Origin of the sequence: Exiguobacterium sp. s152 (genome assembly GCF_018618335.1) — a bacterium.
Classification (GTDB): Bacteria; Bacillota; Bacilli; order Exiguobacteriales; family Exiguobacteriaceae; genus Exiguobacterium; species Exiguobacterium chiriqhucha.
In genome coordinates this window covers 57,672-169,502 of record NZ_JACSLX010000003.1, presented here as the reverse complement: position 1 = coordinate 169,502, position 111,831 = coordinate 57,672, and the positions used below count along the sequence as shown (strand labels likewise).

Sequence of the window (111,831 nt, the reverse complement as noted above, 5' to 3'; positions counted from 1 at the left end):
CAGGACATAGGAAACGACTTCAGACTGTCCTGTCACGCTTCGAACCAATGACGAATATTAGGAAGAGGGGAACGGATGATGTTCAATCAAATCGTGAAACACCGTTGGGAGTGGGAGAACTGGTTGCGGGAGGTCAACTGTGATTCGTATGACCATTACGACTACGTGTTGGCCAACTGTGAACCCGGCGAGCAGCCTGAGTTGTATATCGCGGCCAAAGATGACGGGATCTTACTCTACCCGTACATCCGTCGTCCGATCGCGCATCGCCACGACGACCTCGTGACGGCGTACGGTTATGGCGGCCCGTTCCGTAAAGGCAACTTCACGAACGAGGACGTCAAGGAGGCACGCAGACTTTTTCTGCAACGCCCTGAAAATCAAGCAACCGTCACCGAGACGATTCGTTATCATCCATGTCGCGTCGATCCGGACTTGATGCAAGTATTTGGGCAAGCCGTCCCGATTCGGCAGACGGTCCACGTCCGACTTGATGATTCGTTCGAACAGCTTGAGCAACGTTTCAGCAAGATGACGAAACGGAACGTGAAGCGTGCTGTACGTGAACAGGTGACGGTCGCTCGTGGGCAGTCGAATGAACTGTGTGAGTTCATTCGACTGTATCGGGCCACGATGGACCGGCGTGCTGCGAACGACATCTATTACTTCCCGGACCGATACTTCGAGGACCTATGGAACAGCGATACGTGTGAGACGGAATTATTGTTTGCCGTCCATGACGGCATCATCGTGGCGGGCGTGTTCATGTTGTTCGGAGATGACGGGGCCCACTATCATCTTGGCGGGTCGGAAGCGGACTATTTGGCGCTCCGGCCGAACCACTTCTTGTTCCGGGAGATGATTCGTCGAGCGGTCGAGAAGGACAAGGTGTACCTTCATCTCGGTGGCGGTGCGACCGGGGAAGATGCGCTCTTTCATTTCAAGCAGAATTTCTCGAGTGACGAGCCGCTCACGTATTACATCGGTCAAGCCGTGCTCGACGAGGTGGTCTATCACCGGTTGAATCAAGATCATCTGCTCCGCCACGGACCATCTGATTTCTTTCCGCTCTATCGGACACCGGTCGCAGAGACGGTCGCCGAAGTGCAAGCGGAACGATAACAAAAAGGTTCTCACTCCATTTCGAGTGAGAACCTTTTTGTATTAAGCGGCTTCTTCGTCAGAAACAGCCATTTTTTCGGTTTGGCGCGTGATTGGGAAGTTTTTGAACAGCTTACTACCTACGAGTCCGGCCACGATCCCGACTCCGAACAAGATGAGCGCCGTCACGGTCACGGTCTGCCAATCATTGAAGCCGTACATGACGAGCAGTCCCGGAATCCCGGCAGCAGAACCTGGGGCATCGTTCACCATGCCGGTCATGGCGACGATGAGTCCGGCAATCGCACCGCCGACGAAGTTGACGCTGTAAATCGGGATCGGGTTCGCCGAGATGAGGTCTGCTTGCGTGAGCGGTTCAATTGCGACCGATAGTTGGTCTTTCTTCGTCCCGATGTTCAAGCGCTTGAACAGCAAGAAGTTCATCGAAATCGACGCCGTCAACGCAAGGGCGGCAATGGCCATTGGCACACCTGTCAAGCCGAGCATCGCCGTGAGTGCCATCGAGCTGAGTGGCGACGTCGAAACGACCGTGACGATCCCCCCAAGGACAAGTCCCATCACGACCGGGTTCTGTGTCGCGGCGAGTTCGATGACCGCACCGATTTGTGTCAGCGTGTTCGTGACGAGCGGATCGACGCCTGTCGCCACGAGACGGGCGAGCGGAGCCATGATGATGACGTAGAAAATCATGTCGACACCGGCCGGCAAGTGCCGGTCTAATTTACGACCGGCGAGCGCGAGGATGTAGCCGGCGAAAAAGCCGGGAAGAATCCCGAAGCCCGCGACCGATAGTCCGAGCATGAGCGCGTAGACCGGATTGATGCCGAGGGCAATCGATACGAGCGCGGCTGCGGCCGGACCTGATAATGAACCGGCTGCTTGTCCGACTTCTTCATATAAAGGAAGCGGGAGCAGACCGCCGATGGCGTAGGCGTTGAATGCCTCGACCAAGAAACTGGCGATGGCGGCGCCGGCTAGGGCGCCCATCGCTTTCATCCCGAACGGAGCTTTGTAGCTGAATAATGTGAATAAGGCAAGAATCAACAGTAAAAGTGCGATACCTTGAATAATGACCATATGGTGTACCTCTTTCTCTCTGTTCTATATTTCCTCTATAGTTAACCATTCGAACGGTTCTGTAAAGCCATTTCATCCATCTGACACGACTTTTTTTGGTGGTAGCGTTTCCATCTTAGGTATTGGATAATTGTGAACAAAATTAACTGTGAAATTCACGAAAAAACAAGCTCATATGTGTCAGTCCGGTCCGGAGTGGGAACAGAAAGGGGAAAGACTTTTGATATAGGAATGACCAAGGAGGAGTAGAGATGCAAATGGAGACAAAAAACTGGCACGCACTCGAACCGGATGCGGTAAAGAGTTTGCTCGAGACGGACACAAACAGCGGTCTGTCAAAAGGGGAAGTGTCAAATCGGCAAGAGCAGTACGGGAAGAACGTACTGCCCGAGAAAGAGAAGACACCTGAAATCATAAAATTTTTGCGTCAATTCAATGATATTCTTGTCTTCGTCTTACTTGGTGCCGCTGTCGTCACCGGCTTTTTAGGGGAGTACATCGATACGATCGTCATCGTGCTCGTCGTGACGATTATCGCGGTCGTCGGTTACCTTCAAGAGAACAAGGCCGAGCAAGCGTTAGAAGGTATCAAAAAGTTACTTGAGACGAAAGCGAGCGTCATCCGTGACGGCAAGCAGAGCCAAGTCGACTCGAGTGACCTCGTCGTAGGGGACATCTTGGTCCTTGCCGCCGGGGACAAGGTCCCGGCTGACGCCCGTATCATCCAAGCCGAGAAATTCAAAGTCGAGGAATCGGCATTGACGGGTGAAGCGACGACGGTCGAGAAGAAAATTCAAGTCGTCCCGGAAGACGCCGTCCTCGGTGATCGCAAAAACATGATTTATTCGGGTACGAGCGTGGCGACAGGAAGCGCGAAAGCAATCGTCACGTCAATCGGAGAAGGCACGGAACTCGGCCAAATCAACGCCTCGATTGCTGAAGTCGAGACGGTGAAGACGCCGCTCATTCGCCAGACGACGAAGTTTGGTCAGACGGTATCCATCGCCATCCTCGTCATCTCGGTCGTCATTTACGCGTTCGGTTACTTCGTCCGCGATTTCGATCCGATTGAGTTGATGCTGACGACAATCGGTCTCGCCGTCGCCGCGATTCCAGAGGGATTACCGGCAGTCATCTCAATCATCCTTGCGCTCGGTGTCCGGAACATGGCCGAGAAGAAAGCCATCGTCCGCAGCTTACCATCGGTCGAGACGCTCGGTGCCGTATCGGTCATCTGTACCGATAAGACCGGGACGTTGACGAAAAATGAGATGACCGTCAAACAAGTCGTCACGGCTAAACACGACATCGAAGTGTCAGGGAGCGGTTATGAGCCGGACGGTGATTTGGAATTGAACGGCCAACCGTTCGATTTGGATGATGACGAGTCGATGATCGATTTGCTAACGGTCGGGAAAACGTGTAATGACGCCCAGTTGTATGAAGAAGGCGGCGAATGGGTCGTCAATGGTGACCCGACGGAAGCATGCTTGCTCACGCTCGCCGAGAAGGCGGAGCGGCCAATCGAACGTTTGGACGTCATTTCGAAGATTCCATTCGATTCGGAGTACAAATATATGGCGACGCTCGTCGATTATAAAGGCGAGCGCATGATTTTCATCAAAGGGGCGCCGGACCGCCTGTTCGATATGGCGGAAGACACGGAGTTTGACCGCGCCTATTGGGATGAGAAACGAAAAGAGATTGCCGATCGCGGACAACGCGTGCTCGGAGGCGGCTTCAAGCGAGTCGACGCCTCGAAAGAGACGGTCGACCACGAAGACGTCGAGAACGGCATCACGTTCCTCGGGCTTTATGGTATCGTCGATCCGCCACGTCAAGAAGCAATTGAAGCGGTCGCGGCTTGTCGTGACGCAGGAATCCGTATCAAGATGATTACCGGCGACCATAAAGACACGGCCGTCGCCATCGCGCGAGAACTCGGTATGGAAGTCGAAGGTGCCCTCGAAGGGAAAGAATTGACGAACATGACCGACGAAGAAATCAAAGAGGCGTCGATTCATAATGATGTCTTCGCCCGGACGAGCCCGAACGATAAACTTCGTCTCGTCAAAGGGTTGCAACAGAACGGCTTAATCACGTCGATGACCGGAGACGGCGTCAATGACGCACCAGCCTTGAAACGGGCCGACATCGGTGTCGCGATGGGGATTAAAGGAACGGAAGTCGCGAAAGAGGCCTCGCAGATGGTCCTCGTCGATGACAACTTCAAGACGATTTACAACGCCGTCCGTGAAGGACGCCGTGTCTACGATAACTTGAAGAAGACGATTTTGTTCTTGCTCCCGACAAACGGTGGACAAGCACTTCTCGTCGCCATGAGTATCTTGCTTGGTGCAGCGGCACCACTTAGCCCGGTTCAAATCCTCTGGGTCAACATGGTGGTCGCCATCACGCTCTCGCTCGCTATCGCATTCGAGCCGCTTGAAGAGAGCACGATGAAACGGCCGCCGCGCCCTGCGAACGTGCCGTTGTTAAGTAGCTATTACATTTTCCGCATAACGTTCGTCTCGATCTTAATCGGGGGCGGTAGTTTAATTATCAACTATATGCTCGGTGATTTCGATTATTCGACCGATAAGTTGCAGACAATTACGCTCAATACGATCGTCATGGCGCAACTGTTCCACTTGTTCAACTGTCGGACGGAGCTCGCGCCAGCGTTCAACCGTCATTTCTTCGACAATAAAATCGCCTTTGTCGTCTCAGCACTACTGATCGGGCTCCAGTTGTTCATCACCTACGTCCCGTTCATGCATACGCTGTTCGGTACGGCACCGATCGAGCTGCAAGACTGGATTTATCCGGTCGCGTTCGGTCTCATCGTCTTTGTCATCGTCGAAATCGAGAAAGCCATCTCGCGTCGTGTCATCGGTAACAAAGACATACACTGATGTTTTAGTGAAGACGGAATGTGGAATTAAAGCATTATGCAGAGGAGGGATGCTCAATGAAACGTGATGAATCACAACCTGGGGTACACCCAGATCCAGTCCCGGATGAAGAGTCAGATCCGGCCACTAAACCGGCACCGACCCAACATCCAGATCCGGACCCGGAACAGGACAATGACGACTCAAACTAAGGACGCCGATGCTTGATAGGCGCTTCATACAAAAAGGGATTTCCGATCAATGTCGGAAATCCCTTTTTACTGTTATTTCTTCGGTGCCGGGCTGCGATACTCGGTCATCTTGTCGAATTCTTTCTCATTGAAATACTCGACGACGACGAAATCGCCGACCGGACATTCCCAACGGTCTTTGGCGATTTGACACTCTTTCAGTGTCACTTTCTGGTCGTACATATCAAGCTCGAGCGTGTCCTTCAAAAACTGATCGACTTGTTTGTCGTTAATTTTGAAGTATTCGCTCAAGATGATGTCTTCGCCTCTGTCGTTCGTATGCGTCATCACTTTAAAAAATCTCATTGGTGTACCTTCTTTCGTCTGTAAGCTGAATTCTCAGTATAAAGGAGCTGGACTGATTTGGGAACCGTCATCCCGGTTTCCATAGAGATGCCCCTTCCTTGTTGAATGTGAAAGGGGCTCGTCTCATTTTAATTTGTGGCGGTTCGGTGGTGCCTCGTTGAACGGTTGTTTATGGCGAATGATTAGCCAGAACAACAAACCGAACAAGGGGATATAAGGCAGAGGCCACAAACTCATCTTGTAGCGCCTGGCATCCCGATTCATCAACGTGATTTGGATGAAGGCGAGCAAGACGAAATCGACCGTCATCGTCCGGACGAACTGGTTCTGTTCGACGTAAGACCAATATTCGGCCACGTTCCCGGTCGTTGATGCGGCGATGAACAAGCCAATCGTGACGAGCAAGAGTAGCACCCCGAGCAGTCGCGTCGGGAGCGGCTTAATCGGTGTCGGATAAGGCGACTGCCGCGCGAACGCCAAGTACGGGGCAATGATGAAGCCGCCGACGATGAAACCGGTCGCTGCCGGTATGAGAGGATTCGGGCGCAACTGGTTCACCTCAGACCAAAGAAGCGGGAACAAGGCGAGCGGATAGACGCCTAGGATGCTGAAAAGGGAAAGCGAATATCCTTCATAGGCGTCCGTATTATACGTGATGAAATCGAGCAAAAACCGGCTCGAGAACGGTTCATTCGGACCGAGGAGCGCGATAGCAATCGCAGTGGCCCACGGAATGAGTAAAAACTTTCTAGTCATGCCCAACACCTCGAGTCTGTCTCTGTTTCCATTAGTATACCCTGGAATCAAGCGAACAAAAAATGAGAAGTGTCAATCGACACGTTCTCATTGATTTTCACGAGCATACGCTTTAATCATCGTCACGAGTTGCTGGGTCTCGTCTGAGTCTGATTCGAGTCGGATCCCGTAATCATATAAACTTCCCATTTGTCCGCGGTGCCTGACGTGGCCCGTTAAGTCGAGCGGTTGAATCAACGGGACGAGATCCAATTTGACCTGAACTTTCAGCCCTTCGGAAAGTGGGAATAAGTAGTCGCACCGCATCTTCAGACCGTGGGCGCTGATATTGAGCAGTTGTGCTTCCCCGTCATGCAGTTCTTTGTCTTCCCAAATGAGGCGATATGGGATGAAGCGGGGATTCGGTAAAATATAGCGAAACGTTTCTTGTCGTCGATAGCGCATCGGTTCACCTCATTTCTCTACCTAGATTATCGGCTATTTGAAGTGAATCGTGAAGGGGTGAAGCCACCAAAATTTAGGAAGCGCGGTTTACAGAATTGCAAACGCTTTCTATAATAGAAAGACAGAGTTGGTGAAGGAGGGATCGTATGAACGTCAAGGACTTACTCCGACGCTATTCGATCGACGAACCAATCATCTACGCGAAAAATCTACACGGGCAGTGGATCAAATTGGAACAACTGCCGCCCTACACCATACTAGAGGTCGAGGCGACGGACGAGGCCATCGAGGCGCTCGCCATCGACGCGTACGTGGCGCTCACCGTTTGTCGGGAGAAATCGTCGCTTGAAGATGCACGCCCTTATGCGGTGCGGCTTCATATCAAAGGAAAGTAAAAACCGCGAGCCCATCGGCTCGCGGTTTTTGATTAAGCAGCTTTTTCTGTCTCGCCGTCCTGTGGGACGGTCCGTTTCGCATAATACATGAACGGTGTCGCCATCCAGGCGATAATGAACTTGGCGACATATGTCGTGATGAAGATGTTCCACCAGATATCCCATTCCATGCCCCAGAAGGCAATCGTACAGAAAGTGAGCGTATCGATGAACTGAGAGACGACGGTCGAACCGGTCGTCCGAAGCCACAGTTTTTTCTCACCCGTTTTGGCGCGAATCTTCGAATAGATGAAGACGTCGAACAGTTGCGAGACGAGGTACGCGGCGAGACTACCGAGCGTGATGAGCGGAAGCATCGAGAACAGCGCTTTGAAGCTCTCATGCATGAACAGTGCCTCTTCAAACGGCTCATAAAGCAATGCGAATTGCATGAGCACGGTCGAGACAATCAAGATGAAGAAGCCGAGCCAGACGCCTTTACGGGCGGTGTGACGACCGTATTTTTCATTCAAGATATCTGTCGCTAAATAAAGGGAACCGTAGACGATATTCCCGAGAGTAAAGATGAAACCACCGATTACAATCTGCTGCGTCACTTGGATGTTGGCGACGACCGAGGCCATCGCGATCCAGGCGAACAGTCCGACGCGTCCGAACAGCTTGTAGCTGAGGACGAGCAGACCGAGCGTGAGCAAGGCAGAAGGAATCCATAACCATTCATTGAGCATGGGGATCGTACTCCTTCCAAATCATTCATTCTGTCAACTTTACAAGTTTATAGAGGAACGGAAACTGTGTCAAGACAGTTTCCATGACTAAACGGAAAAAGCTCTCACCCGGGGTTGGATGAGAGCGATATATCTAGTTGATATGCTGTCATACACCACTTAGGTTAATGGCGATGCCTTTCATCATCGATGACAGATGATTCAATTTGGTACGGGCATGTTCCCAAGATTCCCAATCGTCACCTTCTATAAATCGTGTCAACGTCTCACTAATGTAAGTGAGTTCGTTCAATACAGAGGTCAACCCCTCGCGGTCGATGCCTGAGGCGTCAGATGACAACAAGTGGTCAAGTGCCGGGAGAATCTCATCAATGTCGGCACGGACGGATTCGAGTTCTTCCAGGTTACTGTCGATTTGCGTAGAGATTTCGTCAAGCGGACGGTCTTCACAAGACATCCCACAGGGGAAAATTGCCTGCTCTGATTCGCGCAACGCGCCGAGCGTATCACTGCTCAGAGACTCAAGATACCCTAAAAAGATTGTGACTTCTTCTTCGGTCGGGACGGGCTCGGAGAAAGGTTGTGTCTCGGATACATCGATTACGACATTTTTAGTTTTCGGGGGTGAGTCAGACGTACGATCTGTCGTCTGTTCGGTACAGGCGGCCAATAAGGCGACGGCAGCAAGTAGAATGATGAAACGTTTCATATCGAGTCTCCTTTATATAAGTATTTATCCATCATACCATTTATTGGAATATAAGGATGGACGATCGACTATAAAAAAGCACTTTCTCAATAGTTTGAGAAAGTGCTTGTGTTGGTCCGTGTCACGGAATCCATTTGATGCCTCCGACGAGAATCGAACTCGTGCTGCAGCATTACCATTGCTGAGGTCTGCCACTAACCTACAGAGGCGGTTACATCTAGTATGTTACACAGTCTGTCATGAAATTTCAAGCTTTTTTAGAATAATAAGACCCCCGTCCTCCTCATTGTGAGAAGGGCGGGGGTGCGTTGAATCAAGCTTACTTCGTCCGGACCCAAACTGCTCCAGCCGAGTTGTCTTTCGCTTCGCCGACGACGTCGACGACGAGACCGTATTGTGGAAGTTTACGGCCCGCATCTGGGATGAGCGAGTTGATGTACGTGTTGGCGTCGTTGAACTGTTTCACGCCTGGTTGAGCTTTGTAGTCATAGATGCCACGGCTCGGTGAATCGATGTACCAAGGGAGCGTCTTGTCTAAGCTGAACGCCGCGTCTGCGATCTGGTAACGCGTGCTGCCAGCGACTGTGTCTTGACCGTTCAAGTTGCCGATAAGTGCCTCAGGGTGCGAGTCGACGACACCGAGGAAACCTTCACCCGGATGGATGCCGACCCAGTTGTCTGAGAACGAATCATCCGCATACCAGACAACGAGACCTGTGTTGTACTTGACGCCACGGCCGTTCAAGAGACCAGTGTCAGCGCCTTCATGGTTGCGCCATTCGAGGTAGTAGTAGTGCGGTTTCGTGTCATAGCCGTCCGACTTGACGAAGCCGTCGAGCGTGACTTTCTCTGCGCCTTCCGCATCGTCAGCGAGGAGCGATTGTCCGCTTGACGTGATCGACAAGTTGTCGAGGGCGAACCCTTCAAGGGCAAGACCACCGTCCGTCACGTATTCGAAGACGATTTGTACGTCTTGACCAGCGAACTGTGACAAGTCGTACGATTTGTTCACCCAAGCGCCGTTCGTCGATTCCGCACCGTTTCCAGTGTTGTCATCGCCGTAGACGTCAAGGACGACTTCTTTGCCGCCGCTGAGTGCTTTCACGTACAAGTAGTCGTAGTCAAACTCGATATCGAAACGTGTGTCGAAAGCGAGTGTACCGTCCGCTCCAAGTTTGACCGTCGGTGTCGAGAGTTCAGTATGCAAGTTATCGCCTTTTGTCGAGTAGTAGTAATACTCGCCGTATTCTGGTTCGATGCCTTTTACTTTCTTGTCTGGAAGGTTCACTTTCAACAATCCAGGGTTGGTTGATTTCGTCACCGATTGATCGAGTTTCGAAACAAAACCTTGTTGCGTGATGTCTTCAAGGTCAACTTCCGTGATGTTCGCCCAGTTGCCGCCCATCAATTTTTGGAAGTACTCTTTGTTTTGTGGCGAGAAGCTCGTTGGCTCTGTACCCGCCACTTTACCAGCCCAGCTGCCGCCGCTCATGATTGACCATGATTGGACCGGTTCGCCTTGACCTGTGTATTGTGTGTCGTATTCATCTGGAAGACCGAGGTCGTGACCATATTCGTGAGCGAAGACGCCGACTGCGCCGTCTTCCGGTTGAATCGTATAATCGAATGCCGCCATTTGACCGCCCCAGTACGGGACGTCTGCTGTCGTTCCAGCTACACGGTAAGGGCTGTTCCCGACGACCCAACGGTGTGACCAGACTGCGTCATCACCAAGGACACCGCCACCCGCTTCTTGGCCAGTACCGGCATGGATGATCATCAAGTGGTCAACCAAGCCGTCCGGCTCGTTGAAGTCGCCGTCACCGTCGAGGTCATATAAATCGTATTCATCGTATTCGGCGAGGTCCATGCCTGAGGCGACCGCCGCGTTCAACGTATCTTTGACGAGTTGACGCGGACCTGGTCCGATGTTGTCATTCCCGCCAGCCGGATTATCACCACCGTAGTCTTTCGCCGTACCCGGGACAGTCAACCAGTCAGAAACCGTGCCGTCGACCGTGTAGCTGCCGCCCGACTGCTCTTCATAATATTGTTTGAACGTTTGGACTTTTTCACCGTTGAACAGTTCGAACGACTCATCGCCGAACATATACTGCTCGTAGTGTTCTTTACTGAAGTTGTCGCTATAGAGATAGCCTTCTTCTTGTACAACGTTGTTATGTTTGAAGTCGCTATACTCGACGAGAAGGACGAGTACTTTGTCTTCACGGACGGCTCCGTTATAGCCAGCTTGCTTGGCCGGGTCGACTTTGACTTGACCGTTCGGCTTGCCTTTCCGACAGTTCGCTTGTCCTTTTTTCGCTTTGTCGAGGAGACGTTTCGATTCTTTCTCGAATTGGTTATGTATCTTCTCTTTCGCTTCAGCGGTTTTATCGTTCAAGCCGTGCTTATGGGCGTCTTTCGCATTGCCTTGCTTCTTCTCGATATAGGCATCGACGGCCTTGTGGCGCTCAGTAGCCGAAAGCCCTTTTTTGATGACGCCTCGTTTCTCGAGCGCTTTGGCGAGCCGATCCTCATCGATGATGTTGTGATCGAATGGAGTATTCGTGCTCGGGGTTGGTAGCGGTGAGGCGGCGAGTGGAGCGGCACCGACGGCCGGGATCGCACTGACGCTCATGACCGATGTCAGCGCGACGGCGAGCGTCGTGCGACGGATGGAACGTTTTTTCATTTGTACTAACCTCCTGTGAAAATAATGGGAAATTGTGTGAGCTTGAATCCAACATTAAACTTGTGTCGGATTAATGTCAATATTCAGAAAATAAGAATCAAAAAAAGAGACTTTCGTCCCGATTGGTCCTAAAGACCTAAGGGGTCAAGTCTCTACATCGATGATGCCGTAATGAAATTTGGACGTTTTGCGAACAATCCTTTTAAAACCAAACGTTTCGAACGTCTCACTCTCAAAATGAGCCTTTAGGACAATCCGTCTGGCCGCGACACGACGGGCCTCCGTCATGAGTTCAAAAGACAGTGGATTCGTATTGGCGAGCGATCGTAATGGGTTCAAGTGAACCGATTCTGAAATCGTCTTTTCGAACATCGGATCGAAGTAGACGACGTCGAACGAATCGTCCGGACATGTCTTCAAATAGGTGAGGGCTTCCATCCAAACTACCTCGAGTCGACGCATCGCCTCATTGACCGCGTCGTGTTTCTCTTTCCAGACGGTCAGGCCTTCCTTGACGAGCATCGCGGTGACGAACTCACTCTCGAGTCCGACGGCGCGACCGGTCGGACCGACGGCGTGACTGAGGACGATGCTGTCCGAACCGAGCCCGAGCGTGCAGTCTAGGACTCGGTCACCTGGCTTGATTGCGGCAGCATCGACGAGCGGGTCGTTCCCACCGCGCGCAAGTTGCTTCACACGGAAAACCGAGCTCGATGGGTGGAAAAAGAACGGTTCATCTCCGTCGAGCGGGGTATATTCGACACGGCGCTTATCAAAGACAAGGACGCCTGTCTGGTGGCGTTGCTTTAACGTGTCGATGGAGTGTTTGCGTCGGGGGATAAAACGGACGTCGTACGTTGCTGCGTGAGCCGCGGCCCGTTCGATGGTTGCCTCGGTCGGGCGTAAACAAGTCGTAACGATATAAGTCATAGTATCTCCTTACTGAAAAAATGAGACGCAGAGGCGTCTCATTTTTTCTTGCTGAGTAAATCCGACAATTCATCGATGAGCGCCTTATGCGAGGCGAGTTCTTTCTTCTTCTCATCGTTCGGGTTGATCGGGCGTTTCGAGCGGCTTTGAAGCGCTTCGAGCGTCTCATCGATTGACGATTTGAGCGTGTCGCGATCTTCCGGCTTGAGCGTCACTTCATGCGGGTTTTCACCGCTTGCGTCGAGTTCGCGTAGACGAGCCATCAATTGTTTTGCTTCTCGGTTCAAATCGGCGAGTAATCTGTCAATTTGTTCCAAACGAAGCTTGATTCCATCACGTTCTGTAAACATTCGTTTCACCTCTTTTGTTGGGTAACCGTTAGGTATCTTCTCATTTACTTTACCATAATTATCGAAAGACGAAACTACCGGGAATATATTCCATTTTATTTGACTGAGGGAAACACTGTTTCTCTATGCCCACACGACATTCGACTGGTATACTGACTTAGCTAATAAGGAGGTGGTCGGATGCAGTCGACAACTCATCCACCGAAAGCGCTCAAAGGCGCCATTTTATCCATCACGACGTATTTGGTCTTATCTGTCCTAAAAGTCGTATTCGGTTATTTGTATAATTCGGAAGCCGTCCTCGCCGACGGATTCAATAACACGACCGATATCATCGCTTCAATCGCCGTCTATATCGGCATTCGCATCGCCGCGCTGCCCCGAGACGCGGAACATAAATACGGGCACGCCAAGATGGAGACACTCGCCGCACTCGTCGCATCACTGATCATGGTCGCCGTTGGGGTGTTCGTTCTATTGAACAGTATCGCCACTCTGATTGGGGGCGAATACGTGGAACCGAACCCGCTCGCGGCCGTCGTCGCGTTCGTGAGTGCGCTCGTCATGTTCGGCGTATATGCGTACAATTCGAGATTGGCCAAGCAGACCCGGTCACTCGCCTTGAAGGCGGCAGCGAAAGACAATCTCGCCGACGCCATGATTTCAATCGGGGCTACGCTCGGCGTCCTGTTTGCCTACTTTAAATTGCCGTGGATGGATACGGTGCTCGCCGTCCTCATCGCGGGGATGATTATCCGGACGGCGATTCAAATCTTTCTCGACGCGACCCATCAGCTCTCGGACGGGTTCCCACCGGACCTTGTCGATTCGTATGAAGAGACAATCCAACACTTTGATGCCGTCAAGGAAGTCCGTGAAATCAAAGGACGTCACCTCGGCAATCACGTCATGCTCGATGTGACGATTGCCGTCGAAGGAAGCCTCACCGTCGAGGAGGCGCACGATTTATGTGATGACATCGAGCGCGAACTCGACGAACACCATGCCGTCGATACAGTCCACATTCACATCGAACCGGTCTGATTTCGGTTATCTTTTGCGCTTCACGGCGCCGTTCGTATATAATGAGTGTGGAAAGACAATGAGATAACTGTTAAGGAGGGCACGGGATGGAAATCGTGCGTCAACCTATTCGTCAGATTGATGAGATCGAATATGAGCATTTTAAAAAATACGGTCAAAGTTCTTACGGCATGTCAGCCGAAGAGTTAAAAGGCATCTTTGTCGAGATGGGCGAAGAGCAGGTGTACTCAGCCGACGCCCATAGCTATGGGGAAGACTTCTATTACGACCTCCGTGTCGATGGTCAAGTCGTCGGAAAAGTGTTGCTCTTGAAACTGGCTCGTGTCTATCAGCTTGATTTGATGGTGTTTGACCCATACAAAGACAAGGGCTATGCGACTGAAGGGCTTCGCCTCGCGCTCGAGCAATCCGATTTGAAAGAAGGGCATACCGTTCGTGCCGGCATCCCGCCGACTAGTCCGCATCAGAAAGCGGTACACCATGTCCTCGAGAAGAACGGCTTCGAGAAACGGAACGGTCTTTACTATTTAAACTTTAAAAAACGATATGTAATCAACCATTGAACTGACGGCGTCTGACGCGTCAGTTTTTTCGTATGGAGGTTTTTGAGATGAAACAAGTGACAATCAATGACATCGCCAAACTGGCCGGGGTCGCGAAAAGCACCGTTTCCCGTTACTTGAACGGGGGCTCGGTCGGACAGGCGACCCGAGACAAGATTGAGCGCGTCATCCAAGAGACGAACTATGAGCCGAACCAGTTCGCGCAAAGCTTGAAGTCAAAACAGACAAAAATGATTGGTGTCATCGTCCCGCGGCTCGATTCCTATGCCGCTTCGCGGACGATGATGGGCATCGATGAACGACTGACCGAACGCGGGTATCAAATGCTCGTCGTCAACACTGCCCAACAGACCGAACGGGAGATTGAGCAGCTATATAACTTGGCGAAACAAAAAGTGGCCGGCATCATCTGGCTCGGGACGACCGTGACGGAACGGCACTTACAGGCGATAAAAGATATTCAAATCCCAGTCCTATTGATCGGTCAGGAACATGGACACGTTCATAGCCTCGTCTATCCCGACTTTGACGCGGCGTACGCCCTCGGAAAGCAGTTCATGGATTGGGGGCATCGCGATGTCATCTATGTGGGTGTCGAGGAGTACGACATCGCCGTCGGTCAAACGAGACGTGACGGTTTCTTACGCGCTTTCAACGAGGCAGGGGCGGATGTGAAGACGTACACGACGTCATTTAAAATCGATGACGCGATTCCGATTGGGGCTCAGATAGGGCATGAACTGTCGGCGTCACTCGTCGTCTGTGCGACCGACAACATCGCTCTCGGCGTATTGAAGGGACTTGCCAACGCCGGCAAGACGGTCCCGGGCGACATCTCGGTGAGTGGATTTGGAGGCTATGATTTCACCGAAGTGCTCCATCCGTCCATCACAACGGTCCACCTCCCATACCGTCGGACCGGGTCCCGAGCGGCTGACATGATTCTCCAGTTGTTAACAGGTGGAACCATCCCGATGAAAACGTTCACAATTTTTGAATTAAAATTGCGCGAAAGCGTTGACATTTTAAATTAAATCGTTTACATTTGTGTTGCGGAACCGGTTCCGCAACATTTTTTATTCGCTTATGGAACCGGTTCGATAGAAGCTACGAAGCAACACATTTGGACATGGAGGTGGACGGATGAACACCGTACATTGCATTGGTGAACTATTGATTGATTGGGTTTGTGAGGACGCGTCGAGCGACCTCGTCAACGGAACGACTTTCGTAAAGAAAGCAGGGGGAGCACCGGCAAACGTCGCCGCGGTCGTCAGTAAACACGGCGGAAGCTCAAGTTTCCTCGGTCAAGTCGGGGCAGACCCGTTCGGGCGCTTTTTAAAACAGACGCTCGTCGACAATGGCGTCGGTGTCGAAAACTTGGTGGAGGAAGGGGACACGACGTTTGCGTTCGTCTCGATTCAAGAGGACGGGGAGCGAGACTTCACGTTTCGACGCGGCAGCGATGGCGACTATGCCTTCGAGTCAATCGACTTGTCGGTCTTCAAATCAGGGGACATCGTCCACTTCGGCTCGGCGACGGCACTCCTCGACGGCGAGTTAAAGAACGCCTATTTCAAACTGCTCCAGTTCGCCAAGCGTGACGGCCTGTTCGTCTCGTTCGACCCGAACTATCGGGACGCGCTCGTGACCGACCTCGAGGCGTTCAAACAAGATTCGCTCCACTTCATCGCCGAAGCGGACTTCGTCAAATTGAGCGAAGAAGAAGCGCACTTGTTGACGGGGCTTGACGATTTAGACGACGCAATCGCGTCGCTTCTCGAAGCGGGTGCGAAACGAATCGCCATCACACTCGGCTCGCGCGGGACACTGATTGCGACGAAAGATGTCAAAGACGTGATCGCTTCAGTGAAAATCGACAGCGTCGATTCGACGGGAGCGGGCGACGCCTTCGTCGGAGCCTATCTATATCGGTTGTCGACACTCGGGATGGATGACGACCGACTCTTGCAGGACATCGAATATGCGAACGTGACCGGTGCACTCACGTGTACGGCCTACGGCGCGATTCCAGCCATACCATCACAACAACGCGTGCTTGAAGCGCTAGGAGGGAAACCAGCATGAACTACAGACAAGAAGCAGAAGCGATTTTAGAGGCGATTGGCGGGAAAGACAACGTCGCCGCCGCGGCCCACTGTGCGACCCGGCTCCGCCTCGTCTTGAACGATGAATCAAAAGTCGATGAGAAGAAATTGGACGCCTTAGACGTCGTCAAAGGAACCTTTTCGACCGGTGGCCAGTACCAAATCATCATCGGTGCAGGTACGGTCAACAAAGTGTACGCCGAATTTGCTCAATTGACAGGGCTCGGCGACATGTCGACAAGCGACGTCAAGTCGGCCGGCGCAAAGAAAGGCAACCCGCTCCAACAGTTCGTCAAGATGTTATCGGATATCTTCGTCCCGATCATCCCGGCCATCGTCGCCGGTGGTCTCTTGATGGGGATCAACAACTTGCTCACGGCACCTGATTTGTTCTTCGACGGCAGCTCATTGATTGACCAGTACCCTGGCATCGCTGATCTCGCCGCGATGATCAACACATTCGCGAACGCCGCCTTCGTCTTCCTACCTGTCCTGATAGGTTTCTCCGCCGCCAAGCGGTTTGGGGGTAACCCGTACCTTGGCGCCGCGCTCGGGATGATCATGGTTCACCCGGACCTCGTCAACGCCTATGCACAAGCAACGGTCGGCGATATCCCGGTTTGGAATATTCTCGGCTTTGAAATCGAGAAACTCGGTTACCAAGGACAAGTGTTACCGGTCCTCGTATCCGCTTATATTTTGTCGAAACTTGAAATCAATATCCGTAAATTCATGCCAGCTTCACTCGATATCTTGCTCACACCGCTCCTCTCGCTCCTCATTACGGCGTTCGTCACGTTCGCTTTCGTCGGACCGATCACGCGTGAAGCGGGTAACTTGATTATCGACGGTCTCGTTTGGACGTACGACTCACTCGGCTTCTTCGGCGGTCTCGTCATGGGTCTCTTGTACGCACCGATTGTCATCACAGGGATGCACCACAGTTTTATCGCTATCGAGACGCAACTTCTCGCCGATATCGCACGTACGGGCGGATCATTCATCTTCCCGATCGCAGCTATGTCGAACGTCGCACAAGGTGCGGCCACACTCGCTGTCTTCTTCTTGACACGTGATCAAAAGATGAAAGGTGTCGCTTCGGCATCTGGGATCTCGGCACTCCTTGGAATCACGGAGCCGGCCATGTTCGGGGTCAACTTGAAACTACGCTATCCGTTCATCGCGGCCATTATCGGCTCAGGAATCGCCTCGGCGTTCATCGTCGGACGTGAAGTCCTCGCCGTCGCCCTCGGTGCGGCAGGTCTTCCAGGGATCATCTCGATTGCACCAGCGTCAATCATCTCGTATATCATCGGTATGGCCATCGCTTTCGCGGTCGCCTTCGGATTGACGTTCGTGCTCGCAAAACGCCAAGCGAAAAAAGAAGCAGTAAAAGAAGCAGCTTAAGAAAAAGGAAGTGATGTTATGAGTTGGACGAAGGCAGAGCGTTATCGCTCGTTACGTGACGTGAGTGCCCTCGAGATGGAGACGCTCCGCACAAAGACGGCGGCTTCCCCGTGGCGGTTCGGATACCACATCCAACCGCCGACGGGACTCCTGAACGACCCGAACGGATTCACATATTACAACGGGGAATATCACATGTTTTATCAGTGGTTCCCTCTCGGACCGGTACACGGTCTCAAGCATTGGTATCATGTCACATCACCCGACCTCGTCAAGTGGACGGACCGCGGGGTAGCGTTAGTCCCGGAGACGACCGAAGATTCACACGGTGCCTATTCAGGCAGCGGGTTCGTGAAGGACGGAGAACTCCACGTCATGTACACCGGCAATCATCGGACGGATGACTGGACGCGTCACGCCTCGCAAGTAATCGGTGTGTTACGAGATGGGAAGATTGAGCGACGTAACGTCGCGATCCCGGACGTTCCGGCCGGGTACACCGAACACTTCCGTGACCCGAAAGTGTGGATCGAGGACGGTATCTATTACGCCGTCGTCGGCGCACAACGCACGGACGAGACAGGATGCGTCGTGTTGTATCGCTCAAGCGACTTGGACGAGTGGACGTTCCTTGGTGAGATTGAGACGGGACTCGATTCGTTCGGCTACATGTGGGAATGTCCTGACGTGTTCGAACTGAACGGGCAGCATGTCCTCGTCTTCTCGCCGCAAGGGATTGAACCGGATGGGCATCGCTATCACAACATCTATCAGTCCGGATTCTTGATCGGCAAGCTCGACCTTAAAACGTTGACGTTCATACACGGCGCGTTCGAGGAGCTCGATTTCGGTTTCGATTTTTACGCTCCACAGACGACAGAACAGGACGGACGTCGCGTTCTCGTCGGTTGGATGGGACTCCCGGAAATCGAGTATCCGACGGACCGGTTCGGCTGGGCCCACGCCTTGACGTTACCGCGTGTGCTCACAATCGAGGACGGATCGCTCAAGCAGCGTCCGGTAACGGAGATGACAACGCTTCGCCAAGACACATTCCTCGATGAGTCTGGAACGTCAATCAGCGTCGCGACACCGGAACGGTACGAGCTGGAGCTGAAAACGGACGGCTTAGACTTCAGCCTCGACTTGCTTCAAGTCGGAGACGAGTCGCTCGTCATCCGTTACGACGCGTCGGCGGGCGAATTGACAATCGACCGGACGAATGCCGGCGAGCCGTTCGCGACCGAGTATGGCACGACACGGACGAAAGCGATTGCCGTGACGTCGCTCCATGTGTTCGTCGACTCGTCGAGTGTCGAGTGCTTCGTCAATGACGGTGAAGCGGTCGCTACGCTTCGCGTCTTCCCGAGCGAGCTCGAGAAACAGTTGCGCTACGAAGGCGCGACTGCGAGCCTGACCGGTTGGACGTATCAATAAGGAAAAGCTGAGCTTCGGCTCGGCTTTTTTGTTTCCCATTAAATTGAGCACTATATGCTATTCTGAGAATAGGTAATAAATTACATATGATAAAGGGGATGGTTTACGTGTGGATGATTTTGGGATTACTGGCGATTGGGGCGACACTGGTCAATTTATATACGTTCAGCGTCGGGAAAGATTACAAGCTGCCGATGGCGATTGCGTTGTCCTTGACAGCATTGACAGTATGCGCGGATTACAGCTATTTATCTGTCTGGGTCGAAGCGGAGGATTGGAGTGCGTTGGCGGATGTCATACCAGGTATGGGACGGGCATTATGGGTTCTCACCAGCATCTCAATCATCTTGAACCTGTTGCCGATTTTCTTAGAGAGATCGCGAAGACAGGCATGAGTGATTCGATGTCAAAAATTGTGAAACCTTTCGTCCGGATTTTCGTAAAAGATGACTATCAACGCGAATGGGGTGGAGGGAATGAAGCGAAATCGAGCCATTATGACAGTGGCTTCGGCGATGTTCAAGGCTTTCATAGAGCCGGAGGAAAGTGAATTGGATAGAGAAGAAATGATTCAAGCGCGAGTCGCCCAGTCGTCAGGGATCGGTTCGTTCAATGAGACGGATTTCATCATGTTCAATGGAATCGAGAAAGTGAGACCGTTTGCGGACATGTTGCGGAATGCAGATGAGGCGCTCGAAGATTCCATTCACGGGGAACCTGACTTTGACCTGGAACTTCATTGGAAGGGCGGCGTGATGGCACAGTATCAGCTTTGGCTCGGTCAGAAACAGCAACCGAGCTATTTGATGGACGTGACCCATCCTCACTTCATCTATCGCGTGTCGGGAGACACGACGAATCAGTTGATTCAAGTGCTTGGGGTGGATGAGTGACCGACTGACGTGTGATGTGAAACTTTACCTGCTTGATTTGCGTATATCAACCATATACAGACAGAGGGAGTCTATTTTATGAAACAACGTCATATATCAGTTCTTGGTCTGACTGTATTAACACTTACTTTGACCGGCTGTGGCTCGAACGATTTCCGGACGGATGGGATGGAAGAGGTCCGTGTCTCGGAATCGGATAGATTCTCAAGTTTTCAGGAGAGTGACATCGTGACGTTCGACGAACCTGAAGCGATTCAAGTATTCTAGAACATGCTTCGTGAGGCAGACGAAATTCCAGGTGTTGCCAATGTGGTCGGACCGGAATACGATATCGAAATCCGGTTCGAAGATGGGGAGACGGACCGCTATTACCTGTGGCTCAATGATGATCCGAAATCGGACAGCAGCCTTTACGACGCGGACGACACGAACATTGGTTACCGCCTGCCCGCTGACGTGACAGAGGAATTGATTGGGCTCCTCGAGTCAGGTGACTAAAAAAGACGCCTTGCTGGCGTCTTACGAGTTGAAGCGGATAAAGCGTTCAATTCGTTGCTCACTCTTTCGCGCTTGACGCCCGATCCAAATCAAATGGCCGGGGCTGTTCAAGATGGTGAGCTGGGCATGCGGGATGAGTTGCTTCGCATGATGCGCGTGTCGGACTGGAACGGCCTTGTCATTCTTCGAATGTACGATATACGTCGGACACGTCACCCCGAGCAACGCTTCATCGGTCACTTGTTGCCGCAGGTCGAACTGGGCACCGAGACCGAACGCCATTTGGCTCGCGACGCGTTTCAATAAGAAGATATCGTACGGAGTCACTTCGTCACGAATGACATCGAGTGCGAGCAGGCTCGTCGATTGAATCATGCGGGCTGTCGCTTCGAACGGCTGTTTTTGAATCGCCCGGAGGACGAACTTTCTCATCGCGAACTGTAGTGCGATGAACGCCGGTTGGGCGACGTTACGGCTGACGTAGTGCCGATACGGGAAGTCGACGACACTCGTCACTGCGGCCGCGAGCGTGAGACTGAGCGCATGCTCATTCTGCGACGCGAGCTCGATGGCGGTTGGTCCCCCGGCCGAGATGCCGTACACGTGATACTGATTTATGGCCATGACTTCCATCATGCGACGCAAGCTAGCGGCGAACGCTTGCGGTGAGGCTGAAAATGAGTACGGAGTCTCACCGTAACCGGGACGGGATGGGACAATGACCCTGAATCCGGACACGACGAGACGGTCCACATGGTACGGTTCGAGGCTTGATGACTGGGTCCCATGAATCAGGACGATGACCGGACCGTGACCTCGGTCCATATATTCGATTTTCGTGCCGTTGACGTGCGCATAATGTTTCAAAGCGGAATGGCCTCCTTAAACCGATTGTAATGGAAAATAACTTTATTTCATGGAAATAACATGCTAATGTCTGTTTATACATATTATACATAGAGAAGTGAAAGGGGATTAAACCGTGAACAACCGAGAACGGTTACTCGAGGTGAGACGGTTTTTCGAACGCCACACAGATGACAATCATCCAAAGACGTTAGAAGACTTGCTCGAATATTTATCTACTATCGGAGATACTTCTAAGTTAGCAAAAAAATCAGTGAAAGACGACATCCAAGCATTGACCGATTCGGGGTTCGAGGTGCAGGATGAGCTCGAGAAGAACGGCCTCGCCAAAAAGTATTGGCATTCGGCCCGCCTCTTCGAAATCCATGAGCTTCGGATGATGGTCGACGCCATCGTCGCAGCCAAGTTCATCTCGGAAGACGTGACAGAACGGATCGTCGAGAAGCTCCAAAAACTGACGAGCATTCCGGAAGCGGAGACGCTCCAGTCGATTATCAAGACGCCGAAGAAGAAACATGGCCAAATCCCGTACCATATCGACCGCATCCAGCGCGCGATTCAAGAGCAGAAGGCGATCTCGTTCCAATACACCGACGTCGTCGGCTTTGACGTCACGAAGCGGACGTTCCCGCTCCGTCGGGACGGCGAGCGTTACGTCGTCAATCCGATTGACTTGCATTGGAACCATGAGCAGTACTATTTGATCGGCATCGATGAATCGATCGGGGAAATCCGAAACTATCGCGTCGACCGGATCGTCAACTCAGAAATCGTCGAGGACGATCAGCCGCGCATGAAACATCATTTACCGGACGACTATTTTCAAAAGTCGTTCAACATGTATAACGGGCTCGACGAGGAAATCGTCATCGCCGTCGACGAGCGGGTCCTCCCGGTCATCTTCGACAAGCTCGGCGAAGACGTGTCGATCACGCAAGACGGGGACCGCTTCCTCATTCGTTTTGACGCGGCCGTATCCGACGGCTTCGTCTATTGGCTGTTGTCACTCGGCACCCAAGTCGAGGTAGTTGAACCCGTTACGCTCCGTGACCATATGCGAGAGACAATCGTAGCGATGGCAGACCGTTATGACAAAGCGAGCATTCACTGAAACGATTGAAATGAAGGTGTGATATACTGCTTGCGACACTTGTAGAAGGGGGACAGGCGGATGTTGAATTGGATGCCTTTAATCATTCCGATTGTCGCTGTCATTTTTGTCGCCGTCGTCGCACGACGCGCCATGAAAATGGATCAAGAGAAATAAGCAAAGAACGGACATCCGCCTCACCGTGAGGGGGATGTCTTTTCCATCATCAAGAGGAGGAGACCGTTGGATACCATTACCCATACGCTATTCGGTTTTACACTCTACGGAGCGGCCGATAAGCGCGAACTAAAGAAAAACGAAAAACGGGCCTTGTTCGTCACGACGCTCGTCGGGAGCCAAATCCCGGACAGTGACGTCATCTCACGGCTCTGGGACACGGAAGGCATGTATCAGATGTGGCACCGCGGCATCACCCACTCGATTTTCCTCGTGCCGTTGTTCGCACTGCTCATCTACATACTCGTGCGTCTCTTGTTCAAGGTGACCGATGTCCGTTATTTCTGGTGGGCGCTATTGTCCGTGTTCATCCATAATACGGCGGACCTGTTCAACGCCTGGGGGACGGGTTACTTTGAACCGTTATCCGATGTCCGGGTCACGTTCGGCGTTATCCCGATTGTCGATTTCGTCTATTGGGGCATCTTCCTCGTCGCCTGGCTCATCGCACGTCGGGTCGACGTCCGGCACACAGTGTATCGCTATGCCTGGGCTGCGATTGTCATCCACGTCTTGATTCAAAGTGCGCAAGGGGCGTACTTGTATCAGTCGTACGCCGCCGATCACGAAGAAGTGGCGCTATCAGCTTCGTTCATCCCGACCCAGTTCACCGTCATCACGAAGACAGACGAGACCGTCTCGATTTATCGTGATTCGGTCTATCAAGAACCCGAAGTCCAATACGAGTTGACGAGTGCGGACGATGCCGACTTGAACCCGCTCTTCGCCGAGAATAAAGAAGCGATCACCCTGAAACAATGGTCCCCGTTCGTTGTCGTCGTCGAGGATAGCGAGCGGCTTGGCTTATACGACCCGCGCTTCTTTGACGGCGAGTCGTCGTTCTTATACGAATACATCGAATTGTAGGTGAGAGGATGCGACGTCTCCGTTATTTGTTCATCTTTGGTTACGAGCAGGCACTCAGCTGTATCTTCCCGGTCGCCATCTTCGGGGCGCTCGCGCTGACGAAATGGTTCGACTTTCCGCTCCCACGCTATGATGTGCTGCTTATCTGGTGTCTATTCGTTCAGGTCGTGCTCGTCAAGACCGGGCTCGAGACGATGGAAGAAGTGAAGGTCATCAGTTGGTTCCACGTCATCGGGCTCGGCCTCGAGCTGTTCAAAGTCCAGATGGGGTCGTGGAGCTATCCGGACGAGGCGCTGACAAAAGTGTTCGGTGTGCCGCTGTACGCGGGCTTCATGTACGCGAGCGTCGGCAGCTACGTCGTCCAGTCGTGGCGCCGGCTCGATTTGAAGTTTCTGAAGATGCCACCACCGCTGATCGCGTTCGGTCTGGGCATTGCCATCTACTTCAATTTCTTTTGGCACCACATCTGGCTCGATTTACGCTGGGTGTTGATCGGTCTCGTCTTTCTCGTCTTCGGCCGGGCCATCGTCACATATCGGCTTGACGACCGCCGTTTCACAATGCCCGTTGTCGTCGCTTTCTTTTTGATCGCCTGCTTCATCTGGTTCGCCGAAAATATCGTCACGTTCTATAACGGTTGGGCGTATCCGAACCAGTTGAGCGGCTGGGCGCTCGTCGACCTTGGCAAACTGTCGTCGTGGTTCCTGCTCGTCATCATCAGCATCTTGCTCGTGGCGTGGCAGAAACGAAGACAGGAGCTCTCATGAAAAACGTGTGCAACCGTCGTTGGCTGCACACGTTTTTTAGGTCGTTGGTTGTTTGGAGCGGGCGACCATATGGACGATGAACACATAGAGCGGGAACGTGAATGTGAGCGCGATGATGAACAGCCCGACGGCCGGACTAGGCCATGCCGCTTCACTAGGGGCAGGGATGATGCGTGTCCAGACATAAGTGAACAGCGCCAAATAGGGGAGCCATAACACGTATAGGGAGAGGTTCCATGGGGAAGGGGCGAGTTGCCTGATTCGTTTGACGATGAGCCGCGTGAACAAGACGAGTGAAGCAAGACCGATAGCGGTGATGAACATCATATAAATATTACCCATTATCAAATAGAGCCGTCCGCTGTTGGCGAGCAGTTGAATGTTCAATAATAGCAGAACCGCGAGGAAAATGGAGATAGATTGTAACTTGAGGAAGTGGGCCATATAGGACTCCTTAATCTGATAGGATGATGAAACATTATTCGGCAATGTTCGTATAATATGAAAGAGGTGATCAGGTTGGCACAATTAATTGCGTTTTGGTTTGTCGGATTCATATGTGTGCTTTCGACATTTGTATATATGTCACAATGGCGGAGCGAGCGCAAATTGATGAAATTGCTAGGAGCTATATTCAGCATATGCATCGCAATCATTTGTTTTATGATTGCCATACCTGATACATATGATCGCGCGCTTGGCCGTTATGAGACAGAAACTGGGAGTTGCTATGTCGTTGACAATCAGTCGAAACAAGGCGGCGTGACGCTCTGGTTTGAAGAGGAATCTTACGATTTTCCGGACATACCGGAGGACGTTGCATATGGACCAGGCACGTTGTTTGATTGTACCGTCACGTTGACGAAAGTGAATTCGACTGGAGTTGACTATGTGTTGAAGTCGAAAGATGGCGATACGCTCTTTTCAACATACTAAAGTATTCTTCTGATTAGAAGGATATTTTTTTATGGTTTTTCTGCCATTCATCCTATGAATTTAATTATTAATTGAAATTTACTTTTCCGATAAAGCAATAAGGTGAGTCCAGCGGAAGTCGTCAAGTTTTAAAGAACGCTGATTTTCATTTAGAAACTATTTAATCAAGAGACAATTTAGATTTCTGAAATTTTCGGAATATTGTTTTTATTCATAAATGATTATGATAAAATCATAACAGTGCAAATGGGGAAATTTTACTTCGGGATGAAGGATATGCTTTATTTTGGAAGCGTTTTTTTGGATTTTATAGTTTATGGTTTATAAGCAAGTTCGAAACGGTTATGAGATTGTACTTGTTTTTTGAAAGGAGAGAATCGGATGGATTGGATTGCTCAAAAATCGGCTCAGTTTTTCATCACGCTATTTGTATTGATTGCGATCAGTGCCTTGCCGTCACTCGTCGTGCAACTCGAGTTCGTGCCATCAAATTACTGGAATGGGATTCAACAACAATTCAGTCAGTTGGCGAAACTCGATGAGATTACATACTACAACGTCACCGCACAACGCGAGTTACCGTTATTGCCAGACCTCGCCCCGCTCATGAAAGAGACGGTCATCATCTTTATGACGTCACTCATCGTCTCGGTCGGGTTCGCCCTTCTGTACGCCTATTTCTTTTATCGGAGCGGAAAGCGCGTGCGCACGGTGCTCCAGCAAACGAGCCAGACGCTCGAGATGATCCCGGATTTGTTTTGGCTCATCTTCTCGCAATTTCTTGCCATCACGATTTATAAGAAGACAGGGTTCGATCGAATTGAAGTCGCAGGTGGGTTCGCCGAATACATACGCTTTTTGCCGATTGTGACGTTGACGCTCACGATTCTGTTCTTCTTCCTCAAGTGGTTGACGAAACATATCCTCGAGGAGGAGGTGTCGTTGTTTCTCGAACTGGCCCGGGCCAAAGGCGTCCGACCGGCCGCCCTGTTCTGGAGACATTTGCTCCCGAATTTGGTGTACCGCTTCTACCTCTTTTTCCGCTCGAACTTGATCACGGTGCTCTCGAGTCTGTTGATTATCGAGTATTTGTTCAACGTGCAAGGGATTTTCCGGTTCGCCGTCTATAATCCGGTCATGCCGATCCTGCTCGTTATCTTGTTGGTCGTCTATATCCCGATTTTCATATTGGATTTAGTAGCGGAATGGCTCATCCCGAACGCCTGGAAAGGAGGGATTTGATGCGACGCACGTTACTGCGGGACCCGATTTTCATCATCGGGTTCGTCATTTTTGCCAGCTTGCTGTTACTCAGTATCGGGAATACCGTATTCCGCGATGGCCAAGTCGACCAATTTTTGAACCGTTACTCCGACGAAGGTCGGTTGATTGGCATTCCACCGCTTGAACCGTCGAAAGATCAATGGCTCGGTACCGACCGGGCCGGCAACGACTTGTTCCAGATGATGATCGAAGGCTTTAAGTGGACGGTCGGTATTTGTGCGACCGTTGCGCTCGGACGGATGGCGTTCGGCCTATTGATCGGGATTCCCCTCGCTTTTCGCGGGGCGCGCGTGAACCGAATCTTCAAAATGGTGTTAGATGGTTTTTTGATTCTACCCATCTCTTTGTTGGCCATGATGATGCTGTTCCCGTCCTTTTTCTTCGCAGACTCAACCATGGTGCCACCGCTATTGGACCGCGTGACGCTGCAGTTGACGGTGTTCGTGGCGCTCGGATTGCCTGCTGTCACACTCTATTTGATTACCGAGGTCCGGCAGTTGCTCAAACAAGAGTTTATGATCGTCGCCGAGACGTTAGGCGGCAGTGTGTGGCACCGGACAAGGAAACACTTATGGCCGCACCTCGTTCCGACGTTGGTCATCGTCTTCATGCAACAGTTCGTGCAAACACTCATGTTGCTCATTCATCTGTCGTTGTTCGGCGTCTTTTTCGGAGGCACCGTCTTCCTGTTTGAAGGGGTCCGACCGACGCTGTTTGAATGGTCGTCGATGTTCGGTTTTTATTTCACGCAGTTCACAGCGACGACATGGATGACGAACCATATGTTCCTCGTTCCGGCTCTCGGCCTGTCACTGCTCGTCTTCCTCAGCAACTTGCTGACGAGCCGCCTCGAGCGGGCGTTCCGATTACGACGCCAAGAGGCGGTCGTCACGGAAGAGACGATGTCTCAAACGGAGGCGGCGGCCGCGTCGCTCGCGGATCCGTTCACACTCGTTCATACAAATCATTCGACTCAATTCAAAAAACCGCCTTCTTCTATTTAGTTAGATTGGAGAAGGGGTTCATCGAACGCAAATCGAATGAAAGTGATGTAAAGGATAGTTGGATGTCATCCAGTGTCGACGTAAAAGCGTTTAGAAACAATTCATTTCAAAGGAGATCATTAGATGGAATCAAATACAGTGACGGTGTCATCAATTATTGAAGCACCTATCGACAAAGTATGGCGACTTTGGACGGACCCTGAACACATCAAACAGTGGAATCATGCATCCGAAGATTGGCATACGACGGAAGCTGAAAATGACTTGAGAGCCGGAGGAAATTTTCGAAGTCGGATGGAGGCGAAAGACAAGAGTATGGCCTTCGATTTTGAAGGTGTGTATGATGAGGTTCAAATTAATCACCTCATTCAATATCGCCTCGAAGACGACCGTAAAGTAAGCATTTCATTTGTTTCAGAAGGTGAGCAGACTAAAATCGTTGAAACTTTCGATGCGGAATCGATGAATCCGCTCGAGTTACAGCGCCAAGGCTGGCAGGCAATCCTCGATAGTTTCGCAAAGTACGTTAGAGAAAATTAATACGAAAGACACTTTGTATACATGTTAGCATCGACATATACACAGAGTGTCTATTCTTTATTATTTATGAGCCAATTATTGGATGGATTGTATCATTTTCTATTTGGTCGGGAGACTTTACGATTCAGTGCAACCAGAAATGGAGGTAGGAGACGATAAAGATCAAGACGTTCACACTCATGTTTATCATCGTCTATGTAGTGATAAGCCTTCCCGCAATGTTAGGAATTGGCTATGTGATTGATTGGATACCGGAAGCGAGTCTGTCCCAAAAACTAAAGGGATATGTGATTGAAGGATTGACGAATGGATTTCAGCTTAAGATTGCAATCTCAGCGATAGCCAGTCTGGTGCTAATCTTCTTGCTGTCGAGACGTAGAGCCAATCAGTCGCTTCGATAGACATCAAGAGATACTTGCGTTTGTTGTGGGATTTCTTCAAGGTGCTTCTCCTTCGTGTCAGTCGTCAATCACATTTTCTCCGGCTTGCCGCAGGTTCTCAAGTGAGGCCAGCATATGCGCGATTACATCGTCCGGGTGGCGTTCCCACGCACTGAGCTCGGCCACGACTTTGAGCGGGGCTTTCGACCGGTACGACCGGGTCGGGTTGCCAGGGAAGCGTTTGTCCGTCAAGTTCGGGTCGTTCTCGAAGTCACCCATCGGTTCGACGAGATAGATACGCTCACGAGCCTCACCGCTCGCCAGTTCGGCACCCCATTTGGCGGCGTCGAGGGAGGCCGTGAAATAGATGTAGTTCGACTGCTTGTCTTGATAGTTCGAGCGTCGCTTCGGTTCAAGCAAATCCCCCAGCTTCAGTTCGGCTTTTGTGCCGTGGAAAAACGGGCCGGGGTCGAGCGGTCTCATGTCATCAGTCATGCTTCATCTCTCCTTCAGTCAGGTTGTCTTCACAGTATAGTGGATGAATTTAGGAGAAGACAGTCTGTTTTTGGCTCGTAAATCACGATATAATAAAGACGGGAAGAGCGTTCGGCTCTTCCTTTTTCGTTACATAGAAATCAAAGTTGTTTACGGAACGAATAACTCGTGATGGCGTAGTCCATCTTATCTGTATAAAAACGGTGCGCCTCGGTTCGAGCGAGTCCTGACTCGAGGGCGATGTATTTGGCACCAAGGTCGCGGGCGTATTCGTGGACGAAGTGAAGCAACATCTCGCCGTATCCGTTCGAGCGATGGTTCGCGCACGTCACGAGGTCGTAAATGAAGACGTGCTTCTCGAGATAGAGATTGACACGTACCTCGATCCCCGCGAGTGAGACGATGGTATCGTCGGCGTATAACGCATACAGTTCATAGCCTTGCGGTCGCATAGCGGCGACGAGCTCGCGATAGGCCTCGAGCGTCAGGTCGGTGCGCAGTTGGTTCATGACAAGGAACGAGTCATCGAGTTCGCGTGACGACTCGATTGGTTTGATGGAATAGATGGTCGATGGAATGGGAATCATGCCTCCTTGAGGGGATATTGTATGTAGATTTCGCTCTCGTCAGTCAGGATTCCTTTCCTTACTTATAAACGGACAGAAGGGACAGATAGATCGTGAAACATGCGTTAGTGATTGGCGGCAGCGGGATGCTGGCGGGGACGGTCCTTTGGTTGGCAGAGGTTGGGTATCACGTGTCCATCATCGGACGGGATGCCGAGAACATGAGTCGATTGACCGAGCAATCGCCGGGTCGGCTGTTTGCCGTATTGGTCGACTATCGGGACGACTTGCGTCTGAAGGAGGCACTGCGACGTTCGATGGCGATTCATGGAGATTTCGACCTGGTCGTTGCCTGGATTCATTCTGACGCAGCTGACGCCTTGCCGTGTGTGTTGTCAGTACTGCGCGGGGGCACGGACGTGTTCCATGTTCTCGGGAGCCGCTCCAACTCAAGCGATGTGAGAAACGGTCTGACAATCCCTGAAGACGTCCGTTATCACCAAGTGCAACTCGGCTATCAGGTCGAGAAGGGGGAGCGCCGTTGGTTGACGCATGAAGAGATTGCCGGAGGCGTGGTCGAGGCAGTTCAAGAGAAGAAACCTCTTTATTCAGTCGGGTTTACTTCGAAGTGAGACGATTGATTCTAAACAAAACAAATGAGAGAAGGATGTGCGGTACAAATGAGGATTCTGATCGGTCAACCCCAAATGGAGCAACACCTAGAACAATTCATTCAAGATATTAAGGCGAACCCTACGGTCGACTTGATTCTGTATCCAGAGGGTTATTGTCAGGTCACACATCTGGACGAGGTCAAACAGCTTGCGAAGCGATTCCAGAAATCTGTCGTGATGGGCTATCGGAACGAGCAGAACGTGGACCGCGCCCTCATCATCAACAAGCGAGGGGAGACGTTGTTGGACCGTGCCAAGACACCGGAAACGATGCCGCTGTTCATGCCGTCAACCATCGAGGACGACGGTCACCGATACGGGTATGTGCTCTGCCGAGAAATTTTCATGGGGCTGGACGGACTCAAATCGGAAGAAGACATCCAACTCATCTTCAATCCAATCGGCGTCGGCATGTTCAGCGAAGAGCAATATGCGGACTGGTCTGACGAAGCGAAGAAAATCGCGATGCAACAACGCTTCATCATTCTCGGGACGAGCCACGCCGACAGGTCGTACCGAAACTGTGGATTTTCGATTCCGATGGCGTATTGCTTTGATAAGACGGGTGAACCCGTATTCCTCTCGAAAAACGATACGCGTACGCGGATTGTCGATACGGAAGCGAAGACCGTCGTCGTGCTTGAAGATTCGCTCCCATGTCACTGACTCAAACGATTCAAACGACCGGTGTGTCTGCGTTGAAAGCCGTGCTCTTTGATTTGGATGGCACGCTGCTGAACCGGGATGAATCCGTGCGTCGGTTCATCCATGACCAGTATGCAAGACTGAAGGGACATCTGACCGGCATCGAAGAACGAGATTATGTCACGCGCTTCATCGAACTCGACCAGCACGGCTATCGATGGAAAGACGCGGTGTATGACCAGTTGATTCAGGAGTTTGAGATTAGCGGAATCACTCGACAAGAACTGCTCGATGACTATGTGAACCAGTTTCAGCATTTCTGCGTCGCGTTCCCGAATCTAAAACCGATGCTAAGCGCCTTGAAAGCGCGTGGGCTTCGGCTCGGCATCATCACGAACGGGTTTGGCGAACTCCAAATGAAGTCGATCCATGGTCTAGGCATCCGCGATTATTTCGATTGTGTGCTCGTCTCTGAATGGGAAGGCATGAAAAAACCAGACCCCGCGCTGTTTCAACGGGCGCTCGAACGATTAGACGTTACAGCAGGAACTGCTATGTATGTCGGGGACCATGCGCTCCATGACATCCAAGCCGCCAAGCGAGTCGGCATGCGGACGGTTTGGAAACGGAATGACCGCTGGGCGGAGTCCGAAGCAGACGCCGATGAATCGATTGATGATTTGTCCGAATTGATCATGATGCGATGAATCTATCGTTAGGAGAGGAAGGTGCGTTATGCCGCTTGATGTAGCATATATCGAGGAGCGGATGAAACATCATCGCGTTCCGGGTTGTAGTATCGCCTGGCTTGAACATGGGCAACTGACGGAATCCAAACAGTTCGGTACGGTATCGGCGGGGAACGGTCGACCGGTGACGGCGGACACGCGCTTCAATGCCTGTTCGATGAGCAAGTTTTTGACCGGTGTCCTCGTTCTGAAGTTGGTTGAAACAGGACGGTTAGCGTTAGATGTCCCCGTGAATGACCGGCTCGTCTCGTGGCAACTCACAGATGTTGCCTCAAAACGTAGCGAGGTGACGTTGCGTCAAGTATTGCGTCATGAGTCCGGAATTGTCGATGCGACGGACAGTTTCGGAGAGCTTGATGTCACCTTCGGACGACCTTCGATGACCGCTTTGTTGAACGGAGACACGCTGTATCACGACGGACCGGTTCATGTGACGGGTGAGCCGGGCCAAGCGTTTCACTATTCGGACGCCGGGTTCTGTCTGATTCAACTATTGATTGAGGACGTCATGGAGCGTCCGTTTGCGAATGTGATCCGTGACGAACTGTTCATCCCGCTCCGTATGCATGCGAGTGGATATGACTTCGAGGTGGAAGGTGTGGCGTTTTCGAGCGGACACGACAAGCACGGTCATTCCGTCGCCCCCATCATCCCGCACTATCCGTATCCAGCGGCGGCCGGGCTCTGGACGACGACTGAGGATTTGACGCGCGTTGTCATCGAACTGATGGATGCGGTGAAAGGGAACGGTCGCGAACTGTCTCCTCGAGCGGTAAAAGACATGCTGTCTGCTTCGTCTTTAAACCCTTTCGTCGGACTCGGCGTCTTTTTGGATGGGGAACAGGAGCTGCGCGAACTGTCCTCGCTCGGCTGGGGGATTGGTTTTCAAAGCATGCTCGTGGCATACCCGTACATAGGCAAAGCAATGATCATCATGACGAATGCAGAGTTAGGGGTGCACCAAATGGATGGTCTGATTGGGGATATATATCGCGCGACATTCAACTGATTGCGGACATGTTCGCAATGATTTCGTCGACGACCGTGTTGCTATTTTCTCGATTCACATCATAAAACGTATCCTCATGCTTCAACGACACGTGTTCACCGCTTTGGAGCTCGTACTGTTCGAGTAACGGACGAATCCGGTCATGGACGACGCGGGTGGCCTCTAGGGACGTATGTGGATAGATGATGGCGAACGTGTCTAGGGCGATGCGGTATTTATGATCTGTTCGTCTCGTGGCCAGGTGGAGCTCGTCGCTGAAGTAATTCAAGAACCATTCATACTCGGTCCGTCCAAACCGTTCCTCGAACTGTCTCAACTCAGGAATCTGAATGAACGACACCGTGAAGGCGTCACCGTGGCGAATGAGGCGATCGCGCTCTGCAGTCAAGTCCATCCGAAACCGTTCGGCGTTATCGAGCCACGTCTCAGGGTCGACGGCCACGAGCTGTCGTGCCCGTTCCTCTAACTCGAGCCGTGATAGCTGCACGTTCTTCACGAGTTGATGGACGAGGCCGGACAAAATGGACATGACGAGTAGCAGAACTGTAAAACTGATGCCTCTGCCGTTGAAAAACTGAACGTTTCCTGCTTCATAGATGGACGCGAACCATCGGAAATAGATGAATAAAAAGAGGAGGAGCGTGACAGACAGGGTCAGCCCGACACGCATCCCGAAGATGAGGGAAGATAAGACGATGGCGGGTAAAATCAAGTAGCCGAGAAGCCCGGTGTTACTCTCAAGCAAAAGGACGGTGTACGCCATCGTGCCGACAACCATACAAGCGATGAGCCCGAACAAATAAATCGAGTCATTGGTCCATTGCTTCATGTTCATCCCTCCATTTGTTTCGAATCGGCTCGCCATGAGCCACCTCCTCAATTACCCGCTATATGTGGGGAATAACCAATCAAAGATGTCCGTCACCTTCATTATAGAACATCGATGGAAAACGACGAGCTCATTTTTCGAATCGGGGCGAGTGCGTTCTTCGAGTGAATCAAGTAAACGACACCACCGACATCTGTGCCGGTGGTGTCGTCAGTTATGGCGCTAAGTTGGTCTGGCCGTCGTGAATCAACGTGCCGAGAGATTCGCCCGAACAGATGCGCTTCATCGCGCCCATCTCTTCAAAGTCGAACACATGTACCGGGAGATGATTGTCCCGCGCGAGGAGCAGCGCTGACTGATCCATTACCTTCAAGTCATGGCGCAACACATCGTTATAGTGGAGCGACGTATATTGTCTCGCCGTGTTCGATTGATTCGGATCGTCCGTATAGACGCCGGAGATTCCGTTCTTGGCGACGAACAGGGCATCGCAGTGCATCTCGACCGCGCGTTGAACAGCCGGATAGTCGGTCGAGACGAACGGCTGACCGTTACCGCCTGCGAAGATGAGGACATACCCTTTGGTAAGATGGGTGAGCGCCTTCAGTCGGATGTACGGCTCGGCCATACTCGGAATCGGCATGGCCGTCATGACCCGAACTTCGCGGTCGGTCTTGCTCTTGAGTACACCACGCAGCATTAAGCTGTTGATGACGGTACCGAGCGTGCCGATGTTGTCGGCCTCGACGCGATCGATGCCCCATGCGTCGGCCATGTTGCCTCGGAAGATGTTCCCTCCGCCGATCATCAGGGAGACGTTGATTCCCATGTCGATCAATGACAGGATTTCATCTGCAATTTGATTGAGGTTGTGTGCGTCGAAATTTGAGTTGTCTTCGCCGGCGATGGCCGCCCCGCTTAATTTGATGAGCACGTTTTGATAATTGTTCAACGCTACACTCCCTTTCGGATTCCAAATCTCTAAAACTATATAGGTTTTTCAATTAATTAGCAATCAATTATCTGTTTTTTACCGTCACTACTAAACAAAAATAAACTAGACTTTATCAATTAGACGTGTCAATAGGTATAGTTCAGTTCATGGGAGTGGTGGTAGTCAATTATCTTCATCATCAGCTTCAAAAAAATTTTGGTCATTCATCTGTCCTTCAATTGGTTTGACATAGGATTCACAGTGCAGATTTCAATGCCATTAGGATCTTGCAACTGTAGAACGTGCTCACTTGAAATCGTAACGTGTGTCAAAACTGCGCGCTTTGCTTGAGATGCCGTAACTTCAAGGACCGGTCGATTAATTAACTCATGTAAAAACACTTCAAGGCCCATTTTTGGTGTATCAATTCGAAGATGGAGAATCTGCTCGCCCGAGTTTGATTGAATCGCATCTAGATGCGTCTGCAATTCAATTCGAAATCCGTAGGGCGTCTGAATGAAAGCACGGCGCTCATTTTCCTGAACTGTCAAGCCTAATTGTTCTGCTCGTTGCAACGTCTTCACCTTGTCCGCTTCAGTTAACAGAAAACCGATATGATCAAAGATAACTTTTTTTCCGTAACCAAATGTGATGTTGATTGTGCTTTTTTCATCTCGATGATACGGAAAAGGATGTGTTGATGTCGGAAATCGTCCCAGTCAAGCGGAGGATTAAACGCTGTGAAGTCTCCGTCATGTTTTCCAATGCGTTGCGTTACTTGAAAACCGAGCTGTTTATAAAACCTTTCTGTTTCTTCAACAAATGGTGTCCACATATGATAATGAAATAACATAAATTTCTCTCCTTTAGAACCGAAGTTGTCGATATTACACAGTTCCACAACCCGATTGTCATTTTTAGATGAGTGTAAAAATGAGCGGAATCCAGACCACAAATGACGATAATACATTCCAATTTACAGACTCGATATTCATCAACTTTTCACGAAACATTCGATTCCATCGAATCCATCTCAAACCTCCCTCGTTTCGAACGTTCAAGCACTACCCGAACCGTGACCAAGCCGACGAGTAAGAAGGCGAGCGAGAAGGCGACATATGTCGAGCGAATCCCGACATATTCAGCGAGGAGACCGATGCCGAACGTTAACTCGATAATCAAGACGGACTCCGCTACGTTGATCACCCCGGAGAAGCGGCCCATCAGGTCGGTCGGGACGTTGTTTTGATAGAACGACAAGAAGCCGGTGTTCGCGAACGACAAGGCGAATGTGAGCAAAAAGAACCCGACTGCTGCAAGCACGAATGACTCGGAGAAAGCGAAGACGAGATAGCCGACAGGCGTTAGGATGGCACCGAAGCTGATTAGGAATGGTAACGTCAGCCGGGCACTGAACGTCGCGTTGATGATGGAACCGGTGATAATCCCGGCTCCGGCGACACTGACGAGAAAGCCGTAGCGGCTCTCGGAGAAGCCAAGCACTTGCGTCGCGAACGACGCCTCGAGTGAGTCGAGCCCCGACATGAAAATCGTCATGACGCAGAATAGACCATAGACGAGTGTCACGTAACGCATGGTCGACGCGAATCGGACGACCGACTTCCAGTCCTCGATAATCATACGCAGGCTTAATACCTCGACCTCGTCGCTACCGGTGAACAATGTCGGTAGAAGTGAGAGAATCCCGACGGACGCGAGCAACGCCAACGCGTTCAACTGGATGGCTAACGTCGGTGTGCCGATCATGAACAACAATCCCGCGATAGCCGGGCCTAAGATGAACCCGGCCGATTGGACGAAGTTTTTGAGCGCGTTGAACCGTTGCCGGTCACCGCTCGGGACGAGCTTCGTCATATAGACGAGGGAGGCCGATTCGAAGACGGAGCTCGCGACATTCAAGACAAACACGAGCACATAAATGAGCGCGAGTGAGTCGATGAAGGCGAGACTGAAGACGACAATAGCGCGGAGCGCATCCAGCCACATCATCAAGCGGCGCGTATCGGTGCGGTCGATGACCGAGCCTGACCAAACGTTCGCGCATAGTGCCGCGAGCGGGACGAGGATGTAGAGGACCGACACAGCGAACGGTGATTGCGTCATCTCAAGGACAATCAAGTTGAGGGCGATGAAGTACACCCAGGCGCCGAGGTTCGAGATACCGACACCAGCAAGTAAAAGTAAAGGTTGTTTCCAAGTACGCATATCCAACGTCCCCGTTCAAAAGTAGATTTTGAACAGTATGTCACAAAAATGATTGATACACCAGAAAAATCCAAATGATTTCAAAATTTTATGGATTTGATTATCCGACTTGCTCACTTTCCATAGATTGGACAAAGAGGCTGCGATATACTTTTTGATAGAGCCAGATGGCCGTCGCCCCGAACGTAATATAGACAACCGCCATCAGGAGCGGCGGAATCAATCCATACAACGAGACGCTCACGGCGCCGATGAGCAACGCCTGGTGAATCGGGACGTACAACAACTCCCCGAGTGTGAACACGAGCGTGCCGATCAGCATCACCACGACGGAGCCGCTGACGAGGAGCAACGCGAAGCCGCCACTGAACAGGACGACCCCGGTATATAAGACCGAGCGCTCGTTGAAAGGCTTCGTCCATTTCAAGACGAGAAAACTGAACAGGAGCACGAGCACCGTGTTCTCACTCCGCAATACGCCGAGCAGCATCGTCCCGTCTAACGAGACGCCGAATAGCGACTGTGGCGTCGTGAACGTGTCTACGAAATGAATCGCGAGATAATGGGTCAGCTGCAGCTCGAGCGACAACGTTAACACGCCGGCAATCAGATAGATTGTGAACAATCGGTCGCGAAACACGATTGCGTATCCGTGACAGAGCCCGCGCCAAGAAAGTGGGGTCGTGCTCGGCTTCGGTCGATATGTATCGTTCAGTCGCATCCGGATCATCAGCATGCAAGCGAGTGAAGCCAGCGCAGCGCCTATCAAGAGGTCGAATAGATGCGCTTGAAACAGGAACCCCCCGACGATACTGCCGACAACGATGGAAATGTTGAGCGTCCAGTAACTGAGCGCGTACAAGAACTTCCGATTGTCCGTCGTACTGTCATCAATCAAAATCGCCTCGTTCGCCGGTGTGACGATGCCGTTGACAATATTGTTCATCAAAAAGAAGACGAACGTCAGTGTCGGGTCGCTCAAAAACGTGGAGTTGCAGATTGCCATACCGCCGAGGCTCAAGAAGCCGAGGCGTTCGCCAGAAACGAGCACTCGTTTGCGGCCGTAGCGGTCAGCCCAAGCGCCGCCATACAGACTGCCTATGAAGGACAGCACGGTCGTCGTTACAATCAAGACGCCGGCAAGCGTCACGCCGAACTGTTGGGCAAAGTAGATCGTCATGAATGGAAAGATGGCCGTCTGCGTCAATTTTTGAATGAAGTTGATGCTGATGCGGATTTTTAAATTGGGATGTAACGAGTGGAACATAGGGTCACCTGACTTTCATCGAATTATCGACCTGTGATTGGTCTACCTCGATTATGGAAGGTGTGGCGGTTCGCGTCGTATCGAGAATTGCGCAATTGGACCGCAATAATAGGAGGGTCATCATGCAGTTAAAGATGGAGTTGTCGAATGCGAGGATTCATGTCAGGAAGGAACGAAGTGGGTGGCAAGAGGATGTGATCGAGACGGATAGGCATCGATTGACCGTGACGCTCGTGGGGAAAATCGGGGTTCGTCTCGAATCGCGTGAATTTCGATTACAAGACGGAGAGGCGATATTAAGTGAACCAAAGGTACTGTACCAGTGTTTCGTCACGAGTGAACAGGCCACCTTCGTGACATTCGACTTCGATAAGCATGACTTCGACCGTTGGTGGCATCGGTCGAGCGGAGACGATGCACCGGTCATGTTTCAAGAGCTGTCGACGATTGTACCGGAGACGTTGAAGCGCCATCTCGGTATGTGGACGCGCGATTTCATCGAGGACGGACGAGCAAGTCTGGAAGACGATGTCTATTCGTTCCTCAAGACGTATGTCGCGGAACATGCTACGTTCAGCGAAGATGAGTCATATGACGCCGTCTTTACGTATATCGAAGAGAATATTGCATCGGTCATCCGTATCGAAGAATTGAGCCGGTTGGCGAACCAGAGCAAATATCAGTTCATCCGCAACTTTAACGCGTTGACCGGATACACCCCATCACAATACATCACCCGAATGCGGCTCCAAAAAGCGAAACATTTGTTGCGCTATTCAAATTTGAATTTGCTCGAGGTGAGCATCGCCGTCGGGTTCAGCAGCCCGGCCCAGCCGAACAAGCATTTCGCCGACTGGGTCGGCTGCAAGCCGGCACGGTTCCGGGAGAACAAGGGGGCATCGGGTCGAGACGACTTAACGGGTTGTGTCTGCGAAGTGGGCTGTAATGGCCTGAGGCACGTCCTTGAGCGGTCCCGTCAACTGGATGACGTGCGGCAAATGGTAAAACGTGCTCGTCGTCTCGAAATCGTCGAAACGATTTGCTGGGTCATAGATGAATAGCGGCACGTCCGCGCCGAGGGCGATGCCGAGCTCGATGTGACTGCTTTGGCCGGCAGGCAGCAAGATAACGACAAAGTCCGACGCTTTGATCGCCTCGAACTCACTCGTGCCGATGGCTCGCAAGTCTTCAATTGTTGTGGCACGGTCGTTCCTCGTCCAGTCGTATGTATATGTGTGACCGTCGTTGATGAGGTGATTGCGCAACGCTCTGACCTGTTCGATGTTCGCAAAGCGGGAGCCGATATAGAAGTGCATGTCAGTCCTCCTAAGTATGTCATGTCGTTTGATTCAGATTGAAGGCGAAACCTCACCATAACATAATTGTTTCGAGTGTTCGCACGAACCCAATCCCAATCCAATTTGGAGAGAACAAAAGGTACACGATGTACATGATGAGGCTCGTGCCACTAATCGTAATCGCTTGAAAACGATGCGTCACACGACGTTCCCTCATAGTTTGACTCGGTCGAATCGTGTCACCGCGAGTTCATGGATGACGAGCAACAAAATCGCGATAAAAAAGACGAGTAGCGCGACGTATTCCGGATTGGCATTTAGAAAGTAGTTAAACCCGAACAGTGGTGTCACGAACAGGATGTAGAGCGGATACTGAATCGCGAACAAGGCGTCTAACAGCACGATGTCATACACGTACGACTCGAAACTGATCAAGGTGAACACGGTCACACTGGCAAACAAGATGGCCATGATCAACCATTTGGCGACTCGATTCCGCAATAAACACGTCCCGATCATGCAAACGAGTAGTAAGCCGGATGTGACCGCATGAATCGGCAACATCGTCGCATCGGGAAACATAATGGATGGAATCAGGTTCACGATGAACGCGAGTACATAGACAGATGACAAGATGATGAGGCATTTCTTTGGATTGCCCATTAGGTCACCGCTTTCTTCATAAGGGTTATATTTACATTTACTTACAAGTGTAATTTTACACTAAAGGGATAGTATGTCAAGATGAATAGGGGAAGTCAGACCAAAAAGAAAGGTGGATCAACAATGACAAAAGACGAATTGAAGGCACTAATGTCGACGGACGAAGTCGAAATCAAACTCGAGGGTGTAGAAGGATTGCCTCGCTTCGTATTCATCAACGAGCGCGAGCGGTTCGAGGAAGTACAGTAGGTTAGAACAGAGCTTTGACGATTATTTAGGAAGGGGCAATTGTTCAAATGAGTCTGAAACAACAATTACACAAGGCGATCCTCTCAAACGACCAAGCGACCATTCAACGTCTAGTGAAATCGCTAGTACACGAAGTGGTGTTAGATACCTTTCTTGAAGTTGCGTTTGATACGGATAATTTGGCGGTCTATGAAATCGTATGCTATCTAATTCAAGTTGAACAGACCGCTGAGTTGGAAGAGGCTGCGTCGCTTCTTATGAGCCAACCGTTCTGTCACCATCCTCATGCCTACGAACGAGCCTACGAACATGCGAAACGTGCTGTCGAACTTGATACTAGACGCATAGATTTGAAGGAATACTTGCTCTTTTTCAATGCAATTCCCGACAAATTAATGACGGATGCGGAAGCGAACGACTTAGCGATCGAGATTCTAAAGTTAAGACCTTCAAGTCAGGTGGCTAAGTTGCATTTACAGTGAACTGATAATCGAAGTTGTTATTGGATGATTATTCCAAATTTAACGTTCGATGATACAATGAAAGGGAAATCAGTCATAGAGGAGGCGATGAGATGCGTTGGATGAGTCGACTTGGATTAACCGCAGTATTGACGGTAGGAGCAGTCTTCATCGGACTGCGTCTCATCAACCTGTTGATGGAATGGTGGTACCGTGCTCCGACATCAGGATTGAAGTTGCGACCGACACCTGAAGCATCGGGGTATTCGAACGCAATGTTTGAAGGGGCGATGAGAAATCCGAATGAAGAAGAACTGTCTCGTCTGAAATTGGACTATTTGGATTATACGATTGATTCCGTGACGACCGTCATTGATCGAGGCGATGGTCTCTTCTATTGGTTGCTGTTTTTAGCTTGTGTATTGCTTGGTGGACTGATTTTTACCGCAAAATATCGCCTTAAATATCGTAAACGTGCTAAAGAAACAGCTTCGTTCACGTCACGACCGTCTTTGCGTTATTCAGTCTCGAGCTCGATGGCAAGTGTCGAGGAACCAGCTTGGACCGGTGTGACGATTCGGGACGCCCTCATCGCATTCAATCAGGCGTTGCCGCCGGCGAAGAAATGGATGTCGACGGAGACGGTATTGGAATGGGCGCATCGCATCGGATTAACGGACATCGATTTCAAACCGTATTTGGACGAGCGCTATGGAATGGCAGATCCCGTGACACCAGAACAGGTTGCCCGATTCTGCATGACGCTCGAACAGTATGAGAAGACGGATTCAGTCGAATAGATGAATCAGGACAGGGGATTAAGAGATGGCGCGAATCAAGTCTTTCACATTTTGGATAACACTTTTTGCGCTACTGATTTGTCTCTATAACTGAAGCGGGTCAGATGACAAATCGATTCTCTTCTTTCTGACAAGTCCGCCGTTCTGGGTGATGGAGACGCATTGGTTCGTCGAGATGTTCACGCATCCGTCCAATATCCCGATGTGGTTCAAATATGGGGTGACCATCATCTTTTGGGCGGTGGTTGGTATAGGGATTGACCGCTTGCTCATGAGGCGGAAGACGCAACAACTACGTTAGGTCAGGAGAGATGAAACGAATGGAAATGCGTGTCGAGACGTTGTTTCAAACAAAAGGATCAAGAATAGTGGATGCCGATCTATCAGGTGATGAGCTGATTGTTCTCGTGGATGAGGAAATGCCCATCGTCTATTGGAACGATCGGACGCTGCGACTGCCGTTTCATTTGAGTTCGCTGTTTATCCGACTCTTGGATTCTAAAACGTTTCTCGTCGTCGATGTGACGCTAGAGGAGACGTCCGTCAACGCCTGGGTGATCAATGAGCAAGGTAACGTTATCCACGCGTTCCACGCGGGCAATGCCATTGGGTCGGTCGCTGTCAACGACACGGGAATTTGGATCGGTTATGTCGACGAGGGGGTGTTCGGGGAAGGCATCTCTACTGAGGCACTCGTTTGTTTCTCGCGGACAGGGAAAGTGTTACGCCGTTATCATTCTGATTTTCTCCGTCCACCGACTATCGTCGACTGTGAGCTATTGCAAGCGGATCGGACCGGGGTCTGGCTCTGTCCGTCGATTTGGTATGACTTGATTCATATCGATGTGACTGGTCAACTCAATAAATATAAGACACCGAAGCTTCTTCACGACAGTTCGGCGCTGACGATTCAAGGACAGGTGAGTTACTTCGTGAAAGACGGAATGATGTACCGCTGGCCGTTTGGTGAGCGGAAACGTCCTCATGTTGTGGCCGAGTGTTCAGGAATCGCTAGAGGGTTAGGAGAACGCGAGACGTTCCACTTTATTCGGATTGGTGATGATGAAGTGTGCGGCATTCAGATTGTCGACGAGTGATGATAAGTATGGATAGTCGTCGAATCAGTGAAAAAATTACTCCGTTCAACCCGTTGATTGCTCGTGTCGGGGACCTGATGTTTACATTCTCACCCGTTTGGACGATAGAAATGTGATTATCTTGGAATCAACTTGTCGGAATCAATTCCCTCTTTTTTGTAAATTCAGTATACTCATGTTAGTACATAAACTAATAATGATCCTTTATATTATTTCAAATACCGCATTAATGTCAATTTAATAAAGAAATAGAACGATGAACATGATAAAGCTAGTTTCAAAAGAACGCGATTATATCGATAAATTAATCTACATACAATCTTTAAAAACGAAGCGGCTTCATCGAAGGGGTATAGCAGTATGTCTGTTTTGAAGTAGAGCTTATCTTAATCTAAACCATGCAACAGTCTGCCACCTCGGTTAGTCTTGAACGAAGTCCAAAATATGTTTCTATGAAAAGAAAATGGGATACTATACCGATGAAGGAAAACTGAGTCGCAACAACTCGAATTGGCTACATAAACGTTAACGTTCGTTTCTCTTAGGGGACGAAGAATGGAACATCCACATGACTTAAAAGGGGAGATTCAACGATGTGGGATCAAACAACGAAGTTACTTATGAAAAAGGCGAAGAAACAAACGAAATGGACCGAAGGCGTGTTTGTCAATCCAGTCTTTTGGATGGTAAATGGAACGCCATATTACATGGCGGGTTTTACGAGAAACAATCAATCGGTGGCAACCGCCTACTTCACAATCGGGGAAGAGAACGTGGACGAAGTACTGATTGCGCAGCCGAACCTGTCTTATTTTGCCGATTTAAGCGGCAACCTATCGCGTATGGCGACGGACCGCGCAAACATTCCGATCTCTTATTACACGAAACCGTTAGACATTCCGATTATGAACGCGAGCCCGCAGGTTCAACAAGGGAGAGACGCGTTTGCTCACTTTTGGGAGATTCAACAAACGTTTAATCAGATGCTTCAGGACTATACGGCGTATTATAACGATGACGTATTAATCCGAAAGCACATTACGGACACAGATTTGTCTAAGATGAAAGAATTCGCCGTGCTAGCAGACATCTATCAATATCAAACGTTGAAGATTTTAACGAGTCAGGGTGAAGACATTCAAGCGTTCGCGGCGTTTCTCGAAAATACGAAAGAATGGTCCAGCCTGTCTCGAGAAGAAAAGAAATTCATAAAAGGGATTGCTGTCGGAAAAGAAAATATGCAAAAAAACATGGAGGCCTTAGACGTGCTCGAGGCCAATGATTTTGACCAAATGGTTAAGTTGAATTATGACCATTTAATCAATAAAAATAAAGCAATTATCGAGGGACAACGACAGTATATCCGTTATCCGAAAAGGATTTCTTAAGGAGGATTTGATGTGAAACAACTTGAAGTGGCTACATATACAATGACAATCGACGCACCGATTGACCATACGTTCGCTTGTCTCGCAGAAGACGAACATATCATCAAATGGAACGACCATTTGATCGAGAACATCTACGAGGATGGTGACGCCTCACTCGTGACGGGAAAAAGGTTCATCTCGGTCCAACAGTTCGAGAAGAAAGAGATTCGGGTCGAATCCGAGTTGACCCATGTCAATCGTCCATATAAGTGCGAGGTGCAGGCGATGACGAATCAAGGAGTGTCGACGGCGACATATACGTTAAACGAGACAGCAGACGGGACGGACGTTACGATTCGCATCACACTCGCACCGTCCTCATGGCTGTATACCCTATATGTAAAAGCGTTTCGCTGGGCGATTCGCCTGATTTATGATGAACAGTTCAAACAGTTCCGCATCTACACCGAGGCGAGTGCGCCAAAACCGTCACCTGCCCGAGAGGCGGAGTGATTTGCGATGATTGAACCGATTACCTCTTCGACGCGTGACGCGGTCCGTGCATTCTTTATCGATGCCTGGGGCTCACCTGAGATGGTCATCTCGACCGGTAAGTATGACTGCGCCACGCTTGACGGGTTCGTCTGGTCGGAAACAAACGTCATCATCGGCCTCTTCACGTATGTCATTCGGGAAGACGAGATTGAGATCATCTCGCTCGACAGTCTCCAGGAGAAGCGTGGCATCGGCTCGGCGCTCCTCGATCAAGTCGAGCGAGTGGCCAAGCAACATCAGCTCGCACGGCTGTCGCTCATCACGACGAACGACAACCTGCGTGCGCTCTCCTTTTACCAACGCCGAGGCTGGCGCCTCGCACGGATCATCCCGGGTGCGGTCGATGCGGCCAGGCTACATAAACCGTCGATTCCCGTTATCGGTGAGCACGGCATCCCGCTCCATGACGAAATCGTCCTTAGCAAAATCATCACAACCTAAAGAAAAGAGGGATTTTCCTATGATTCGATTCGGTATCATCGGCACAAACTTTATCACCCGTTCTTTCATTGAAGCGACCCATGAGGTCGAAGGCGCATCCGTGTCCGCCGTCTATTCCCGGACAGACGAGCGTGCGAAAACGTTCGCCGAAGAATTTGATATTCCACATACGTTCACCTCACTCGAGGAGATGGCGTCCAGTGAGTTGATTGATGCGGTCTATATCGCGAGCCCGAACTCGCTCCACGCCGAGCAGAGCCTGCTGTTCATGCGTCACGGCAAGCACGTCCTCTGTGAGAAGCCGTTCGCTTCGAACGTCGAGGAAGTGAGACAGATGCTTGAGACGGCGCGCGAACAGGACGTCGTCTTGCTCGAAGCGCTCCGCAATCTATTCATGCCGAACTTCGATGTGTTGCGTCAAGAACTCCATCGCGTCGGACCGGTCCGGCGTGTCATCTTGAACAAGTCGCAATACTCGTCACGCTACGACTTGTATAAGCGTGGGGACAACCCGAATACGTTTAATCCTGCCTTCTCGAACGGTTCACTGATGGACCTCGGCGTCTATTGCCTCGGTCCGGCTTTGAAACTTTTTGGACGACCGAGAGGCTTACATGCCAACGCCGTCAAGCTCGAGTCAGGTGTCGACGGCAGTGGTTCGGCCATCTTGTCGTATGACGGCATGGACATCATCGTGCTCCACTCGAAAATCCATGGCACGGACGCCCCATCCGAAATCATTGGGGAAGCGGGGCGCATCGTGATTGACGATATCGGTTCGCTCGACCGCTTGACATTCGTTGGCCGAGACGGGGCGACCGTCGAACTCGGTTTAGAACAGGAAAGCCATATGACGTATGAGATTCAGACGTTCGTAAACATGATTGAAGCAGGGGAGCGGGAGACCGAGGTCCATTCGTTTGCCGATATGCTCACACTCGCGGACGTCATGACCGATATCCGGCAGCGCATCGACGTGCGGTACCCGGCTGACGCATAACAAAGAGCCTCGAGTATGTGCTCGGGGCTCATTTGTTATGACTAAAATCCTCTTTTAGAAAATTCAGCACCATCGCAATCCGTTCTTCGGTCGAATAGTCGCCCTCGATCCTTAGGATGGGACAAGACAATTCAGCAAGCCATTGGTTATGTAACGTCTTGCTTCTCACTTCCGTCCCGGCATAGTCATACAGGGCGGCCCATTTCAAAAACGCTTGTGATTCCTCGTATAGGCTACCGCCAGCGAGTGCCTCCGTTCCATAGCGTTCGAGCTCCCGTTGTTGCAATCTGGCCAAACGAACATCTGGTGGGATCCATAAAAAGATAACCAAATCAAAATAGGGCATGAAACAGTCGCCACAACCTGCGAGAGATCCTGATAGAATCCACCGTTCAGATTGTAGCAACTCTTCCTTGAGCATCTCGCGTCGTTCAGGGACAGGTCTCGGTTCGGTGAACTTGTTGATCCAGAAATAATCGTCCGTATCCAGATGAGTATGCGGCAGGACGTTCGCCAACGCGTCGCCAAGTGTTGACGTGCCGGAGCCCGAAGCGCCGAGTATGTGAATTCTGCTTCTCATGTTTGCCTCTCCCATCAACCTATATTTTTGCGGCTTACATCGTGAACTCCCACGGTATATTCTCACCATTCCAACTTCGATGTCCGTCTTCATCGGAAAAAAATATGTAGGCGTTATCCTCTTTTTGAGGATTATAATGAAGTCACGCTGGATAATTTTACAATAAGTTTCAGTGGAATAATAGTGAATGATGACATCCATAGAACGGGAGACGATGACATGACGACCTTATATTTCGTAAGACATGCACACTCTACATATACAGCCGATGAATGGACGAGACCCTTATCTGAAAAGGGAGAGAGAGACGTCCGTAACATCACGAACACCTTGAGTGAAGAAAAGATTGATCTCGTCGTTTCGAGTCCATATAAACGAGCTATTCAAACCGTCCAAGGGATTGCTGACCAGATTGGGACAGAAGTGCTACTCATGGACGATTTGCGGGAACGGATGTTGACGACAGAGCCGGCCGAGAATTTTACCCTGGCGATGACGAGAGTGTGGGAAGATCCTACTTTTGCATGGGAAGGCGGCGAATCGAACGTTGTCGCTCAACAGCGGGGAGTCCGTGCGATTCAGTCACTACTCGACCAATACGAAGGAAAGCGAATCGCAATCGGTACGCACGGGAATATCATGGTGCTGATCCTTAATTATTTTGATGGACAGTATGGCTATACGTTCTGGAAAGAACTCGATATGCCGGACGTATATAAAGTGACGTTCAATCAACAAGAACTATTGAGCGTCGAAAAGCTTTGGGACCGTCAAGGAGTGGTTTGAAGTCGGTTTATGACGACGTGAAAAAAGGATGGGGCCGGTTTCGGTCCCATCCTTCAAAGTCTACTCTCTATTCAGATACAGATGACGGATAAACAAGCCGAGTGCGACCGTCATGATGACGGCCGGAATCAATCCGACGAGCAACAAAGAACCCATGCGTTCAGTCCTTTCTGAGCGCAGCGAGGCGCTGTGTCATGTCTTGGAACGATTGTCGGTCCGAGAGCACGCTCAATTCACCGGCGACGAGGTCGTTCACTTCACGGTCCCAGTCCTGGCTGAGCGTCGTCTCGAGCGCGGCAAGGTGCGTCGCCGTCCGTTCGACTTGATGACTTCCGACGCGCGCAAGCTGTTCACGCACCGCCGTCTTCAAGAGGGCGCTCAAGTCGTCGCGCAACTTCGTCCGGCCATCGCCTTCGAAGAACTGGTTCGCATTCTTATAGTGCTTCAAGACTGGACGGAACGGGGCCGCCTCGAACGTGATTGGGTCGACGGCGTCGCGGAGCCAATCGATGTCGATGTCGTCTTCGAACGACAACGTCGGCAAGAGCGGACGCAGTTTGAGCGTCTCGCGCTCGATCAAGCGTTCCGTCTCCCGTTTCAAGAAGCGCTCGAGCCGATATTGGAACACTTGCAACTCTTGATGGATGTCATACGCATACTTGTCGAGTGTCCGGATGAGGGCGCGTTCTAGGCTCGCCTTCGACCCATCCACCTCGACCGGATGGAACGTCTCCTTGACGAAGTCCGACAGACGGAGGAGCGAGCGCGTCTCGAGATGGGCGAGCAACTCGCCCGTCTCGCGCTTGAACGGGTCTTCGAGCGTCGTGACGTTGAGACGATTGTCAGACGTGCGCACTTGTTCGAGCTTGTCACGGCGGGCCACCTTGACGCTCGCATCCGCTTCGGCCTCGCGGACGACGTCCTCGAACGCGGCGACGAGGGCTTCTGCCTCGTCTTTGATGCGGACCGCGTTCGCCTGACGCAAATCGTGGTCGACGAATTGCTCGAGCTTGGCCGAGAATCGGTCGAACCCGGCGTCCGTGCCCTGGATGGCGTTTCGGCTCGAAATCGGCAGCACCGTCGGATGACGGACGCCGAGCTTCGTCAACTGGTTCGACACGTAGTCGGTGACGGCGAGCCGCTCCGCCTCATCCGCCGCCAAGTCTGACGCGTTGACGAGGAAGAACATGTGATGGTCACCTGTCCCTTGCACACGTCCGAGCTGGATGACGAGTTCACGGTCGGCCTCGGTGAAGGCGTGATTGTAGTACGTCACGAACAGGACGGCGTCGGCGTCACGCATATAACCGAACTGTACCTCGCTATGACGGTTGAACTGGGAGTCGGCACCCGGCGTGTCGACGAAGATGATGCCGCGCTCGGCCCAAGGGGAGTCGATGGCGAGCTCGATCTCTTTGACGATACAACTCTTCTCTTCCTGCGTGACGAACGAGCAGAACGTGTCATATTCGACCGTCTCCTGGCTACCGAGATAGGACAGGGGAGCGTTCTTGACGGCGTTGACGAACGGGTGGTCGAGATCGAGCGCGTCGAGGGACGCCCCGTAACCGTTCAGCTCCGCCTCGATCTCGGCACGAGTCTTGAACGTGATCAACGCGCTCTTGTTGGCGCGGCCGTTCGGCGGCACGATTTTCGTGATTGACGCCGTCAGTGGGTTCGGGGACGTCGGGAGCACCGTCTCGCCGAGCAACGCGTTCAACGTCGACGACTTGCCGGACGAGAACGCCCCGAAGATGGCGAGCGTGTACGTCTCCGATTCGGCCCGGGCCAATTTATGACGCAGTGACTTGACGCGTGACTTGAATAACGGATGTTTCTCCAATATTTCACATACCGCATATTCATATGAAAAATCAAACGATAAAGCAGTGATATCATCCACCAAAAGCGAGGTCGAGGCAACTTCTTGTTGCTGATGTTCGACTTGTTTCTGCGGCAATTGGTCGGCCGTGACGTAGTGGCGGGTCTCAAGGTCCTTCAAACGCGAAGCAGAGAGGTCACGTGTCGTGTAATTGGTGAGCTCGTCTCGCTGTTCCGCCAGCTGACGTTTTAGCGCCAGCGTGTCGAGCATGTCATACAATTCGTCTTGCTCGTTCTCGATGGCATGGATTCGGTCTTTGCCTTCGGCCTCAAGATACGTTTCGACGGACGTGACCCACGGTTCGGACACTTTCGTCACCCAAGAGGCGAGGGCCGACTCGATGTCACGGCTGAATTGAAGCACCGTGTCACCACTGAGCGATGCGCCGGACTTCACTTGGTCACTGATGAGCGTGCTCGGTGCAGTCGGTAACGTATCCGGACGGGACAAAATCGCCTCGGGCAGTTTCAAATCGCGGACGATGTCTTCAGCGTACTTGATCAAGTGGGGGCGAAGGTTCGTATCGATCAATCGGTTGAACTCCTTGACAGCGATCTCTTCACGACGTAGCCGTTCCTGGCGCGTCTTGTCTTTTGAGAAGAACAGGCCGACCTTGAACTCCGGCGCACAACTCTCGAGATAGTCCCGCAACAGTTCACGGAACTCATAGTTCATGATCGGCGCGCTCGCGACGATCGGTGTCTGGTGTTTGAAGAACTCGCGACGGAACGCGGTGAGCCAAATCGCTTTCTTATCGAGGCGTTGCAGGCGGGCTTGAATCTCCGTCGGCTGCTTCTCGATGACCGGCAACTCGTTCAACAGGGCGTCGTTCGCGCGAGTGGACCGGGCGAGCAACGTATCGACGAGCAAGTCGGCACGCGCTTCCGCATGCTGCCGCGCGTCGTCGATGACGGTTTGGACATACGTCCGGAGCCGTTCGACCTCGTTCTCCGGGTGATCGAGCTCACGGAGTGAGATGTAGAACATGTCGTCCGGATTGATGGCGTGACGGGTGAAGGCGGTCTCGAGCGAACGCTTGAACGTGCTGAATGGAAGCTCTCCTTCATCGTGCTTATCGATTTGGTTGATGATGATCGAGTAGGGACGTCCTTCGGCGCTAAACTGTTTCATCAGTTTGATGTTTTGTTCGGACTGGACGTGATTGTAGTCCATCATGAAGAACAGATGGTCGGCGAGAAAGAGCGAGCGTTCCGTCGCTTGACGGTGCCGTTCATCGGTCGAGTCAATCCCAGGCGTGTCCATAAGGACAACGTCGCTTCCAAACGGGAAGCGGGGCAGGGCGTACTCGACTTCTTTAATCTCTTCGATTTTGCAGTAGTCGCTCAAACGGTCGAGCTCATCCGGCGCGAGTCGAATCCAATCTGTATCGTTGACGGCGACGGATGCCCCGATTTCCCCATGTCGAAGCGTCACGATATTCGCACTCGTCGGAATCGGGCTCGTCGGTAACACACCGTCCCCGAGCCAATTGTTGAGAAGTGTCGACTTACCGGCCGAGAAATGACCACAGACCGCGATCCAAATCTCGTTTTGTGTCACTTTTCGGAGTGCGGTCTTGGCGAGACGAGCCGACTCGGTCTCAGTTTGTGTGTCAAATACGTCGGTCAATTGCGCGAGGCGTATGCGTTGTTCGTTCATAATTCCCCATCCCCTACTTATGATTCCGTCGTGATGCCGACGCGATGTCTACGATATGAGTTGTTTTCCCAGGCTTGAATGACGAGATCTGCTACATCGTCACGCGAGATTGGTCCCGAGTTCTGTGTCCCGAGCACGTTAGCTGTGATGACGATGTTCCCGACGGACGCGTCTTCAATCAATTGGGTCGGGCAGACGATTGTATAATCGAGCGTTGATGCATCGAGCAGTTCATATGCCCGGGCGTGATCCTCGGCCGCGGTCGTCATCGAACGTTTCGACTCACGGGTCTCGAAACGATAGTTGTCAGAATCATGTGCCTGCAAGATGCCGGCCGTCCCGACTGTCAGGATGCGCGTAATCCCGGCTGCTTGCATCGCTGAGATGATGAGCGGTGTGAAGCGGGACAAGACGTCCTGCTTATCCGTACCGAGCGCCGACATGACGACGTCGGCCGATTTCACCGTTTCTGCGATGGCATCCGCATCGGTCGCGTCACCGATGATGACCGTGAGACGATCCCTCGGTTCAACCTCGCGACGTGACAAGAGTCGGACGTCGTGGCCGTCTTTTAACAAACGTTCAAGCAACCGCATCCCCGTGCGGCCGCTCCCTCCAAATAAAGCAATGGTTGACAAGTAAACCCCTCCCAATCAAGATTAAAGAAAATATCCAACGCCATCATACCACGGAAGCGCTATCGAAACAGGAGACAACGGCTTGAAGTTGTGAGGTTTCAGGGCAGGGTAAGTGGGATACAAAAAGTTAAGACGTGTATAAGGGAGGAAGACACTTCGTTGTCGACACCGCATGAGATTTGGAGCTAGAACCATCAAGACCGGGATATCCGTCGCCTTGGTATTGCTCATCGCCGAGGCATTTCAATTTCAACAGATTGTCGTACCGGCACTCGCGGCCTCGCTCGCGTTATTGCCGTCCGTTTATCAGACGGGTGTCCGGCTATTAGAAGAACTAAAAGGGAACTTGATCGGGGCTTTGCTCGCCGTCTTCTCGTTAATGTTGACGCCGAACCCGACACCGATCGCCATCGGAGTCGTCATCATCATCGCCATCTCGATCCTTCTCTTTTTGAACCTCGAGTCGACGACCCGGACCGTCATCTTGACGACGATTCTGATTATGGAAGGGGCGAGCCAGTCGGACATGCCCGTCTGGATGTTCGCAGGTGAACGTTACTTGCTCATCATGATGGGGATCACCGTGGCGCTTGTCGTCAATGCGCTCTTGTTCCCGCCGCGCTATGAGCGGAAGCTTGAGGACGAGATCGCGACCGTCTCCCAAATGGCCGTCCGCATCGCGCGACTGTTCTCGGAAACAGAGGGAGGACGCTCGTCATTTGAGTCACTCGATGAGACGAAAAAGAAACATCGAGCCTCAAAGACGACGTACGACTTCTTTGAAGAAGAGATTAAAGCCAACCGCTGGCTCGAGAAGAAGACGCCGATTTATCGCCGGGCCGTCTTGAAGTCGAAGATGATTGATACGAACAGTGCCGCTATCCACGTGCTCGACAAGCTGCATGACGATTTTCTGACGCTCGAACATCTACCGCCCCAGCTCGAGGACGAACTGATGCGTCATATGCGGCACTTGCTCAGACGGCATGAGCGTCTATTCTCGGCTTATGAATTAGAAAACGAGCACATCATCGACCGGGAAGAGGATTTAATCCATGAGAACTTCGACTTCGCGAAGTTGATGATCGAGAAGATGCGGGATGAAGAGGAAGACCTCATCCTGACCGTCGTCCCGCTCGTCGCGACGATGACAGATTGGGTCAAGGCGATGAATGAGCTCGAACGCTACCTCATAACCGAGATGAAGAAGCACGGGGACAACCTGAAAGTGGAACCGCGTAAGAAGTGGTTCTTTGAAGACTAACAAATCGCCAAGTCGCAGAAGCGGCTTGGCTTTTTTTATGGAGCGAAAAGGAATACCGGAAGTTGTCGCTGAATGTATGAGAGGCGTGCAGTAATGAGGGAGGGATCAGCATGATGAATAAGAAAGTAAGTATAGGCCTTGTTATTCTTTTATTTGTAATTTGGATGGTTGTCTCATTGACCCTTCCGCCCAAGCTTATTGCGAGTTCAAGTGACGGGAAGTTTGATGCGGTTTATACGGTTTCTCATTCCTTAAAAGAGACGTGGGCGGGTCAGGTGGAATGGGAGGAGTCAGACGGTGTCATCGTCAATCTATCTTTTTATGAGAACGACATCCAACTGACGGGGGATATTATGACCCATCCAATTGAGATGGATCAAAGCAACTCGTATGAATTTGCATTTTTAGGTGCTGAACCGAATCCGACCAGTGTCTACACGCTACGAATTTCTGTAGAAGAAGAAGGGAAAACTCATGAGGAAATTCTGACGTTCAAACCAAGAAAACGTCTCTTTGTCCTACCCGCACTTGACTGAACTCATATATCATTCTGGAGGTTTTGATGAAAACGTACCTACAACACACCAAGAAGTTTTGGAACATCCGCGTCGGTTCCGACGAGTTCGCCGTCCATTACGGAAAACTCGGGACGATTGGTAAAGTTCAAATTAAGTATTTTGAATCCGACGGTATCTGCCGCAAAGAAGCGGACAAGCTGATTCGTCAGAAACTCCGGAAAGGGTACGTCGAGACCGATACCGATTGGGACGACTTGATTTATGTCGACGACCCGGAAGTCGGACCGAACCGACTCACGACACACCCTCGGTTCAATGCTCATTTTCAGGAAGACTTCTACTTGGATTGTACGGATGAGTACAGTCCGTTCGGCAGTGATGAAGGCGCCGACGTGCTCGTGATGTTCGAGGACGCAATCCGAAAAGAACGGGACATCGATTTCCTCGTCGGTGCGTACGACATCGTTTCGGGCTGGATGGAGCGGGATGTATCGAGCCCTGACGACTGGGTGACATATGAATACGGATTCGACTGTGACGTCGCCGTCATGTCGAGTGCGTTCGCATCGATTAAACTGACCGGTCATCTGGACGTTTCGCTACAGGAGGAAGGCGTTGCCGCACTCGACCGTCTTATCCAGCAAGTCGAACCAGAAGACAGACCGCGGTTTAAATTGATGAGCGTGCAGTTGAGCAGTTTCCCGACCTCAATTTGAAACTTTTTTAGGGAGTGCGCCGTATACTAGAGGTAGAACGGACATATGCTCCGAATCGTTAGGGGGAAACACCAATGTCAGACATAGAAACAACACCGACAACATTCAGCGGCACATTGCCAATCGAGGCACGCACCGTGTTCCGACTGTCGAGCGCCATCTTTTATCTCATCGGGCTCGTCATCACAGGGGGCCTCGTCGCCGCCGCGCTTTATTTTGACTGGCCGACATGGTTGCAATATATGATGTACGCCTTACTCGCCATCGACCTCATTTATAGTGTGATTGATATCGTCGTCTTCCAAAAATGGAAGCAAGAGCGGTTCACGTATGATGTGAAACCACTCGAGATTCGCTTGCATCATGGCGTCATCACGACAAACGACGTGTTAATCCCGATGACGAAAGTACAATACGTCCACGCCCAGCAAGGCCCGCTGCTTCGAAAGTACGGTCTGCAGACGATCACCATCGGAACGGCCGCCGGGTCACATGACATCTTCGCGATCGAGGAGTCGTTCGCGAAGTCGCTCCGGGAACAAATCGCGGTGTATGCCCGCATCGAGGAGGAGGATGTCATATGACAGAAGCCGCCCTCACGTGGCATCGACTGCCGAGTCGCGTCTTGCTGTTGCGTGTCTTAGAGGTCATCAAGTCGTTCATCATCCCGCTCGTGTTGTTGTTCGTCATCAACAATGACTGGAGTTCGACGTTCGGCATCATCCTGCGCGTCGGGATTCTGCTGTTCCTCTTGCTTGATATTTTGCAGAAGTTCTTCGGCTGGCTCAACTTCCGTTATGCGCTCGACGAGAAGACGGTATATGTCATCGACGGTAACTGGATCAAGAAAGAAAAGTCATTGCCGCTCTATAAGATTCAGAGCGTCCACTCGAACAGCCCATTTTTGTACCGGCTGCTCGGTGTCGTCGAATTGACGTTCGATACGAACGCGAACAGTGACGACGCCTCGTTCAAATTGGCTGGCGTCTTCCCGAATGAGGCAAAACGGCTCGAAGACATCCTCGACCAGGTCCGTCACCGCAAGACCGAGACCGACGTACCGGTAGAAGGGGAGACGGACGTGACCGAAACACTGGTGACGATTGAAAAACCGACGAGTCGTTTATTGTACGCCCTCTCGACCCGAGAGATCATCATCGCCTCGTTGACGTCACTGTCGGTGTTCGCCATCTTCCCGGTCGCCTCGACGATCATCTCGTCCATCGATGACTTCATCAATCTCGACGGGACGTTCGATACGATCGGCGATTGGGTCGTCCACGCGTCCATCATCGCCATCGGCCTGCTCGTCCTGACGGTCCTGATATTGTCGGTCGTCATCGGCATGGTCATCAACTTCTTGAAATACGGGAACTTCCGGCTCGAACGACGCGGGGACCGCATCCGCGTTGAGAAAGGACTGCTCAACCGTTCCGCTAAAGAGATCCCATACGAGAAGATTCAAGCGGTCCGGGTCAAAGAGACGTTCATTCGGCGCTGGTTCAACATCGTCGGTGTCGAACTCGTCGCGGCCGGGACGATGGACGAGTTGAAAGACGAATCGTCAACCATCCTCCCGTTCGTGAAACGGGAGCGGGCGATGAATGTGTTGAACGAGCACTTCGACCAGTTCGTTTGGTCTGACACGCTATATCGTTTGCCGAAGCGTTCCCTCTGGGTCAAACTGCTACGCATCAGCTGGGTCGGACTTATCGTCTCGGGTGTCGTGCTGTATTTCTTCCGCGATTACGCTTGGTGGCTCATTCTGCTGTGGGCCATCATCATCGGCGGCCGCCTGTTGAGCTATATGACGACACGCTACGCCCGGAACGGTCGCTTCATCGAATTACGGACCGGTGCCTTCAACGTCACGTCGTTCTTGACGGACAAGCCGCGAATCGAACAGATTCAAGTGACGCAGACGCCGCTTCAACGCCGTTTCGATGTGTGTAACGTATTATTTTCGACTCGCGGTGTTCTAGCGTATGAGTTGATTGAAGATATCCCGAAACAAGAGGCGGACGCCATGCTGAACTGGTTCTCCCGCTATACGGTACAGGAAGATATGAAAACACCGGGCTAACGGATAACCCAGTCAGGTGATCGACGAGCCCCCTCGCGTGTTGCGAGTGGCTCGTCTTTTTTAATCGGCTTGAGGGATCGCTCCGACATAAGCTTGAAGTTGATTCTCTTTTGTGTTCATGAAAAATCATGGCGCGTGTAGGTCACACGAGCCATGATTTTTCATGAACAGCATTGGAAGAGACTTTAGGGAGAATGATTGTGAACGTCGTTTCTCTTGGTTGACTCGTCACGTGAATCTCGCCCTCATGTAAATCGATGATGGACTTGGCGATGGCGAGACCGAGACCTGATCCGCCGGTGTAATGTGCGCGTGACTTTTCCACTCTAAAAAATCGTTCAAACACATATGGGATGTCACGTGAGGGGATGGCCTCTTCGCCGTAATTCGTCATGTTGATAAGAACCACTTCATCCGTATCTTCAATGAACGTATCGATATACGTTCCGTCACGCCCGTAACGAATCGCATTCTCGAGTATGTTTTCGAATACGCGCACGAGCTTCAACGCATCACCCTCAACGATGGGTCGTTTGGCTGAGGAACTGAATCGAGCTTCCATTTCAACTTCCGAGAGACGTAACGTCGACTGCATGATGAGCTGATTGAGCAATTCATCGAGACGGACCTCACTTGTTTGCAGCGCGATCCGGTCGTTTTGCAGAAATGTATAGTCAAAGATATCGTTAATCAAGCCTTTCAGATGGGTCGCATTCTCATGAATGACTTGGATGTAATGACGCAACTCCACCTCGTCCCGGTAACGGTCGCTGTGAATCAAGTCAAGATAACCCGTGATTGACGTGAGCGGGGAGCGCAAATCGTGGGCGACGTTGGCCACGAGCTCGTGCTTCAAACAATCCGCTTGAACCAATTCCTGCTCCGCCTTTGCTGCACTGTCTGAGATGGCGCGAACAGTCGCCATCAACTGCTCTAGCTCTGGCGGGACAGATGGTTCAACCAAATCACGATTGGCATGGAGTTCTTCGACAAGTGAAGTCATCCGCTCAATGTGAAACTGTAAATACCGTTTACGCTCATATTGATAAATCAACATGAGACAAACGATGACCATCAGACTGTAAAACATGACGATGACACCTTCCCGGAAATACGACAACACGATGATCAGACTCTCCATAAATCGTGATGACTCCTCGAAGTACCACACGGCAGGCAGTAACAGAGCACCGCTCAGTGTGGCGACCCCAAACGCAATCAATACATACAGCAGACGTTTCCACATCGGGATGAACGTTATGACGCGCCATATATTATGTCTCAATTTTATATCCCACTCCCCACACCGTATGAATGATGACCTCATGTGGCACGACGGCATGTAATTTCTCACGGATGTTACTGATATGAACCATCACCGTCTGATTCGACCCGACGCCATGCTCTTGCCAGACAGCCTCAAATATTTCTTCAGAGCTATACACCCGGCCTTTATGTTTCGCTAGTAAATACAAAATCTCAAATTCACGTGCTGTCAATCGAATCGTCTGCTCTTGCATCATGACGGTGTGGCTGGCTCGATCGATGAGGAAGGGGCCAGCTTGTACACTTGAGGACTTGCTTGGTCGGTTATAGTTTGAACGGCGTAGCAATGCTTTAATACGTGCCATCAACTCGAGCGGATTGAACGGTTTGATGATGTAGTCATCGACTCCCGTCGTCAATCCCAATATCTTATCCATATCACCTACTTTGGCACTGACCATTAAGATCGGAATTTGGCTCGTCTGGCGCACACGCTTACAAAATTCAAGCCCATCCATCCGAGGCATCATCCAATCTAAAATGATTAAGTCAAACGATTCTTGGTTGAACAAGTCAAGCGCCATTTCCCCATCGGTTGCCATCGTCGTGTGATACCCGTCATTTTTTACATACACATCAATCAATTCTGCGATTTGGACATCATCATCCACTAACAAGATTTTTGTCATGCTTGAAACTCCCTCGCGAATTAAAGTTGGAAATTCTGATACAAACGTCGGAACGGAGCGTATTGGACGACGAAGCGAACGAGTAAGAACCCTAAGAGCGCGCCGAACGCATTTGCCAATAAATCATTCACATCCGTGCTTCGTCCACTGCCTAGTGTCGTACGCACCAATAATTGAATCAGTTCAAGAATCAGACTAAACTGAAATCCTAATTTAAGTACTTCTTTTTTCGTGATCGACGGTTTCAAAAATGGAAGATAACAGCCGAACGGGAGGAGCATCACGATATTCAACACAAACGAATACAAGTCGATGGTCAAAATCGGAATAAAATTAATCGTTTTCCACCATGGTACTTGGTTCGCATATTTTCCTAAGTTAACGTCAATCGGGAAAAAAACGAAGTGAAGGACACCTAATAAGTATATCCCGAATGATAGAAGTAAAATGGTTTGTGTGACTTTTACATGTTTCTTGCGAAACGACCAGACGAGTAACGTGATGAGTCCGAGGATGGCGAGTGGGATGAGAACGACTCCTGATTCGATTGTGAACATAACTGAATAATTCTGATTATACATGGGAATAAACCTCCTAAGAATTTGAACTGTCTTCAGTGTAGATGGCAGATTTAAAGAATTCTTAAAGGAGTCATAAATGAAATCTAAAAAAGGCAAAGCGCTTTGCGTTGCCTCGAACTGTAGAACAATCAATCAAGAAGCTTGCTCTCGGAATAATGTCGGGCGTCCCGATATCATTCGTCACGTCAACTTCACCGTTTTCGCGTTTCTGTTGCTGAAAAATGGGAACAAGTATGGTATGATGCAAGTAGAAAGAGACCGGTGCTGGACACACCGGCCTCTGGCTTACAGGCTACCACTTTAAGAGTGGTCCCAGCCGCCACAATGGTTAGAGAATCAGAAAGTGACCCATCTCATTGCGCCGAGGGGGTCATTTTTTTGTGCGTTCAGACGTTGCACGATCGGATGTTTGGTGTAAAACCAAGTGAACGATGATCGGAGCGAGGATCGGGACGATCACATAGTCGCCGACCCAGGTCCATAGTTGTTCCATCCGCACCACCGCCTTCCTCCATTGTGGACTTGGCGGCTGACCCCACTATTGCTGCGTTAACCTGCCTCTTCATTATAGCAGATTCTCGTCAAAAAAGATGCTAAAAACAGGAACGTTTGTTCTTGTTTTATAAAATGAACCTTTCGTCCGAATAGGTCTCATGACTGGGTCCAAAGATGGATTTGAACCAATAATAGCTTGTATGTCAGAGGTCAGACAGGATATAATCAATCTCGTGTGTATAACCACATGGGTGGGTGAGGGTGCCAATAAAGGATTGATTCCTATGGCAAAACAAACAGAATGGAAAACAGAAACATACGGGGGCGTGCTAAACTTTCTGGCGACAGCATACATCCCGGCCGTTCACGCGGCAATCTTGACACAAGCCGGACTCCCGTTCGAGGGAGCGCTCGTCGGAGCGATTTTGACAAGCATCATCGGAACGTTCATTGCAGGGCTGTTCAACTTGCCGCTGCTCCTGTTACCCGGGATGGGCATCAACGCGCTATTTACGTACACGCTCGTCCTGCAGATGGGGCTGAGCTGGCAAGGTGCGCTCGCCGTCTCGTTCGTCTCAGGTGCGCTCGTCGTCCTGTTGACGGTGACGAAAGTGGCAAGGAAACTCGCGAACGCGTTCCCGCCGATCATTCATGACGGATTGACGGTCGGGCTCGGCCTGTTCCTCATCTTGATTGGGCTCGAGGCGGCGGGGATCGTCTCGGGCGGTGGCGGGGCACTGCTTCACATCGGAGACCTTGGGGAACGACCGGTACAGGTCGCGTTCCTGTCGCTCTTCGTCGCCATCCTGCTCTTCTTGAAGATGGGGCCGAGCAGCTTCCTCTGGACGATCGCGTTCGGGGTCGGTTTGAGTGCCGTCATGGGAACGCTCGACTGGACCGGTGAGTTCGCGCTCACGCCGTTCTTCGAGTCGTTCGGTACCGTGTTCGGCAACGTCTCGTTCGCCGAGTCGGCGTCACCGATCTTCCTTGTCGCCGTCGGCGTGTTGACGCTCGTCTTGCTGATCGAGAACATCAGCCTGATTCAGAATCAGACGCGCGCCATCGGCAAGGATGCGGACGCACCGAAAGGGCTCGTCGCCCAAGGGTTGTCGACGATGGCCGGTGCCATGTTCGGCTCGAGCCCGACCGTCTCGACGGTCGAGGTCGCGGCCGGCATCTCGGTCGGCGCACGGGGCGGCATCGCCTCGTTCGTGACATCTGGCCTGTACGTCGTCTCACTCTTGTTGCTGCCGCTGTTCGCCATCATTCCGGTGACGGCGATCGCGCCGGTGTTGATTATCATCGGCATGATGATGTTCCAGAACGTGAAGCATCTCCCGCTCGACAATTGGGAGCATGCCTTCCCGGCGATTCTCGTCATCATCATGATTCCGTTCACGTATTCCATCGTCGATGGCATCGGGCTCGGATTCATCGCCTATACGATGATCGTCTTGTTCAAGAAGGGCTATCGGTCGCTCAGTCCGGTCGTCGGTGTCTTGACCGTATTGTTCTTAGTTTTCTTTTCTTTACCAGTCTGGCTATAAGATAGGGCGCTACCGTGTATACGGTACCGCTTTTTTTGTATGATGAAACAAAGGAGGTGTTTGAATGGATCAAGCAGGCGGATTCATTTCCATCGGGATGGCTTATCCGAGCCATTATCCGTTACCTGAACTTGCTCAAAATGTATGTGCGGAACTGTTAAGTAGCGGTGGCGAAATCATAAACGTGACATACAGTCAGGATAAGGCGGGCACTAGTTGGACGACAACGACAGGTACCGACTTTGCTCAGGTTGGGCATTACGGATCTATCCATTTACGAAGCAACTATTTTGGAGACGTGGACATGACGATGACCGTGTCCCTTCAAGAGATGGACACCTATGTCGGGATTCTCATCGATATAAAGTGGAATGATATCGTCTCACACCCTGCATCGAGACCCGTCTTCACACAGAAAATCGAACGACTGCTCGTTGACGTGTATCGCCATATGCCATTCTCGTACGCGCTTGCCGGGCACGAACTTGAGCTCGACTGGGCACCTGATGCGTTTCCGACATCAGCGGACTGGTTGGATACGTTCCCTCTTTTTATGGTCCCGTCACCACAAGGCGTGATGGTAACTTACGGTTCAATTTCAATCGACGGGATGACTCCTCAAACCAATATGAAGAGGTCTATCCCGTTATATGCATAAGTGAGGCTCAATCACGTCAATCAATCATTCCTTGATTGACGAAGCTCAGTGCTAAGCGGCCGGAACATGATACAATTTTCTTAGCTTATAACCGAAGGAGGATACTTTTATGACGAAAACCTCAGATGTCATCGACGAGTTTGCATCCTATATAGACTGGTTAAACACATTGTCGGGATTGGATGGATCGACGTGGGAAAAATCGATTGCAACCGACAAATGGTCAATCAAAGCAATCGTCCTTCACATCGCCCATTGGGACAATCATCTGTTGAACGTCATCGTCCCGGCCGTCAAGACCGGGGAAGCCATGATTTTCCCTGAATTCGACTCATTTAACGCGCGAGCGACCCAAAAAGCGAAACGGATCTCTCTGGAGAAAAGGTGCTCCGGTTAGCCAAAACGAGTCGAGGTTCGCTCATTGAAACACTGCGGTCCTTGCGTCAAGAGACGTTGACTGCGCACACGACGGCAAACGGGGCGACCCATTCTCCGCATGACGGTGTTCCGTATACGCTTGCCTATATCGTCACCGATTTCATCGAACATGACCGGCACCATCAGCAACAAGTCGACGGGGTCTTAGGGACGAAGTCTTGAAGAGACGAACGAAAATACGGGGTGTCAGACGAAGACAGAAAAGGTTACGCATGTATATCAATGATCAGACCCATTCGTTTCCGACGACGTTCCATAACGGGTATTGGCATAGCAAAATTCCGATTGATCAATCGTTCTTACTGTCAATCGAGAAGAATAGCCGAATCCAGCACGCCGTCATCGAGGCGATGTTAGAAGGGGGAACTCAGCTTGTGCGCCTTCGAGAACAGGAGAGTTACCGGGTCGTCGTCTTGATTGACCCGCCGACGCTTTGGCAATCCGAACTTCTCGTATTCGAAAGCGACGCACGACTAAAGGCGTTCATGGAACGCGATACGTCTGAGCAGACGTGGACGCGGTTGCCAGTGGACTCTGTGTGCCTACAGCGATTCATGCTTCCGGCGAACGTCGAGGTACATCGGTTCCATGAGCTGATTCAAGACGAGGATTACACACATAGCGGGGAAGTCTGGTTGCTCGTTCAATAAGCGGGCAACTTTTTTTGCTAAAAAACTGAATATTCCATTAATCCGTATGCTATAATCCTTTCAAATCCATTTTCCAAAAAAAGGATTAAATGGAATCGATGAATGAAAGGAGTCGTTGAATGGGATGCAGTCGAATCTACATATTCACATACGGGTCGTTACATGAGAAAAGCCAAAGTTCTGTTTGTATCAGCAGTCTTGATTTCTTTACTGGTTGTCGCACTTATTTCATTTTCAGGTCAACTTGCTTATACCTACTTCAAAGGGTTGGACATTTCAGGGAGCCCCATCACAAGTTGGGTCACGGATTGTCATGACAAGCGAAAGTTGTTTGGGATAATTGAGGTCGTCGATACGGATGTTTGGTGTGGAGATGGTAGTGACGCAGATCCCGGGCCCGGTATTTCTGAAGCAGGAGCGGTTGTTGGGTCATCAGATGATGAAGGCGGCACACCAAGGGAAGATGAGAATAACTCGTCTCCGTCATATGGTACACCATCTACAAGCGAATCCGATCGCCTTTCCCTGTTGCCTTACATTGTCAGCGCCCTCCTCCTTCTTTTGCTTGGTGTATGGATGTGGCGTAGACCCTTCCACAAAAAGGGGAGGGAAGCCGTTCCGATAGACGAGAGGATCCACTCAAGGCAAGAGACAGACGAAACGTTCGAAGAGGCAAAACGCTCCGCTCATCCGCTACCAGATTCCCCGTTGCGGCAACATTTGATTCAATTCGAACAAGCGCTACCGCAAGAAAAACGTCGACGGACGTTCGAGACGTTATCCGCCTGGGCGAGCCGCATTCAACTCGACGCCTCGCTTCGGAGCTATTTAGAGACCCGTTATGACAAAGTCGAGATCACGCCACAACGTGAAGAAGCGTTCAAACAACAGCTTGATGCCTATTTACTTCGTTTAGAAAAGGAGCCACCCTTATGACCATCAAACGCGTATTGGAACAATTGGACCAAATCTATCTCGGAAAACCTGAAATCACGCGCCTCTGCTGCACGGCGCTACTCGCGAACGGGCACATCTTGTTAGAGGACGTCCCGGGTACCGGGAAAACGTTACTTGCCAAAAGTATTGCCAAGAGTTTTGAAGCTGATTTCACGCGCATCCAATTCACGGCCGATTTGATTCCGACCGATATCATCGGTTCTGACTTCTTCAACATGCAGACACAGGCGTTCGAAAATCGGACAGGACCGATCTTTACCAACATCTTATTGATTGATGAAGTGAACCGAGCCGTCCCCCGGACACAATCCGCCTTGCTCGAGGCGATGGAAGAGCGGCAAGTCTCGATCGGCGGAGTCACGTATCAACTGCCGGAACCGTTCTTCGTCATCGCGACGCAAAACCCGATCGAATCGGCAGGGACGTTCGCCTTGCCCGACGCTCAACTCGACCGTTTCTTGATGTCCCTTCAAGTCGGATATCCTGAAGCAGGGGAGGAGCGACAGTTGATTCTTCAGACAATTTCTAAGACACGCCACATCGTTCATGCCCTCATGTCGTCCGAAACGTTTTTAGCAGCGCAGCGAGCAGTTGAGGAGGTCCGTATCCATGACGACGTCGTCACCTATCTGCTCGCCCTCATCCAAGAGACACGACTTCATCCGCTCGTCGAAGTCGGAGCCAGTCCTCGCGCGACGCTCGCCCTCGTCAAGGCGTCTCAAGCTTACGCTTATATCGAAGACCGTCAATTCGTGACCCCGGAAGATGTCCAAGCCGTCGCGACGCATGTTCTGACACACCGCTTGACGCTCACGCTCGAAGGGGACGTGAAATCGACGAAACGGGAAGTTCTCGCTGATATTTTGGAGCGAGTCGATGTACCGGTCGAGAAGGTGTGAAGATGCGACAAGTCGAAGTGAGCACACCGTCACTTTTAGACGACAAGCTATGGCCGGCCTATACCGGAATCCTACTTCTGTTCATATGGTTCCCATATGTGTGGCCGCTCGCTTATCTGTCTGGCGCAATTCTAGGATTGATGCTGATTCGGAAATGGCTGACGCAGAAAATTGTCGAAGGGACACGTTTATCGTTCCACCAGAAAGAGCAGTTGTTGTTCGTAAATGACCGTGTCTCGCTAAGAATGGAGGTGACAGGTGTCGAACGTCTCCAAGAACTCGGAATCCCGACATCGGTCCGCCTGGTCACGGGACACGGCTTGACGTTTGACGAAAATCAGCGCGTACATGTCATTCAACTTCATGAGGAATCGACCTATTCGCTTCCAATCCATGCGAAACAGCGCGGGCCCGTCCAAGTCAATGAATGTACACTTCAGTTCAGGCTCCCGTTTTGGCTTGGCACCATCTTCGTCACAGATCATACGCTTCCATCCTGGATCATACTCCCATCCATCACGAGACAGAACAGATTTAACTCACGCCTGGTACGGATGGGGGACCGACTCGTCAAACATTCACCGCTCAACGACCCGTTGATGATTCAAAGCACAAAACGGTATGAGCAAGAGCCGGTCAAACAGATTGACTGGGTCGCTACAGCCAAGACAGGAAAACTTCAGGCGAAAGTGTATCAACGCCAAAACCTCGATACGTTCACGCTCGTGCTCGACTTGAGCGGTCCGCTAGGGAATGGCCTCCATGCCCGTTACGAAGAGTTGATTCAACAGGCCGCATATCTGGTATCCTATTTAGTGAAGGAAGATTGTAAAGTCGAGCTGTTCATTAATCGGCTCGATGCTGATAATCATATCGACCACCTACGGATGAGTGACGGTGGCAAGCAGTTGCGGCTTGCGCTTGTGCGCCTCGCCTCGATTCATGAATCCGATCGATTCGTCGCTTCGAAACGGTTCAATCAAATCATCGAGCGACAGAAGCATCCGCATGCGGAACTGATTCGGATTGACGCGTCACTGCTCAAGCAGATGTCTGTCGGTTGAAAGGAGTAAAGATATGTTCCGCCTGATCAAAACATTCGCTTTAGCCGGGATCTTCACGCTCGGTGCTACGTCATCAATTGCCGCGCCGACAGAACGATCCGCGGACCGTTTCGCTGAAGAACATTTCGAGTCAATCGTCCTCGACCATATCGAAGGAGACGACCCGAGTAACTATCACTTGACGGAAAGCCGAGCCATCTCGTTCGGTCCGCTCCATGAAGTGATGATTGCCGAGAAATCCTGTTACTCGTCAGACGAGACGTGCACGTTCGTCCCTAGCGATGAGCACGTGTCGGCCGTCTTACAGGACGGAGAAGCGAGAAACGTCATCGGAACGTACGAGCAAGAGCCGGGTGTCTTCGCCTTCTCCACGTTCGGGTATGGCGACGAGTTGGGCATTGCCTTAGCTGATGTGTCCGGTACATTGGTCCATTCCGCGCGAGAGAATGCCTGGTTTGACTATGATGGAAAGACGTTGACCGCCTTGACGACCGATGCGAAACGGTTCATCGGCGGAGACACGATCACGCTCGAGATGTATCAGAAACTCTTGGTCGAGACACGTTCAAACACTCAAAGTTCCGCGGAGGATGCCCTTACTAGTGGTTCTAGTGATGTTCAGACGAAAGAGCCGAAATCCTATTGGATGCTTGGCTTTGCGTTGTTGGCGGGGCTCCCGCTCAGTTATCTTTTGTACCGGAGGCGATGGAAAAGATGAATGCGAAACGTCCGTGGTTGCATGAAGTCGATGCGGCCACGGCTTTATTTGTGCGTCGACATGCGGTGCACACGGATGAATTAGAACAAAAGACGGAGAGTTTATCACGTTCGAATGGTGGGACGTTATGGAAAGTGGACCGTTACGAATTCGACCGTGTCTATGATCAAGAGCTTGATGACGTCTATCGCTCGATCCGTCGACAAGCCGCTGACATCTTCTCGTTTCATCCAGATGATGTGCAGATTGGTGAGGGTTTTACGGATGTAGTGGTATTGCGTTACCTCGCCATGCATCCGTTCACGCGAGACGTCTATATAGATGTCTCGCCATATGAAGTTGTCGAGACGGTGTATGTCTGGATGCATCCGATTGAGGTGTGTAAACAGAGAGACCAAACCACTCGTGTGACGCTAGACGTCTCCAACATCGCGACGGAAACCGAGTTACATGAACTGTTAAAAGAACAGTTACAATTTCCTTCGCACTATGGAATGAACTGGGACGCGTTTTGGGATGTCATCACCGATGAGTACGGATTGCCGGACATCGTGGAGCTATACGGTTGGACGGAGTTTGAGCAGCGATTGCCTGAAACGGCAGACATGCTCGCGACCTATTTTAAGGATTATGACAACGAGCCGGACTTGAAACCGTGTCGAATCATCTATTATGGAACAGAGATCCTTATTTTACCGCAGTATGCGCTGAAGGAAGGGGAGGAAAATCGTCTGATCTATCGACATTTGGCCAGCGCGAAGTTCCCGTTACGCGTGGAACGGAAGACTTCGGTACGGCTACCGAAACGACATCGTTTCTCGTTTGAACGCTTAGAAGAGGAGTCTGTCACATTCGGCATCGTTCGCAAACTTGAGGAGATCGCCCCATGGCTGACGCTTTCCCGTGACAAAGAGCGCCAAGACGTCGTCACGTTCTCAAATGAAACGGATTGGCTCGTGAGTTCTTACCGTGAGGGACTGACACTCCAAGGGATGACAATTGAATCTGTTGAGTCGATTAGCACAGCGGATTACGAGACGTTCTTTCACCACGTGATACGAGGATCGTTTCCAATTGAATTGACGTTTTGTCTCGGAGGAACGTTTGGTCTAAGAGAGAAGGTCTATCGATTGACGCTATATGACACAGCATGGGAAAAGTTAATTGAAGACAAACTTCTGCCTCAACTAAAGATTCCAAGAGCAAAAGGGTTGTGGCAGCCTTTCTCTTCACCCACGTCTGTACAAACACTTGAGACGTTCCTAGGAGAATTTCATCCTCACATCTTCGGAAACTTCGTACTAGCGCATGATACACGCGACGTATATCACTTTTTCGATCATGTAAACGGTTCAATCAAGCGGTTTTAACTTCGTGAGTGGAGCTTGTGCATAGCGCGTCACAAATTATTTTGACGAATTGGAGCTGTACAAAAAAATAAGCCTATTGATATCAATCGGTTCAATGAGCAATTTGAAAAAATGTTGCAACAAAATGGATGGACGTTTGGCGGAGATTTTATTCAATCTGAAGAATAGGAGACTCTTTTGAAGACTACACAATCCATCATGTCATAAGATTATATTTGCATGGTATTTAGAGCAAAATCACATGCAGAAATCAGGTGGAGAGATGTATCGATATAGATTAAGCAAATACAATCCAGAATACCGAGATGAGTTCGGTGGCTACGAAAAAAACGAGTGGACATCAATATCCGATGTTGGAAAGTCGTTTGATGGCGTTATACTTAATTTCGAGGAATACATGAGAAGTGAAGATGCATATGTGAAGTCGGTGAACATAATTATGGATTATTGCAAGGTGACCGACCTCAAGGTTACATATATTGAGAAGAGAGGAGCTCTCTCAGCTCACGAATATCATCTACCTACTTTTCCAAAGAACCTATATGATTTAAAAACGACAGCTTTGTACAAAGGTGTGAAAAAAGGAACGGTTTTGACGGGGTGGAGAGTCGATCGTGTGATTCGATTATTGTTGAGAGAAGAGCTTTATTTACACTTAGAATCGTATCCACCAAACAAGAAAGAACAATCGCTCAAAGTTTTTGTTAGGTTTGATTATCTGATGGGGATTCATACAAATATAAATCTCAGACATTTAGAAGAGAAGCTTTTAGACATTGGCATGTATTTAGAATAAAACAAAAGTCGTTATTGTTAATTCTCTCAAAAACAATCCATACAAGGGGGTGAACCTTGAATACACTTAGAGAATTCAAATCGCTCGATAGTGAGGTTTGGCGAGTACGACTTGACGAGAGTGACGCATTCCTCGTGATTAAAGATGAGAAAAGACGAAGCGAGCTCACCGACTATCCATGGTTTTCTGAACATGAAGCTTCTCTTTTTGAGTCGAAAGAAAACGTCATTCAGGTCAGTTACCTTGTGACCCCGGACGTTCGATTGAGTCCAGAGCACTTGGCAGAGGTGTTTGAAGTCGTCGAACAGCTACTGCATCACGTCGCCCAGGCCTCGTGTGACATCATACTCACGCCTCACACTTTTCCTAGCGAATCTGATCGTTTAAACTATATTCAGAAAATGTGCACGGTCGATTCTGATGCGTATAACGATTTCACTCAATAAAGTCGTATGCGCTAAAAGAAAGTAGGAGTAACCATTGGATTATTTAGAACATCTAGAAGCCCATTGTAGAGAATTTGTCGCTGGATACGACGTCCCCGATTTACTGGAGGACCATGTCCAAATACTCAAATTGAAGGAGCCAAAACTTTTTGGCATCGTGAGCGTGGCAACACTAGGATTACATCTGCATTCCCTTCAATTCGAGGATGGATCGCTCGCCCATCAAGAACTGTTGTTTCACTTCAAACAAAAGCGTGCCGAAGATGACATCGTCCAGTTGGTGTAGCACTTAGTAACCCATGCGCTCGAGACACATCAAGCGTTCGATTTAGATGAATACTTCAGCCTGCCAAAAGGTGTGCTCAAACAATACAAGTTTTCCTCCATCTACGTGACCGCACCGTTCTACTCAGATCCATCGTTTTTAAAATATAAAGGCGAATCCCACGACGTGCTCGTCGTCTGGTTCGTCCCGATTTTCCCGTCAGAGGAACGTTTCATCGAGGAGCACGGTGCCGAAGCGTTCGACGAATTGCTTTATGAAACGGATGACGAACTGCTCGATTTGAAACGCAAACCGCTCGTCTAAACCGAATCCCTGTTAACTGACAAGCCCCCATGCGCATGCATGAGGGCTTGTTTTACATATATGGACCGTTCGCTTGGACGACGAACTGCGAATGCTCGTAGTGGTACGTGATGCGTGAGTAGTCGAACGGCTTTCCGTTCGTCAGATGAAAGATCGTCTCGATGCGAAGCGTCGGGTCATTCTTCTTTAGGTCGAGGTACCGGGCTTCGGTCTCGTCCAACCGCCCGACCTGCATGTACATGTCCGAGAAGCCGATGGTGACGCCGAGTGCGCCTTGGACGTAATCGAAAATCGAGTCGGCGACAATCTCCCGGTTCAAATACGGCACAATCGCCTTCACGTAATACGATTTCTCGTAACAGAACACCTCGCCGTCAACATAGCGGACGCGTTCGACACGATAGACGTCATCTGTCACGTCAATACCGAGGTTCGCTGCAATCGTCTCGTCGGGCTTTGTCACCGAGACGTCGAGCACATCCGATGTCAGAATGCGGCCCCCGAGGTTGCTCTTGAATCCTTGCGTCGAGAACAGGCTCATATAACCTGGGCGGTTGTGGCGCCGGACGAAGATGCCGCTCCCACGCAATTGAAAGATGATGCCTTTTCGCTCGAGCAACTCGAGCGCTTTCGTGATCGTGCTCTTACTGACGGCATATTGGCTCATCAACTGTTCGAGGACGGGCAATTTATCTCCTTGCTTCAAATCGTGTTGATTGATGTATTGTTCAATCTCTGTTGCAATCTGTTGGTATTTTAGCATGTGGTATCCTCACCTCGTATGATCTGCTTTGATTGTACCACGTCACCATTTCGTCGAGAATACAAAATGTATCGTACTTGTATAATTGTACCGGTACAATTATACTTGACGAGTATGATTCAGTACTGGAGATTTAAAGTTGAAAAGGAGGAACAACAATGAAGACATTACCAAAAGACTTTCTATGGGGCGGCGCTCTAGCCGCCCACCAATTTGAAGGCGGCTGGGACGCCGACGGCAAAGGGCCGAGCGTCGTCGACGTGTTGACGGCCGGCGCTCATGGCGTCGCGCGTCGGATCACGGACAAGGTCGAGCCGGACGAATTTTATCCGAACCATGAAGCAATCGACTTCTATCACCGTTATAAAGAAGACGTCGCGCTCTTCGCTGAGATGGGCTTGAAGTGTCTCCGCACGTCGATCGGTTGGAGCCGGATCTTCCCGAACGGGGACGATGCGGAGCCGAACGAGGCAGGGCTCCAATTTTATGACGACTTGTTCGACGAGCTGTTGAAGCACGACATCGAGCCAATCATCACGTTGTCCCACTTCGAGATGCCGCTTAACCTCGCACGTGAGTACGGCGGGTTCCGCAACCGTGCCGTCGTCGACCATTTCGTCCGCTTCGCCGAGGTGTGTTTCGATCGCTATAAAGACAAGGTCAAATATTGGATGACGTTCAACGAGATCAACAACAAGATGGACGTCAACAACCCGCTCTTCTTATGGACGAACTCTGGCGTCATCATCGAAGACGGGGAGAACGCCCGTGAAGTGATGTATCAGACGGGGCACCATGAGTTGATTGCGAGCGCGCTCGCCGTCGCGAAAGGGAAAGCGATCAACCCGGACTTCGAGATCGGGGCGATGGTATCACACGTGCCGATCTATCCGTTCTCGTCAAACCCGGACGACGTCATGCTCGCCGAAGAGATGATGCGTCAGCGTTACTTCTTCCCGGACGTGCAAGTGCGCGGGGTGTACCCGAGCTATGCCTTGAACGAGTTCGAGCGGGAAGGGTACACAATCCCGTTCCTTGACGGGGATGAGGAAATCTTGAAGAACGGGACCGTCGACTATCTCGGTTTCAGCTACTACATGTCGACGACCGTGAAGAGTGACGTTGTCGCCGACAACAGTGGTGACATCGTCAATGGCGGTCTACCGAACGGCGTCGAGAACCCATACATTAAGTCGAGCGACTGGGGATGGGCAATCGACCCGGTCGGCCTCCGCTACGTACTCAACCGGTTGTATGACCGCTATCAAATCCCGCTCTTCATCGTCGAGAACGGATTCGGGGCCGTCGATGAGATCGTCGATGGGAAGATCCATGATGCGGCCCGCATCGACTATTTGAAGGCACACATCGAGCAGTTGAAACAAGCGGTCGTCTATGACGGCGTCGACTTGATCGGTTACACACCGTGGGGCATCATCGACATCGTCTCGTTCACGACGGGTGAGATGAAGAAACGATACGGCATGATTTACGTCGACCGGGACAACGAGGGCAACGGCTCGATGGAGCGGATGAAGAAAGACTCGTTCGATTGGTACAAGCATGTGATCGAGACGAATGGTGAAGCGCTCGCGCACGAGCCTTCGAAGTAAACGACAACACCTCCTGAAGACAATTGTCTTCAGGAGGTGTTTTTCTGTGCTTATGTCGTTTTCGGTTTGACCGCCACCCACACTTCGCTATAGACGTTGTCCGACGGTCCGTCATGCTTCGTAAACGAGATACTAGGCAAGTCGGCCAACTCGTATCCCGACGTCGGCAGCCATTCGGCATACGTCTTGGCCATCGTCTCCTGGAGCGTCTCCGGGAACGGGCCGGTATTCGGGAAGACGGCCCACAGGTTCGACTCGATCGTAATCTGTTCAAGATCCTCATACGGATTATCTTGCGTCGTCGCGAAGCCAATCATGTGCGTGAGTGAACCCGTTTCGTCCAAATAGCCTTCATCGAAGTCGTACGATACGTTGAGCACTTGATTTGGATAAAGGTCCGCCAATTGATGCATCTCGCTTCGCTGTTGCGCCGTGATTGACTGCGCCAACTCGACGATGTCATGATTCACGCCTTCGAACTGAATCGGGACGCGTTTGGACACGCCGACGACCTTGAATGAAGGTTTATGTTCTAATTTGAATTCCATTGAAATTCCTCCTTTGATGTCGATGAAGAAAGTGAATTTCGGGAACGACTTTTGAATCTTGTTCTTGATCACTTCTGAAGGTAAAAAGCCACACCAGTCTCGAAACGCTCGCGAGAACCCATCGACGGATTGGTATCCATACGTATACGCCACGTCCGTGACCGATTTCCCATGAATCAAGTCCTTATTTGCTTCTGACAGCCGACGATTTCGGATGTATTCATTGAGCGTCATCCCGGCCATGTAGGAAAACATGCGTCGAAAATGATAGTCGGAGACCCCGACGATGCGTGTGATATCCTGATTCGTGATGTCTTCTGTTAGACGTTGATCGATGTGGTCCATCAATCGGTTCAATGATTCAAGCATCTACATTCCCTCCTTTCTGCATTCATCATACTTCGAACATCGTAGGGGCACTCGATAATTTCAATACGGATATCATCGGATAAAAGACATCACTGGTTGTAGCCGATGAACATCGTGAACATGAAAAGGATGACCGATGACGTCATGAGTAGAAACGCAAGCGAGCTCGCGAACGCGAGGAATCCTTTGGAAAAGTGGTGTCGTCGTTTCCAAATCCCGATGACAAACACCACGTTCAGCATGAGAAACAATGCGAGCAAGAGTAGCGGGAGGGCCCGGTCCTGCATCAATATAAGTAAGTCCATAACTAATTCCCTTTCTTTGCGGGTTTGTTAACAATGAAATCAGTGATGCTCGGTAAAGACGAGATACCAACAGTCGTATCCTTGCCAGACGCGTATCGTCCAACAAGATCCGTTCGGAAAGTCGTCAAGAGAAAACGCATGATCAAAGGTGATCTGGTGTTTGAATGTCTTGTCCCACAATGTCTGTAGTTGGTCGAGTGGCTGTTCTTCTAACTGGATCCGCCGCGAAGAATGGTGTCGGGTGATCAAACACTTGATGGCCTCAGGACCAAACACCAACCGTTCGATGAACTCCAAAGTAAGCGGTTCAACTATCTCGTGTTCCGAGACAAGCAAATTCCCTTGATAAACTTGTTCATTATTATTGTCGATATGAAACGGTGATAAGGTCAATGTGATGGTCCTTTCATTTGAACATTTTATAAATCAGGTTAGTTATCCTAATCCCTCCTATAATGAACGAGAATGGTAACGCATATCGTTTGTGATCAAGGAGGAAACAATCATGAAGAAACTACTTCGCGCGACCATCGCCGGCATCGCGTTGTTCACGCTCAGTGTCGCGCCGTCAGAAACCGTGGACGCCGCACCTAAAAAATTTAAGAATTGCACAGAACTGAATAAGACGTACAAGGGCGGGGTCGCCAAGACGAAGACGACGAAAAACAAAGGCGGCAAGACGAAGTACAAGCCGTATGTCAGCGCCACGCTGTATGAAGCAAACAAATCGAAAGACCGCGACAAAGACTTTATCGCCTGCGAACGCTAAGAGATGAGAGGACAGCGGTCCTCCGTCTCTTTTTTAGTTATTAAAGCGGTACGATATATCCCCTTCAGCATCGTAGCCAGTGATTGACTCAATCGACTCGATTTGGTCGACGAGCACGAACCAGACATCATTCCCGGCCTTCGTCTTCAACAGCTCCGGTTCGAACCGTTCCCCGTTCAACTCGACGACGACCCGGCTCGTCTCGCCATGGTTCATCCCGTAAAGGATATCGTACGGGGAACATGCTGACGTATCTCCGCATGATTGGCCGAAAGTCGACCACGTGAGACCTGCCTCGGACAGCGATTCAGATGTAATCGACCGAGCCTGATTGTCGACAGTAAGTTCAAGACCTATGCTTTGCGCAACCGGCTCGTCGCTCCATTCCTCGACGGTATAGCTGTTCGTGAAAAAGCGAAGACTCATGTCACGGTCATCAACGGAGTAGGTGAGGATCGGTTCCGCTCCCTCGGGCAACTGTAGCTGCTTCGTCGAATCAAATGTCCAGGCCACTCCGGCATATACCAACAATAAGCACACAAGAACGAGGACAATCTTTTGCTGACGGTTCATTAGAGACCGCTCGCTTTCTCAGTTTGTAAAAACTGTCGCACTTGTTCAATCGGGAACGCAGGATTCCAATGGACGAAGTGGCCACCTGTCATTCTTATGTAAGTGATCGGCAGCTCATGTCGTTGCAGGTCTAGAATGGCTGACATCGTCAATCGGGCTTCTTTGTCGTCCAGTCCGACAAAATCGCAAGGTTGGGACTTGCAGTGAACGCATGAGCTGCGGCACGTCAAGGTGATAGAAGCCGATCCGCCTCGTCCGAGCTTAGCCGAGGCGTCCAACGCACGTCGAATCTCGTCTCGTTCAAGGAGACCTGTCTGTGCGCAGAACGTCTGGAGTTGTTTCTCTTGTATCGGAGATGACACTTTGTCTGAAATAATTTTCGTCTCGATTTTCCGAACGAGTCGAGGTCCAAACAGATAATAAAATCCGCTCAGGAGCGGGACGGCAAGACCGAACACCCCATACTCTCTCAACGGAACGCGCGGGAACGCCTTATGCCCTTGGTCGAGCAAGACAAGCCGCTCCACTTGCTTTGGAAAATGCGTGGCGAAAGCGAGACCGACCGCACCGCCGAGCGAATGCGCCATCACGTGGACGGGTCCAAGTCGATGTGTGACGACGTAGTCGTTCACCCAATCCGCCAACTGTTCGGACGTCACAAGGCGATCGATACCTTCACTTCGTCCGAACCCTGGCAAATCCAGCAAATGCACCTCGAAGTCGTCGCATAGCGCCTCAGCGAGTGAACGGCCCTCTTCTCCGGTGAATCCTCCAGCCGGTAAAAATATAACGGGTGTCTTGCTTCCCATCACTTCTGCATGATAACGATTCAATTGAATCCCACCTTCCAACTCCCAATATCTGTATCTTTCCATTGTACGTGACTAGTGATTGGAACAGAAGCAGATTCTTCCAAACAGAGATACGTTTTCCTCCAAATCCGGGTATAGACTAATGACACGTGAGCAGGTTGCACTTGTCGTTTTCTCTGTCGCTGTGAGTTATCTCAACAAGGAGGAATGCGGTGTGAAATTATCGGGTAAAACGGCACTCGTCACCGGGGCCGGGTCAGGGATGGGTCGGGCCATCGCCAAACTGTTTGCCGAGGAAGGGGCACGCGTCGTCGCCGTCGACATGAACGGGGACTCGGTCGAGGCGATTGCCTCATAGATTAAAGCGAGCGGTGGGGAAGCCGTCGGTGTCTCGGGGAACGTCACGAAGCAGAAAGATATCGACAAGATGGTCGAGACGGCGACGAGCACGTTCGGTTCGCTCGATATCTTGGTGAACAACGCCGGCATCATGGACAACTTTTTGACGGTCGGCGAAGTGACGGATGAAGTGTGGGACCGCGTCATCGCCGTCAACTTGACCGGACCGATGAAATTGGCCCGGGCCGCGATTCATATTATGGACAAGCAAGAAACGGGCGGCGTCATCATCAATAACGCCTCGGTCGGTGGCCTGTTCGGGACACGGGGCGGTGCCTCGTACGTCGCCTCAAAGCACGCACTGATCGGGCTGACGAAAAACATTGCCGCCACGTATGGTACGTTCAACAAGATTCGGGCCAACGCCATCGCACCGGGCGGGGTCAATACGAATATCGGCGGCACCATCACCGCACCGAGCGAGCTCGGGATGCGGGCCATCCAAGGGGCAGGGGAGGCACCGATGGGTGAACCGGAGCAGATCGCCAAGGTCTCGTTGTTCCTCGCCTCCGATGATTCGAGTTTCGTCAATGGCGACGTCTTGAAAGCAGACGGCGGTTGGACCGCTCGTTGACGAGAAAAGCCGACACGCGCGCGTCGGCTTTTGTTATGTCTTCTGTTTGCGAAACGCGAGCGGCGTTCGATTATGTACTTTCTTGAACGTCTGGACGAAATGGCTCACGCTCGTGTAACCGAGACGTTTTGCGATCTCGGCGACCGGATCTGTCGATTGATGCAACAGACGTGCGGCCCGCTGCATCCGGACGTCTTGGACATAAGCGAGCGGCGAGGTGTCCCCCCATTTTGAAAAGTAACGGCAACATTCGGCCCGGCTCAGTCCACCGGCAGCAGCGATGTCTTCAAGCGACAGCTTCATCGTGTCGTGGTCGTGTATATAGGAAATCATGCGTTGCATGCGCGCTTGCCCATGCTGTCTCGTCACGGGCGGCCGTTGAATCCAATAGCGCCAGACCACGGCAAGCTGCAGTGTCGCATCGAGCATCGCGAAAGCCGAGTCTTTCTTTAAACTCCTGATGACTTTCTGAAGCGTCTCGAAGATGGCCTTGTCACCCGGTTCTGCCGGATGCAGCATGTGATGGCCGATCGTCTCGATGAACGGTGTGACGTATTGCTCCGCGAGCGGCGGTGCCACCAAGTCGAACGGGTCGACATGAAGCATCGTCATTTGAAACGAGTCATCTGTCCGCTCGACTTTTATGACCTGTCCGCGGTCGAGCATCAATGCCATCCCGGCCCGGAGCCTTGAACGGGTACCGTTGATCCGAATCTCGACTTGGCCTTGGGTGACCAGCCAGATTTGAAACTGCTCATTCATCGTAAACCCAAACTCCATCGTCCGTTCGGTCCACGACTGGACATCAATCATGTTTGTTTCGACATTCATCACTACACCTCAACAATCGAACATTTATTTCGGTTTCGCACCGGGTGGAGACTTTGTTTTCTCGCCACCAAGCGTCAATTCAGACATTTCGATGACACCTTCGTTGGACAGTACGAACGAGTTTCTTCTATATAAGGGCGTCAGAAGATGAACCAGCCAGTGATACCGGCGTGCAACAAGATGGCGATTGGGACACCAATCCGAAACATCGGCTTCAACGTCTTATGACGGAAGAGACGCATCGCGAGATAGGCGCCGAATGCCCCACCGATCCAGACGAGAATGAGTAACGTCCGTTCTGAAATTCGCCATTCCCCTGATTTCGCACGGCGTTTATCGAGGAAAAATGACATAAATGCTAGTAAATTAGTCACAATGTAATATAGCAGCAATAGTTCCAAAGACTAAAACCTCCTTTCTCTTCTCTATAGTATAGTCGAAAATGGCTCAACAAAGCCATTTGTATCTGGATTGTAAAAATTCAGACTCCTCTCATCCCCTTGAAAGCTTCTGTAACTGAACTGATATCACTCTCATATCAGGCTGTAACGGCAGTGAAATATACAGGTGTTACAGTAAGGGGGCGTTAGAAAAGGGAGGAATATTCTTATGAAAAAACCACTATTGACACTAACGGCACTCGCTGGCCTTAGTTTAGGAGTCGCTGCTCCAGCTTCGGCAGCATCAACACACACAGTTCAGTCTGGAGATACACTTTACCGTATCGCCGTGAACAACAACGTATCTGTAAATGATATCAAACAAGCGAACGGCTTAAACTCTAATATGATCTATCCGAATCAAGTATTGAAGCTCGCGAAGTCAGAAGCTAAAGCTTCAAACGCTTCAAAAACGTATACAGTTAAAGCAGGCGACACGTTGTATCGCATCGCGACAAACAACGGCGTATCTGTCAACCAATTGATGACATGGAACGGTCTTAAATCAGATCTCATTTTCCCTGGTCAACAATTCTCTGTAAAAGGTGCCAACGCAGCATCGGTTGCAAACAGTGCACCAGCCGCTAAACCAAAAGCATCAACATCTGCACCAGTGACGAAACAGTCTACGTCGACAACGCAAACCCAAGCTCCGGCTTCAGGTAAGACGATGACTGTGGAAGCAACGGCTTACACGCCATACTGTGCAGGATGCTCAGGAATCACGGCAACAGGAATCGACGTCCGCTCGAACCCGAACCAAAAAGTCATCGCGGTTGACCCTTCAGTCATCCCACTCGGCTCTAAAGTTTATGTTGAAGGCTACGGCGAAGCAATCGCTGGAGATACTGGCGGCGCCATCAAAGGTAACAAGATTGACCTCTTGATGCCGACACAAGAGCAAGCGCTCAACTTCGGTCGTAAATCAGTTCAAATCACAATCTTAAACTAATCGATTTACCCCAAAAACACCGCAAGCGCGGTGTTTTTTTGTGTTGTAGACGCGGTATCTGTAAACGAGCATTTCGTTTTGCCCATCATCGGGTAAACTAGAGGATAAAGGAGGCGTCGAGATGGTCCCAACTGAAATCATCATCAGTATTCTCGGTATCGTGCTGATTGTCTTGAACGTCACGTTCGCCGTCACCATCATCTTTTTCGAGCGGCGTGACATTGGTTCGACATGGGCTTGGTTGCTCGTACTGTTTTTCATCCCACTGCTCGGTTTTTTCATCTACATCTTCTTCGGACGGTTAATCAAATCGAACAACTTTTATCAAGTCGACGAGGAACGTCGTCACGAGTACGCCAAACACGTCGACGACCAATTGACCGAGCTTGATGCACATGAGGGGCTGTTCGCTCATGACCCGCTCTTGTCAAAATATCGAAGGCTCGCCCGCTTGAACTTATCCTCCACAAATGCGCTCGTGACGTATCATAATGCGATTCAGGTCATCCATGATGGCGAGCAGAAGTTCGAGGCGTTATTCCATGACATCGAGATAGCGACGCAGGAAATCAACATCCAGTACTATATCATTCAAAATGACTCGCTCGGCCAAGCGCTCATCGAGGCACTCACGCGCCGGGCCAAGGAAGGCGTCAAAGTACGTCTGCTCTATGACGCCGTCGGCTCACGGGGATTGCGACGTTCCCATTTCAAACAGCTCCTCGCGCACGGCGGCGAGGTGAAGTCGTTCTTCCCGTCACGCCTCGGTATCAACTTCCGCGTCAACAACCGGAATCACCGAAAGCTATGTATCATTGATGGGGAAGTCGGCTATATCGGCGGTTTCAATGTCGGAAATGAATACCTCGGGACGAACCGTCAGTTTGGCTATTGGCGCGATGTGCATCTGCGGATGAGAGGGGAGGCGGTTCGTGAATTGCTCGAGCGTTTCCTCCTCGATTGGAACCGTGCCGTACCGACGAAACACCGGGCCGAGAAAGAGGACTTCCTTTGGCCGACTTCTCTACTCGAGACGTCCCGGTCACCGGTACAAATCGTCACATCTGGCCCGAACTCGTCGACCGAGCACTTGAAAAATATGCTCGTCAAGATGATCACCGAGGCGAAAGAGACGATTTACATCCAGACCCCATATTTCATCCCTGACGCTAGCTTCCTTGACGCCTGCCGTAACGCGCTCATGTCTGGGACGAAAATCCGCCTGATGATTCCGAACAAGCCGGATCACATGTTTGTCTATTGGGCGACGTATACGAATGCGTCCGAGCTCGTCCGCTACGGTGCCGAAGTATATACGTATGAAGGTGGGTTCCTCCATGCGAAGACGCTCGTCATCGATGGCGAGGTCGCCTCGATCGGCACGACGAACATCGACGCGCGCAGTTTCCGTCTCAATTTCGAGATCTCAGCGCTCGTTTATGACGAAGTCGTTGCCCAGTCTGTCATCGATGCATTCAATCGAGACCTCGCATGTGCCGACAGGTTAACGATTGAGCGTTATGAGACACGAACGAAATGGATCCGTTTCAAAGAGAGCGTGTCACGCTTGCTCAGCCCAATCCTTTAAAAAAGACCAGTCAGACCGTCCGGGAGTGCCCGGCGAACTGACTGGTCTCTTATTTTTTGAGCGTCTGGGTGACGTGTCGTTCGAACGCCTCGACAATGGGTACCGGGGCTTCTTTCTCCCCGTACTCGGCGGCCTCGAGCCAGACGGCGAAGCGACTCCCTTCGCTGAATCCGATGCGGTCGAACCATTCCATGACCGTCTCCTCACGATGGCGAGGATGGGCCTGTTCAAGCCGGCGCCCGGCATCGAGCAAGCGGACGTGCCGTGGGGCCCGTGTGACGCGACGGACGGCATCCGCCGCTTGATGGCGCTGTTTCGGTACCGTCACATCCTCTTGTATCTCTTTACGGCGTTGCAAGTAGATGAACAAGGCGACCAACCCGACCAGAAGGACGAGAAACGCCAGAATCAAGAACAGTGATTGATTCGTTGCCGATTCGAGCAACGTCTCATTCGAAATCGTCTCGGCATCGATGTTCGGATTGTCCGGCACGAGAATCCGGTTGACGCGGTCGGTCGGATCCAAGTTGAACCCATCGAACCAACCCCCGATCCACACGAAGATGGGACGAATCCAGGCGACGAGGTTACCGAACAATAACTCTTTGATCGTCCGGATGATGACGGCCAGTCCGAGACCGACGGCGAGGGCGACGACGAGCGTCGACAACATCCGTTTATAGTCACGGCGGTAATATAGGCTCCGCTGCCAAAACAAGAACAAGAACGGGAAGACGATCATCGCGAGCGGCTGCGACGCCGGCGGGGACAACCAATCGACGATCAGGAAGAGCACGCTGGCAATCGCGTAACGGTCCGTCCAGTCGAGCGTCCGGATAAAGGCATGGACGTACGTGAATAAGAGCAACGTCACGCTCATTTCATAAGAAAACCAAAGGGCGGCGATGCTGAGGGCCGTCTGAACACCGAGTTGCCAGTTGCGCGGCAATCGGAGCGTCAAGAGAAAGACGAGCGGAAACGCGTGACCGACATAGAAAGCGGCAAATACCCACCAAAGTAGTCTCATCGGCCGTCACCTCCGAGCCGTAGAATCGATTGGCTGCCGCCGTATTTGGCGACTTTCCGTTCGAACAGCGACCGGGCGAGCGGGAAGTCACGCTCCGATAGACAAGCGAGCGTCGTCATGACCTTGCGGAAATGCGTCTCACCGCTCCCCGGTGCGAGGTCATAGGTGATCCCTTCCTTCGTCAATGTCGGCACAATCAGCCCATAGCTCGCGTTCTCTTTCTCGAAGTCGCGGCATAGCGCCGCAGCCTGCGAAATCAACCGCTCTATCTGATGGGTGAGGGCGCGTCCGTCTTTCGTCAGCAAGTCGAGCACGACGACATATTCGTTCGCTTGGACGGGTTGCTCGGTCCGGGCGAGCAGTTCCCCCGTTTTCGCATAGGCCGACCAATACAGTTGTCGCATCGGCTGGCCGTGATACGGCGCCACTGACTGGAACGTCTCCGGGTCACGGTAGGCGCTATGACGGACCATCTCCTCCCCAGGTAACGTCGGAGGGCGCTTCGGAATCGGATAAGGCAGGAATTCAGGGAAGACATAGCCGATGCGGTCGAGCGGGTCTTCCTTATAGAGCGAGAACATACGGAGCGGGTCACGAATCTCCATACCAATCGCCTCCATGCGGATCGGTCCGCGTCGAATCGCCTTGAGCGGGAGCGTATAGGCGACGGCCGCCTCGCGTCCGACATAGTTCTCTTGGCGCCAGAAGGCGTGTTCCTCCGACTCGACGGTAGGATGGAGATATCCTGACAGACGGACGACACCGAGCGGGACAGGCGCCGTTGAAACCAATTTGATTGTATACGTCTCTTCATCGTTCGGGAACAGCTTCAGCTCGTCGGTCACTTCGACATGTACGTATTCAGCGAGCCGGAACAACAACTCCGGCATGATGAGCGCATACAGGCTGAAACCGATAATCACACTCGCGAGGAAGACGTTGCCGTATAGGGCGGTGAACACCCCGACGACGAACAAGAGCCACATATACCCGGACTCGAGGTAGCGAGGGCTGACGAGTTGCATATCACACCTCTGACGGGACCGGGATGGTCTCCAAAACGGACTTGATCAATTTAGACGGCTTCGTCTTGAGCGACGCCTCGACCGTCAAGACGATGCGGTGTCCGAGAATCGGCAAGGCGAGCGCGCGGATGTCTTCCGGTGATACGTAATCCCGTCCGTCCATATAGGCATGCGCCCGAGCCGCCATCGTGTAGGCGAGCGTCGCCCGTGGGCTCGGTCCGACCTCGATATCCCGGTGATGACGGAGCGCCTCGACGAAATCGAGGAGATAGTCCTCCATCGCCTCGTGGAACAAGACATCACGGACGGCTTGCTGCATCTCGGCAAGTTCGGTCTGTTGCAACGTGAACGGGGCTGCACTCAAATGCTCGTTCCGTAGCAACCGGCGTTCCGACTCCCGAGACAACGGAGCGAGCGACAGTTTGAACAAGAAGCGGTCGAGTTGAGCCTGCGGCAACGGGAACGTCCCTTGCCCATCGAACGGGTTTTGCGTCGCGATGACGAAGAACGGGTCCGGTAGACGAAGCGACACCTCACCGAGCGTCACTTGTCGCTCCTGCATCGCCTCCAGCAGTGCCGACTGTGTCCGAGGTGTCGTCCGGTTAATCTCATCGACGAGCAAGATTGACGTGAAAATCGGTCCAGTCCGGCGTTCGAACGTGCCCGTCGTCGGATTGAACAGCTCCATCCCTAAAATGTCACTCGGTAGCGTGTCCGGTGTACATTGCACGCGTTGGAACGCGGCCGAGACCGATGTGGCCAGGCTTCGTGCAAGCGTCGTCTTGCCGGTACCAGGCCGGTCCTCGAGCAGCACGTGGCCCCCGGAGAGGAGAGCGATCGTCGACAGCTTAATCGCCTTCGACTGCCCGATCACTTGATCGTTTAAATGTGTCTTCCATTGTTGCACCATAATGTAAGTCCCCCGTCTATTTTCTGAATATTTATAAAAATCATAGCACACTCGCGGACCGAGATGGAACGCTAAAGAACGGTGTTGCTAAATATGTAGGTCGATCATGGTCAATCCGAAGAAGACGTTTTCGCGTTCTTACGGCTCGGGAACTCGAAAATCAAGTAATACAAGACAATCATGCTTGTGAAAGGCTGCAGGACGCTGACCCATGTTGGCACGTCGAACAAAATATACGTAAGTGTGATGAGAACGGATGATCCGAATAATAATTTTGAGAACATAGGCGACGTCTCTCCTTTGAATCGCAATATGGAATAGGTTGACTATACCATGTCACTTTCGCAATAACCGCCCGACAAAAAAACTGACCTGCCTGTATGAGGCAAGTCAGTCATCGTTTCGGTGTATCCAAATAGCGTTCGAAATGCCGCTCCAGCCAGTCCTGGAAGAACGACATGAACGTACAGATGCCCCAATAGATCAAGGCGACAACCAAATAGACGGTCATATAATCGAATTCCCGACCCCCGACGATTTTCGCCTTATTGAAAATCTCCGGAACCGTGATCATGGCGGCGAGCGAACTCGCTTTAATCAAATCGAGGAACACGTTCGAAAGCGGGGGGAGGGCAATCCGTGTCGCCTGAGGTAAGATGACCCCTTTCAGCGTCAACCACTTGTTCATCCCGAGCGAGCGGGCCGCCTCGACTTGTCCTGGATCGACGGCACGGATCGCAGCCCGGACGATTTCCGCGATATAGGCCGCCGAGTTCAGACTGAACCCGATGATTGCCGCCGTCAGCGCTGCGAACTCGATGCCGATGAATGGAAACCCTGAATATAAGATGAACAGGATAATCAAAATCGGTACACCCCGCATGAACGAGATATAGAACGTCGACGGGAACCGTAGCAACCTCGACGGTGACAGTTTCCCAAGGGCGAGCACGAGACCAAGCAATAAGCCGAAGAACATGCTGACGAATGAGATCCAAAGCGTGTTCGGCAAACCGCCTAGCAGATAAGGGAACGAGCGCACAGCCAGGTCGACGTCAAAAATCGCTTCCCATTTCACACCTTCGAACATAAGTGCTTAGTCCAATTCGACGATGGTCGCGTCGACGTCTGGTTCGACCGAGACATCGGCACCGTTATAGAACGTTTCCGACAACTCTTTCACCGTGCCGTCTTCAAGCATCTCGGTAAGGACGCGGTCGATGTTCTCTTGAAGCTCTGCGTTTTCCTTATCCATCAAGAACGCAACTTCCTGTGGGTTATAGGCGATATCCGGGTGAATCGTGATGTCGAACTCCGGGAAGAAGGCGAGGGCGAGCGTCTGGAGATAGTAGTCGTTCAAGATGACGTCGGTCCGTCCTGTCGAGACGTCACGGAGGTACTGGTCGTTCGTGGCGTTGTCATAGATGACTTCCTCCGCCCCGTATTGACGTGCTACGTCCATGAAGACGGTCGTCGCTTCTCCAGCGGCCTTTTTGCCTTTCAAGTCCTCAAGTGACTCGATACCTGATAGATCGCTCTTGCGAACGATGGCCGTCCCGTACGTGTACTTGTATGGCGTCGAGAAGGCAAACTTCTCTTTCCGGTCGTCTGTGACCGAGATATCGTTTGCGGCGACGTCGACTTGTCCGTTTTGAACGCTCGTCAACATGTTGTCGAACGCCATCTCTTTGAATTGGACCTCGAGGTCGAGACGTTTCCCGACCTCTTTCATGAGCTCGACGTCAAACCCCGTCAACGTATCGCTATCTTCTTCACGGAACGAGGCCGGATAGAGCGTACCGGCCGTACCGACCGTGAGCGTACCGTCTTCTTTGATTTCGTCCCAGCGCGAAGTTTCGGCCTGATCGGTGCTAGAATCACCACACGCCGCGAGCGGGACAGCCAATAATAGGGATGCTGCCAAACCTTTTGTCATACGTTTCATTCAAGTTCCTCCTTAAGTTATCATCTGTCTAAAAATAGCATGACATACGCTTACAGGCAACTCCTAAGAGCGGATGAACAGCGTTAAAGTTATTTTTGAAACATAAATCCATAAAGCGCTAACATGTTAATGAATGAAGGATTCAATCGAATGACACAGTTTAGTAATTATGATGAAACAGATCAATAGATGTCGGTTTGAACAATACGGTTTAAGTAAAAATATCATCGTGTTGATCAGCCGACTCCGACGCATGTGAACTTTAATAATTCATGTATGATAGATAGTAAAGGCATATTCGTAACATATTAAAATGAGGAGAGGAGGGCACACATGGAAAAATGGGAGAGATGGACAGTCAATCCAGAGATACCGGCCAAACTATATCTGCAGGCTCTAATTGATGATAAAGACGGATTAAGACTTGTGTTTATGGATACGCATGAGAACACGTATACATTCTTGTTTGACGGACTAGTGCTGTCGTATCGACATACAGACGAAGGAACGCTTATTAGAACGCTAGAACATTTATACAAACATTATGACATTGATTTTTTTAGCAATTGGACACTCTTTCAAGTGACCGATTCCAGCTATTTAAAATGGCTAGCTGAAGAATCAACAAACATTTACGAAGCGGTTTATAATATTCAGCATTACGTGTTTCTGACATCAAATGATGTAATTGAAGTGTTGTCGACAGACCCACCGACTTTGATTTCATGACCGCCATTTTACGGCTAGTCTAGTGAGACCATTTGGTTTTGGGATGGAGCGGTCATTACATATGAAGGGAGAAAGATGCAATGGAAGAAGCACCGAACATCTCGATCAAAGCGTTAGATGAGTATTCCATCAGCGTCGTAAACGAAGCCAATAATGCGTTTCCAGTCATCGGGAAAATCATCCCGAGCTTTTGTGACGGGGTTTGGATGTATGAGGAACAGTTATATGAGAAAGCCCATGAGACGAGCTTCCCAGACGATTCACTAGACTGGCATGAATACATCAACAGTGAGGACAAACAAGTATTCTTGGCATTCGACGAGACGACATGTATTGGACAAATCCGTGTGGTGAAAGACTGGAACCGTTTTGCTTATATCGAGAACATCGCGGTCCGTGGCAGCTATCGCAACAGCGGGCTTGGGCATTTGCTGATAGAAGCTGCGCAGACGTGGGCAAAAAAGCAATCGTTGCTGGGATTGTCGCTCGAAGCGCAGAACGATAACGTGATCGCGTGTCGATTTTATGTGAAAGAAGGGTTCGCGCTCGGCGGTGTCGATACGCTCAAACAGACCGGCAATCCGAACATCGACATGACGTTGTATTGGTACAAGATTTTCTGATTTTTTTCGAGAGGAGAGATGTCATATCTGACATCAATTTTCTTTATTTTCCTTTTAGTTAACATAACATATATTATCAGTAAAAATAAAACTCCGTCTCAATTCTTTAGTATACTTAAAGTAGTGAGACAGAATGTGAAATTTGACGAAAGGGATTCAAGTTCGCGTAAAACGGATCAATGTGACGCCCGGTTCGGGTTCAAACTCGGCACTCGGTTCGAACCCGAGCTTCGTGTACAGTTTCTTGGCCGGTCCGTTATGTTTGCCGGTGTGCACATAGACGAGTTTGTCCTCGTGCAAGCTGAGCACGTGTTCGAGCAACGTCGTCGCAAGTCTCGCCCTGAAATATCTAGGATCGATGCACAGTTTTGTGACCTCGACCGTGTTCTCAGCCGCTTCAATCGTGATAAAGCCAATCAACCGCCCGTCGTTATACAAACCGTAGCTCGTACCGGGCAGATTCTGGATCACCTCGACCGTCTCATAACGCGCTGGGATCTCATCGAAGCCGATCAGCTCGGCCTCGACCGCATAAGCGTTTCGTTGAATCTCGAGCATTTGCTCGGCCAGTTGATAATCTGTCGTCTGAATCTCGCGTAATTCCACCTGTGAGCACCCCCGGATTATCGTAAAAATAGACGTGCTTGCTTGCGTTTGGCCCGCTTCAGTGCCAAATAGAGCCGATGTGTCCCGGCGACTGGTTGTCCATGGCCGACGAACGTACGTTGCGGTGCGAGATCGAGCAACTTCTCCGCATGCTCTAACGCTGCACGCTTATCCCATGTCGCGATACCCGGCAGCGGGAACAACGGACGGACGTCCCCTGCCACGGCGACTCCCCCACGCGTCTGAAATGCATCTCCCGCAAACAAAATCCGCTCTTTCTCATCGAAAAAAGCAATCGAACCAGGGGTATGACCCGCTGCCGGATAGACCCGTAAGCCGAACAGCCGCTCACCTGGGTCAAGCAATTTATCCGGCAAGGAGTGGATTTTCGGGAGAGAACCCTTCAGTTTGAGAGCCCGCTCGTCCGAGTCAGTCGTCCGGTCCCCTTCAAGGAGACGGGCGTCGCGCCTCGAGACGTACAGCTCGGCATGAGGATGGGCTTTCAAAATCGTATCGACACCGCCGACATGATCTCCATGGGCATGCGTCAACAAGATAGCGAGAAGCGGGCGTTCGAACGTCTCGATATACGCTAAAATCGATTCCGCGTTCTGCGCGAGCCCTGTATCGATCAAGACAAGCCCGAGCTCACGTTCAATCAGTTGGACGTTGATTGGTAAGATGGGTGCGAAAAACGTCAGTTGATGGACGTGATCAAAACGTGTGACTTTCATGGAATCCCCTCCCCTTAATCGAATAACGTGGTCCAATCTTCTTGCCAACGGGCCTCAAAACACATATAGAGCTGCTCTCGCGTGTTCCGCGCAAGTGACAAAGGTGGTAAGGCGTCTCGTGTAAAGAACGCAACCTCGCTCGTCTCATGACTAATTTGCGCCTCTCCACCAATCAACTCGCATTCGATAAACAGTTTATAGTAATGCTGCGACAACGGCGGATGGTCGTGATGATGCATATCGAACAAGGCAAGCAGCCGAATCGGTGCGACGTCGAAACCGGCCTCTTCCTCGATCTCTTTGATGATGTTCTCTGCCGGGGACAGTCCGATCTCACAAAAGCCACCCGGAAGCGTCCAAAGTCCGTCTGACCTTTCCTTGACGAGTAACACTGCGTCATCCTTGAAGACGACGCCTCGGACGTCGAGCTTCGGTGTCGGATAACCATCGACGTGGGTCAATTCGGTGATTTCATGCAAAGCAAGATTAGATTGTTGCTCGAACATCTCGGTCGCGATTCGTTGGAGTTCGAGGTAACGTTCTCGATCGAACTCGTCTTTCGTAAACGTCAAGCCAGCCTGTGACAGCGCCTGTAGCCGCTTGGCCCAATCGAGCCACTGTGACATACGTATCCCCCCATGATTTGTCCTCCTGTCCCATTCGCCAAAAGGGATCGTTGTTCCTTTTAGAAATACCCGCTCCTAAGAGAAACTAATGTGACATGGAGTTGAAAAAATCAACTGATGCCCCCGTGTTATACTGGATAGAGAATCAAATCGAAGGAGGTTGGACATGCCGATTTCACTGTTATCCCAGTTCAAAGCAGACTTGGACGGCTATACCGAGCGGCAGCTCCGTTATCAGGCAGCAGCAGACGTCTGGTCAATCGGACAGATGTACGACCATATCATCGTGGTGGCCGAGGAATATGCGGACGAGATTGACCGGTGTCTCGCTTCCACTGAAGAACAACCGCTCGGGAAGACCGAGTTCGGTGAACGATTGTTCCGGATGGGTGGTTTCCCACCGGTCAAAATCCGCTTACCTGATGAGATGAACCAACCCCCGAACAACACGGACAAGCGCGAGACGCTCGAAGGACGAATCGACGAGTTATCTGCACGCTTGAACCGCCTTGAACCGCTCACCCGCGCGGCAAACCCTGACGTCAAAGCCCGACATGGCGGTTTCGGTTGGCTGAACGCCCAGGAATGGTACGACCTCATCGAGATGCATAGCCGTCATCATTTGCGCCAACAGGCCGATTTGGAGCGCTATCTGATAAAGGCGGAGCTTTGAATCCATAAGAAAAACCCTGTAGCAAAGACAATCGTCTCTGGTACAGGGTTTTGTTCGATCTCAATCGAGGTACACGTCCTCAATCTCACCGAACGTCTCTTCATCAAATACGAATGAGCCGTTGGCGTAGCGGTCCAAGAGCGTCAATTGCTTCGTCTTGACCGTCTTCGCTTTCTCTTTCCCGATGATGTGGAGCGTTTCATCGTCATGCACCGGGAGCACACGACGAATCTGGTGCGGTTTCGATTTGACTTCGCGGATGAGCATCGTCCCGCGCAAGTTGCGGTTCGTGCAGTCGAACTGATCCTCGAGCTTCATCTTCTTGACCGCTCCACGTTGCGTCACGAGGACGAACAGCGGCGGTGTGAAGAAGGCAAAGGCATCGGCGACCACATCGCCATCTTTCAAGTTCATCGCTTTGACGCCGGCGGCACGTTGGCCGACGACCGGAACGTCGTCTTCTTTGAACCAGAGGCCATAGCCGCGCTCAGAGACGAGGAACAGTTGTCCTGGACCGTCACTGATGCCCGCGAAGACGACCTCGTCGTCACCTTTTAACTTGAGCGCCATGAGCGCTTTCGACTTGCGTTGGGCGTCATAGTCACGGAGCGGCGTCCGTTTGACCATGCCTTCACGCGTGACGAACAGGCAATGCGCGTCGGTCTCGAACGTCGAGACGACATCGGCCGAGACGACTTGTTCGCCTTCGATCGGCACAAGGTTGGCGACATGCTGACCGGCGTCTTTCCATTTCGACTCTGGAATCTGATGGACCGGGATGAGCAAGTAACTGCCTTTGTTCGTCCAGACGAGCAAGTGGTCCGTCGTCATCGCCTGGGTGACGAGGACGGGACGGTCTTTCTGCTTCATCTCCGGCATCTCGTCGCTCGAGGCGCCATATGAGCGCATCGATGAACGTTTGACGTAACCGTCGCGGCTGACGAACACCATCGTCTCTTCGACGGCGATCATGACCTCTGTCTTCAGTTTCAACTCTTCGACCTCGGACTCGATGACCGAGCGCCGTGCGTCGCCGAACTCGTCACGGAGTGCGGTCAACTCTTTCGAGATGAGCTTCCGTTTCGTCGCGTCGACGTTCAAGATGTTGGCGAGGCGAGCAATCTCTTTTTGGAGCGCCTTCGCCTCTTTTTGGAGCTCGACGATATCCGTGTTCGTCAACCGATACAGTTGGAGCATGACGACCGCTTCGGCTTGACGGTCCGTGAACGAGAACCGCTCCATGAGCTTCTGTTTCGCCTCGGACTTGTCTTTGGCCGAACGGATGAGTTCGAGCGTCTCGTCTAGGACCGAGATGGCCTGTTCGAGCGCGTCGACGATTTCGGCGCGTTTCTTCGCCTGGTCGAGCTCGAACGTCGTGCGACGGGTGACGACCTCTTCGACGTGCTTCAAGTACGCGTCGATGATCGACAAGAGTCCCATCTGTTTCGGTGTCCGGTTGACGATGGCGACCATGTTGTAGTTGTAGGCGAGCTGCAGATCGGTATGCTTCAAGAAGAAATGGAGCACACCTTCCGCATCGGCTTCCTTCTTCAACTCGATGACGACGCGGACGCCGGTCCGGTCGGTCTCGTCACGGACTTCGGCGACACCTTCAACTTTGCGGTCGAGACGGAGCTCTTCCATCTTCTTGACGAGGTTCGCCTTGTTCACCTCATACGGGAGTTCGGTGATGGTGATCTGTTCACGGCCGCCCTTAAGTGGCTCGATGACCGATTTGGCACGGATGATGACCTTGCCTTTGCCGGTCTCGAACGCCTTCAAGATGCCGTCTTTGCCCATGACGATCCCGCCAGACGGGAAGTCAGGTCCTTGCATATAACGGAATGCGTCATTCGTCGTCTCGACCTCACCTTTCAAGCGGGCGATGGCGAGGTTGAGCACCTCGGTCAAGTTATGCGGCGGAATCTCGGTCGCATAACCGGCAGAGATCCCCGTCGTCCCGTTCATGAGCAGGTTCGGGAGGAGTGACGGCAAAACGAGCGGCTCTTCGGTCGAATCGTCAAAGTTCGGCGTATAGTCGACCGTGTTCTTAGAGATCGACGTCAGCATGACGCCGGCAATCTTCGACAGACGGGCCTCGGTATACCGCATCGCGGCGGCCGAGTCGCCGTCCATCGAGCCGTTGTTCCCGTGCATGTCGATGAGCGGGTAACGCAACTTCCAGTCCTGCGATAGGCGTACCATCGCCTCATAGACGGAACTATCACCGTGCGGGTGATAGTTACCGATGACGTTCCCGACCGTCTTGGCCGATTTGCGGTACGGTTTCTCGTTCGTGTTGCCTTCATGGTGCATCGCATACAGGATGCGGCGTTGAACGGGTTTGAGCCCGTCGCGCGCGTCCGGGAGGGCCCGGTCCTGGATGATATATTTCGAGTAACGCCCGAAGCGGTCACCGACGACCTGTTCGAGCGACAAGTTTAAAATATGTTGAATCGTCGACATCGTTACATCACTTCCTCAATCGCTTTAGTCACGTGTTCATTGGCGATGATTGAATCATCTTCCTGGAGGCCGAAGGCGACGTTCTCCTCGATCCATTCACGGCGATGGGCGACATTGTCTCCCATGAGCACCGAGACACGCTTGTCGGCGACGGCAGCGTCGTCGACCGTGACACGGATGAGCGTCCGTGTGTCCGGGTTCATCGTCGTCTCCCACAGCTGGTCGGCGTTCATCTCACCGAGACCTTTGTAGCGCTGGAGGATATAGCCCTTCTTATACACTTTGACGAGCTTCTCGAGCGCCTCTTCGTCCCAGGCGTACTCGAACTGTTCCGACTTGCCTTTCCCTTTCGAGATGCGATAGAGCGGCGGCAAGGCGACGAACACTTTGCCGGCCTCGACGAGCGGGCGCATATAACGGAAGAAGAACGTCAACAGGAGCACTTGGATGTGGGCCCCGTCCGTATCGGCATCAGTCATGATGATGATTTTGTCGAAATTGCAGTCCTCAAGGTCGAAGTCATGGCCGACCCCGGCACCGATCGCGTGGATGATCGTATTGATTTCCTCATTCTTCATGATGTCCTGGAGTTTCGACTTCTCCGAGTTGATGACCTTCCCGCGCAGCGGCAGGATGGCCTGGAATGTCCGGTCACGACCCTGTTTAGCCGAACCGCCGGCCGAGTCACCCTCGACGAGGAACAGTTCGTTCTTGGCGGCGTTCTTCGACGTCGCCGGCGTCAGTTTTCCGTTCAAGATGCTCGAACGTTTCTTCTTCTTGCCGTTGCGCGCCTCTTCCCGGGCTTTCCGGGCGGCTTCACGGGCCTGGGCGGCGCGGATCGCCTTCTTGATGAGCATCGTCGCCATCTGCGGGTTCTCCTCGAGGAAAATCGTCAGTTGTTTGGCCATGACACCATCAGCGCTCGTACGTGCCTCGGGCGAACCGAGTTTCGATTTCGTCTGCCCCTCGAACTGGAGGAATTCTTCCGGGATCCGTACCGAGACGATGAGCGTCAAGCCTTCGCGGACGTCACCGCCGTCGAGGTTCTTGTCTTTTTCTTTCAACAATCCGTTCTTACGGGCGTATTCATTCACGATGCGGGTCATCGCCGTCTTGGCGCCGACCTCGTGTGTGCCGCCGTCACGAGTCCGGACGTTGTTGACGAACGAGAGGACGTTCTCAGAATAGGCGTCCGTGAACTGGAAGGCGAGCTCTAGCTCGATATCGTTCTCCGTCCCTTCGAAGTAGACGATCGGATGGAGCGTCGCCTTGTCGTCGTTCAAATATTGGACGAACTCGGCAATCCCTTCCTCGTAATGGAACGTCTCTTCTTTATCCGAACGCTCGTCCGTCAACGTGATCGTCAATCCTTTTAACAGGAATGCCGATTCACGGAGCCGTTCAGCGAGCGTGTCGTAGTTATATGTCGTCGTCGAGAAGATCGAGGCGTCCGGTTTGAAGTAGACGCTCGTCCCCGTCTGACGCGTCTTTCCGGTCTCGAGGAGCGTCGTCTGCGGAATCCCGCCGTCGGCAAACGTCTGCTCGAACACTTTGCCGTCGCGATAAATCGTGACGAGGACCTTGCTCGAGAGTGCGTTCACGACCGAGGCGCCGACCCCGTGGAGTCCACCTGACGTCTTGTAGCCACCTTGGCCGAACTTACCGCCGGCGTGGAGGACCGTGAAGATGACCTCTGGCGTCGGTTTGCCGGAGGCGTGCATCCCGGTCGGCATACCACGCCCGTGGTCGCGTACCGTGATCGCGTCATCTTTATGGATGGTCACGTCGATTTGGCCACCGAATCCGGCGAGCGCCTCATCGATCGCGTTATCGACGATCTCATAGACGAGATGGTGCAAGCCGCGATGGTCGGTCGAACCGATATACATCCCCGGACGTTTCCGAACAGCAGTCAGTCCTTCGAGCACCTGGATGGCGTCTTCATTGTAATTAAATAAGTCTGTTGACATCTTCGTCACCTCAATTTCGAACACACGTTCGTTTTTCTATCCTATTGTATAGCTGTTTTTAGATTCTGGCAAGCCTCCCTCCGCGAGCGGGGCTCGTGAAAAAAAGGAGACCTACCAAGGAGGTAGGTCTTAACCGAGAAGGCGGGCGTGCTCGACATAGATGCATCGATTTTCGATGTAGTCGAGTCCGGCATCGCGAGCGATCCGCTCGGCGTCCGGGCTGGTGAGCCCGAGCTGGTTGAAGACGAGACCGACATCCCCATGTCGGACGGCATCTTCGGCCACGCCGGCCAAATACTCATTGCGTCGGAAGACGTCGACGATATCGACGCGCCCCGGGATGCTCTCGACCGTCGGATAGACTTTGCGTCCGTTCCACGTCTCGAGCGTTGGATTGACAGGGATGACTGTGTAACCTTGCAAGATCAAATAGTCTGCGATTTGGTTCGCGGTCTTGTTCGGGTTCGCTGACACGCCGACGACAGCAATCGTCTTCGCCTCGGTGAGCCATTGTTTCAAACGTTGATCGTCCATCCTGAAATCCCCCTTTTGTTTACGTTCTCAGTGTACCTTTACCTGAATCACCGTTTCAAGCTTTATTTTCTTTTATCATACAACTGTAACTCTTTCAAATTTTTAAAACAAATCAATTGGTTCACCATAACTTATTATGTAAACCGGATTATATGACGTTATTTCTCCGGATCACAGGTCGATGTGTGTCTCGGATGAAAATGAAGTGTGAGCGAACGTTGCGTGAAATAGATATTTCACGCAATCATAATGACGTATTCAAGACGTTTTCGAGGTTGGGATTGACTTGATTCTCGAACGCCCATGGGCAAATCGATGACAGTTCGGTATACTAAGATTCAGGAGGTGTTCGCGTGGGAACTGCCTATGAGGAACGTCGCGGTACACTATATAATTACCGCATCACTTTTTACGGGAACGCGCTCGCTTGGCTCATCCACGTCGTGTTCTTGATCACGTTTTGGCAACTCGGCGTCACGGTACTCGCCTGGTCGAATCTACTCAGCATTCTCTATTACACGTTATCCTTTTATTTTGTACATAAACGATTGTATCGGGCGTTCTTCGTCGGTCTGTTCGTCGAAGTCGTCTATAACGCGATTATCTCGACGGTCGTGCTCGGTTGGGGTGCGAACGTCCACTATTTCATCATCATGGTCGCCTATGGCGTATTCTTCATGCCGAACGTCAGTCGGTCCATCCGGATTGCCTCGACGATGCTCGCCATGACGATTTACGGTTTCCTCTACCTGAACGTGACGACAGGGACGCAACCGCTCACGTCGTCGTTCGAGCAAATATTTGGCCTCTTTTGCCTCTTGTCGACGATTGCTTTGATTGCTGGGTTATCTTTCGTCTTCGAAGGTTCCGTCGTCGAGGTGACGTCCGAGCTTGAACGGACGAACGAACGGTTGCATACGCTCGCCTCAAGGGACGGGCTGACCGGTTTGTATAACCGGACGACGGGTTACCGTTTGGTCGAAGATGAGATTCGCGAAGCCGCCATCAATGGACGGCCATATGCCGTCGCCCTCGGGGACATTGACCATTTCAAGGCGTTCAATGAGCAACACGGTCATGACTGCGGCGATCTCGTCCTCAAACAAGTCGCCTCCGCGCTTGCCCGAACCGATGGGATTGCCATCCGTTGGGGCGGCGAGGAGTTCCTCATCTTCTTGACGGATAAGTCAGCTACAGAAGCCACGGAGACGATTGACCGCTTGCGGCAACGCATTAAATCACTCGAGACGATTTATGACGGCCGCCGACTCAGCGTGACGATGACGTTCGGCGTCACGACGCGGAGCGGATTCGAGGCCGTCGACACACTCGTCAAAGAGGCGGACGACAGGCTCCGGGCCGGCAAACAGGAAGGCAAGGACCGAATCGTCACGTCAATCCATCAGTAAGCAAGGAGAGATCTTTTGAGTATATTTCGCAAGCTCGGACAAGCGCCGACCAAGACCATGACGAAACGCTTTAACTTGAGCGGCTACGAATGCATGCCCAGCTTCATTCAACGTTTCCTGAACCACCTGGCTGCCAAACACTACTCCGAACAGACCGCGCAGCGCTATCTCTATGACTTTTTAGACTTTTTCCGTTGGGTCGAGGCCGCCAGCGCATCCGAGGTCGACCCAGCGTCGGTCGAGATTGACTCGTTCGTCGAGTTCGACCACGCGGGGGCCGAGGCGTACGCGACATATCTCGCTCTCGAGCTCGACAACGCGCCGAGTGTCATCAACCGCAAACTGTCCACGATGCAGTCACTGTTCAACCATTTGATTGAGACGGGCGTGACGGCCCATAACCCGTTCCAGGCAGTCGAGCGGCCGAAGCGCGCCAAACGCAACCCGGTCTATTTGACGGAGCAGGAATGGCTCGACTTCTCGACGCTCGTCCGTAGCAACGTCGGCATGTCCGACCGCGAGGCGAGTTGGTACGAGCGTAACCGGGACCGGGATTTCTTGATGATTCAATTGCTCGGGTTGACCGGGATGCGCGTCTCGGAACTCGTCGGCCTCGATTGGAACGATATCGACCGCGAGAGCGGGACGATTCGCGTCATCGGGAAAGGCAATAAGGAACGGGTCATCCCGATCGCCTCGCCGCTCGAGCCGCTCCTCGACGCCTATCGACGTCACGGGTCAGGTCCGCTGTTCCACTCGGAGCGAGGCAAGCGCATCTCGGTGCGGACGGTGCAACATACGTTGAAGGGGCACATCGACCGCTTGAAACCGTATTTGCCGTTTTTGACGCATAAACAGGTCACGCCGCATAAACTCCGGCATACGTTCGCTTCCCGGCTCGCCATGAGCGGAATCGATGTGTTGACGATTCAGCAGTTGCTCGGCCACGAATCAGTGGCGACGACACAAGTCTATGCCCATATCGGCGACGAGAAGAAAAAACAAGCTGTGATAGGTTTACGATAACTTATTATGTAAACCATTATAAAACACCTGAATCAATCACATCGATTGGTTCAGGTGTTTTCGTTATAATTGCTTCGTCGATAGAATCACAATCGTCTCATCGAGGACCGTATAATAGGCATCTTCGAACGTTTGCCGCTCGTTTGTCTCGAGATTGAACACGGTCACACCCCCACCTGTCTCATCTGCCGCCGACTCATGGATGAAATAGTTCGAGGCGAGCACGCGCTCGAATGGAGCCGTGTCGAGGAAGCGGGCACCGGTCGTCGCGTCAATCAATTCGGTGTGGTCCGTTGATTCTTCCACTTTAATGAAAATCGTCGAACTAACATCGTCATATGTGAAGTCAATCGGCTCGTAGGCGCCCCAGTCGACCACCGCCACCTCGCGGAGCACGTCCGGAGCGGTCAATTCATAAATCGTCTCCTCGTTCGCCTCGTCGACGAAAGTCGAGAACCGAAGTCGCTTGTCCCGTTCACCCAAGTATTGGACCGTGTCCCCTTCCCCGTGCAGACGAATCAAGTCCTCGAACGGAATCTCGTTTTGACGGGACCTGATCGCCTCGACCGCCTCGTCGAGCGAACAAATCAGAATCGCCTCCGAATGGTCGATCGCATCGTCCGGGGAGACCCGACCGTCTTCGAGTGCCTCGTAATAGGCAAACTCGTCCAAGCGGGCGTTGCAGACGATATATGGAATGCCATCGAGCTCGGTCGAGAACAGATAGAGCTCACGGAAATTCCCGGCATGTCCGACGAGTCGCTCGTCACGGATTCGCTCTTGGAACGACGTCTCCGTATCATACAACCATGCCTCATCGGTATCTCCGAAACTCGTCAGGAAGAGGAAGTAACGGTCCGCGAGAACCCAATAGAGCGTGCTGTTACCACGTTTCTCGAACGTCGCGAGCACATCTTCTCGTCCAGAGCGATAGTCGAACGCAATCAACTCCGTGCGGACGACACCCGTCCGGTCTGGTATCTCATTCAAGAAATAGACGCGGGCGTCACTGACGAAAAGCTTCGAGATCCCATAGTCTTCATAGGCGCGATGACTGATCGGCGTGACGGTACCGTCCGCTTCATCATAGCGATAGATCGAGAAACTCGTCTCGCCGGTCTTCTCTCGATAGTAGATGGACGTTTCGGTGACGGCGATCAAATCCTCATGGCTGATTGGCATGGCACGTGCGTCAACGATTCTCATAGGGCACCTCTCTCATAGGAAGATTCAACCGGCTCGACGGTGACGATACCGGGTGGTCGTTTCGGGAATGAAATCCGCAAATGGGCGAACTCGATGATGGATTGGTGAGGATCGGTCTTCTCGACCCAACGGACGCGTTGGCGGTTCGCCAACGCGTGGCCAATCTTTTCTTCAATTTGGAACTGGGAAATGCCACGATAGGCGACTTCTTGGATATAGGTCGATTCATCAGGCTCGAACTGTTGCCAAATGCCCATCACGAGCTGTCCGAGCGATGAGACCCGTCGCTCAGGCAAACGGACCGTCCGGAGCGTCTGCTCCACTTCCTTCAAACATTCGAGCGGGTCGTCCGCGACGGCGAACAACCGCTTAGCCGAGTTGTTCATGACTCGGTAACGTCGTTTCCCGCTCTCGAGCCGGAGCACTTGTGCATACGGCTCAACCGGAACCCCGTGGAAAAACGTATCTGTCCCACCCCAGGAATAGCCGAAGGCAGGGTCGAATTTCTGAATCGTCTTCATGAAGGCGAGCATGAAATCCTCGACCTCGCGACGCTCAAGCCGTAACCATTCGGCGAGCGCGAGCGTGCCGCGGTCCTTTTTGATGCGATGCACCGGGAAGAATAGGTCCCCTTCGGCCAGTCGATGCGGTTTGAGCTCGGTCCCGTCGGCGCGATAGTCCGTCGCCGGACGACCGCTCCGGCCCGCATAGATAATCCATTCGTCCTCGGTGCTTTCGAACGCGTAGGCTTGGTGCGCCCAAGGTGGTGTCACATATAGGGCCGGATACTCTTCATACGTCTCGAGGTGCAGATAGGAGCGGTCGGTCCACAGTTGCGCGAGCAAGCGCACGATTTCTCCCGTCTCTGATTCTTTCGGTGCGATATAGTTGCCGGTATTGCCGATATACGTCAAGACATGGAAGTCATAGGCGTGATACAAGTGTCGGACGATGCGCTCGAACACGGCGGCAATCATCCGTTCGAACAGCGGATGGTCCTCGTTCCGGTCGACCGATGTCGCATCGACCGTGCACATGAGCCACCCCATGCGGACGTACAGGCGAATCCGGAGCGGATACGAGATCAATGGGGATGATGACGCATGAATCTCCGTCAGACCGAGGTTGGCCATGTTCTCGACTTGTAACGTGAATCCGCTACGCCTCAGTTGTTCCTCCATCTTCTTTTTCCAATTGATCGTCTCCATTCACATTCACTCGCTTTCCGTGGCCATCGTTCTCGTGTGGCTCATTGTGAAATTTTTCCCGTTTCTTGATTCATACAAACGCCTTTCCGTCAGCATGTTCACGGAGACGTTTGAACGCCTCGTCGAGAATGGCGCGGGACGTCCCGAAATTGAGGCGTTCGAACGTCTGGCCCGACTCGCCGAACGGGCGACCTGGCGACAAGAACAGGCGGACGTCCTCATGCAGCCACTTCTTTCGCGCTTCCGGTTCTAAGTTGAGCGCCGCGAAGTCGATCCAAAGGAGATAACTCGCCTCAGGCAGGAACGTCTTCAATTGGGGCAATTCTTCCTGGAACCGCTCGACGAGGTAACTCGCCTGCTCCTCGAGTTCGGCCGTCAACTGGTCGAGCCAACGTTCGGCCCGCGGGTCCGCATAGGCGGCGGTGATGGCCGTGTTCGCGAACGGTGTAGGCAGCACATGGTGTTTGTTCTGTACTTGGATGATCCGCTTGCGCATCGCATCGTCCGGACAGATGATATACGATGCGAACAACCCGGCGATATTGAACGCCTTCGATGGGGCACTCACCGTGATGACATCGTCATCGAGGCGGTTGAGAGCGGTGTGTCGTTGTGACGGATAAGTCAAGTCGGCATGAATCTCATCCGCGACGAGGATGACGTCATGGCGACGCGCCAGTTCGACAACTTGCTTCAGCTCGGCCTCGGTCCATACCCGTCCGACCGGGTTATGCGGCGAGCAGAGCAAGAACAGTTTCGCCTTGCGCATCTGCGTCTCAAGCGCATCAAAGTCCATCTCGTAGCGGCCATCAGTTTGACGGAGCGGGGCATCGAGCAACTCCCGTTTCAACCCGGTCACCAGTTCATGAAACGGTGGGTAGACGGGCGATTGGATGACGATTCCGTCTCCTTCCTCGGTCAACGCCTCGACGATGTGTGTCAATCCAGGCACAACGCCGTTCGAGAACAGTACGTGATCGGCATCGACCTTGAGCTTGTGACGGCGGTCGTACCATGAACTCACGGCGGCTTGCGCGTCTCTCGAGAACAGCGTATACCCGAACTCCCCTGTCGCTGCCCGTGCCGTGAGCGCCTCTGAGATGGACGGCGCTGTGCGGATATCGATGTCTGCGACCCAGAGCGGCAGGACGTCGTCCTTGACGTGGAACCACCGGTCGAGCCCGTCCCATTTCACCGAATCTGTTCCCGTCCGGTCAAGCGATTGATGTAAGATTGATTTCATGTTCATCCCTCCTACTCCTACTGTAACAAAAAACGAGCGCATGAGTCCGCAAAACGATGGCAGATTCGGGGCGTGTCGGCTATAATCGACCAAGATACTTCAAGGAGGTGAACCCGATGACCGTGACCGTCATCCGCCATAAACGCCGGAAACGAGCAGCTTTTTTCGTGACACCGGACGGCATCGAGCTGCGGATTCCGGCGCGACTCCCGAACCGGGTCGTCGAGACGATTTTATCGAATCATGCCGGCTGGATCGCGGAACGCCTCGCGGCACTACCTAAGCGTGACGTCTTGCCCGATGACAGACTGCTTCTTCATGGGGAGACGTTCCCGCTCATCAAATGTGATTCCGAGACGACGTTCCGCTTCGATGGCGAGCGATTCTATTGTCCACTCGCGTGGGACGAGTCCTCGCTTCGGGAAGCGTATGTGGCCTGGCTCCGCGAACGGGCTCTCACTTATGTCACGACGCGTGCGCCCCATTATGAACGTATGCTCGGCGTGAAGGCGAACCGGATTCGCATCGGCCATCAAAAGACGCGCTGGGGGTCGTGCAGTTCGACCGGTACGATTTCCATCAACGTCCGGCTCATGCTCGCTCCAAAAGAAGTAATGGATTACGTCATCGCCCACGAATGGGCCCATCTCGTCCATTTCGACCACTCGAAAGCGTTCTGGTCGACGCTCGCATCAGTCTATCCTGATGTCACCGGCGCGATGGCCTGGTTGAAACAGTATGGCCATACACTGCAAATCAAAAAAACCAATTGAACGTGCCCTTCTCACGGGGCATGTCCGATTGGTTTTTTAGATGGCGGACGTGAACCGCTCGGCCGTGCCGTTCAGTGATTCGGCCGACTGTTCGATATGTGCGAACCGCTCGAGCGTCTGTTCCATGATGCGCACACTCTCTTGGATGTCTGCACTGGAGCGAGTGACACCGTCGACGATCGAGACGAGTTCTTTGTTCATCCCGTCCGTGTTCGCACGCACTTCGATGACGGCACGTTCGACGAGACGTGACAAGCTCCGGACCTCGGTCGCGACGACATTGAAACCGAGTCCGTGCTCCCCTGCCCGCGCGGCCTCGATGGCGGCGTTGAGTGACAACAGGTTCGTTTGGGCGGCAATCTCTTTAATCGTACTGGCGATTTTCGTGATCTCGGCTGCCTGCTCCTGCAAGTTCGCAAGCATCTTCAAGTTCTGATTCGAGTCCGCGTCGAGCCGTTCGATTGTCTGCTTCAGCTGTTGACTCTCCTCCATGCCACGACGGGCCCGGTCGTCAAGGTTATCGGCCATGTCACGAAACGAGCGCGCATATTCCTCAATCGTTTGTTGGCGACTCGTGATGTCGGAGGCGATTTTTACGACACTGACGACCTCGTCTTGTTCATAAATTGGCATATACGTCGCCTCGAGCCAAATCGAGTCACCTCGGGCGTCAATCCGTTCGATTTTGTCGGCCGAACTGAATCCGTCGAACAGCTTGTTCCAAAACGCTTGATAGTCGGGGCTGCTGACGAAACTTGGTGTGCAGAACAAGTGATGGTGCATCCCAATCATTTCATCACGTTTATATTTCATCGCCTTGGCGAACAGATCGTTCACATCGACGACGCGTCGTTGACGGTCGAATCGGATCATCGCCACGTTGGCTTCGAGGGCGCGGAGCACGTCAGGGGATGAGAGGCTAGCGGTTGTTGTCAGTTGCATTCCGATTATTCCTACCTTCTTTTCTCGATTTCCTGTAGTGCTTTCCTCCTGTAATGTAGCGGAATTCTAGTGTACCTTGTGCGAAAAGTCCTGAATAGCATCAGTTTTTGAAATCGAGTCAATATCTTGAATTTGAAGTGTTTTCCAGTCATTCTCGATGAGACCACAATCAAAAGGACCCGTGCTTTGCACGAGCCCTCAATCATTTCGATTTATCGAAGATGGCTTGCAACCGAGTGACCAGTTCGGCCGTGAGTTCGCCCCGGCTGTCCTTCGGATTGATGCCGCCGATTATCTGTTCTTCGTACCAAATCCCGAAGTCGAGCGAACGCTCGGGCGCATCGTCCGGCGTATAGACGAACGTCGCTCTCACATCCGGGTCCCGCTCGATTGGAACGGGTTGGTCTTCCCATTCAACCTCATCCGTCGTTCGATCAAGCTGAGTAATCGTCTCAGCGTCGGTAATGGTGCGTATCGGTCCATAGGCACCATCCGAGTTTAACGGCTGATAGTCGATGCGAGACGGATCCAAGTCTTCCTCGCTACTGGCACAACCGCCAAGAAGCAGTCCCATACAGATGACACATCCTGACAACATGCGTTTCAACAGGGCATCCCTCCTCGATTTACGTCCAATCCATTCATTCGAACGCCTGCGGGAACAGCTGTTGGAACGTCACCGCCCCGGCGCTCGACAGTTTGAACACTTTCCCGGTCTTCACGTCCTTCACATAGACATCGACTTTTTTCGACCGTTGCTGATAACTGACTTCGAACTGTTGACCGAGATTCCCACGCAACAGCGTCAAATACTTATAGTCATTCATTTCACCACTCTTCGTCGACGGGCGCGCGGTCTCGACGGCTTCGACCAACCGATCATAAGCTTTGCCGCTCACGTTCACAGCATCAGGGTAAGGGAGCGGGACTTCCCGGTGATACGGATACTGATGGAGGTAAGCGACCGCTATCTCGTCTTGATCTGCAGAATCGGTCAAGAGAGGGCTCGTTCGATAGCGCATCGACACGGTTTTTGTTACGTTTTGTCCGTCCACGTCAATCGTGACGTCATATAGCGGATAGGCTGTCATCGGTTCCATCGTGCCACCGTTATGGATTCGACGGAAGGTTAAACTGTCAGCCCCGTTGAGCAAATCGGCATCTTGTAAAATGGAGGAGGAATAGCGAGCCTTGTCTCCACCATAAGACTGGAGCAGATGAGGCATGTTCGTGGCCTTATCTCGTCCTAATGCGATAAACACATCGGACGGTCTAAGGTTCGGCAAAAAGTGGAAAGATGGGGTAAAGTACCCCCCTTCTTCAATCCCAATCTCGACCGTGCCACTAAATCCAGGCGAAATCCTCATAAGTGTGACCGGATACGGTTCGATGTCTTGTTCATTGTCATAGAAGGCGTCCGGCTTATGTAACGCAGCCCGTTCATTTTCGGTCGCGATATAGACGGTCGGAAGAGCAGACATTTCAGTTCCGACCTCGTCTTTCAAGTAGGCAGGTCTTTCTGCAAGCTCGACGGCCCGATACCCTTCCATCCCGTCCATCCGGTCTGATTTACAGAGCGCATAGATTGTATCCCCCTCGACATAGGTCACTTCATTAAAACTATATCCATAATAGTCATCATTCATAAGCGGGGCCCGGGTCGCATACGCCATTCCAAGCACGGAAAACGTCTCTCCATTCAGTTCGGACAGGGGTTCACCGTCTTCACATTGGTTCAATATGGCTTCGGCATCCACTACAGGCTCCTGACTGTTCATCGTAACCCGCTCGGCCTGCCAATGCTCCTCGATATGGCCATAGCGGACGACGTCAACGTCTTCCGAGCAGCCTGCCGTCAACCATAACAGTGACAATGCCATCAACGCTCGTTTTTTCATATTCAACCCACTCATTTCTTCTTCAAGTCAGGGAAGTAGGACAAGAACGTCTCGGCCCCTTCGCTCGTCAGTTTGTACGTTTCGTCGGTCGAGCGGTCGGTCACGTAAATATCCAGCTTCTTCGAGCGCTGTTTATACGTCACCTCGAACTCTTGTCCCTTGTGTCCATCGACGATTGTTAAAAGCGGATAGTCGCCTTCATCACCTTGACGCTTCGTCGGTTCAGCGGAATTGATCGCTTGGACGAGGTCATCCATCTCGTTCCCCGCTGCTTTTAAAAGAACCGGGTATGACAACGGAGATTCCGGGTTGAACGGCTGTTGATGAAGATAAACGAGCGGACCGACCACAAGTGGCATGTAGTCTTCGTCAGGTTGCGTCTCGAGCTGCTTTCGTTCCGCTGTCGATAATAAGTCAGAAGTGCGGTATGTGAACGTCATCGTCTCATTGACGACTTTTCCATCACGAGTATAGGTGAACTCATACAATGGATAAGTCTGGTCCGGGACGAGCTCCGCCTCGAGGGGGATGCGCTCGACGCTCAACGCTTCATATGTAAGCCCTTCTGCGGTTTGGTCAATCATCGACTCGAGTGGAGTCACCGAGAAATAAAGATCCGCAAACATGAGCAGCAAATACGGTTTCTCAGTAATCGTGTCGTAACCGATCGCTACTTTGATATCTTTCATGCTGGCCATCGACGGATCGAACGAGAACAACGGATATGGACTCGGCATTCCCCCGATTTCTACTTCAATCTCACCGTACAGAGCCGGGGAAAAGGCGACGAGCGTTTCGAGGAACGGTTCAATCGGGTTGCCTGACTCGTTCAATTCATCGGCATCCCGTAAGGCGGTTTTGGCGGACTTATCGGCCGGACCGACGACTGGATAACGACCGATCGGTGTCCCTGTTGATACGTCCACATCGTCAGGGAACGACTCGATCACTTCCGCCGAGTAGCGGTTCGAGGCCATGTCACGACAAAGCACATAATTCTCATCCCCTTTCATATATGATACGGCCTTGAACGCATACTCCTCACCCGTGTCCGTCATCGGATAGCGGTTCGCCACGATCGTATCGAACACGATCAAGTCGCCTTCCAGCTCGGTCGTCAACTTACCGCTACAGGCTTCAAGCGTCTCATCGGCTGAATGAAGGGAAATCAACTCCTCCTTGGCATACTTGCTGACGGTCCAATGCGCGTCGACGTAAGACAAGTTTACGACGTCCGGCTTTTCCACACCGCAACCAACCAATAAGCCTGTGGATAGTACAAATAAACCGACTAACTTTTTCAAATCATCCGCCCCTCACCATTTATTTGTACCAATTTTACCATTATATTACTTTAGGAGGGAACACGAAAAAACCCGTCCGACGACCTGGACGGGTTCAATGACCGTTACACAGTTTTATCGATGGCTCGGGTCAATCTCGTCTCGACATCGCGTGCTACAGCTTGGAGCGACTCATCCTCGATCAGTTCGATCAGTTTCGTCGGCTTTGGCATCCCGACATGGGTCGACCCGTCTTTCGTGAAGACGGCGAGCTTGCATGGGAGGAAATAACCGCCTTCCCGGTGCGCCGTGATGACTTTTTTCGCTTCTTTTGGATTGCACACTTCGAGGATGCGGTAGTCCCCATCAATCGCTTGACCTTTCTCTTCGAGCGTCTCACTCAAATTGAAGTCCCAAAGCACCCCGAACTCTTCCTCTTTGAGCGTCGTTTTCAGTTTCTCGACGACCGCTTCGACCGTCTGATCGGTCTTGACCGTGTAATCAAACATGTGAACCTCTCCTAAGATGTAGTCTCTCTCGTTTTGTACCCGAAGTGAGGACCGACAAATTGTCTGTTTGGTCGAAAAAAGTATATGTGATTTGAAACATATTCGATGTCCGTCACGTATGTATGAGAGAAAATAAAGAAGTCCAACCTTACGTAAAGGAGAAGTGGTTGCCGTGACGGTCACCGTATTCACACATACAAGCTGCAGTTCTTCCCGTAAGACGATCGATTGGTTACGCGAACAGAACATCCCGTTCATCGAGAAAAAATTGACCGACCAAGGGATGTCATTCACCGAGTTCAAAGATATGCTCCGCCTCACCGAGAACGGGACGACCGACCTGCTGTCCGTCCAAAAGAGCGTGTATAAACAAGCGGCGGATCAACTCGACGAGATGTCGCTCCGTGAGCTGTACAGTTTCGTGGCGTCGCATCCCCAGATTTTAAAAAGTCCCATCGTCGTCGACGACAACCGGATTCAAATCGGGTTCAGCGAGAAAGAGATCCGGACGTTCATCCCGCGCCATGACCGCATCGCCGAATTGAAACGATTACTCGACAACAAGTAAGAGCCCTGCCGAAGCAGAGCTCTTTTCTTATGCCTTCTTGAGTCGGGCCGCCAAGCGGTTGCCGAACGATTGAATCGATTGGACGAGCAGAATCAAGACGAAGATGGTCACGTACATGACCTCCGGCTCGAATCGAAGATGCCCGTACTGATAGGCGATATCGCCGAGTCCACCGGCCCCGACGAGTCCGGCCATCGCGGTCGCCCCGATCAAACCGATCGTCGCGATCGTCAAACCGAGCACAATCGAGGAGCGGGCCTCCCGAATCAATACGTACCAGATGATTTTCCGGGTCGAGATGCCCATCGCCTCATACGCCTCGACGACGCCGCGGTCGACCTCGAGCAGCGCCGACTCCATGAGTCGCGCGATATACGGGGCCGTGAACACGATTAGCGGTAACAGCACGCCTTGGACGCCGATCGTCGTTCCCATGATGAAGCGGGTGAACGGGAGGATGAAGAATAAGAGAATGATGAATGGGATTGAACGGACGACGTTGATGACGCTCGACAAGATGCCGTAGAAATAACGGTTGGCGAGCCGCCCGTGCGGTCGCGTCAAGACGAGCAGCGTCCCGAGCGGCAGTCCGATCAACGTCGAGATGACGAGCGCGATGCCGGTCATCGTGAGCGTCTGAATCGTCCCCGTCCAAATCAAGTCACCCCAATTTTCCCAAAACTGAAGCATGGTTCGTCACCTCCTTCACTTTCACACCGCTCGCCTCTAAGAAACGGACGGCTTGGTCGGTCTGGGCCTTATCGCCGTCCAAATGGACGAGCAGATTACCGACGAGACCACCTTTCAACTTTTTGATGCCGCCCCCGATGATGTTCGGCAGTAAGCCGAACCGTTTCGTCAATTGGGCGAGCACGGCCTGTTCACTTTGATGGCCGATGAACGACAAGTTGACGAGCGTCCCGTGCGTGCTCAATTCGTCGACGACCTCTTTCGGGACATCGAGGTTCGTTTTCAAGAATTTGCGCGTCGTCGCATGCTGCGGGTCAGAGAACACGTCGAGCACGTTCCCTTCTTCGATGATCCGGCCGGCCTCGATAACCGCGACCCGGTCGCAGATGCGCTCGATGACTTCCATCTCGTGGGTGATGAGGAAAATCGTCAGCCCGAGCTCGCGGTTGATGTCGAGCAACAGGTCGAGGATCGACTCGGTCGTCTCTGGGTCGAGCGCGCTCGTCGCCTCGTCGCTGAGCAAGATGTCCGGCTCATGCGCGAGGGCGCGGGCGATGGCGACACGTTGCTTCTGTCCGCCCGACAATTGCTCCGGGTAATGTTTCCGATGGTCCGTCAATCCGACGATGTCGAGATACTTGTCGACACGCTCACGGATCGTGCGCTTATCAAGCCCCTCGAGACGGAGCGGGATGGCGACGTTCTCTTCGACGGTCGCCGTCTTCAGCAGGTTGTAATGTTGGAAAATCATCCCGATGCGATGACGCAGCTTCGAGAGCCCTCGTTTGTCGAGTCTCGTGATGTCCTGTCCTTCGATTTCGACCTGGCCCGACGTCGGGCGTTCGAGCAGGTTGATCATACGGATGAGCGTGCTCTTGCCGGCCCCGCTTCGCCCGATGATACCGAAGATTTCGCCTTTATCGATGGTGAGCGAGACGTCGTCGAGTGCGGTGACGGCACTTTTATTTACCGTGAACGTCTTCGTGATGCCTTTAAGTGCGATCATAGGCCCTCCTTAAAACGCCGGGACGATCGAGCCGTCGAACGTCTCTTCGATGAACGTCCGGACCTCGTCCGAGTGATAGTACGATTTGAGCGTGGCGACGACTTCGTCATCCTTGTTGTCGGTGCGGACGACGACGTAGTTCGGATACGGGTTGTCGACCGTGTCCTCGTGGAACAAAGCGTCCTCGTTGATGGACAGGCCGGCACCCATCGCGAAGTTCGTGTTGATGGCCGCGAGCGCGACTTCCGGGAGCTGGGTCGGGAGCTGCGACGCCTCGAGCTCGATGAATTCAAGGTTGAGCGGGTTCTCGGCAATATCGCGTTTCGTCGCCTTGTCCGTCAAGCCTTCCTTCAGCGTGATGAGTCCCGCTGTCTCATACAGACGTAGCGCCCGCAACTCGTTCGCCGGGTCGTTCGGGACAGCGACCTTGTCGCCTTCTTTTAAATCTTTAATGTCCGTCAACTTCTCTGAGTAGAGACCCATCGGGAAGGCGACGGTCTTGAACACGTCGTCGATTTTATAGTCTTTATCGGCTTTTTGCAGTTCGAGGAATGAGAGCGTCTGATAGCTGTTGACGTCGAGGCTGCCCTCGGCGAGCGCTGTGTTCGGCGTATTGTAGTCGTTGAACACCTTGATATCAAGCTCGAGTCCGTCTTCGGCCGCGAGTTCTTTCACTTTCTCGGCGATCTGTTGGTGCGGCCCGCCCGTGACGCCGATCGTGAGCGACTCCGTGCTGAGCGCCTCACTTGCGTCCGATTGTCCGCATGCTGAGAGCGCGATGGCGGCGAGTAGTGATGTTCCTGCAAGTACTGTTTTCTGTTTGATGTTCATTTGTTTTCCTCCTCCAAAATGAAAGCCCGCTACTCATTCAGAGTGGCGGGCACGACAAGTCAAAGTCGGACACGCTCATCTCCCAGACGATTTCGTCTGTTGGAATTAGCACCATGATCATTACGATCTGGTTGCCGGGTTTCATAGGGCCAGTCCCTCCACCACTCTTGATAAGCAATCGGTCTATTTAGTTGTTATCATCTTACTTTTAATTCTTTTAATTGTAAATAGATAATTGTAAATTTTCAAAAATTATTTTCAAAAAGTCTTTATCGAGCGGTTCCGGCAACTGTTGCAGCTCGGTCTCCGTCATGACGGAGTCGACCAGTACCGGGATGTCGCTCGACCCGACCCCGAGCGTCTCGAGCGTCGTCGGGGCACCGAACCGTTTCAACCAGGCTTCCAAATACGGGGCATCGGCCGAGCGCCGCAAGCGCTCTTGGACGATTAGGCCGAAGCCGACCTTGTCTCCGTGCAAGAATGAGTGGGTCGACTCGAAGCGGCTGAGCGCATTATGGACCGCATGGCCCACGGCGACGCGTGTCCCGGCGTCACCAAATCCACCGACGGCGCCGCCGATGGCGAGCACGTGATCGACCGCGAAGCGGACGTCGTCACTATACGACTCAAAAGCGTGCTCGGTCAATTCAAGTTTGACGAGACGCCCGCACTGCTCGGCCAAGACGAGTCCGGTGTTGACGCCGGCGTCAGCTGAGCTGTCCCCGCTCAAATAGCGGGCCTCATAAAACTTTGCGACCGTGTCGATGACACCGGCCCGGAAGTACTCGTATGGGGAGCGTCTGATGACGCGTGAGTCGACGATGACCCGCTCGATGACGACGCGGAACATGTCGTAGCGGTCGTAGCTCCCGTCCTCCTGATAGACGACGCTGAGCGGTGTGAACGCCGCACAGTTCGAGGCGAGCGTTGGGACGACGATGAGCGGGACGTTCCGTTGATAGGAGACGAGTTTGGCCGTATCGATGAGCTTGCCGCCTCCGACGGCGATTAACACGTCGGCGTCCAACGGTTTGAGCCGTTTGACTTCCGAGTCCATGCACTCCCCGCTGAACCTTGTTGCCGGATAGTCCGCGATGGCCGGAAAGATGGCTCGGACGACGTCATACCCGTTCTGACCGTGCAGGACGTGGGCACGTCGGCCGTCGACTAAGTCATCGAGACGGTCGAGCGCGTCATCGGCGTGGTCATATTCAAGGACGGCCTGACGAATCATGCCCGCACCTCCTCATAGGCGGCAAACAACCGCTCGATTCGTTCGACGGCCTCGTCAATCTTCGGTTCCGGTGAGACGAGGCCGAAGCGGACGTATCCGTTCCCTTCCGAGCCGAAGAAATAGCCCGGGGTGACGGCGACACCGGCTTCATGCAGCAGTTTCCGCGAGAATGACTTGGCATCACCCTCAGGCACTTTCGCCCAGACGAAGAACGAGCCTTCCGGCGGTTCGACCGCCCAGCCGGCCCGGTTCAACCCGTCGATCAGGCGATCACGCCGTGCCTCGTACAGTCGGGCCAAATCGTCACGGATGGTACGGGGCGCCTCGAGCGCAGCGACAGCCGCCGCCTGGATGGCCGAGAACACGCTGACGTGGACGTGGTCCTGATACGTGTTGATCGCCTCGATGATGTCCGCGTTCCCGACGGCGAAGGCGACGCGCCAACCGGACATGTTGAACGCTTTCGACATCGTATATACCTCGATGCCCACTTCTTTCGCCCCTTCCGCCTGCAGGAAACTCGGCGGGACATGTCCATCGAATCCGATGCTGCCGTATGCGAAATCGTGGACGACCATCAAGTCCCGCTCCCGGGCGAAACGGACGGTATCGTCAAAGAAAGCGGGTGAGGCGACGGCTCCGGTCGGATTGCTCGGGTAGTTTAAATACATGAGTCTTGCCTCTTGCGTATCGAGCGTCTCATAGTCCGGCAAGAAGCCGTTCTCTTCCCGGAGGACGAGGTCACGGACGACCGCACCGGCGAGACGGGCCCCCGAGATATAATCGGGATAGCCGGGATTCGGCAACAAGATGCCATCGCCAGGTTCGAGCACGCATTGCGGCAACGTAATCAGTCCGGACTTAGAACCGATGAGAATCGCGACTTCTGTCTCGGCGTCGAGTTCAACCCCGTACTCGTTCAAATAGAACGTCGCCACCGCTTGCTTCAGGCGGGCCTGACCGCGGAACGGACCGTATTGATGGGTCGAGGCATCAAGGAGCGCCGTCTGGAGCGCGTCGCAAATCGGCTCAGGCGTCGGCAGGTCAGGCGTCCCTTGCCCGAGTCGGATGATGTCGCGGCCGGCCTGTTCGAGTTCGGCCACCTCGTTCGCGAGTCCGACGAAATGTTGAGGCGGTAACGTTTTTAGTAAGTGTGAGCGTCTGTCAGTCATGAATAGTCCTCCTATGCAAAAAACACCCCTTTCCGCGGAAAGGGGTGTCGAGATACGGACGTATTCAAACAACCACCTTTCCATCTCTCAAGGTCACCTTGCTGGAATTAGCACAGTATTGAAACAATCTGTTGCTGAAGCTTCATCGGGCCAGTCCCTCCGCTTCTCTTGATAGAAAGTGTTTTATATGCGATTTGTCTTTTTGTAATATGTCACTTAGTTAACCAAACGTTACCAATCTTGTCAATCCTTTTTTGAAAATGAGCATGTCCTCTTGAATCCCGATAAAAAAACGTTCATAGTGAAAGTGAACGTTATTCTACAAAATTTAAAACATGAGGGGATGGACCTTTGGAATTAAACCGTCAATTGATTTGGAAGTTGAGCGTGATCGGCCTGATCCTGCTCGTGCTCTGGAAAGTCATCAGCGAACCGGATACAATTTCGCAAATGATGCATTATACGTTCCAGTTGCTGACGCCGATTATTATGGGAATCGCCATCGCACTGCTCCTGAATACCGTCCTGTCCTATATAGAAGAACGGTTTCAACTAAAACGATATCAAGGATTGCTGATTGTGTATATCGTCTTTATCGGGATTCTCGTCATCTCTGCGGTGACACTGTTCCCACGCATCTATTCGAGCCTCGCCTCGCTCATCGAGGAACTCCCGTCCTATATCCGGCAAATCGACGGGTATCTGTCACAGTTGAACACGTATTTGAAAGAGTATAACGCGACAGTCGCCCAGGCCATCGATTTCAGCCGGTTCCAGGAGCGCTACTCGGGCTGGGTCGAGACGGCCGTCTTGTCGTCGGTCAGCTACGTGTCGAGCTTCACGATGACGCTCTTTAACTTCTTGATTGGGATCGTCATCTCGATTTATCTTTTAAAAGACAAAGAGATTTTTGCCCGCATGTTCAAGCGGCTGTTGTATGCGATTTTCCCGGTCGCGTCAGCCAAGACGACGATCGACATCTTCCAAGAGATGGATTATATCTTCAAACGCTATATCATCGGAAAGTCGCTCGACTGCCTCATCATCGGGGTGCTGGCCGTCGCCGGTCTGTTGATTATCGGTGCGCCATACGCGCTTCTGCTCGGCGTCATCGTCGGTGTCTTGAACTTCATCCCGTACGTCGGACCGCTGCTCGGGATGATCCCGGCGTTCATCATCACTTACTTCTATGACCCGTTCACGGCGCTCATCGTCCTCTTGTTCATCTTCTTGTTG

The 111,831-nt window shown here is 51.9% G+C and carries 124 protein-coding genes, 1 tRNA gene, 2 pseudogenes and 2 riboswitches (1 of these 129 cut by a window edge); of the genes and pseudogenes, 67 read left to right on the top strand and 60 right to left on the bottom strand.

Translation table 11 applies throughout. The features are described 5' to 3' along the window. Nucleotides 1-75: 75 nt before the first annotated feature. Nucleotides 76-1,122 carry a lipid II:glycine glycyltransferase FemX gene (locus KNP72_RS07640; RefSeq protein WP_214719663.1) on the top strand — a complete coding sequence of 349 codons (1,047 nt, stop codon included), beginning with the start codon at nt 76-78 and terminating at the stop codon, nt 1,120-1,122. A gap of 42 nt (nt 1,123-1,164) precedes the next feature. Here KNP72_RS07640 and KNP72_RS07635 read toward each other — a convergent pair whose 3' ends face one another. Continuing rightward, nucleotides 1,165-2,199 (bottom strand): PTS sugar transporter subunit IIC, encoded by a 1,035-nt coding sequence (locus KNP72_RS07635; protein WP_214719662.1) that lies wholly within the window; start codon nt 2,197-2,199, stop codon nt 1,165-1,167. A gap of 251 nt (nt 2,200-2,450) precedes the next feature. Here KNP72_RS07635 and KNP72_RS07630 point away from each other — a divergent pair, with 251 nt between their 5' ends. Both KNP72_RS07630 and KNP72_RS15970 read left to right on the top strand, forming a co-directional pair. Beyond that, entirely contained in the window at nt 2,451-5,114 is a 2,664-nt protein-coding gene (locus KNP72_RS07630) for a cation-transporting P-type ATPase (RefSeq protein WP_214832723.1), read from the top strand. A 56-nt stretch (nt 5,115-5,170) separates the two neighbouring features. Beyond that, nucleotides 5,171-5,305, top strand: coding sequence for a hypothetical protein (locus tag KNP72_RS15970; RefSeq protein WP_021067349.1), 135 nt, complete (start codon nt 5,171-5,173; stop codon nt 5,303-5,305). A gap of 72 nt (nt 5,306-5,377) precedes the next feature. On the opposite strand, the gene KNP72_RS07625 is transcribed toward KNP72_RS15970, so the two are convergent. From KNP72_RS07625 to KNP72_RS07615, 3 genes are all read right to left on the bottom strand, one after another. Further along, nucleotides 5,378-5,650, bottom strand: a complete 273-nt coding sequence (locus KNP72_RS07625; RefSeq protein ID WP_021067350.1) for a hypothetical protein — start codon at nt 5,648-5,650, stop codon at nt 5,378-5,380. Between the two features lie 123 nt (nt 5,651-5,773). Continuing rightward, complete coding sequence (locus KNP72_RS07620; RefSeq protein ID WP_214832721.1) at nt 5,774-6,406, bottom strand: hypothetical protein; 633 nt, start codon at nt 6,404-6,406, stop codon at nt 5,774-5,776. An 87-nt stretch (nt 6,407-6,493) separates the two neighbouring features. Then, a complete protein-coding gene (locus KNP72_RS07615) occupies nt 6,494-6,850 on the bottom strand; it encodes a PilZ domain-containing protein (protein ID WP_021067352.1) in 357 nt (118 codons plus the stop codon). A 146-nt stretch (nt 6,851-6,996) separates the two neighbouring features. Between KNP72_RS07615 and KNP72_RS07610 the strand changes: the two genes are divergently transcribed. Further along, complete coding sequence (locus KNP72_RS07610) at nt 6,997-7,245, top strand: hypothetical protein (protein ID WP_214719659.1); 249 nt, start codon at nt 6,997-6,999, stop codon at nt 7,243-7,245. Between the two features lie 32 nt (nt 7,246-7,277). Here KNP72_RS07610 and KNP72_RS07605 read toward each other — a convergent pair whose 3' ends face one another. From KNP72_RS07605 to KNP72_RS07580, 6 genes are all read right to left on the bottom strand, one after another. Beyond that, nucleotides 7,278-7,973 (bottom strand): queuosine precursor transporter, encoded by a 696-nt coding sequence (locus tag KNP72_RS07605; protein ID WP_214719658.1) that lies wholly within the window; start codon nt 7,971-7,973, stop codon nt 7,278-7,280. Between the two features lie 148 nt (nt 7,974-8,121). After that, a complete protein-coding gene (locus KNP72_RS07600) occupies nt 8,122-8,682 on the bottom strand; it encodes a hypothetical protein (protein ID WP_214711041.1) in 561 nt (186 codons plus the stop codon). A gap of 138 nt (nt 8,683-8,820) precedes the next feature. After that, nucleotides 8,821-8,891 (bottom strand) — tRNA-Thr (locus tag KNP72_RS07595). A 110-nt stretch (nt 8,892-9,001) separates the two neighbouring features. Continuing rightward, on the bottom strand, nt 9,002-11,374 hold the full coding sequence (locus tag KNP72_RS07590; RefSeq protein ID WP_214832719.1) for an immune inhibitor A domain-containing protein: 2,373 nt from the start codon (nt 11,372-11,374) through the stop codon (nt 9,002-9,004). Nucleotides 11,375-11,518: 144 nt separating this feature from the next. Further along, a complete protein-coding gene (locus KNP72_RS07585) occupies nt 11,519-12,304 on the bottom strand; it encodes a class I SAM-dependent methyltransferase (RefSeq protein ID WP_214719653.1) in 786 nt (261 codons plus the stop codon). A 38-nt stretch (nt 12,305-12,342) separates the two neighbouring features. Then, complete coding sequence (locus KNP72_RS07580) at nt 12,343-12,654, bottom strand: hypothetical protein (protein ID WP_021067357.1); 312 nt, start codon at nt 12,652-12,654, stop codon at nt 12,343-12,345. A gap of 180 nt (nt 12,655-12,834) precedes the next feature. On the opposite strand from KNP72_RS07580, the gene KNP72_RS07575 reads away from it, so the two are divergent. The 10 genes from KNP72_RS07575 (at nt 12,835) to KNP72_RS07530 (ending at nt 20,604) form a co-directional block, all read left to right on the top strand. Continuing rightward, complete coding sequence (locus KNP72_RS07575) at nt 12,835-13,698, top strand: cation diffusion facilitator family transporter (protein ID WP_021067358.1); 864 nt, start codon at nt 12,835-12,837, stop codon at nt 13,696-13,698. 86 nt (nt 13,699-13,784) lie between these two features. Then, nucleotides 13,785-14,261, top strand: coding sequence for a GNAT family N-acetyltransferase (locus tag KNP72_RS07570; protein WP_214832717.1), 477 nt, complete (start codon nt 13,785-13,787; stop codon nt 14,259-14,261). A 47-nt stretch (nt 14,262-14,308) separates the two neighbouring features. Next, nucleotides 14,309-15,295 carry a LacI family DNA-binding transcriptional regulator gene (locus KNP72_RS07565; protein ID WP_214832715.1) on the top strand — a complete coding sequence of 329 codons (987 nt, stop codon included), beginning with the start codon at nt 14,309-14,311 and terminating at the stop codon, nt 15,293-15,295. A 109-nt stretch (nt 15,296-15,404) separates the two neighbouring features. After that, nucleotides 15,405-16,349, top strand: coding sequence for a carbohydrate kinase family protein (locus KNP72_RS07560; RefSeq protein ID WP_214832714.1), 945 nt, complete (start codon nt 15,405-15,407; stop codon nt 16,347-16,349). Further along, the gene (locus KNP72_RS07555; protein WP_214719649.1) at nt 16,346-17,776 is read left to right on the top strand and encodes a sucrose-specific PTS transporter subunit IIBC; all 1,431 of its coding nucleotides are present in this window, start codon (nt 16,346-16,348) and stop codon (nt 17,774-17,776) included. Before KNP72_RS07560 ends, KNP72_RS07555 begins: the two co-directional genes overlap by 4 nt. Nucleotides 17,777-17,794: 18 nt before the next feature. After that, nucleotides 17,795-19,213, top strand: a complete 1,419-nt coding sequence (locus KNP72_RS07550; protein WP_214719648.1) for a sucrose-6-phosphate hydrolase — start codon at nt 17,795-17,797, stop codon at nt 19,211-19,213. Nucleotides 19,214-19,322: 109 nt separating this feature from the next. Continuing rightward, the gene (locus KNP72_RS16105; RefSeq protein WP_214832712.1) at nt 19,323-19,763 is read left to right on the top strand and encodes a hypothetical protein; all 441 of its coding nucleotides are present in this window, start codon (nt 19,323-19,325) and stop codon (nt 19,761-19,763) included. A 1-nt stretch (nt 19,764) separates the two neighbouring features. After that, nucleotides 19,765-20,106 carry a YhfM domain-containing protein gene (locus KNP72_RS07540; protein WP_214832709.1) on the top strand — a complete coding sequence of 114 codons (342 nt, stop codon included), beginning with the start codon at nt 19,765-19,767 and terminating at the stop codon, nt 20,104-20,106. Between the two features lie 78 nt (nt 20,107-20,184). Next, on the top strand, nt 20,185-20,373 hold the full coding sequence (locus KNP72_RS07535) for a hypothetical protein (RefSeq protein ID WP_214832707.1): 189 nt from the start codon (nt 20,185-20,187) through the stop codon (nt 20,371-20,373). A gap of 3 nt (nt 20,374-20,376) precedes the next feature. Next, nucleotides 20,377-20,604 (top strand): YhfM domain-containing protein, encoded by a 228-nt coding sequence (locus KNP72_RS07530; protein WP_214832705.1) that lies wholly within the window; start codon nt 20,377-20,379, stop codon nt 20,602-20,604. Between the two features lie 21 nt (nt 20,605-20,625). Here KNP72_RS07530 and KNP72_RS07525 read toward each other — a convergent pair whose 3' ends face one another. Further along, a complete protein-coding gene (locus tag KNP72_RS07525; RefSeq protein WP_214832703.1) occupies nt 20,626-21,471 on the bottom strand; it encodes an alpha/beta fold hydrolase in 846 nt (281 codons plus the stop codon). 115 nt (nt 21,472-21,586) lie between these two features. Here KNP72_RS07525 and KNP72_RS07520 point away from each other — a divergent pair, with 115 nt between their 5' ends. The 3 genes from KNP72_RS07520 to KNP72_RS07510 all read left to right on the top strand — a co-directional run bounded on the left by KNP72_RS07520 (nt 21,587) and on the right by KNP72_RS07510 (nt 24,432). Beyond that, on the top strand, nt 21,587-22,582 hold the full coding sequence (locus tag KNP72_RS07520) for a helix-turn-helix transcriptional regulator (RefSeq protein WP_214832701.1): 996 nt from the start codon (nt 21,587-21,589) through the stop codon (nt 22,580-22,582). Nucleotides 22,583-22,804: 222 nt separating this feature from the next. Next, the gene (locus tag KNP72_RS07515; RefSeq protein ID WP_214832699.1) at nt 22,805-23,665 is read left to right on the top strand and encodes a metal-dependent hydrolase; all 861 of its coding nucleotides are present in this window, start codon (nt 22,805-22,807) and stop codon (nt 23,663-23,665) included. 8 nt (nt 23,666-23,673) lie between these two features. Further along, nucleotides 23,674-24,432 carry a DUF817 domain-containing protein gene (locus KNP72_RS07510; protein WP_214761744.1) on the top strand — a complete coding sequence of 253 codons (759 nt, stop codon included), beginning with the start codon at nt 23,674-23,676 and terminating at the stop codon, nt 24,430-24,432. 36 nt (nt 24,433-24,468) lie between these two features. Here the strand turns inward: KNP72_RS07510 and KNP72_RS07505 are convergent, their stop codons facing one another. Beyond that, nucleotides 24,469-24,876, bottom strand: a complete 408-nt coding sequence (locus KNP72_RS07505) for a hypothetical protein (protein ID WP_214719640.1) — start codon at nt 24,874-24,876, stop codon at nt 24,469-24,471. A gap of 219 nt (nt 24,877-25,095) precedes the next feature. Between KNP72_RS07505 and KNP72_RS07500 the strand changes: the two genes are divergently transcribed. The 4 genes from KNP72_RS07500 to KNP72_RS07485 all read left to right on the top strand — a co-directional run bounded on the left by KNP72_RS07500 (nt 25,096) and on the right by KNP72_RS07485 (nt 28,196). Further along, complete coding sequence (locus KNP72_RS07500) at nt 25,096-25,368, top strand: hypothetical protein (protein ID WP_214832697.1); 273 nt, start codon at nt 25,096-25,098, stop codon at nt 25,366-25,368. A 381-nt stretch (nt 25,369-25,749) separates the two neighbouring features. Further along, nucleotides 25,750-26,610 carry an ABC transporter permease subunit gene (locus tag KNP72_RS07495; RefSeq protein ID WP_214719638.1) on the top strand — a complete coding sequence of 287 codons (861 nt, stop codon included), beginning with the start codon at nt 25,750-25,752 and terminating at the stop codon, nt 26,608-26,610. Next, the gene (locus KNP72_RS07490) at nt 26,610-27,656 is read left to right on the top strand and encodes an ABC transporter permease (protein WP_214719637.1); all 1,047 of its coding nucleotides are present in this window, start codon (nt 26,610-26,612) and stop codon (nt 27,654-27,656) included. Before KNP72_RS07495 ends, KNP72_RS07490 begins: the two co-directional genes overlap by 1 nt. Before the next feature lie 123 nt (nt 27,657-27,779). Further along, nucleotides 27,780-28,196 (top strand): SRPBCC family protein, encoded by a 417-nt coding sequence (locus KNP72_RS07485; protein ID WP_214719636.1) that lies wholly within the window; start codon nt 27,780-27,782, stop codon nt 28,194-28,196. 458 nt (nt 28,197-28,654) lie between these two features. Here KNP72_RS07485 and arr read toward each other — a convergent pair whose 3' ends face one another. Beyond that, nucleotides 28,655-29,071: an NAD(+)--rifampin ADP-ribosyltransferase gene (gene arr / locus KNP72_RS07480; RefSeq protein WP_214719635.1), complete on the bottom strand. Its 417-nt coding sequence runs from the start codon at nt 29,069-29,071 to the stop codon at nt 28,655-28,657. Between the two features lie 140 nt (nt 29,072-29,211). Next, nucleotides 29,212-29,658, bottom strand: coding sequence for a GNAT family N-acetyltransferase (locus KNP72_RS07475; RefSeq protein ID WP_251128930.1), 447 nt, complete (start codon nt 29,656-29,658; stop codon nt 29,212-29,214). A 92-nt stretch (nt 29,659-29,750) separates the two neighbouring features. Here KNP72_RS07475 and KNP72_RS07470 point away from each other — a divergent pair, with 92 nt between their 5' ends. The 4 genes from KNP72_RS07470 to KNP72_RS07455 all read left to right on the top strand — a co-directional run bounded on the left by KNP72_RS07470 (nt 29,751) and on the right by KNP72_RS07455 (nt 32,714). Then, nucleotides 29,751-30,269, top strand: coding sequence for a Rossmann-fold NAD(P)-binding domain-containing protein (locus KNP72_RS07470; RefSeq protein ID WP_214719634.1), 519 nt, complete (start codon nt 29,751-29,753; stop codon nt 30,267-30,269). A gap of 75 nt (nt 30,270-30,344) precedes the next feature. Next, nucleotides 30,345-30,977, top strand: a complete 633-nt coding sequence (locus tag KNP72_RS07465; RefSeq protein ID WP_251128929.1) for a hypothetical protein — start codon at nt 30,345-30,347, stop codon at nt 30,975-30,977. Next, nucleotides 30,968-31,663: an HAD family hydrolase gene (locus KNP72_RS07460; RefSeq protein ID WP_214832693.1), complete on the top strand. Its 696-nt coding sequence runs from the start codon at nt 30,968-30,970 to the stop codon at nt 31,661-31,663. The genes KNP72_RS07465 and KNP72_RS07460 overlap by 10 nt, the downstream gene beginning before the upstream one ends. Nucleotides 31,664-31,691: 28 nt before the next feature. Then, a complete protein-coding gene (locus KNP72_RS07455; RefSeq protein WP_214719631.1) occupies nt 31,692-32,714 on the top strand; it encodes a serine hydrolase domain-containing protein in 1,023 nt (340 codons plus the stop codon). Here the strand turns inward: KNP72_RS07455 and KNP72_RS07450 are convergent. The 6 genes from KNP72_RS07450 to KNP72_RS07430 all read right to left on the bottom strand — a co-directional run bounded on the left by KNP72_RS07450 (nt 32,707) and on the right by KNP72_RS07430 (nt 37,970). Beyond that, a complete protein-coding gene (locus KNP72_RS07450) occupies nt 32,707-33,543 on the bottom strand; it encodes a GGDEF domain-containing protein (protein ID WP_214719630.1) in 837 nt (278 codons plus the stop codon). The genes KNP72_RS07455 and KNP72_RS07450 overlap by 8 nt on opposite strands. Before the next feature lie 214 nt (nt 33,544-33,757). Next, nucleotides 33,758-34,495: a UMP kinase gene (pyrH, locus tag KNP72_RS07445; protein WP_214719629.1), complete on the bottom strand. Its 738-nt coding sequence runs from the start codon at nt 34,493-34,495 to the stop codon at nt 33,758-33,760. 206 nt (nt 34,496-34,701) lie between these two features. Then, entirely contained in the window at nt 34,702-35,052 is a 351-nt protein-coding gene (locus KNP72_RS15880) for a hypothetical protein (protein WP_251128928.1), read from the bottom strand. 23 nt (nt 35,053-35,075) lie between these two features. Beyond that, complete coding sequence (locus tag KNP72_RS15875; RefSeq protein ID WP_251128927.1) at nt 35,076-35,330, bottom strand: hypothetical protein; 255 nt, start codon at nt 35,328-35,330, stop codon at nt 35,076-35,078. A 149-nt stretch (nt 35,331-35,479) separates the two neighbouring features. Beyond that, on the bottom strand, nt 35,480-36,703 hold the full coding sequence (locus KNP72_RS07435) for an MFS transporter (RefSeq protein ID WP_214719628.1): 1,224 nt from the start codon (nt 36,701-36,703) through the stop codon (nt 35,480-35,482). Nucleotides 36,704-36,803: 100 nt separating this feature from the next. Next, nucleotides 36,804-37,970, bottom strand: coding sequence for an MFS transporter (locus KNP72_RS07430; protein WP_214719627.1), 1,167 nt, complete (start codon nt 37,968-37,970; stop codon nt 36,804-36,806). A gap of 53 nt (nt 37,971-38,023) precedes the next feature. Between KNP72_RS07430 and KNP72_RS16025 the strand changes: the two are divergent. Further along, nucleotides 38,024-38,845: pseudogene (locus KNP72_RS16025) on the top strand (helix-turn-helix domain-containing protein); the annotation flags it as partial. A gap of 39 nt (nt 38,846-38,884) precedes the next feature. Here the strand turns inward: KNP72_RS16025 and KNP72_RS07425 are convergent. After that, entirely contained in the window at nt 38,885-39,286 is a 402-nt protein-coding gene (locus tag KNP72_RS07425; protein WP_214719626.1) for a group-specific protein, read from the bottom strand. 195 nt (nt 39,287-39,481) lie between these two features. After that, the gene (locus KNP72_RS07420; RefSeq protein ID WP_214832691.1) at nt 39,482-39,931 is read right to left on the bottom strand and encodes a hypothetical protein; all 450 of its coding nucleotides are present in this window, start codon (nt 39,929-39,931) and stop codon (nt 39,482-39,484) included. Nucleotides 39,932-40,054: 123 nt separating this feature from the next. Here KNP72_RS07420 and KNP72_RS15965 point away from each other — a divergent pair, with 123 nt between their 5' ends. From KNP72_RS15965 to KNP72_RS07380, 9 genes are all read left to right on the top strand, one after another. Then, nucleotides 40,055-40,180 (top strand): hypothetical protein, encoded by a 126-nt coding sequence (locus KNP72_RS15965; protein ID WP_285800943.1) that lies wholly within the window; start codon nt 40,055-40,057, stop codon nt 40,178-40,180. Between the two features lie 47 nt (nt 40,181-40,227). Next, nucleotides 40,228-40,662, top strand: a complete 435-nt coding sequence (locus KNP72_RS07415; protein ID WP_214719624.1) for a hypothetical protein — start codon at nt 40,228-40,230, stop codon at nt 40,660-40,662. 92 nt (nt 40,663-40,754) lie between these two features. Then, nucleotides 40,755-41,441 (top strand): hypothetical protein, encoded by a 687-nt coding sequence (locus KNP72_RS07410; protein WP_214719623.1) that lies wholly within the window; start codon nt 40,755-40,757, stop codon nt 41,439-41,441. A 151-nt stretch (nt 41,442-41,592) separates the two neighbouring features. After that, entirely contained in the window at nt 41,593-41,742 is a 150-nt protein-coding gene (locus KNP72_RS07405) for a hypothetical protein (protein WP_214719622.1), read from the top strand. A 10-nt stretch (nt 41,743-41,752) separates the two neighbouring features. After that, the gene (locus KNP72_RS07400; protein ID WP_214719621.1) at nt 41,753-42,538 is read left to right on the top strand and encodes a hypothetical protein; all 786 of its coding nucleotides are present in this window, start codon (nt 41,753-41,755) and stop codon (nt 42,536-42,538) included. Nucleotides 42,539-43,131: 593 nt separating this feature from the next. Next, entirely contained in the window at nt 43,132-43,926 is a 795-nt protein-coding gene (locus KNP72_RS07395; RefSeq protein ID WP_214719620.1) for a hypothetical protein, read from the top strand. 12 nt (nt 43,927-43,938) lie between these two features. Beyond that, on the top strand, nt 43,939-44,421 hold the full coding sequence (locus KNP72_RS07390) for an SRPBCC family protein (RefSeq protein ID WP_214832689.1): 483 nt from the start codon (nt 43,939-43,941) through the stop codon (nt 44,419-44,421). A gap of 6 nt (nt 44,422-44,427) precedes the next feature. Next, nucleotides 44,428-44,904: a GNAT family N-acetyltransferase gene (locus KNP72_RS07385; protein ID WP_214832687.1), complete on the top strand. Its 477-nt coding sequence runs from the start codon at nt 44,428-44,430 to the stop codon at nt 44,902-44,904. Between the two features lie 19 nt (nt 44,905-44,923). Continuing rightward, nucleotides 44,924-45,904 (top strand): Gfo/Idh/MocA family protein, encoded by a 981-nt coding sequence (locus tag KNP72_RS07380; RefSeq protein ID WP_214832685.1) that lies wholly within the window; start codon nt 44,924-44,926, stop codon nt 45,902-45,904. A gap of 28 nt (nt 45,905-45,932) precedes the next feature. Here KNP72_RS07380 and KNP72_RS07375 read toward each other — a convergent pair whose 3' ends face one another. Continuing rightward, the gene (locus tag KNP72_RS07375) at nt 45,933-46,484 is read right to left on the bottom strand and encodes a P-loop NTPase family protein (RefSeq protein WP_214832683.1); all 552 of its coding nucleotides are present in this window, start codon (nt 46,482-46,484) and stop codon (nt 45,933-45,935) included. A gap of 219 nt (nt 46,485-46,703) precedes the next feature. Between KNP72_RS07375 and KNP72_RS07370 the strand changes: the two genes are divergently transcribed. After that, the gene (locus tag KNP72_RS07370; RefSeq protein WP_214832681.1) at nt 46,704-47,270 is read left to right on the top strand and encodes a histidine phosphatase family protein; all 567 of its coding nucleotides are present in this window, start codon (nt 46,704-46,706) and stop codon (nt 47,268-47,270) included. Between the two features lie 160 nt (nt 47,271-47,430). Here the strand turns inward: KNP72_RS07370 and KNP72_RS07365 are convergent, their stop codons facing one another. Further along, complete coding sequence (locus KNP72_RS07365) at nt 47,431-50,811, bottom strand: dynamin family protein (RefSeq protein WP_214832679.1); 3,381 nt, start codon at nt 50,809-50,811, stop codon at nt 47,431-47,433. A 17-nt stretch (nt 50,812-50,828) separates the two neighbouring features. After that, nucleotides 50,829-51,449, bottom strand: coding sequence for an NAD(P)-dependent oxidoreductase (locus KNP72_RS07360; RefSeq protein ID WP_214719612.1), 621 nt, complete (start codon nt 51,447-51,449; stop codon nt 50,829-50,831). A 172-nt stretch (nt 51,450-51,621) separates the two neighbouring features. Here KNP72_RS07360 and KNP72_RS07355 point away from each other — a divergent pair, with 172 nt between their 5' ends. The 5 genes from KNP72_RS07355 to KNP72_RS07335 all read left to right on the top strand — a co-directional run bounded on the left by KNP72_RS07355 (nt 51,622) and on the right by KNP72_RS07335 (nt 56,030). After that, nucleotides 51,622-52,713: an FUSC family protein gene (locus KNP72_RS07355; RefSeq protein ID WP_114166163.1), complete on the top strand. Its 1,092-nt coding sequence runs from the start codon at nt 51,622-51,624 to the stop codon at nt 52,711-52,713. Between the two features lie 110 nt (nt 52,714-52,823). Beyond that, nucleotides 52,824-53,249, top strand: coding sequence for a hypothetical protein (locus tag KNP72_RS07350; RefSeq protein ID WP_214827458.1), 426 nt, complete (start codon nt 52,824-52,826; stop codon nt 53,247-53,249). A 26-nt stretch (nt 53,250-53,275) separates the two neighbouring features. Continuing rightward, nucleotides 53,276-53,947: a WGR domain-containing protein gene (locus KNP72_RS07345; protein WP_214832677.1), complete on the top strand. Its 672-nt coding sequence runs from the start codon at nt 53,276-53,278 to the stop codon at nt 53,945-53,947. Between the two features lie 74 nt (nt 53,948-54,021). Further along, nucleotides 54,022-54,531: a PH domain-containing protein gene (locus KNP72_RS07340; protein WP_214832675.1), complete on the top strand. Its 510-nt coding sequence runs from the start codon at nt 54,022-54,024 to the stop codon at nt 54,529-54,531. Next, nucleotides 54,528-56,030 (top strand): PH domain-containing protein, encoded by a 1,503-nt coding sequence (locus tag KNP72_RS07335; RefSeq protein ID WP_214832672.1) that lies wholly within the window; start codon nt 54,528-54,530, stop codon nt 56,028-56,030. The genes KNP72_RS07340 and KNP72_RS07335 overlap by 4 nt, the downstream gene beginning before the upstream one ends. 142 nt (nt 56,031-56,172) lie before the next feature. Here KNP72_RS07335 and KNP72_RS07330 read toward each other — a convergent pair whose 3' ends face one another. Genes KNP72_RS07330 through KNP72_RS07320 form a run of 3 tightly spaced genes read right to left on the bottom strand, consistent with a single transcriptional unit; the run spans nt 56,173 to nt 58,566 of the window. Beyond that, nucleotides 56,173-57,315 carry a sensor histidine kinase gene (locus KNP72_RS07330; RefSeq protein WP_251128926.1) on the bottom strand — a complete coding sequence of 381 codons (1,143 nt, stop codon included), beginning with the start codon at nt 57,313-57,315 and terminating at the stop codon, nt 56,173-56,175. Further along, the gene (locus tag KNP72_RS07325) at nt 57,305-57,985 is read right to left on the bottom strand and encodes a response regulator transcription factor (protein ID WP_214690918.1); all 681 of its coding nucleotides are present in this window, start codon (nt 57,983-57,985) and stop codon (nt 57,305-57,307) included. The genes KNP72_RS07330 and KNP72_RS07325 overlap by 11 nt, the downstream gene beginning before the upstream one ends. 20 nt (nt 57,986-58,005) lie before the next feature. Next, on the bottom strand, nt 58,006-58,566 hold the full coding sequence (locus tag KNP72_RS07320) for a VanZ family protein (RefSeq protein WP_214719606.1): 561 nt from the start codon (nt 58,564-58,566) through the stop codon (nt 58,006-58,008). Nucleotides 58,567-59,345: 779 nt separating this feature from the next. On the opposite strand from KNP72_RS07320, the gene KNP72_RS07315 reads away from it, so the two are divergent. From KNP72_RS07315 to KNP72_RS07260, 13 genes are all read left to right on the top strand, one after another. After that, nucleotides 59,346-60,608, top strand: coding sequence for an NCS2 family permease (locus KNP72_RS07315; protein ID WP_214707809.1), 1,263 nt, complete (start codon nt 59,346-59,348; stop codon nt 60,606-60,608). A 64-nt stretch (nt 60,609-60,672) separates the two neighbouring features. Next, nucleotides 60,673-61,266: an Imm64 family immunity protein gene (locus KNP72_RS07310; RefSeq protein ID WP_214719605.1), complete on the top strand. Its 594-nt coding sequence runs from the start codon at nt 60,673-60,675 to the stop codon at nt 61,264-61,266. A gap of 109 nt (nt 61,267-61,375) precedes the next feature. Beyond that, the gene (locus KNP72_RS15865; protein WP_251128925.1) at nt 61,376-61,663 is read left to right on the top strand and encodes a hypothetical protein; all 288 of its coding nucleotides are present in this window, start codon (nt 61,376-61,378) and stop codon (nt 61,661-61,663) included. Nucleotides 61,664-61,704: 41 nt separating this feature from the next. Further along, a complete protein-coding gene (locus tag KNP72_RS15860; RefSeq protein WP_251128924.1) occupies nt 61,705-61,866 on the top strand; it encodes a hypothetical protein in 162 nt (53 codons plus the stop codon). 50 nt (nt 61,867-61,916) lie between these two features. Further along, complete coding sequence (locus KNP72_RS07300) at nt 61,917-62,354, top strand: DUF3916 domain-containing protein (RefSeq protein WP_214719604.1); 438 nt, start codon at nt 61,917-61,919, stop codon at nt 62,352-62,354. Nucleotides 62,355-62,516: 162 nt separating this feature from the next. Further along, on the top strand, nt 62,517-63,290 hold the full coding sequence (locus tag KNP72_RS07295; RefSeq protein ID WP_251128923.1) for a hypothetical protein: 774 nt from the start codon (nt 62,517-62,519) through the stop codon (nt 63,288-63,290). Beyond that, nucleotides 63,287-64,210 carry an AAA family ATPase gene (locus KNP72_RS07290; protein ID WP_214832668.1) on the top strand — a complete coding sequence of 308 codons (924 nt, stop codon included), beginning with the start codon at nt 63,287-63,289 and terminating at the stop codon, nt 64,208-64,210. Before KNP72_RS07295 ends, KNP72_RS07290 begins: the two co-directional genes overlap by 4 nt. A gap of 2 nt (nt 64,211-64,212) precedes the next feature. Next, nucleotides 64,213-65,274, top strand: coding sequence for a DUF58 domain-containing protein (locus tag KNP72_RS07285; RefSeq protein ID WP_251128922.1), 1,062 nt, complete (start codon nt 64,213-64,215; stop codon nt 65,272-65,274). Between the two features lie 13 nt (nt 65,275-65,287). Then, a complete protein-coding gene (locus KNP72_RS07280; RefSeq protein ID WP_214719601.1) occupies nt 65,288-65,992 on the top strand; it encodes a hypothetical protein in 705 nt (234 codons plus the stop codon). Further along, a complete protein-coding gene (locus KNP72_RS07275) occupies nt 65,989-67,362 on the top strand; it encodes a barstar family protein (protein WP_214832665.1) in 1,374 nt (457 codons plus the stop codon). The genes KNP72_RS07280 and KNP72_RS07275 overlap by 4 nt, the downstream gene beginning before the upstream one ends. A 241-nt stretch (nt 67,363-67,603) precedes the next feature. Beyond that, nucleotides 67,604-68,158: a hypothetical protein gene (locus KNP72_RS07270; RefSeq protein WP_214719599.1), complete on the top strand. Its 555-nt coding sequence runs from the start codon at nt 67,604-67,606 to the stop codon at nt 68,156-68,158. Between the two features lie 56 nt (nt 68,159-68,214). Continuing rightward, nucleotides 68,215-68,604 (top strand): hypothetical protein, encoded by a 390-nt coding sequence (locus tag KNP72_RS07265; RefSeq protein WP_214719598.1) that lies wholly within the window; start codon nt 68,215-68,217, stop codon nt 68,602-68,604. A gap of 358 nt (nt 68,605-68,962) precedes the next feature. Further along, nucleotides 68,963-69,193 carry a suppressor of fused domain protein gene (locus KNP72_RS07260; RefSeq protein WP_214719597.1) on the top strand — a complete coding sequence of 77 codons (231 nt, stop codon included), beginning with the start codon at nt 68,963-68,965 and terminating at the stop codon, nt 69,191-69,193. 52 nt (nt 69,194-69,245) lie between these two features. On the opposite strand, the gene KNP72_RS07255 is transcribed toward KNP72_RS07260, so the two are convergent. Continuing rightward, nucleotides 69,246-69,956: a GntR family transcriptional regulator gene (locus KNP72_RS07255; RefSeq protein WP_214719596.1), complete on the bottom strand. Its 711-nt coding sequence runs from the start codon at nt 69,954-69,956 to the stop codon at nt 69,246-69,248. A 158-nt stretch (nt 69,957-70,114) separates the two neighbouring features. On the opposite strand from KNP72_RS07255, the gene bglA reads away from it, so the two are divergent. After that, nucleotides 70,115-71,569, top strand: coding sequence for a 6-phospho-beta-glucosidase (gene bglA / locus KNP72_RS07250; RefSeq protein ID WP_214719595.1), 1,455 nt, complete (start codon nt 70,115-70,117; stop codon nt 71,567-71,569). A gap of 50 nt (nt 71,570-71,619) precedes the next feature. Here bglA and KNP72_RS07245 read toward each other — a convergent pair whose 3' ends face one another. Next, a complete protein-coding gene (locus KNP72_RS07245; protein ID WP_214832661.1) occupies nt 71,620-72,486 on the bottom strand; it encodes an AraC family transcriptional regulator in 867 nt (288 codons plus the stop codon). An 89-nt stretch (nt 72,487-72,575) separates the two neighbouring features. Next, a complete protein-coding gene (locus KNP72_RS07240) occupies nt 72,576-72,791 on the bottom strand; it encodes a hypothetical protein (protein WP_214719593.1) in 216 nt (71 codons plus the stop codon). A 505-nt stretch (nt 72,792-73,296) separates the two neighbouring features. Between KNP72_RS07240 and KNP72_RS07235 the strand changes: the two genes are divergently transcribed. Then, on the top strand, nt 73,297-73,560 hold the full coding sequence (locus tag KNP72_RS07235; protein ID WP_113926645.1) for an excalibur calcium-binding domain-containing protein: 264 nt from the start codon (nt 73,297-73,299) through the stop codon (nt 73,558-73,560). Nucleotides 73,561-73,593: 33 nt separating this feature from the next. Here KNP72_RS07235 and KNP72_RS07230 read toward each other — a convergent pair whose 3' ends face one another. Both KNP72_RS07230 and KNP72_RS07225 read right to left on the bottom strand, forming a co-directional pair. Beyond that, complete coding sequence (locus KNP72_RS07230; RefSeq protein WP_214719592.1) at nt 73,594-74,133, bottom strand: hypothetical protein; 540 nt, start codon at nt 74,131-74,133, stop codon at nt 73,594-73,596. After that, entirely contained in the window at nt 74,133-75,008 is an 876-nt protein-coding gene (locus KNP72_RS07225) for an alpha/beta fold hydrolase (RefSeq protein ID WP_214832659.1), read from the bottom strand. Before KNP72_RS07225 ends, KNP72_RS07230 begins: the two co-directional genes overlap by 1 nt. 151 nt (nt 75,009-75,159) lie before the next feature. On the opposite strand from KNP72_RS07225, the pseudogene KNP72_RS07220 reads away from it, so the two are divergent. Next, nucleotides 75,160-75,918 (top strand): annotated as a pseudogene (locus KNP72_RS07220) (glucose 1-dehydrogenase). Between the two features lie 33 nt (nt 75,919-75,951). Here the strand turns inward: KNP72_RS07220 and KNP72_RS07215 are convergent. Together KNP72_RS07215 and KNP72_RS07210 are read right to left on the bottom strand one after the other, a co-directional pair. After that, nucleotides 75,952-76,749 carry a helix-turn-helix transcriptional regulator gene (locus tag KNP72_RS07215; protein WP_214832657.1) on the bottom strand — a complete coding sequence of 266 codons (798 nt, stop codon included), beginning with the start codon at nt 76,747-76,749 and terminating at the stop codon, nt 75,952-75,954. Nucleotides 76,750-76,889: 140 nt separating this feature from the next. Continuing rightward, the gene (locus tag KNP72_RS07210) at nt 76,890-77,150 is read right to left on the bottom strand and encodes a DUF1294 domain-containing protein (RefSeq protein ID WP_251128921.1); all 261 of its coding nucleotides are present in this window, start codon (nt 77,148-77,150) and stop codon (nt 76,890-76,892) included. Nucleotides 77,151-77,358: 208 nt separating this feature from the next. Here KNP72_RS07210 and KNP72_RS07205 point away from each other — a divergent pair, with 208 nt between their 5' ends. Beyond that, entirely contained in the window at nt 77,359-78,141 is a 783-nt protein-coding gene (locus KNP72_RS07205) for a LysM peptidoglycan-binding and 3D domain-containing protein (protein ID WP_214832655.1), read from the top strand. A gap of 121 nt (nt 78,142-78,262) precedes the next feature. Continuing rightward, complete coding sequence (gene cls / locus KNP72_RS07200; protein WP_214832653.1) at nt 78,263-79,729, top strand: cardiolipin synthase; 1,467 nt, start codon at nt 78,263-78,265, stop codon at nt 79,727-79,729. A gap of 49 nt (nt 79,730-79,778) precedes the next feature. Here cls and KNP72_RS07195 read toward each other — a convergent pair whose 3' ends face one another. The 6 genes from KNP72_RS07195 to KNP72_RS07170 form a co-directional block, all read right to left on the bottom strand. Then, complete coding sequence (locus KNP72_RS07195; protein ID WP_214832650.1) at nt 79,779-80,756, bottom strand: hypothetical protein; 978 nt, start codon at nt 80,754-80,756, stop codon at nt 79,779-79,781. Continuing rightward, nucleotides 80,753-81,781, bottom strand: a complete 1,029-nt coding sequence (locus KNP72_RS07190) for a DUF58 domain-containing protein (protein WP_214832648.1) — start codon at nt 81,779-81,781, stop codon at nt 80,753-80,755. Before KNP72_RS07190 ends, KNP72_RS07195 begins: the two co-directional genes overlap by 4 nt. Before the next feature lies 1 nt (nt 81,782). After that, the gene (locus KNP72_RS07185) at nt 81,783-82,691 is read right to left on the bottom strand and encodes an AAA family ATPase (RefSeq protein ID WP_214832646.1); all 909 of its coding nucleotides are present in this window, start codon (nt 82,689-82,691) and stop codon (nt 81,783-81,785) included. Nucleotides 82,692-82,801: 110 nt separating this feature from the next. Continuing rightward, nucleotides 82,802-82,975: a hypothetical protein gene (locus tag KNP72_RS07180; protein WP_214832644.1), complete on the bottom strand. Its 174-nt coding sequence runs from the start codon at nt 82,973-82,975 to the stop codon at nt 82,802-82,804. A 110-nt stretch (nt 82,976-83,085) separates the two neighbouring features. Next, the gene (locus KNP72_RS07175) at nt 83,086-83,781 is read right to left on the bottom strand and encodes an amino acid ABC transporter permease (protein WP_021067457.1); all 696 of its coding nucleotides are present in this window, start codon (nt 83,779-83,781) and stop codon (nt 83,086-83,088) included. 6 nt (nt 83,782-83,787) lie between these two features. Next, a complete protein-coding gene (locus KNP72_RS07170) occupies nt 83,788-84,636 on the bottom strand; it encodes a transporter substrate-binding domain-containing protein (protein WP_131472673.1) in 849 nt (282 codons plus the stop codon). A 333-nt stretch (nt 84,637-84,969) separates the two neighbouring features. Here KNP72_RS07170 and KNP72_RS07165 point away from each other — a divergent pair, with 333 nt between their 5' ends. Together KNP72_RS07165 and KNP72_RS07160 are read left to right on the top strand one after the other, a co-directional pair. After that, entirely contained in the window at nt 84,970-85,365 is a 396-nt protein-coding gene (locus KNP72_RS07165) for a hypothetical protein (protein WP_214832642.1), read from the top strand. An 80-nt stretch (nt 85,366-85,445) separates the two neighbouring features. Next, on the top strand, nt 85,446-85,988 hold the full coding sequence (locus KNP72_RS07160; RefSeq protein ID WP_214832640.1) for a GNAT family N-acetyltransferase: 543 nt from the start codon (nt 85,446-85,448) through the stop codon (nt 85,986-85,988). A 156-nt stretch (nt 85,989-86,144) separates the two neighbouring features. On the opposite strand, the gene KNP72_RS07155 is transcribed toward KNP72_RS07160, so the two are convergent. The 3 genes from KNP72_RS07155 to KNP72_RS07145 are packed head-to-tail and all read right to left on the bottom strand — an operon-like array spanning nt 86,145 to nt 87,954. Beyond that, the gene (locus KNP72_RS07155; RefSeq protein ID WP_214711375.1) at nt 86,145-86,594 is read right to left on the bottom strand and encodes a GNAT family N-acetyltransferase; all 450 of its coding nucleotides are present in this window, start codon (nt 86,592-86,594) and stop codon (nt 86,145-86,147) included. 17 nt (nt 86,595-86,611) lie between these two features. Continuing rightward, on the bottom strand, nt 86,612-87,328 hold the full coding sequence (locus tag KNP72_RS07150; protein ID WP_214707763.1) for an MBL fold metallo-hydrolase: 717 nt from the start codon (nt 87,326-87,328) through the stop codon (nt 86,612-86,614). 14 nt (nt 87,329-87,342) lie between these two features. Then, complete coding sequence (locus tag KNP72_RS07145) at nt 87,343-87,954, bottom strand: NUDIX hydrolase (protein WP_034777626.1); 612 nt, start codon at nt 87,952-87,954, stop codon at nt 87,343-87,345. A gap of 166 nt (nt 87,955-88,120) precedes the next feature. Here KNP72_RS07145 and KNP72_RS07140 point away from each other — a divergent pair, with 166 nt between their 5' ends. After that, nucleotides 88,121-88,627 carry a DinB family protein gene (locus KNP72_RS07140; protein WP_214832638.1) on the top strand — a complete coding sequence of 169 codons (507 nt, stop codon included), beginning with the start codon at nt 88,121-88,123 and terminating at the stop codon, nt 88,625-88,627. 60 nt (nt 88,628-88,687) lie between these two features. Here KNP72_RS07140 and parC read toward each other — a convergent pair whose 3' ends face one another. From parC to KNP72_RS07125, 3 genes are all read right to left on the bottom strand, one after another. Beyond that, nucleotides 88,688-91,093 (bottom strand): DNA topoisomerase IV subunit A, encoded by a 2,406-nt coding sequence (parC, locus tag KNP72_RS07135; RefSeq protein ID WP_214711372.1) that lies wholly within the window; start codon nt 91,091-91,093, stop codon nt 88,688-88,690. A gap of 2 nt (nt 91,094-91,095) precedes the next feature. Next, nucleotides 91,096-93,063: a DNA topoisomerase IV subunit B gene (parE, locus tag KNP72_RS07130; RefSeq protein WP_031200243.1), complete on the bottom strand. Its 1,968-nt coding sequence runs from the start codon at nt 93,061-93,063 to the stop codon at nt 91,096-91,098. Between the two features lie 129 nt (nt 93,064-93,192). Next, nucleotides 93,193-93,597 (bottom strand): CoA-binding protein, encoded by a 405-nt coding sequence (locus KNP72_RS07125; RefSeq protein WP_021067467.1) that lies wholly within the window; start codon nt 93,595-93,597, stop codon nt 93,193-93,195. Between the two features lie 353 nt (nt 93,598-93,950). On the opposite strand from KNP72_RS07125, the gene KNP72_RS16020 reads away from it, so the two are divergent. Further along, a complete protein-coding gene (locus tag KNP72_RS16020; protein WP_214720036.1) occupies nt 93,951-95,006 on the top strand; it encodes a GGDEF domain-containing protein in 1,056 nt (351 codons plus the stop codon). Nucleotides 95,007-95,021: 15 nt separating this feature from the next. After that, nucleotides 95,022-96,032 (top strand): tyrosine-type recombinase/integrase, encoded by a 1,011-nt coding sequence (locus KNP72_RS07115; protein ID WP_214720035.1) that lies wholly within the window; start codon nt 95,022-95,024, stop codon nt 96,030-96,032. Nucleotides 96,033-96,095: 63 nt separating this feature from the next. Here the strand turns inward: KNP72_RS07115 and KNP72_RS07110 are convergent, their stop codons facing one another. From KNP72_RS07110 to KNP72_RS07100, 3 genes are all read right to left on the bottom strand, one after another. Then, nucleotides 96,096-97,238 (bottom strand): hypothetical protein, encoded by a 1,143-nt coding sequence (locus tag KNP72_RS07110; protein ID WP_214720034.1) that lies wholly within the window; start codon nt 97,236-97,238, stop codon nt 96,096-96,098. Continuing rightward, entirely contained in the window at nt 97,235-98,446 is a 1,212-nt protein-coding gene (locus KNP72_RS07105) for a hypothetical protein (protein WP_214720033.1), read from the bottom strand. The genes KNP72_RS07110 and KNP72_RS07105 overlap by 4 nt, the downstream gene beginning before the upstream one ends. A gap of 70 nt (nt 98,447-98,516) precedes the next feature. Beyond that, a complete protein-coding gene (locus tag KNP72_RS07100) occupies nt 98,517-99,689 on the bottom strand; it encodes a MalY/PatB family protein (protein ID WP_214720032.1) in 1,173 nt (390 codons plus the stop codon). Nucleotides 99,690-99,745: 56 nt separating this feature from the next. On the opposite strand from KNP72_RS07100, the gene KNP72_RS07095 reads away from it, so the two are divergent. Continuing rightward, a complete protein-coding gene (locus KNP72_RS07095; RefSeq protein WP_251128920.1) occupies nt 99,746-100,462 on the top strand; it encodes a M48 family metallopeptidase in 717 nt (238 codons plus the stop codon). Between the two features lie 36 nt (nt 100,463-100,498). Here the strand turns inward: KNP72_RS07095 and KNP72_RS07090 are convergent, their stop codons facing one another. The 5 genes from KNP72_RS07090 to KNP72_RS07070 all read right to left on the bottom strand — a co-directional run bounded on the left by KNP72_RS07090 (nt 100,499) and on the right by KNP72_RS07070 (nt 105,094). Beyond that, the gene (locus KNP72_RS07090) at nt 100,499-101,404 is read right to left on the bottom strand and encodes a methyl-accepting chemotaxis protein (RefSeq protein ID WP_214832636.1); all 906 of its coding nucleotides are present in this window, start codon (nt 101,402-101,404) and stop codon (nt 100,499-100,501) included. A 202-nt stretch (nt 101,405-101,606) separates the two neighbouring features. Beyond that, a complete protein-coding gene (locus tag KNP72_RS07085; protein ID WP_214720029.1) occupies nt 101,607-102,011 on the bottom strand; it encodes a hypothetical protein in 405 nt (134 codons plus the stop codon). 34 nt (nt 102,012-102,045) lie between these two features. Beyond that, the gene (locus KNP72_RS07080; RefSeq protein WP_214720028.1) at nt 102,046-103,302 is read right to left on the bottom strand and encodes a hypothetical protein; all 1,257 of its coding nucleotides are present in this window, start codon (nt 103,300-103,302) and stop codon (nt 102,046-102,048) included. An 11-nt stretch (nt 103,303-103,313) separates the two neighbouring features. Further along, nucleotides 103,314-104,606 (bottom strand): hypothetical protein, encoded by a 1,293-nt coding sequence (locus KNP72_RS07075; RefSeq protein ID WP_214720027.1) that lies wholly within the window; start codon nt 104,604-104,606, stop codon nt 103,314-103,316. Nucleotides 104,607-104,710: 104 nt separating this feature from the next. Continuing rightward, complete coding sequence (locus KNP72_RS07070; RefSeq protein WP_131472636.1) at nt 104,711-105,094, bottom strand: DUF302 domain-containing protein; 384 nt, start codon at nt 105,092-105,094, stop codon at nt 104,711-104,713. A gap of 172 nt (nt 105,095-105,266) precedes the next feature. Here KNP72_RS07070 and KNP72_RS07065 point away from each other — a divergent pair, with 172 nt between their 5' ends. Then, entirely contained in the window at nt 105,267-105,662 is a 396-nt protein-coding gene (locus tag KNP72_RS07065; protein WP_021067479.1) for a Spx/MgsR family RNA polymerase-binding regulatory protein, read from the top strand. A 27-nt stretch (nt 105,663-105,689) separates the two neighbouring features. Here KNP72_RS07065 and KNP72_RS07060 read toward each other — a convergent pair whose 3' ends face one another. The 5 genes from KNP72_RS07060 to KNP72_RS07040 form a co-directional block, all read right to left on the bottom strand. Beyond that, the gene (locus KNP72_RS07060) at nt 105,690-106,352 is read right to left on the bottom strand and encodes a methionine ABC transporter permease (RefSeq protein WP_021067480.1); all 663 of its coding nucleotides are present in this window, start codon (nt 106,350-106,352) and stop codon (nt 105,690-105,692) included. Continuing rightward, the gene (locus tag KNP72_RS07055) at nt 106,324-107,358 is read right to left on the bottom strand and encodes a methionine ABC transporter ATP-binding protein (RefSeq protein WP_214720026.1); all 1,035 of its coding nucleotides are present in this window, start codon (nt 107,356-107,358) and stop codon (nt 106,324-106,326) included. The genes KNP72_RS07060 and KNP72_RS07055 overlap by 29 nt, the downstream gene beginning before the upstream one ends. A gap of 9 nt (nt 107,359-107,367) precedes the next feature. Then, nucleotides 107,368-108,189 carry a MetQ/NlpA family ABC transporter substrate-binding protein gene (locus KNP72_RS07050; protein ID WP_214720025.1) on the bottom strand — a complete coding sequence of 274 codons (822 nt, stop codon included), beginning with the start codon at nt 108,187-108,189 and terminating at the stop codon, nt 107,368-107,370. A gap of 72 nt (nt 108,190-108,261) precedes the next feature. After that, a riboswitch (SAM riboswitch) is annotated at nt 108,262-108,366 on the bottom strand. Between the two features lie 40 nt (nt 108,367-108,406). Continuing rightward, nucleotides 108,407-109,423, bottom strand: coding sequence for an iron-containing alcohol dehydrogenase family protein (locus KNP72_RS07045; protein ID WP_214832634.1), 1,017 nt, complete (start codon nt 109,421-109,423; stop codon nt 108,407-108,409). After that, complete coding sequence (locus KNP72_RS07040) at nt 109,420-110,595, bottom strand: aminotransferase class I/II-fold pyridoxal phosphate-dependent enzyme (RefSeq protein WP_214832632.1); 1,176 nt, start codon at nt 110,593-110,595, stop codon at nt 109,420-109,422. The genes KNP72_RS07045 and KNP72_RS07040 overlap by 4 nt, the downstream gene beginning before the upstream one ends. A 77-nt stretch (nt 110,596-110,672) precedes the next feature. Continuing rightward, a riboswitch (SAM riboswitch) is annotated at nt 110,673-110,773 on the bottom strand. A gap of 173 nt (nt 110,774-110,946) precedes the next feature. Here KNP72_RS07040 and KNP72_RS07035 point away from each other — a divergent pair. Next, nucleotides 110,947-111,831: the 5' portion of an AI-2E family transporter gene (locus tag KNP72_RS07035; protein WP_214832630.1), read on the top strand. Its footprint extends 216 nt past the window's final position; only the first 885 of its 1,101 coding nucleotides appear in the window; it begins with the start codon at nt 110,947-110,949; its stop codon lies off the right edge, out of view.

What these genes read in the sequence shown, in the direction of transcription:
- KNP72_RS07510 (WP_214761744.1), top strand. Translation starts at nt 23,674, where the DNA reads ATGCGACGTCTCCGTTATTTGTTCATCTTTGGTTACGAGCAGGCACTC.
- KNP72_RS07150 (WP_214707763.1), bottom strand. Translation starts at nt 87,328, where the DNA reads ATGAAAGTCACACGTTTTGATCACGTCCATCAACTGACGTTTTTCGCA.
- KNP72_RS07125 (WP_021067467.1), bottom strand. Translation starts at nt 93,597, where the DNA reads ATGGACGATCAACGTTTGAAACAATGGCTCACCGAGGCGAAGACGATT.
- KNP72_RS07460 (WP_214832693.1), top strand. Translation starts at nt 30,968, where the DNA reads ATGTCACTGACTCAAACGATTCAAACGACCGGTGTGTCTGCGTTGAAA.
- KNP72_RS07635 (WP_214719662.1), bottom strand. Translation starts at nt 2,199, where the DNA reads ATGGTCATTATTCAAGGTATCGCACTTTTACTGTTGATTCTTGCCTTA.
- KNP72_RS07270 (WP_214719599.1), top strand. Translation starts at nt 67,604, where the DNA reads ATGCAGAAATCAGGTGGAGAGATGTATCGATATAGATTAAGCAAATAC.
- KNP72_RS07580 (WP_021067357.1), bottom strand. Translation starts at nt 12,654, where the DNA reads ATGTTTACAGAACGTGATGGAATCAAGCTTCGTTTGGAACAAATTGAC.
- KNP72_RS07505 (WP_214719640.1), bottom strand. Translation starts at nt 24,876, where the DNA reads ATGGCCCACTTCCTCAAGTTACAATCTATCTCCATTTTCCTCGCGGTT.
- KNP72_RS07610 (WP_214719659.1), top strand. Translation starts at nt 6,997, where the DNA reads ATGAACGTCAAGGACTTACTCCGACGCTATTCGATCGACGAACCAATC.
- KNP72_RS15970 (WP_021067349.1), top strand. Translation starts at nt 5,171, where the DNA reads ATGAAACGTGATGAATCACAACCTGGGGTACACCCAGATCCAGTCCCG.
- KNP72_RS15875 (WP_251128927.1), bottom strand. Translation starts at nt 35,330, where the DNA reads ATGTTATTTCATTATCATATGTGGACACCATTTGTTGAAGAAACAGAA.
- KNP72_RS07175 (WP_021067457.1), bottom strand. Translation starts at nt 83,781, where the DNA reads ATGTTCGAAGGTGTGAAATGGGAAGCGATTTTTGACGTCGACCTGGCT.
- KNP72_RS07055 (WP_214720026.1), bottom strand. Translation starts at nt 107,358, where the DNA reads ATGATCGCACTTAAAGGCATCACGAAGACGTTCACGGTAAATAAAAGT.
- KNP72_RS07550 (WP_214719648.1), top strand. Translation starts at nt 17,795, where the DNA reads ATGAGTTGGACGAAGGCAGAGCGTTATCGCTCGTTACGTGACGTGAGT.
- KNP72_RS07140 (WP_214832638.1), top strand. Translation starts at nt 88,121, where the DNA reads ATGCCGATTTCACTGTTATCCCAGTTCAAAGCAGACTTGGACGGCTAT.
- KNP72_RS07095 (WP_251128920.1), top strand. Translation starts at nt 99,746, where the DNA reads ATGGCAGATTCGGGGCGTGTCGGCTATAATCGACCAAGATACTTCAAG.
- KNP72_RS07435 (WP_214719628.1), bottom strand. Translation starts at nt 36,703, where the DNA reads ATGCGTACTTGGAAACAACCTTTACTTTTACTTGCTGGTGTCGGTATC.
- KNP72_RS07430 (WP_214719627.1), bottom strand. Translation starts at nt 37,970, where the DNA reads ATGTTCCACTCGTTACATCCCAATTTAAAAATCCGCATCAGCATCAAC.
- KNP72_RS07160 (WP_214832640.1), top strand. Translation starts at nt 85,446, where the DNA reads ATGGAAGAAGCACCGAACATCTCGATCAAAGCGTTAGATGAGTATTCC.
- KNP72_RS07315 (WP_214707809.1), top strand. Translation starts at nt 59,346, where the DNA reads ATGGCAAAACAAACAGAATGGAAAACAGAAACATACGGGGGCGTGCTA.
- KNP72_RS07495 (WP_214719638.1), top strand. Translation starts at nt 25,750, where the DNA reads ATGGATTGGATTGCTCAAAAATCGGCTCAGTTTTTCATCACGCTATTT.
- KNP72_RS07310 (WP_214719605.1), top strand. Translation starts at nt 60,673, where the DNA reads ATGGATCAAGCAGGCGGATTCATTTCCATCGGGATGGCTTATCCGAGC.
- KNP72_RS07070 (WP_131472636.1), bottom strand. Translation starts at nt 105,094, where the DNA reads ATGTTTGATTACACGGTCAAGACCGATCAGACGGTCGAAGCGGTCGTC.
- KNP72_RS07110 (WP_214720034.1), bottom strand. Translation starts at nt 97,238, where the DNA reads ATGAGAATCGTTGACGCACGTGCCATGCCAATCAGCCATGAGGATTTG.
- KNP72_RS07180 (WP_214832644.1), bottom strand. Translation starts at nt 82,975, where the DNA reads ATGTTCTCAAAATTATTATTCGGATCATCCGTTCTCATCACACTTACG.
- KNP72_RS07235 (WP_113926645.1), top strand. Translation starts at nt 73,297, where the DNA reads ATGAAGAAACTACTTCGCGCGACCATCGCCGGCATCGCGTTGTTCACG.
- KNP72_RS07365 (WP_214832679.1), bottom strand. Translation starts at nt 50,811, where the DNA reads ATGAACGAACAACGCATACGCCTCGCGCAATTGACCGACGTATTTGAC.
- cls (WP_214832653.1), top strand. Translation starts at nt 78,263, where the DNA reads ATGGTCCCAACTGAAATCATCATCAGTATTCTCGGTATCGTGCTGATT.
- KNP72_RS07050 (WP_214720025.1), bottom strand. Translation starts at nt 108,189, where the DNA reads ATGAACATCAAACAGAAAACAGTACTTGCAGGAACATCACTACTCGCC.
- KNP72_RS07215 (WP_214832657.1), bottom strand. Translation starts at nt 76,749, where the DNA reads ATGAATGTCGAAACAAACATGATTGATGTCCAGTCGTGGACCGAACGG.
- KNP72_RS07320 (WP_214719606.1), bottom strand. Translation starts at nt 58,566, where the DNA reads ATGTATAATCAGAATTATTCAGTTATGTTCACAATCGAATCAGGAGTC.
- KNP72_RS07570 (WP_214832717.1), top strand. Translation starts at nt 13,785, where the DNA reads ATGGAAATCGTGCGTCAACCTATTCGTCAGATTGATGAGATCGAATAT.
- KNP72_RS07295 (WP_251128923.1), top strand. Translation starts at nt 62,517, where the DNA reads ATGAGAAAAGCCAAAGTTCTGTTTGTATCAGCAGTCTTGATTTCTTTA.
- KNP72_RS07355 (WP_114166163.1), top strand. Translation starts at nt 51,622, where the DNA reads ATGAGATTTGGAGCTAGAACCATCAAGACCGGGATATCCGTCGCCTTG.
- KNP72_RS07410 (WP_214719623.1), top strand. Translation starts at nt 40,755, where the DNA reads ATGCGTTGGATGAGTCGACTTGGATTAACCGCAGTATTGACGGTAGGA.
- KNP72_RS07490 (WP_214719637.1), top strand. Translation starts at nt 26,610, where the DNA reads ATGCGACGCACGTTACTGCGGGACCCGATTTTCATCATCGGGTTCGTC.
- KNP72_RS07325 (WP_214690918.1), bottom strand. Translation starts at nt 57,985, where the DNA reads ATGACAAAAATCTTGTTAGTGGATGATGATGTCCAAATCGCAGAATTG.
- KNP72_RS07420 (WP_214832691.1), bottom strand. Translation starts at nt 39,931, where the DNA reads ATGGGCAATCCAAAGAAATGCCTCATCATCTTGTCATCTGTCTATGTA.
- KNP72_RS07450 (WP_214719630.1), bottom strand. Translation starts at nt 33,543, where the DNA reads ATGAAGCAATGGACCAATGACTCGATTTATTTGTTCGGGCTCATCGCT.
- KNP72_RS07195 (WP_214832650.1), bottom strand. Translation starts at nt 80,756, where the DNA reads ATGAGACTACTTTGGTGGGTATTTGCCGCTTTCTATGTCGGTCACGCG.
- KNP72_RS07465 (WP_251128929.1), top strand. Translation starts at nt 30,345, where the DNA reads ATGGAGCAACACCTAGAACAATTCATTCAAGATATTAAGGCGAACCCT.
- KNP72_RS07240 (WP_214719593.1), bottom strand. Translation starts at nt 72,791, where the DNA reads ATGGACTTACTTATATTGATGCAGGACCGGGCCCTCCCGCTACTCTTG.
- KNP72_RS07040 (WP_214832632.1), bottom strand. Translation starts at nt 110,595, where the DNA reads ATGACTGACAGACGCTCACACTTACTAAAAACGTTACCGCCTCAACAT.
- KNP72_RS07045 (WP_214832634.1), bottom strand. Translation starts at nt 109,423, where the DNA reads ATGATTCGTCAGGCCGTCCTTGAATATGACCACGCCGATGACGCGCTC.
- KNP72_RS07340 (WP_214832675.1), top strand. Translation starts at nt 54,022, where the DNA reads ATGTCAGACATAGAAACAACACCGACAACATTCAGCGGCACATTGCCA.
- KNP72_RS07530 (WP_214832705.1), top strand. Translation starts at nt 20,377, where the DNA reads ATGCTTCGTGAGGCAGACGAAATTCCAGGTGTTGCCAATGTGGTCGGA.
- KNP72_RS07290 (WP_214832668.1), top strand. Translation starts at nt 63,287, where the DNA reads ATGACCATCAAACGCGTATTGGAACAATTGGACCAAATCTATCTCGGA.
- KNP72_RS07575 (WP_021067358.1), top strand. Translation starts at nt 12,835, where the DNA reads ATGCAGTCGACAACTCATCCACCGAAAGCGCTCAAAGGCGCCATTTTA.
- bglA (WP_214719595.1), top strand. Translation starts at nt 70,115, where the DNA reads ATGAAGACATTACCAAAAGACTTTCTATGGGGCGGCGCTCTAGCCGCC.
- KNP72_RS07625 (WP_021067350.1), bottom strand. Translation starts at nt 5,650, where the DNA reads ATGAGATTTTTTAAAGTGATGACGCATACGAACGACAGAGGCGAAGAC.
- KNP72_RS07255 (WP_214719596.1), bottom strand. Translation starts at nt 69,956, where the DNA reads ATGCTAAAATACCAACAGATTGCAACAGAGATTGAACAATACATCAAT.
- KNP72_RS07285 (WP_251128922.1), top strand. Translation starts at nt 64,213, where the DNA reads ATGCGACAAGTCGAAGTGAGCACACCGTCACTTTTAGACGACAAGCTA.
- KNP72_RS07090 (WP_214832636.1), bottom strand. Translation starts at nt 101,404, where the DNA reads ATGCAACTGACAACAACCGCTAGCCTCTCATCCCCTGACGTGCTCCGC.
- KNP72_RS15965 (WP_285800943.1), top strand. Translation starts at nt 40,055, where the DNA reads ATGACAAAAGACGAATTGAAGGCACTAATGTCGACGGACGAAGTCGAA.
- KNP72_RS07555 (WP_214719649.1), top strand. Translation starts at nt 16,346, where the DNA reads ATGAACTACAGACAAGAAGCAGAAGCGATTTTAGAGGCGATTGGCGGG.
- KNP72_RS07535 (WP_214832707.1), top strand. Translation starts at nt 20,185, where the DNA reads ATGAAACAACGTCATATATCAGTTCTTGGTCTGACTGTATTAACACTT.
- KNP72_RS07395 (WP_214719620.1), top strand. Translation starts at nt 43,132, where the DNA reads ATGTGGGATCAAACAACGAAGTTACTTATGAAAAAGGCGAAGAAACAA.
- KNP72_RS07600 (WP_214711041.1), bottom strand. Translation starts at nt 8,682, where the DNA reads ATGAAACGTTTCATCATTCTACTTGCTGCCGTCGCCTTATTGGCCGCC.
- KNP72_RS07640 (WP_214719663.1), top strand. Translation starts at nt 76, where the DNA reads ATGATGTTCAATCAAATCGTGAAACACCGTTGGGAGTGGGAGAACTGG.
- KNP72_RS07585 (WP_214719653.1), bottom strand. Translation starts at nt 12,304, where the DNA reads ATGACTTATATCGTTACGACTTGTTTACGCCCGACCGAGGCAACCATC.
- KNP72_RS07225 (WP_214832659.1), bottom strand. Translation starts at nt 75,008, where the DNA reads ATGGAAAGATACAGATATTGGGAGTTGGAAGGTGGGATTCAATTGAAT.
- KNP72_RS15865 (WP_251128925.1), top strand. Translation starts at nt 61,376, where the DNA reads ATGACGAAAACCTCAGATGTCATCGACGAGTTTGCATCCTATATAGAC.
- KNP72_RS07190 (WP_214832648.1), bottom strand. Translation starts at nt 81,781, where the DNA reads ATGCAACTCGTCAGCCCTCGCTACCTCGAGTCCGGGTATATGTGGCTC.
- KNP72_RS07475 (WP_251128930.1), bottom strand. Translation starts at nt 29,658, where the DNA reads ATGATTCCCATTCCATCGACCATCTATTCCATCAAACCAATCGAGTCG.
- KNP72_RS07170 (WP_131472673.1), bottom strand. Translation starts at nt 84,636, where the DNA reads ATGAAACGTATGACAAAAGGTTTGGCAGCATCCCTATTATTGGCTGTC.
- KNP72_RS07245 (WP_214832661.1), bottom strand. Translation starts at nt 72,486, where the DNA reads ATGCTTGAATCATTGAACCGATTGATGGACCACATCGATCAACGTCTA.
- KNP72_RS07185 (WP_214832646.1), bottom strand. Translation starts at nt 82,691, where the DNA reads ATGGTGCAACAATGGAAGACACATTTAAACGATCAAGTGATCGGGCAG.
- arr (WP_214719635.1), bottom strand. Translation starts at nt 29,071, where the DNA reads ATGACTGATGACATGAGACCGCTCGACCCCGGCCCGTTTTTCCACGGC.
- KNP72_RS07630 (WP_214832723.1), top strand. Translation starts at nt 2,451, where the DNA reads ATGCAAATGGAGACAAAAAACTGGCACGCACTCGAACCGGATGCGGTA.
- KNP72_RS07335 (WP_214832672.1), top strand. Translation starts at nt 54,528, where the DNA reads ATGACAGAAGCCGCCCTCACGTGGCATCGACTGCCGAGTCGCGTCTTG.
- KNP72_RS07375 (WP_214832683.1), bottom strand. Translation starts at nt 46,484, where the DNA reads ATGAGAAGCAGAATTCACATACTCGGCGCTTCGGGCTCCGGCACGTCA.
- KNP72_RS07145 (WP_034777626.1), bottom strand. Translation starts at nt 87,954, where the DNA reads ATGTCACAGTGGCTCGATTGGGCCAAGCGGCTACAGGCGCTGTCACAG.
- KNP72_RS07405 (WP_214719622.1), top strand. Translation starts at nt 41,593, where the DNA reads ATGGAGACGCATTGGTTCGTCGAGATGTTCACGCATCCGTCCAATATC.
- KNP72_RS07100 (WP_214720032.1), bottom strand. Translation starts at nt 99,689, where the DNA reads ATGAAATCAATCTTACATCAATCGCTTGACCGGACGGGAACAGATTCG.
- parC (WP_214711372.1), bottom strand. Translation starts at nt 91,093, where the DNA reads ATGTCGACGATTCAACATATTTTAAACTTGTCGCTCGAACAGGTCGTC.
- KNP72_RS07205 (WP_214832655.1), top strand. Translation starts at nt 77,359, where the DNA reads ATGAAAAAACCACTATTGACACTAACGGCACTCGCTGGCCTTAGTTTA.
- KNP72_RS07080 (WP_214720028.1), bottom strand. Translation starts at nt 103,302, where the DNA reads ATGAAAAAACGAGCGTTGATGGCATTGTCACTGTTATGGTTGACGGCA.
- KNP72_RS07300 (WP_214719604.1), top strand. Translation starts at nt 61,917, where the DNA reads ATGTATATCAATGATCAGACCCATTCGTTTCCGACGACGTTCCATAAC.
- KNP72_RS07280 (WP_214719601.1), top strand. Translation starts at nt 65,288, where the DNA reads ATGTTCCGCCTGATCAAAACATTCGCTTTAGCCGGGATCTTCACGCTC.
- KNP72_RS07380 (WP_214832685.1), top strand. Translation starts at nt 44,924, where the DNA reads ATGATTCGATTCGGTATCATCGGCACAAACTTTATCACCCGTTCTTTC.
- KNP72_RS07565 (WP_214832715.1), top strand. Translation starts at nt 14,309, where the DNA reads ATGAAACAAGTGACAATCAATGACATCGCCAAACTGGCCGGGGTCGCG.
- KNP72_RS07345 (WP_214832677.1), top strand. Translation starts at nt 53,276, where the DNA reads ATGAAAACGTACCTACAACACACCAAGAAGTTTTGGAACATCCGCGTC.
- KNP72_RS07415 (WP_214719624.1), top strand. Translation starts at nt 40,228, where the DNA reads ATGAGTCTGAAACAACAATTACACAAGGCGATCCTCTCAAACGACCAA.
- KNP72_RS07605 (WP_214719658.1), bottom strand. Translation starts at nt 7,973, where the DNA reads ATGCTCAATGAATGGTTATGGATTCCTTCTGCCTTGCTCACGCTCGGT.
- KNP72_RS07620 (WP_214832721.1), bottom strand. Translation starts at nt 6,406, where the DNA reads ATGACTAGAAAGTTTTTACTCATTCCGTGGGCCACTGCGATTGCTATC.
- KNP72_RS07400 (WP_214719621.1), top strand. Translation starts at nt 41,753, where the DNA reads ATGAAACGAATGGAAATGCGTGTCGAGACGTTGTTTCAAACAAAAGGA.
- KNP72_RS07500 (WP_214832697.1), top strand. Translation starts at nt 25,096, where the DNA reads ATGATTGCCATACCTGATACATATGATCGCGCGCTTGGCCGTTATGAG.
- KNP72_RS07060 (WP_021067480.1), bottom strand. Translation starts at nt 106,352, where the DNA reads ATGCTTCAGTTTTGGGAAAATTGGGGTGACTTGATTTGGACGGGGACG.
- KNP72_RS07485 (WP_214719636.1), top strand. Translation starts at nt 27,780, where the DNA reads ATGGAATCAAATACAGTGACGGTGTCATCAATTATTGAAGCACCTATC.
- KNP72_RS07165 (WP_214832642.1), top strand. Translation starts at nt 84,970, where the DNA reads ATGGAAAAATGGGAGAGATGGACAGTCAATCCAGAGATACCGGCCAAA.
- KNP72_RS07370 (WP_214832681.1), top strand. Translation starts at nt 46,704, where the DNA reads ATGACGACCTTATATTTCGTAAGACATGCACACTCTACATATACAGCC.
- KNP72_RS07560 (WP_214832714.1), top strand. Translation starts at nt 15,405, where the DNA reads ATGAACACCGTACATTGCATTGGTGAACTATTGATTGATTGGGTTTGT.
- KNP72_RS07275 (WP_214832665.1), top strand. Translation starts at nt 65,989, where the DNA reads ATGAATGCGAAACGTCCGTGGTTGCATGAAGTCGATGCGGCCACGGCT.
- KNP72_RS07350 (WP_214827458.1), top strand. Translation starts at nt 52,824, where the DNA reads ATGATGAATAAGAAAGTAAGTATAGGCCTTGTTATTCTTTTATTTGTA.
- KNP72_RS07615 (WP_021067352.1), bottom strand. Translation starts at nt 6,850, where the DNA reads ATGCGCTATCGACGACAAGAAACGTTTCGCTATATTTTACCGAATCCC.
- KNP72_RS07425 (WP_214719626.1), bottom strand. Translation starts at nt 39,286, where the DNA reads ATGCACTTCTATATCGGCTCCCGCTTTGCGAACATCGAACAGGTCAGA.
- KNP72_RS07590 (WP_214832719.1), bottom strand. Translation starts at nt 11,374, where the DNA reads ATGAAAAAACGTTCCATCCGTCGCACGACGCTCGCCGTCGCGCTGACA.
- KNP72_RS07455 (WP_214719631.1), top strand. Translation starts at nt 31,692, where the DNA reads ATGCCGCTTGATGTAGCATATATCGAGGAGCGGATGAAACATCATCGC.
- parE (WP_031200243.1), bottom strand. Translation starts at nt 93,063, where the DNA reads ATGTCAACAGACTTATTTAATTACAATGAAGACGCCATCCAGGTGCTC.
- KNP72_RS07105 (WP_214720033.1), bottom strand. Translation starts at nt 98,446, where the DNA reads ATGGAGACGATCAATTGGAAAAAGAAGATGGAGGAACAACTGAGGCGT.
- KNP72_RS07230 (WP_214719592.1), bottom strand. Translation starts at nt 74,133, where the DNA reads ATGAACCGTCAGCAAAAGATTGTCCTCGTTCTTGTGTGCTTATTGTTG.
- KNP72_RS07385 (WP_214832687.1), top strand. Translation starts at nt 44,428, where the DNA reads ATGATTGAACCGATTACCTCTTCGACGCGTGACGCGGTCCGTGCATTC.